The following is a 103,465-nucleotide window of genomic DNA, read 5'->3' as shown; positions in this document are numbered from 1 at the left end:
GCCATAGATAACTTGAGACATGATGATCACTCCTTGGTTAAGGTTCACTTTCTCATTTTAGGGAAGAAAGTGAGGCGGACCATCTAATTAAAGCGAGCCAGATAAATTACCTGACTCGCTTTTTTCAAAGTCGTTTAGGTTTTAGCGACGGATTATTGACCGTGAGCTTTTGCCATAAACTCTTCTGTGTCACCTTTGTCGCTAGTCATCTTAGCAACAACGATTGTCACTAGGATTGCAACCGGTACAGAGTAAAGTGCCGGGTTAACTAGAACATCTAGGCCAAGCATTGTCTTAGCACCGAAGAACTTAGAGAAGGTGAACAGTAGCGATAGAACTAAACCAGAAGCCATACCCCAGATAACCGCTTGGCTAGTAAGACCTTTCCACCACACCGCTAGTACTAGCGCAGGTGCAAAGGTTGAAGCCGCGATACCGAAACACATACCAACCAGCATAGCGACGTTTTCTTCTTTCAGCCAAACCGACATTAGAATCGCAACAACCGCTAAGAAGAAAGCACCAACTTTAGCAAACTTAAGTTCTTGCTCGTCAGTTGAATCAGGATTAATAACGCCCTTGTAAAGGTCATGCGCCAATGAAGATGTTGCCGAGATCAGAAGACCCGCAGACGTTGATAGCATTGCAGCCATCGCGCCCGCTGCGATTACACCCATTAGAATCTGACCACCAAGCATGTCGCCAAGCATTGGCATTGTCATATTCTTAGCTTTACCGACTTCACCCGCTGCAATCATTTTCACTAACTCTGGATACAGAGCGTACATGGCGATTAGACCAACAAAGAAGATTGCTGCGTAGAAGATTGCTAGACCCCAGATAGTGATCTCTGCAGATTTACGCGCATCAGATGCATTAGAAACCGTGTAGAACTTGATTAGGATATGTGGCAGACCTAATACACCAAGGAATAATGCAAGTACCAGTGACGCTTGGTTAGCGAAGTCACGTAGACCAACACCCGGTGTTACTGCTGATGCCGCATCAGGCATCACTGCACGAACGGCTTCAACTGCCGCCGCCGGATCACTTGCCGCCGCTGCTGCCGCAACTGCCGCTGCATCCTTAGCTGCAAGGCTAACTGGAACCATCTGTTCTGCTGCAGTTACTACACCTGCCGGGTTACCACCAAATAAATGAATGACACCGTACACAAGTAAGAAGATCATCGCACCAAACAGAATCGCACCTTGGATTGCTTGGTTATAAGACGTCCCTTTCATTCCCCCGATAATAACGAATAGCGCCATTAATGAACCGGTAACCAAAACCGTTGGCAAGTAATCCCAACCAAGCAGTAGACCGAATAGATGACCAGCACCAACGATCTGCGGAACAAGATACATTACACAAAGCACCAGCGTAGAGGCCATTGCCACAGTACGAATTTTCTTAGCATTTTGCGTGAAACGTGCATTTAGAACGTCTGCCACGGTGAATTTACCAACGTTTTTCAACGGGCTAGAAATGGCGATTAGAACCACAATCCAAGCGGCAAAGAAACCGATCGCAAGCCACCAGCCATCAACACCTAGCAGTGCTACTGCACCGGCTACACCAAGGAAACTTGCTGCAGAAGCGTAGTCACCTAGCATTGCCAGACCGTTTACTTTTGGAGAAAGACCGCCACCTGCAACATAGAAGTTTGCCGTGCTGCTAGTCGATTTAGAGTGATAAAAACTGATCGCGATTGATAGCAAGATACCAAGTGCTACGATGACCAGTGCAACCATATTTTCCATTAGTTAGACTCCTCTCCGTCCATCTTTTTAAGATAGAGGCGCGTAATGACTACACCAACGATGATGACCACCAGTCCTCCCCAAATTGCGATAGGCGCACCGGCAATTTCAGTCGCTGCTAAATCTTTGAAAGTTGCACTTACCATTAATGCAACCCCAAAGTACAGGACCGTATAGACAGCCAATAAAATGGCTGAGTATTTAACTTTACTGCTCATAAAGTTAGGCTCCTCATTTGAGATAAATGTTATTTTTTATGATTATGAGTTATCGATTTTCACGATAAAGTACCTGAAAGGTACGCCCCATTATCACGGTACTTTTGGAGCTGAGAACAATCAAAATTATTAATCCCATCATCCAAAAACCATTTATAGACCCTAAGAAACTCGGTAAGACTGGTAAATAAAAAATTACATTTAATCAATGATATAGAAAAGTAATTTAAATTAATTATTAAGTTTTAGTTTCAGTCATACAAAGTACAGTGATTCAATTTAATACACTGCAATAGAGTCTTGCATCAAAACACACACCCTTACAAATCTGGCAACGACAGGAACTTTATATAATCGAATTAAGACAAAACCTGTGGCCTTGTCTTACTGCATTCGATTGAAATCAGTTCTGAAAGTTAGCACTCATTGAACGATGTATGACTGATTACTTTTGTTGAAATTGATCCAAGATCGTTGAATCTTCAAGCGTTGAAGTATCTTGAGTAATCTCTTCGCCCTTAGCAATCGAGCGCAACAGGCGGCGCATGATTTTCCCTGAACGCGTTTTCGGCAGATTTGTACCGAAACGGATATCATCAGGTTTAGCGATAGGACCAATTTCTTTCGAGACGTGTTCACGCAACTCTGCAATCAATGCAGAACGTGCATCACCTTTAGGAAGGTCAATATTCAAGACAACGAAGGCAGCAACCGCTTCACCTTTTACGTCATGCGGACGGCCAACAACCGCCGCTTCGGCAACTTGCGGATGCGAAACCAATGCCGATTCGATTTCCATGGTACCTAAACGGTGACCGGAAACATTCAAGACGTCATCAATTCGGCCAAGAATCCAGAAGTAGCCATCTTTATCTTGATAAGCGCTGTCGCCAACCACATAGTAGTTAGGTTGGTGCGCTAACGGGAAATAAGTCGATTTGTATCGATCGTCGTCGTTCCAGACGGTACGAATCATTGAAGGCCACGGTTTTTTGATAACCAAAAGACCACCTTCACCGCGCCCTAACTCATTACCTTCTTCATCGAGGATAGCGGCATCAATACCTGGAAGCGGCTGTGTGCAAGACCCCGGTTTCAGAGCAGTCACAGGGAAAGGAGCAATCATATGAGCACCGGTTTCGGTCTGCCACCAAGTATCGATAATCGGGCATTCGCCGCGACCGATAACATCGTGATACCACATCCACGCTTCAGGGTTGATCGGTTCACCCACCGTCCCCAACAGACGCAGTTTTGATAAATCATATTGATTAGGAAGATCCGCACCAAATTTCATAAGCGCACGAATCGCTGTCGGCGCGGTATAGAAAACCGTCACCGCGTGATCTTGACACACTTGCCAGAAACGACCCGCATCAGGATAAGTCGGAACCCCTTCAAACATTACAATGGTTGCGCCCACAGAAAGCGGGCCATAAGCAACATAAGTATGCCCGGTAATCCAGCCCACATCAGCAGTACACCAGAAAACATCATCATCCTTCAGGTCGAACATCCATTCATTGGTTAAATGTGCATTTAACAGATAACCACCAGAACTGTGTTGTACACCTTTTGGCGTGCCAGTCGAACCTGAGGTATAAAGAAGGAAAAGCGGGTCTTCAGCATTAACCGGAACCGGCTCATGATAATTGCTCATGCCGGCTTCCGCTTCCAGCCAGTCAATATCACGGCCAGACTGCATCGCCACTTCGTCAGCAGTACGCTTATAAACAATAACGCGTTTAACTGAATCGCAACCTTTTTCTAGCGCTGCATCGACCGCACTTTTAAGTGGAATCGTTTTACCGCCACGCTTTGAAGTATTTGAGGTAATAACCAGTTTAGCGCCGGCATTCTCGATACGGTCACGCAGTGCTTCCGCCGAGAAACCACCGAATACCACCGAATGAATTGCACCAATACGAGCACAGGCCTGCATTGCAATCACGGCTTGCGGAATCATTGGCATATAAATAACAACGCGATCGCCTTTACTCACGCCTTGGGCAGTCAGAGTATTCGCGAAACGGCAAACTTGGTCGTGAAGTTCTTTATAGGTATAACGCTCGACATCGCCGGTATCACCTTCGAAAATAATCGCGGTTTTATCCGCTTTGTCGTCTAGGTGACGGTCGATACAGTTGTAAGAGACGTTTAGCTCACCGTCAGTGAACCATTGGTAATGAGGTGCGTTGGATTCGTCCAAGCCTACGGTGAAAGGTTTTGTCCAGATTAGCTTTTCTTTTGCAAGGTCAGACCAAAAACCGACATGATCTTTACTCGCCTTTGCACGCATCTGTTCTAACGTATCTTCATTAATTGCCGCACGCTTTTTGATTGGCTCGGGAGCTTCAAATAGACGTGTTTCAGTTAAGATAGATTCAATGTTAGACATGGCGCCTCCTATTAATAATTATTCTACTTTGAGACTTAGCAGAAAACGGGAGCGACATCGATAAGCTTTCTTAGGGAACTCAGCGAATGGCTCTCACGTCATCGTGCTAATGTCCCCTAATTATATTAGGATACTCGGACCAGCTACTTAGGACTTGGAGAATCACTTCAAAATTTTTGAGTTTAATTGATGAACCTTAAGTTCAAATTTGACACAATTAAACAATGTGCAGAGTTTACCATCGAAAATCTAAATTTAAAGGGCTTTACCCGATAAAAAAGTAAATTCAAATTCACTAATCCGGTCATAAACTCCGGCATTACTAAAAATATCTACACATATACCTTTTTCTCGAAAAAACGGCTTAACTGCAATATTTCTCGAACGCAATTCACCAATAACCTTTAATGTATTGAGGTCTCAAGAAACCACTCTTGGCTGCCAGCCTTGCGCATTCAATGCTTCAATCAAATCATCATCTGGATAAAAACTGAGTTGCGAGCGTAAAACGGTTTGTGCCGTGTCATTTTGATATTTAACCTGCAATGGCAGACCAACTTCATTTTGATACTCTGCAACAAGGCACTGTAGTTCCTGCATTCGCTTGTCATTCATCACTTCGGCATTGACCGATAATTCTAATGCCTGACCTTTTTCAATACGCGCCTCTGCTAAGCTGACAATCTGCTCGGCTTCGAATTTAATCCCACCGTTAAAAGTATCTTCGCGAACTTCGCCATGAACCATAATCACCTTATCGATCGCTAACTCTTCTTGTACAGCTTCATAGATATTCGGTCGCATAGTGACATCCAAACGCGCGGTTTTATCATCAATAGTGGCAATCGCCATCTTGGCGCCTGATTTGGTCACTTTTACACGTAAATCCACAACCAGACCCGCCCCCCAGATTTTCTTCCAGCGCTCCGGGCGTAATTTATGCAGTGGCGATTCGACCAGTTTTTTTAATTCATCTTCGTAAATATCAATCGGGTGACCGGTAATATAAAGCCCAAGGGTATCTTTTTCCCCCTTCAAACGAAGCTTCTGTGACATTTCTGCAACCGGCAACAAATCTGTGCCTTGTCCCGGCTCTTGCTCCTGCGCGAACATATCACCAAACAAATCACGCATACCAACCGCAGCATTCTTAAGTTGTTGTTCGGCTTGTTTCATAGCGGTCGGGATGGTTTCTAGCATTGCTTGGCGGTTTTCGTGCAACACATCCAAAGCACCGGAACGCACCAAGGCTTCCATAACACGCTTATTGACTTTCTTACCGGCACGCAGACAGAAGTCGAACAGGTCTTTAAAAGGCCCATTCTCTTTACGTTCAATTAACAAGCCTTCTAAAGCCGCGCCACCGACCCCTTTAATCCCGCCAAGGCCATAATTTACCGTACGCTCACCGTAAGGTTTGAAATGCACTTCTCCGGTATTGATATTCGGTGGCAATACCGTCAAGCCCATTGAATGACACTCGTTCACCATATGCACCACCTTCTCGGTGTTATCCATATCGGATGAAATCTGTGCAGCCATAAATTCGGCCGGATAATGGGTTTTCAGCCATGCTGACTGATAAGAAACTAACGCATAGGCAGCGGAGTGGGATTTGTTGAAACCATAACCGGCGAACTTTTCTACCAAGTCGAAGATTTTCATTGCCAGTTCGCCATCAACACCGTTATTAATCGAGCCCTCCTCGAATACCGAACGCTGTTTGGCCATCTCTTCCGGTTTCTTTTTACCCATTGCACGACGTAGCAAATCGGCTCCACCAAGTGAGTAACCGGCCAGAACCTGTGCAATCTGCATTACCTGTTCCTGATACAGAATGACGCCATAGGTCGGTTCCAAAATCGGCTTCAAGGATTCATGTTGATACTGAGCATCCGGATAGGCGACCGCCTCTTTACCATGCTTACGGTTGATAAAGTTATCCACCATCCCGGAATCCAACGGGCCGGGACGGAACAGTGCTACCAAAGCGACAATATCTTCAAAACAGTCAGGACGCAATTTGACGATAAGATTCTGCATCCCGGAAGATTCCAGCTGGAAGATACCAGTGGTTTTACCGGTTTTAATTAACTCGAAGGTCGGTTCGTCATCTATCGGAATACGAGCAATATCTAGATGCCCTTCATCGCCCAGTTGCTTACTGCCATTAATCGATTGCAATGCCCAATCGATAATAGTCAAGGTACGCAGCCCCAAGAAGTCGAACTTAACCAGACCGGCATATTCAACGTCATTTTTGTCCAACTGGGTAACCACACTGGAACCATCCGCTTCACAGGAAAGCGGACAAAAATGGTCGAGCGGTTTCGGTCCGATAACTACCCCACCGGCGTGCTTACCGGTGTTACGCACCGTCCCTTCAAGCTTTAATGCCAATTCCAGCAATTGCGCTGCGTCTTCGTCGGAATCGCGTTTGGCTTGCATATCCGGCTCTTGTTCAATCGCGTCTTTTAGCTTGATACCTAACTCATTCGGAATTAGTTTGGCAATGCCGTCAACGACCCCATAACCTAGACCAAGTACACGACCTACGTCACGCACCACCGCTTTCGCCGCCATGGTACCGAAAGTAACAATCTGCGATACCTTATCCGAGCCGTAATGACGCGACACATAATCAATGACTTCATCACGACGATCCATACAAAAGTCGACGTCGAAATCGGGCATGGAAACACGTTCCGGGTTAAGGAAACGTTCGAAAAGCAAGTCGTATTCAATCGGGTCAAGATCGGTAATTTTCAATGCATAAGCCACCAAGGAACCGGCACCGGAACCACGCCCCGGCCCAACCGGGATTTGATGATTTTTAGCCCACTGGATAAAGTCGGCAACGATTAAGAAGTACCCCGGGAATCCCATCTGCAGAATAATATCAAGCTCAAATTTAATACGGTCGTAATACTCTTCGCGCTTTTGCTGCTGAATCTCCTGCGGCTCTTTACCGAAGAGAAATTCTAGACGCTCATCCAAACCTTTATGACTTTCGGCAATAAAGTATTGATCCATAGTCATGCCTTCCGGAATCGGGAAATCCGGTAGGAAATAAGTACCAAGCGTTAAATCGACGCTACAACGTTTGGCGATTTCAACCGTATTGGTAATACTTTCAGGAATGTCTGCAAAGAGCTCAATCATCTCTTCTGAAGAACGTAAGTATTGCTGTTCCGAATAGCGTTTAGGACGCTTCGGATCAACCAAAATAAACCCGTCATGAATACAGGTTCGTACTTCATGCGCCTCAAAATCTTCAGTCTTCGCGAAGCGTACGTCATTGGTCGCTACCACCGGTAACTGCCACTGTTCGGCAACCTGTAACGCTAATTGAATATAAGACTCTTCATTATCACGACCGGTACGAATCAGTTCTAGATAGTAACGATTCGGGAAATGGTTCTGGTACCAGCTTAAACGCTCGGCAATCAGCTCCTGATTTTGCGCCAACAGAGCACTTCCGACATCACCTAAACGCCCCGCTGACAAGGCAATTAAACCTTGGCTATGTTGCGCTAACATTGCACGCGGAATAATCCCTAGCTCGGCATATTCGTAAATTTTCTGATTTTTAAGATTGGCCTGCGAAATCAAATAAGAAAGATTTAAATAGCCCTGTTCACTCTGCACCAACAGGACTAGCGGGAAGACTTCGCCATTTTCATGTTCAACCAATACTTCCGAACCGAGAACCGGCTTCACTCCAGCCCCTATTGCCGCACCATAAAACTTCACCAGCGCGTACATATTATTAATGTCAGTCAACGCAACTGCCGGCTGATTAAAATCATTAACCATGGAAACCATCGGCTTAATGCCCAAGGTACTATCAATTACCGAGTATTCTGAATGAAGGTGCAGGTGGACAAAAGAGGTCATATTTTAACTTTGTACTTTTCGTTTCAGCGGGGAATAACTTTAGCAAGTGCAGCATAAATGCAATATTTATAAAAGTGGCTCAAGTTGATTTCTTGTACAATCAACTTGAGCGCATTATACGCCAAGCCCATGCCTAAAAACTCAACTGATATCAAAAAGTAATAAAGCAATGACTCAGTTTACCGCTGAACACTCGCCATTCTGGTTAGCTCCCTCACCCGTAGAATTTCCTCCGACTGAGTTTGCCTTAGTTGAACCTGACGGCTTACTGGCGATTGGCGGCTCTTTAACTGCGGAGTGGCTACTGACCGCATATCGCAATGGGATATTCCCTTGGTTTAATCCAGATGACCCAATTCTATGGTGGACACCTAACCCGCGAAGCGTGCTACCTATTAAACAATTAAAAGTCAGCCGTAGCCTGCGTAAACGCTGGAAAGATAAGGTTCTCACCGGTGCATGGCAAATTAAGCTCGATACCGCCTTCAGCAAAACCATGGCGCACTGTGCAAACATAGAACGCAAAGGACAAGACGGAACTTGGATTTGCACACAGATGTTGCACAGCTATTCCGAATTGCACGCTAAAGGCCATGCACACTCGGTCGAAGTGTGGGAAGACGAACAACTTATTGGCGGTTTATATGGAATTGGCATCGGCAAAATGTTCTATGGCGAATCCATGTTCGCCAAGCAACCGGACGCATCGAAAGTCGCCTTAACTGCACTCTGCCTACAACTTGATATATGGGGCTTTGAGATGGTTGATACACAAGTAGAAACTGAACACCTCAACAGCTTAGGAGCAACTTTAATCGATAGAGAAGAGTTTGAAACCAACCTAAAAAAATTAATACAAACATCTTTCCCGGTAAAAAAGTGGCAATTTGATATCGATTGGCAAGACGCGCTGAATGACTTCTTAAAGCGACAAAAATTGAACAATAACCAACCCCACTAATATAAGTCATTCAACCAGAACCATTAAAAATCATTATCCCGAAGCCAAACCCAAACATTTCTGTACTACTTCTTTGATTTAAAAGCGTTTATCTAATCAATCAGAATAATTTTCACTATCGGTCATTATGGTTTTTGGTTTTTCAATGTTTACCGTCCATCCCAATTCAGTAGAATAGATTTTGTCGCTAAGGAAACACAGAATAAGTCCCCATTGACTTCGGTGAGGAGTTTGAAGAGATAAATTCTAGGCAGCTTTTGAGAAGCATAGCCTTCGCTAGGGTTGAGAACGCTAACAACGAAGTGACTCTTCAAACGAAGAACTCGACGCCCTAAGGGTAAGTCGAGACAGAGGCTTCGTAAAATTTGTCTAAGCGGTGTTGTCTGTTTTTGCCAGGTCTAGACATGACGGCAAACAGACGCCTTGCTTTGCCTGAAGTCATTTGGACTTGTTCTGCGTTTCCATAAAAACTTACACTTTCTGGCCTTGGAAACCTCCCAACGCCATAAAAACAAAAAACTATTTCGTTCTCGTTAGGAGAATCCTATGTATCAAAGCTCTGATATACGCCCCAAGAATCTCAATCTATTTGTATTCAAATTTCCATTGAATGCCATTTTCTCGATTCTGCACCGCATTACAGGTGTCGCTTTGGTTCTTGCCTTAACTGGCTATTTCTTCCTTGCGAATCTAATTTGGCTACACTCAGAAATCCACCTAGCTGATATTCACGACCACTGGATCATCTTGTGCTTGCATAGCACCTTCTGGTTAACCGCCATTTTCCATTGGTTGACCGGCGTTCGCCACTTACTCGCTGAAACGCTATTTCAAACCGCTTGGTACGAAAAACTGGCCGGTAAGTGGAGTAGTTACCTAATTCTAATTCTTTGGCTTGCAGCGAGCCTATACTCATTAAGTTTGATTTGGAAATAATTATGATAACTCTTCGAAACTTAAAGGGCGCACAAGCTCATAAATGGCAAAGAATCAGTGCATACTACCTGCTGTTATACCTTCCTGCTTTAGCGATTTATCTTGCTTCACTTTCTGAATATAACTCTCTCGCCGATATTGTCAGTAACCTCTATAACAGCATCTTTGGGATTGCCACAGTAATCGCAATTTTATTTGTCTTTGTGCATGCTTGGATTGGCGGACGCGACATATTAATTGATTATATGCCACGCGCACGCACCAATTTTTGGCTAAACTCATATTTCTTTTTTCTGATTCTCATAGCACTGGAGTTTGCCTTTATGGTAGTCTCGCTAAACCCTTACATCTAAAGATATTGCTCAATAAGAACAACAAACGGACAACCTATGAATGCAGCTGCACACGGTGATTTGAAGCTCGACTACCAAGAATTCTTTTTTGACGCCATTGTAATCGGAGCCGGTGGAGCAGGCATGCGCGCGGCCCTGGCTCTGCAACAAGCCGGACATCAAGTTGCCATGATTTCAAAAGTCTTCCCGACTCGCTCGCACACGGTTGCTGCACAAGGTGGAATCAACGCCGCCTTAAGCAATGTCACCGAAGATAAATGGCAGTGGCACATGTACGACACCATTAAAGGGAGCGACTATCTCGGCGATCAAGACGCCATTGAATTTATGTGCCAAGAAGCCAGTCAAATCGTCCGTGAACTGGAACATTTCGGCGTACCTTTCTCGCGTTTAGACAACGGTAAAATCTACCAACGTGCTTTTGGCGGGCAGTCGCAAAACTACGGTGAAAGCCAAGCAAAACGCACTTGTGCTGCGGCCGACCGTACTGGCCACGCTATCTTGCATGCGCTCTATCAACAGAACATTGCCGCCGGGACTGAAATGTTCGACGAACATTTTGCTTTGGACTTAATTCAAGATCAAAATGATCATGTCTGCGGGGTTTTAATCCAAAATTTGCATAACTCAGAATTAAAAGTAATTTGGGCTCAACATACCCTTTTGGCTACAGGCGGTGCCGGTCAAATATTTCGAACGAATTCCAATGCGACTATTAATACCGGTGACGGACTGGGCATGGCGCAACGGATTGGCGTACCGCTACAAGACATGGAATTTTGGCAATTCCACCCGACTGGCGTTGCCGGCAAAGGCATGCTGATTTCCGAAGCCACCCGAGGCGAAGGCGGTATTCTTAAAAATGCCGATGGCGAAGCCTTTATGGTCAAGTATGCCCCCAAAGTAAAAGAACTCGCCTCTCGTGACGTAGTCGCAAGAGCAATTGCCATTGAAGTCGAAGAAGGTCGAGGCTGTGGTGAAAACAAAGATTATGTGCTGCTCGACCTTACCCATCTAGCAACTGACGTGATTGAAAATCGTTTACCTGGTATCCGTGATATTTGCCTGACCTTTTTAGGCATCGACCCAATTGAAAAACCAATTCCGATCTTTCCGACCTGCCACTATATGATGGGCGGTATTCCGACCAACCTGAATGGTCAAGTTATTCAGCCGGTTTACGCCTCACCACAAAGCCCCATTACGGAAAATCAAATCACCGTACAAGGATTGTACGCAATTGGTGAATGCGCATGCGTTTCAGTACATGGTGCCAACCGTCTAGGCGGTAATTCGCTTCTTGATATTGTGGTCTTTGGGCGTAAAGCTGCGCAATTCATTAGCCATCAGTTACAGAACGGGAAACAGAATAGTGAACGCCCTACAGCTGGACACAATCTAAATACACTACTTAATCGTTATCAGCGCTGGCATAGTGAAACCTCTAACGAAGCAGAGAACCAAGACTCCATTTTTGCAATTAAACAGGACATGCAAAAAATTATGGAACGCGGTTGTGGCGTATTCCGCGACCAAGTGCACATGCAACAAGCGGTTGAAAGCCTTCGCGAGTTAGAGAAACGTTTCGCCAAGGTTACGATTCAAGACACAAGTAATGTCTTTAATTTTGAACGTACCAGTGCTCTGGAGTTAGAAAATCTATTAGCGGTAGCCAAGGCAACGGCTTGCAGTGCCGTTGCCCGCACCGAAAGTCGAGGCGCACACACCCGAGTTGATTTCACTGAGCGCAATGATGACGTCTGGCTAAAGCACACGTTGTTTTACCCACACCAAGAAAAAATTGTCTATAAGCCGGTCAATATGCAGCCGAAGCAACATGAACCTTTTGCACCGCAAAAACGAGTTTATTAAAGGAGATCGAATCAATGCAGATTACCATCGATCGTTTTAATCCGGAATCCGATACTAAACCGCATTCGCAAACTTATTATCTGGATGATAGCAAGATCGCCGATGGCAGTATGCTATTGGAAGTATTGCAACAGCTTCGCGAACAAGATCCAAGCTTAGCGTTTCGATCCAGTTGTCAAGAAGGCGTTTGCGGCTCTGATGGCATGAACGTTAACGGCCAAAACTGCTTGAGCTGTATCACCTTAGCTAAACCCCTTGGCGAAAAAATACATATTCGCCCCCTACCGGGTTTTCCGATTATTAAAGATTTAATTGTTGATATGGAAATCTTCTACCAACACTACCGCGACGTTAAGCCATATCTTCAGGCTAGCACCGAGAACAGCCATGACTTAAGCCAAGAATTTCTGCAGAGCCCGGAAGAACGAGCCAAACTAGATGGCAGTTATGAGTGCATAATGTGCGCCTGCTGTTCGAGTAGCTGCCCGTCATTCTGGTGGAATCCGGATTTATTTCCCGGACCGGCGGCATTATTGGCCAGTAACCGTTTTGTGATTGACTCACGCGATATCACTACAATAGATCGGCTTGAAAGTCATGACCGCGCCGATAATATTTTCCGTTGTCGGCATATCCAGAACTGTACCGCAGCTTGCCCAAAGGGGCTAAATCCAAGCCAAGCAATTCAATCTTTAAAACATGCGATTGCAAATAAATAGCATGACCAAGAATTTAGAGAGCAATAGCGTTGAATCTTTTCAAATTTGGCAAAAACGAATGTTATTCGCTTGCAAGCGTGGCAATATCGAAACCGAATTGCTATTGAACCGATATATCAGCAAACTTGAGAAAGCCTCGCCAAAATTACGCATTCACATTGAAACTTTTTTAAGTGAAAACGAACAAGACCTCTTCCACTGGCTAATCAAGCCTTCTTCAATCCCATATCAAGCGCACCATTCGACAACACCCACTCATTACTTAACGCTAATTTCCGATATCCAAAAGGTTTATTTGAAAAAATAGCGGTGATTTGTTAGAATCGCGGCCGATTTTAACTAAGGGTTATTTAAATTAATATGGCAAAACAAGACGTTATTGAATTTGACGGTGTGGTAATTGAAACACTACCTAACACCATGTTCCGTGTAGAACTAGAAAATGGGCATGAAGTTCTGGCTCATATCTCTGGGCGTATGCGTAAGAACTACATCCGCATCCTTGCTGGTGATTCAGTTAAAGTTGAACTGACTCCTTACGACCTGACTAAAGGTCGTATCACTTATCGCGGCAAATAATCAAAAATAATTTACAAAACCCCTTAGTATCAAAGCGTTAAGTCATTTTTACTTGAGGCTTAAAATGAAAAAGCGAAGCCGGAATTTTTTCAGCTTCGCTTTTTTCGTTAGTTAACATTCAAACACACTATTCATTCAGCTTCTAACTCGAATACAAGCTCGTCATTCTGCATATCAACATGCACTTCGCCGCCATTCTGCAAATCACCGAATAATAACTTTTCAGCCAGCGGTTGTTTGAGTTTTTCCTGAACCAACCGAGCCATTGGACGCGCGCCCATTAATGGATCATAGCCCTTTTTAGCTAGCCAAGCACGAGCTTCATCCGATAAGGTCAAGGTCACCTTCTTCTCATGTAACGCCGCTTCAAGCGCATAGATAAACTTGTTAACGACCGATTCCATCGATTCTTGCGACAGGCGATTAAACTGAATAACGCCATCCAAGCGATTACGGAACTCCGGTGTAAATACACGCTTTAGCTCGCCGTCAAAATCCATACTATGATCTTGCACAGTGAAGCCAATCGAAGCACGCGACATCTGTTCCGCGCCCACGTTTGAAGTCATAATTAAAGTAATGTTTCTGAAATCCGCTTTACGACCATTGTTATCAGTCAAAGTTCCGTGATCCATCACCTGCAACAATAGGTTGAAAACATCGGGATGCGCCTTCTCGATTTCGTCCAATAACACCACCGCATGCGGATTCTTACTTACCGCTTCGGTCAATAAACCACCTTGGTCAAAACCGACATAGCCCGGAGGCGCACCGATTAAGCGCGATACGGTATGGCGTTCCATGTATTCAGACATATCAAAACGAATCATTTCGACGCCAAGCAATTTCGCCAACTGTTGCGAAAGCTCGGTTTTGCCAACACCGGTCGGCCCTGCAAATAAGAAACTCGCAGTCGGCTTGTTCGGCTCGCCAAGACCCGAACGTGCCAGTTGCACGGCTTTACTCAGCTGCTCAACTGCATGATCTTGTCCAAATACCACGCGCTTCAAATTCTGATCTAAATCTTGTAGGGTTTCTTTCTCTTTCTGGGTGATTTGTGCCACTGGAATTCGAGCGATAGAAGCGACAACCGCTTGCACTTCATGCACACCAATCTGCTTACGTCGTTTCGATGCCGGCGCTAAAGCCTGTTTCGCCCCTGCTTCGTCAATCACATCAATCGCCTTATCCGGTAGATGACGGTCGGTAATGTAGCGTGCCGATAAGGCTACTGCTTCACGCAGTGCCGGCATAGTGTATTTCACATTGTGATGCGCTTCGTATTTCTCTTTTAAACCTTTAAGTATCGAAACACTCTCTTCAACTGTCGGCTCTTTGATATCCACTTTCTGAAAACGGCGTGCCAAAGCGCGATCTTTCTCGAAAATACCGCGAAACTCGTCATAAGTGGTCGCACCGATACAACGCAAATTACCGGAAGACAGTGCAGGTTTCATAAGATTGGACGCATCCATCGCCCCGCCTTGCACTGCACCGGCGCCAATAATGGTGTGAATTTCATCAATAAACAAGACAGCGTGGTCTAATTCTTGCAGCGCTTTCAATACCGCTTTAAAGCGCTTCTCAAAATCACCACGGTAGCGCGTACCGGCCAGAATTGCCCCCATATCTAGGCTATACACCACGGCATCAGCTAGAATTTCAGGCACCTTCTTATGCACGATTTGATAAGCCAGCCCTTCGGCAACGGCGGTTTTACCCACCCCCGGCTCACCAACCAACAAAGGATTGTTCTTACGACGACGACACAACACTTCCATAGTGCGGTTGATTTCCCACTCGCGGCCGATAATCGGATCGATTTTACCTTCTTCCACCAAGTCATTCAGGTTGACCGCAAAAGAAGTCAATGGCGAACCGGAACTTTCCGCGCCTTCACCCGACTCACCTTGCTGCTGCTCCGATGGAATCAACTGCTCATCGTCATTAACGGTTACGCCATGTGATAGATAATTGGTGACATTCAAACGATCAACACCGTGACTTTCCAGAACAAATACCGCTTGCGACTCTTGTTCACTTAGCATTGAAGCCAATACATGTGTCGGCAGAACCTCTTGATAACCGTTGCTCTGTACAAAATAGATAGCGCGCTCAATAACTCGCTGAAAACTCATGGTCGGTTGCAGTTCATGGTCATGCTCGGTGACCAACTCGCCTTCCAAGTATTTTTCCAAGTCATCCATCAAGCTATCAGGATTGGCACCACATGCCAGAACCACTTCTTGCACGGAACGTGACTCCAACAACTGTAATAACAAGTGTTCCAGCGTAACGAATTCATGCTGGTATTCATTTGCAACCCCAAAGGCGCCACTCAAAATCTGTTGCAGCTCTTTACTTAACATTTAGGCTACCTCCATCTGGCACATTAACGGGTGTTCATGTTCGCGAGAATACACATTCACTTGGCGAACTTTCATTTCAGCCACTTCTCGGCTGTAGACGCCACAAACGCCTTTGCCATCATGATGCACTTTTAACATCACCGCTTGCGCTTGCAACTCATTCATTCCGAAGAATTTTTGAAGCACTTCAATCACAAACTCCATAGTGGTGTAATCGTCATTAAGCAGAACGACTTGATAGCGCTTCGGCGGTTTAAGTTTTGGCTTGGCACGGTCTAATAATAGATTGCCGTCGTCATGATCATGCGGTTGCGACATTTGTTTTCACTTATTAGTTAAATTCAAGTTTACCTTATAAGGTTCAAAAGCAGTTTTTCAAGAGTCTGAAGAAGGTTTTTAGGCGCTTTAGACTAAGGAAACACAGCAAACGCTATACTTTGCGAAACCTGCCTAGAATTGACTGCTTCAAACACCTCGCTGAAGTCAATCGGAACTTATTCTGCGTTTCCCTAATCAACCGGAATCAATTTTGCATATAAATCACCGGCGATATTTTCGGCATCCGCCGGTAGCCCCATATCACGAAAAAATATATATTCGTTAATATCAAAATAATGTGGCACAACCCACTCAACCCTACCGGTCGGACTATCGATATAAACCGTTTTTCCCGGTTGCAGGAAAATGGTCGGTATTTCAAACTTACCGTACAAATCCCCATCCTTTAAATGGAAACGCTCAGCATCCACTTTAATATTGAAACGCACCATGTAGTCACCGGAACGGCCACCGAACAACCCCTTATATCCTTTATCTTTTAGGCGAAAAGTTTTGCCTTCAAACGCTTGACGAGTAAATTTCATCTGCACCTTAAGACCGGGAATATAGAAGCTACCTAAGCGCAATAGGCGAATTGCATAACGCAAGGTGATTGGATAAACCACTTCTCTATCCTTACCATGTATCGGCTTTTGCCCGTAGTTATAGGATTGGTAATCTCTCTGACTTGCCCACTCATCGAACGGCGATTCACGATGGTTCTGGTTATTTTGAGCTCGGCCATTCGACTGTCTACAACCTTGTTTCGAGTCGGCATGTTTGGTTTTAGCACTCGATTCTTCAGTACTATAGCTGGTTTTTTTTGACGCTGAAGGTTTCGCTTCTTGCTTATGCTTGGCTGAGAACTGTTGGCTGCGTTGAAATGCCCGGCAGTATGCATCTCGGTATTTATTTAAAATTTCATAAGCATGGGCAATTTCTTGAAAACGCGACTTAGCATTATGAATTTTTGAAACATCAGGGTGATAGCGACGCGCCATACGACGATAAGCTTGTTTAACGCTTTTAGGATTCGCTCCAAAGTGCACGCCCAACACTGCAAAATAATCGACTCCTGCATCAAAATTTGCGCTCAAAACTGTCTGCCTATTCATTAACCCTTTATTAGGTTGTCAATTTTAGCAAACTTTCCAAGGTAAACAGACTGCTAAAAATACCTCCCCTCTCTTCTATTAACGAATTATTTTTCTTACCTAATTTTGTGCACATATAACTAGAGAGTCAGAGTGGTTTTATGCATAATGTTCTGTTTATGTTTTTTTCTACAAAGGATAACCAATGAGCATCAAAGAGCAACTCCTGCAACGTAGCGAAGGGAAATGTGAACTAAGCGGCGAAACTGAAAATTTAGTGGTTTTCCCTGTTGAACCTTCTGACGGTTCAGCGGAACAATCGGTTCTAATCACTGAAACATTACGTGATCAGATAGAAGATTCGGAAAAACGTGATCCAAATCAGTGGCGCTGCCTTAATGATGCCATCTGGAACCCAAATCCTGCGGTGCAAGTTATCGCTTACCGTATGCTACATGCTATGGCTTCTGAAGGTTGGACTCAAGAGCTGATGGATATGATGTACATTGAAGACGACACGCGAGAATGGGCCATGAAAGGCATCGTTGCTGCGGAAGATCAAATTAAAATCGTCGATAGCAACGGCAATCAATTAAATGAAGGGGATGACGTTACCCTTATTAAAGACCTTGATGTTAAGGGGGCTAACTTCACAGCGAAACGCGGAACCTTAGTTAAGAACATCCACCTTACCGATAACCCTAAACATATCGAAGGGAAAATCAACGGTTCACAGATTGTTATCGTTGCCGCATTTACCAAAAAAGCTTAAACAGCCAGCTTTAACCGTCTTATCAAGAAGCCTACATGCGTAGGCTTTTTCGCTTTATAGTGTCGTCTTGTTGTAAAATCTGCTCAATTTTATTTATTTTGTTGGAGCAGCGGACAGGTTCCGTCAAGAAATTTGGAGAATCCTAATGGGAAGAGCTTATCAAAACCGTAAAGAATCCATGGCAAAAACCTCGGATCAAAAAGCCAAGGTATACAGTAAATATTCGAAAGAAATTTACATGTGCGCTAAAAACGGTGGCGCAGAAACTTCTGGTAACCTTGCTCTGGCAGGTTTAATCGAACGTGCTAAGAAAGATCAAGTTCCGGCACACGTTATCGACAAAGCGTTGGATAAAGCTCAAGGCGGCGGTGGCGAAGACTTCTCAGTGGCGCGTTATGAGGGGTACGGCCCTGGGAGCAGTATGGTTATTGTTGACTGTCTAACTGACAACCCGAACCGTACTTTCGGTGACCTGCGTGGCGTTTTCAACAAAGCCAACGCCAAGTTAGGGACTCAAGGCAGTGTTGCGCACATGTTCGATCACTCTGCTATTTTCGTATTCGACGGTGAAGATGAAGAAGCCGTTCTAGAAGCGTTGCTAATGGACGATGTTGATGTCAATGACGTGGAAGCAGAAGACGGCAAAATCACGGTTTTTGCACCAAACACCGAGTACAACAAAGTAAAACAAGCGTTATTGGCAAATTTTGAAGGCATTGAATTTGATGTCGATGAAATTCAATTCATTCCGAATATGAGCAAACAATTAGAAGGCGAAGACTTAGAACTTTTCGAGAAATTCATTGCTGCTTTAGAAGATGTGGATGACGTACAAAACGTCTATTTTGACGTCGAACTATAAGTCGATACGATTATCAGAACTTTCAGTTAAACGCTGAAAGTTCTTTTTAAATTAGTTAGGGAAACGCAGAACAAGTCTAAATGGCTTCAGGCAAATTTCACAAAGCCCCTGTCTCGACTTACCTCTTCGGGCGTCGAGTTCTTCGTTTGGGCGAGGCCTTGATAGAGTAACTTCGTTGTTAGCGCTCTATACGTCTTCAACTATATTACGCGGATTTAATATTAAAAAGTATACTGTCACCGCCGCAAGTCCCCAAAAAATAAAATAGCCTATTCCAGCCCCTAAACCTAATCCAAGCACATTTAAAAACACACCAAATACTAACAAGGCTGCCGCACCGAAGCTCGCTGCGATAAACCACTGTCCATAATAACTCGTTGGCAAATCTTTCATCGGCCAAATCATAAACCACGCCATCAAGCCAATAATCGTCTGTAGAAAGGTGAATGAACCTTCCGCAATCCCTATAGACAGCAGTATCAGCAAGCTTGCAGCCAAAAATTGCGGTTTTTTAATAAACTTATCGGTCATAGTTACTCTCCTAATATACCAAACGGTAAACCATAAATTGGCTACCTCAATTATCTTCATCGAAAAATATTGGCTGAATTACGCCAGCACAAAAAGTCTCTATTTACTCCCAGGCAGTCATTCACTGCGTGAAAGATAATGACAAACAGTCCTTTCACTTAGGGAAACACCTAAGGAAACGCAGAACAAGTCCAAATGACTTCAGGCAAAGTAAAATTTAGGCTAAGCAAGGCGTCTGTTTGCCGTCATGTATAGACCTAGCAAAAACAGACAACACCGCTCAGACAAATTTTACAAAGCCCCTATCTCGACTTACTCCTTCGGGCGTCGACTTCTTCGTTTGGGCGAGGCCTTGATAGAGCAACTTCGTTGTTAGCATTCTCAACCCTAGCTAAGGCTACGCTTCTCAAACGCTGCCTAGAATTTATCTCTTCAAACTCCTCGCTTAAGTCAATGGGGACTTATTCTGTATTTCCTTATATAATTCAAAATAGGCTTATTCCGCACTTCATTAAATTCAATAAATATACTTTTTAATAAAACCCATATTTAATTTATTAAAAATAAAATATGACCTTTATGAAACTAACTATTTTATTATGCTGTATTTATATTTAGTTTAAGTTTGTATTAAAAAATTTTAATCGTTAAAATGACGCCATCAACTTAATAACGCCATTATTAAAGTTGTTGTAGTTTACATAATAAAATTCTTAGAAGGAATACTATGGAAGTAAATGAATTTGTCAAAATTGCCATGCACCGTAAACGTTTAAAAGCGGCCGTTAAAGAGTTGAACATGGAGCAATTAAATAAGCTAGCGAACGACATCACCGAGATTGTTGTCGAACGTGAACAAGAAATTTCCGAAATGGCTGCCGAACAAAAAGCGAAGTTAGCTAAAATTGAAGAAATGCGCTCAATGCTATCTGAACAAGGTTTGACGGTTGAAGACTTAGTCGATGGTGAAACGCTTCTTGCTCCGAAAAAAACGTCAGGACGCACTGTAAAACCGAAATATCGCGTTATTGACGAAGATGGCCAAGAACATCTATGGACGGGTCGTGGACGAGCTCCAAAAGCTTTTCAAAAGAAATTAGATCAAGGACTTTCTAAAGACAGTTTCTTAATCTAAAACCATTTTAGAAAACGTCACTTCTCAAAATGCAAAAGCCCGATTGGTAACGACCAACCGGGCTTTTTAGTCCCTATCGAATTAAGTCATTTAAATCATCAATTCAATCAGAAGAGCGGTTAGATGCTGTCGATAATGGCATTTAGTGCACTGCTTGGTCGCATTGCTGCCGAAGCTTTAACCGCATCTGGTTTATAGTAACCACCTAAATCAACTGCACAACCTTGCGCGCCATTTAGCTCAGCAACAATCATCTCTTCTGAATCAGCTAATTGCTGTGCCACATCAGTAAAGCGCGCTTTCAGTTCTGCATCTTGATCTTGTGCTGCCAATTCTTGCGCCCAGTACATCACTAGGTAGAAATGTGAACCACGGTTGTCTAACTCACCAACTTTACGCGATGGCGATTTATTGTTATTCAAGAACGAACCAGTCGCACGATCCAGCGTATCTGCCAAAACTTGTGCTTTAGGGTTGTCGAAGTTTTGTGCTAAATGCTCCAAAGAAACCGACAATGCCAAGAATTCACCCAGTGAATCCCAACGCAAGTGGTTTTCTGAAACCAACTGCTGAACGTGTTTCGGCGCTGAACCACCGGCACCGGTTTCAAACAAACCACCGCCATTCATAAGAGGCACGATCGATAGCATTTTCGCCGATGTCCCCAGTTCAAGAATCGGGAACAAATCCGTCAAATAATCACGTAGCACATTACCTGTTACCGAAATCACTTCTTTCCCGTCTTTAACGTGACGAAGTGTGAAACGCGTCGCTTCCGCAGGCGGCATAATATGAATTTCCAAACCGGCAACATCGTGATGCGCCAAGTATTCATTAACCTTAACAATCAATTCATGGTCATGGGCACGCTCGGCATCCAGCCAGAATACCGCTGGCGATCCAGTCGCGCGAGCACGTGAAACCGCTAGCTTAACCCAATCTTGAATCGGGGCATCTTTCGTCTGGCACATACGGAAAATATCACCCGATTCAACCGCTTGTTCAAGTAGTACATCTCCATTGGCATCAACCGCTCGAATGCTACCCTTAGCGTCTGCTTGGAAAGTTTTGTCATGCGAACCGTATTCTTCTGCTTTCTGCGCCATTAGACCAACGTTTGGAACAGTCCCCATAGTGGTTGGATCGAATGCACCGTAGTGTTTGCAGAAACGAATGGTTTCTTCGTAAACTGATGCGTAACAACGGTCAGGAATCACCGCAAGCGTGTCTTGAGTCTGGCCGTCTTTATTCCACATTTTTCCTGAAGAACGAATCATTGCCGGCATAGACGCATCAATAATCACATCCGAAGGCACATGCAAGTTCGTGATACCTTTATCAGAATCGACCATTGCAATAGCTGGCCCCTTGTCCATCACTTCTGCTAGGTCAGCTTCGATCTCGGCACGTTTCGCATCATCAAGTTCAGCAATCTTAGCGAAAACATCGCCCAGGCCATTATTCGGATTAACACCGATGTCAGTAAAAGTCTCTGCATGCTTAGCAAATACCTCTTCAAAGAACACCGCTACCGCTTGACCGAAGATAATCGGGTCAGAAACCTTCATCATAGTCGCTTTCATATGTAGCGAGAACAACACACCTTTATCTTTTGCTTCGGCAATCGCCTCTTTCAAGAAAGAGCGCAGTGCAGACTGAGACATTACCGATGCATCCAACACTTCACCTTTCTGCAAAGGGGCTGCGGCTTTCAACTCCTTAACAGAGCCATCTTCAGCAACAAATTCGATTTTGAATGTATTTTCATCGGCCAAGGTCACAGACTTCTCAGAGCCGTAGAAGTCGCCACTCTCCATATGTGCGATACGAGTCTGCGATTCTGCGACCCACTCTCCCATTGAGTGAGGATTTTGTTTAGCATAGTTTTTTACCGAAGCCGGTGCACGACGATCCGAGTTACCTTCTCGCAATACTGGGTTAACCGCTGAACCAAGAACTTTTGCATACTTCGCCTTGATTTTGGCTTCAGCTTCATTACTTGGATTAGCCGGATAATTCGGCACTGCATAACCTTGCGATTGCAGCTCTTTAATTGCCGCATTTAATTGCGGAATGGATGCCGAGATATTGGGTAGTTTAATGATGTTTGCTTCCGGCGTTTTTGCCATATCGCCTAATTCACTCAGTGCATCGCCGATACGCTGGTCTTCGTTCAGAAATTCCGGGAAGTTGGCAAGAATACGGCCTGCTAATGAAATATCACGCGTTTCAATATCAACGCCAGCTGCTTGAGTAAATGCCTGTACCATCGGCAAAAAAGAGTATGTCGCCAGCATTGGCGCTTCATCAGTCAGAGTATAGATAATCTTGCTCATGTAACCTTCCTAGATTTGCGGCAGAGAACCTGCCAAATAGTGAATACGTAAAACTGATCTTTATTCTACATGACGGTGTCATAAAGGTTAAGCAGACGCTTATAAGAAAGTGGAATTTAAATAACCTTGCGCAATCCAAGAAAACGCCGATAACTTCAGCGAGACGTTTGAAGAGATCAAATTATAGGCCACATTTGCGAAGCATAGCCGTCACTATGATTGAGAGCGCTAGCGACCAAGTGATTCTTCAAAGCCTGAACCACAAGCACTTAGTTCTGCTTTTCACAAATAACCATTCATCGATAGAAATCATTTCTGATATGATTTTTAACCATTTACTGTTATTTTATAGCGAGTTTTAGCGCAGGCTGATTTAAGGAAACGCAGAATAAGCCCCCATTGACTTCAGCGAGGAATCTGAAGAGATAAATTCTAGGCAGCGGTTGAGAAGTATAGCCTTAGCTAGGGTTGAGAACGCTAACAACGAAGTGACTCTTCAAGACCTCGCCAAACGAAGAACTCGACGCCCGAAGAGGTAAGTCGAGACAGAGGCTTTGCAAAATTTGCCTGAAGCCATTTGGACTTATTCTGCGTTTCCCTAAGATTTAGACAAAATAAACAATGAACAGAAATAACCATCAGCTTTTAGCCCATCACGGACGTAAATTTGAAGACTTTAAAAAGGCGGCATTGGCAAAATTCGCCTTCTCGTTTCTATTACTTTTCAGCTATTTAATTTTTTCTTACCAACAAGAATCCGAGCCGGATTTAAAAGTCGCTATTATCATGTTAGCGATTCCCTTTATTGGCTTTATCGTGCTGCGATTAAGCAGAGATATCGAGTCATTGGAACGGATGCTTTTCTTCTTAAAAGCGTTTTCGATTACTACCGTTATTGTCGGTGCCAATGCATTTAACGATCAGTCTACCGGCTTTCAAATTCGAGTGGTCTTTTTATATGCCATCTTATATTTTTCCTATCTAACTGATTTTTTGTATATCGATAAATTCCGATTTTATTTTTTTATTCTATTTGGTACTTTCGGAGTTTTATTACTTCCGGCGGATTTAGTTACCAAAATCATGTTATTTTTAGCGATGATATTTATGTCGGTCATCGCTTACGATACGGTACGCCTGCGAGAACAAAACGCTTATTTAACTGAAGAATTGCGTCAATCTTCTGAAGATACTATTTATAAACTTTCGCATTTCGATAGTTTAACCGGCTTGCCAAATCGTACCTTGTTTAATGAATTAACAAATAACTATCAACAAGATCATCAACAATCGACTTCCCAAGTCGCTATTCTCGCCATCGGCATTGACGGTTTTAAAGCCGTTAACGAAACTTTTGGCCATCGTGCCGGCGACAATGTATTAAAAAGTATTGCGCAACGAATAAACCAGCACTTCACCGGGAAAAGAAGTCTGATATCGCGCCATGAAGGCGACCATTTTACAGTCGCTTTAATGGATTATTCGGACCTGACCGGAATCGAAAAACTCAGTAAACAATTACTGCACAATGTTTCTGAACCGATCAAGATAGATGGCCAATCAATTGGCCTGACTTGCAGTATCGGCATCGCTCTGAAAGCACAGGATGATGACAGTTACTCACTGCTGATTCAACAAGCAGAAACGGCGATGAATGAGGCAAAGATCAAAGGTCGAAATCGGTACCTACTGTATAATCCTAAGATGTTGTCAAATGCCAAAATTCGTCTTCGCATCGAAAGTGCATTGCGTCAGGCAGTGAAACAACAGCAGGGATTTAGCCTTTATTATCAACCCAAAATCGATATTCGCAGTGGTAAGGTATGTGGCGCTGAAGCATTAATTCGCTGGCAAGACAAAGACTTAGGGGCAATTTCTCCAGTCGATTTTATCCCAACCGCTGAGAATAGTGGCTTGATCATTCCACTTGGAAGATGGATTTACCAACAAGTATTGCAAGACATGCAACAGCTTCAACACTCAGGACTAAGTTTGCCAAGTATTAGCGTCAACCTTTCAGCGCGGCAATTTGATGATCCGGAGTTATTAACAATGTTGTTAGAAGGCATAAAACAATACAATATTAACCCTCAAAGCATCGATATTGAATTAACTGAAAGCGTCATTATGCGTTCACCGCACAAAAGCATTAACTTATTAAAAAAATTACGCGATGCACAGATGACTATTTCAATTGATGATTTCGGAATTGCCTATTCCTCTTTAAGTTATTTAAAATCTCTACCGGCTAACCGTCTTAAAATAGACAAATCATTTATCGACGATATCGTCCACCATAAAGATGATCAAGCTATCACCTCTGGCATTATTAATATGGGGCACAATCTTGGCTTAAGCGTTCTAGCCGAAGGCGTGGAAACCGCTGCTCAATTAGATATACTCAAAGAGTTAGGTTGTGATGAAATTCAAGGCTTCTATTTCTCTAAACCTTTACCTTTCCACGAATTAACCGCTTTTTTGAAACGAAGTTCATAAACCGTCAATGCTTAATTTACTGCTATTTAATAAACCTTTTAATGTCCTTTGCCAATTTACAGACGATTCTGAACAGGCAAGCTCGCGAGAAAATCTTAGCGACTATATTAAAAAGACTGGCTATTATGCCGCCGGCCGCTTAGATCGTGATTCGGAAGGTTTACTTCTACTGACTGATAACGGCAAACTACAACAACGCATTGCCGACCCAGAATTCAAATTACCAAAAACCTATCTTGTTCAGGTCGAAGGCGAAATCAATGCCGAAGCAATTGCTCAGCTACAAAAAGGCGTCGTATTAAAAGATGGCAAAACATTACCTGCACAGGCAAAAAAGGTCAGCGAACCCTTATGGTTATGGCCGCGTAACCCGCCAATTCGCGAACGTCAAAATATTCCGACTTCTTGGCTTGAGTTGACCATCAAGGAAGGTAAGAACCGTCAAGTTCGGCGCATGACTGCTGCGGTGGGTTTTCCAACATTACGTTTAATTCGCATCCAAATCGGGCCTTGGAAAATAGCCGACCTGTCATTAGGAACAAGTCAACAAATCGCAGTTGACGAATTTAAACAACAGCTACCGGAAGGTTTTTTGAACTTCTCGAAAACCACACCGAATCATAAACCCCGTAAAGCCATTCGCAATCAGCGGCGGAATGCCGAGCAACCGATCAGTACGACCAAAAAACGCCGTTCTTTCGATTCGCGTAGGAAAAAGCCCGCAAAGTGAAAATGCCACACAAATCAGACATAAAGATTGCTTCACTACGTTCGCAATGGCCGTCATTACGAAGTCTTTAGACAGTGGCAATCTCTTTTTTTAATTAACAAATCCACTAAGTGAACAGCATTGCCACAAAGTGACGCTGTGTAGCATTCAATTTTTTATGACGCATCTGCTAAAATAAGCGCTTACTTTTTATATAGCTGGAGACTCTCTGCATGGCACACGACCCTGCCAATACTAAAGTCATCGTCGGTTTATCCGGCGGCGTTGATTCCTCGGTAGCCGCTCTTATGCTTAAACAGCAAGGCTATCAGGTGGAAGGCCTGTTTATGAAAAACTGGGAAGGCGATGACACCGAGGATTATTGTCCTGCTGCAGAAGATTTAAAAGACGTCTTAGCCGTTGCCGAAAAACTCGATATCCCGGTACATATTGAAAACTTCTCCGGCCAATATTGGGACAATGTTTTCGAGCATTTCTTAGCAGAGTATTCGCACGGACGTACACCAAATCCCGATATCCTCTGTAATAAAGAAGTTAAATTTAAGGCCTTCTTACAACACGCTTTAGAATTGGGGGCAGATTTTATTGCCACCGGCCACTACGCACGTATTAGTCGTGATGCAGACGGCACGTGTCATCTTTTAAAAGGTCTAGACGACAATAAAGATCAGTCGTATTTCTTATATACACTTCAGCAAAATCAGTTGCAAAAATCGCTATTCCCCGTCGGCGAACTTGAGAAACCACGAGTTCGGGAAATAGCGGAAGAAGCCGGGCTCATTACCCATGATAAAAAAGACAGCACAGGTATCTGTTTTATTGGCGAGCGTAAATTCAAAGATTTCCTCCAGCGTTTCTTACCCGCTCAACCAGGCGATATTGTTGATGACCACGATCATGTTATCGGTAAGCATGATGGTCTGATGTACCACACTCTTGGGCAAAGAAAAGGCCTTGGTATTGGTGGCGGCCATGGTCGCGGCAATGAACCTTGGTATGCTGCTGACAAAGACTTGAAAAATAACCGCTTGGTTGCAGTGCAAGGTAAAGATCACCCACTTCTTCAACATCAATTTTTGATTGCCGATACACTTGATTGGGTCAGCGGCTCTACCCCTCCGTTAAACAGCGCAATCAAAGCAAAAATTCGTTACCGTCAACCAGAACAGCCTTGCCAAATCATTGCGGCAAACAACGGTAAGATTTTGGTGAAGTTCAATAAAACCCAAACTGCGGTTGCCCCCGGGCAATCCGTCGTGTTTTATGATGGTGAAGACTGCCTTGGCGGAGGCATTATCGAACAACGTTTGCATCAAGCCGATGCTGCAGATTTAGATTAGAAAATACTGAGAGTTTTATGAGTCAATATACTCAGCAGGACAAGACCCTTGCTTTAACCGGCATCTACCAAGCAGCCCAACTGGTTTACCAATTAGCGTCGAGCGGAGAAGCCGATGAAAAAGCTTTGAAGGCCAGTATCGATTCGTTGTTTATCAATAATCCAACAAACACGCTTAATGTATTCGGCGATGACGTCGATAATTTGCAAACTGGTGTCGAAACCCTACTGGCACAAATGAACGGCAATGTATCTGTTCAGGAACGTAATATTGAAGTGACCCGCTATGCATTAAGCTTAATGATTCTTGCCAAAAAACTACGCCAAGGCGGCGATGGCCTGCAGAAAATCTCTAATGTGCTAGAAACTGCCGAATCTCAACGTGAGCATTTTGGCGATATGCATGAAAATGTCATTGCAACCATTGCTCGCGCCTATAGCGAAAATGTCAGTATCATGACGCCAAGAATTATGGTCAACGGACACCACCAGCACCTTAATAATCAACGCATTGCCAATAAAATCCGCGCTTTATTACTGGCAGGAATTCGCTCTGCGCTTCTCTGGTATCAAGTTGGCGGTTCTCGCTGGGGATTAATCTGGTCGCGCAAAAAATATCTGCAAAATGCCAAGGTATTACATCGCCCACAAGCATCACCTAATAACGATAAAGTCACCAGTCTGTTCAATGACGAACAAGACCCGTCCGATAAATCTTAATACAGGAAGCGTTTATGCAAATTGAAGTTATCCAAAATCCTGCCGAAGCAATTATTGAACAGCATGGCTGCCATTCCTGGCCAATTTGGGAAAAAGAGATATCGAACTTTTCATGGTTTTATGACAGTACCGAAGTCTGCTTGATTCTGGAAGGTGAAGTGACGGTTACGCCTGATGACGGTAAAGCAGTGAAAATTGTTGCCGGAGACTTAGTAACCTTCCCTGCTGGAATGGCTTGTACTTGGGATATTACCTCACCGATCAGAAAACACTATAAATTTCTATAAACAAAAAATCCCGCTAAATCAGTATGACTTAGCGGGATTTTATTTAACAGCCAATAAGTTAGCGATTATTTAATCGTTTCAAATACCGCTTTCTTTTCAATCTCAGCACTTTCATCTAGTGCATTGATGCGCGCACTTAATTCAGCATTCGCAGTTAATTCCGAATAAGCTTGTTTTAGCGGCTCACTCTGCTCAGCAGTCAACTCTTGCGCTTTGACAGCTTTAAGCTGAATTAATACCGTATCACCGGTCGGCAGCTGATACTTATGCCACACAGGCTTATCAGCGGGTTTAGCGACCTTAAACACTTCTTGCAACATCTGCGGCAATAGATTTTGTGCATCACGCCCAACCCAACCGATGGTATTCCATTCAATACCGTTAGTCATTAGCGATTCAGGAGTTTCACCTTGACCAAGTTTCACTAACAGCTCATCAGCCAGTTTAGCCGCTTCAGCAATTGCCGCTTTACGCTCCAATTGGGTCTTGATTTCATCTTTCACTTCAGACAATGGCTTTTGACGCTCTTCCTGATATTCATTAATGCGGACCACAACCGACTGATCAGGGTTAATCTCTACCGCAGTCGAATTCAACTTGTTCTTCAAAACATCATCGGAAAAAGCAGTATTGACTACTTTCTGGTTAGAAGTAATCTCATCTTGTCCCCCATTACGCGCGAAGAAGTCAGAAGTTTGAATCGTTAAACCTAATGCTTCAGCAGCCGGCTCAAGACTATCTGGCTGTTCATAGGCGATATTATTCAGTTGCTCTAACAGATCAAAGAATTGTCGTTCTGCTTGCTGTGCCTGATATTTGGCGATCACTTCATCGCGAACTTCCGCAAGAGGTGTTACAGCACGCTCATTGATTTTCTCCAGTTTGATTAAGTGATAACCAAACTCGGTCTTGATCGGTTCCGAAACTTGCCCTTCTTGCATTGAAAATACCGCTTGGTCAAACTCGGGAACCATCATGCCTTGTTCAAAATTACCCAAATCGCCGCCACTTACCGCAGAGCCTGGATCTTCAGAATTCTCTTTTGCCAGCTCGGCAAAATCTTCGCCCGCGTCAACTTTGGCTTTAATCTCTTCAATTTTCTTAAGTGCCGCTTCAGCATCAACGCCCGGTTGAGTTCGAATCAAAATATGGCGCGCACTGCGAGTTTCCGGCGTAGCGAAAAGCGATTTATTTTCATCGTAGAAAGCCTGTACAGCTTCGTCCGTTGCCTCAATAGTCTTGGCAATATCTGATTTTTTCAGTGCAATAAAATCAATTTTGACTTTTTCCGGCTCAATGTAATCTGCTTTGTTCTTTTCGTAAGATGCTTCAATAGCGTCATCACTAACCGTTACCTTGCCAAAAAAAGGTCGTTGGTCAACACGCAGATAATTAATATCGCGTTGCTGACCTTGAAGTTTTGCCAACTGCTCAACTTCAGCAGAAGTAGCAAATGCCGAACTAGACAACAAACCTTTAAATTGGTTCTCAATCAGGAATTTACGTTGTTCATATTCAAAACGTGCCACGGAGAAATTGTTATTGGCTAAAACCTGCTTGTATTGCTCATCGGAAAATTTACCGTCTTTCTGGAAAACCGGCGCCGCTTGAATCGCTGCGGCCAACTGCGGATCAGAAATCAATAAACCATGCTCATTTGCCCACTGTTCAATAAGCTTCGACTCAATTAACGCATCCATGACCTGCTCACGCAATGTCTGATCTTGTACAACAGTATCGTACATATCACCAAACTGCTGCTGCAAACGCACCTTTTGTGAGTTGTAGAGCGTTAAGAACTCACGGCTATCGATACTTTCACCATTTACATCAGCAACAGCAACACTTTTATCGCCTTTGGCATATTGGTCGATACCAAAAAGTGCAAAAGTTAAGATGATTAATCCGACAATCACCCATGCAATCCAGCCTTGGGCACGATCACGAATAGCTTGTAACATGCGTTTTCCTTTGTTGAGAAAGACAGTACGAGAGCTTACCTCTCAAATTAAATAGCTTGCTATGATACCAAGCCAAAGCCATGGTTTCATGAAAATTTAGCGTCAAGCGAATCTTAAAAAAACGGGCACTCCGACTCTTCGGCCTTCGCCTCAGCTTTGGCCTTTTCAAAATCGGCTTTTTCTTGATCGCGCTGTTCTTTAGTCACCGTAAAATCTTCTTCCAACGAGAACAGTTCGGTCATATCGCACTTCACACCGTTGATTCCTCCGTTTGGAAAACGTACCAAGAAATCATCAATGTGCTCTGACAACAGTTTAATTTCATTATTCTGTAGATTCTTTAATTGAATATCAGCACCATAGAAATCCGATTGCAATGCATCTTGAATCGCTTCTTTAGTCCAATCGTCAATCCCGAAGCGCAGACAAATTAAGAACCATGACGAATCAATATCGCCTAAATCCAGAGAAAACACATCTTCTTCGCCACTTTTACTCTCACCTTTTTCCAAGATATATCTGGCATTGCCCTCTTCATCAAGATCGACACGCTCGATGATGAATTGCCAACCCGGCTGCCAAGCATCTGCATCCTGCTCTAAGTCGCATGCAAAAAGTTGTGACTGGTGAATTTTGGCAAATTCTTGTGCATTAGCGATTTTGATTTCTGTTGGAATCATTTCCAGTAAGCCGTTGCTATACATTGGTTTTCTCTCAATTAATTTTTGTGGGCGCAATTTTAACAAACTTTGCCGATAGTCGTTATAGATCACATCCGTTACAATAATTTAGTCACAGAGATAGGATAAACAATGAAACGCATTCTTTACGTCGATGACGCCACTTCAATGCGCCGCTTGGTCAGTTTAGTTTTGGAAAAAGACTATCAGGTTACCCTTTCTGAAAACGGTCAAGAGGGCTTGGCGGCCATCGAAAAACAAGATTTTGATGTCATTATTTCAGACATCAATATGCCAGTGATGGATGGTTTAGAATTTCTCGCTGAACTGCGAAAACTGGAAAAAACGCGTTTTACACCTGTGTTGATGCTGACTACCGAGGCCAGCCGAGAATTAAAAGAACAAGGTAAACGACTTGGCGCAACCGGTTGGATTATTAAACCTTTCGATCCGGATAAGCTAGCATCCGTTATAGAGCGAGCATGCAACTAGTTGTTTTTAAAAACAAAAAAGCCAAGCAGATAGCTTGGCTTTTCTCTGTGCTAAAGCTTAGCAGTTAAACTTCAAACGGATCGTCAATAACCAGTGTTTCTGCACGGTCTGGGCCAGTAGAAAGAATTGAAACCTTAACACCGACTTCCTTTTCAAGGAATTGGATGTAGTCTTTTGCTTCTTGCGGTAACGCATCCCAAGATTCGACACCAACCGTAGTAGTTTTCCAACCAGGCATAGTCACATAGTTTGGCTCACAACGTTCATATTCGTCGGCACTTGAAGGAGGAAGCATTAATGTTTCGCCGTCTTTGTTATAAGAAACACAGATTTTCACTTCTTCTAGCTCATCCATAACATCCAACTTGGTCAAGCAGATACCAGTGAGGCCGTTAATTTGTGCTGAACGGCGCAAAGCAACCGCATCAAACCAACCACAACGACGTTGACGCCCCGTTGTTGCACCAAATTCATGACCGCGCGTACCTAGTTCTTTACCGATTGCATCACCTTCATCGGTTTCGCAGTCGTAGCAAAGTTCAGTCGGGAATGGCCCTCCACCAACACGCGTTGCGTAAGCTTTAGTAATACCCAGTACATAATCCAATTGTGTTGGACCAATACCCGCACCGGATGCCGCACCACCAGAAGTGGTGTTTGATGAGGTTACATAAGGGTAAGTTCCTTGATCGATATCGAGAAGCGTACCTTGTGCCCCTTCAAACATCAGGTTTTTACCTTCGCGATTGTAAGTATCAATCATATTAGGGATGTCAGCCAACATCGGAACAATCAATTTCGCGTACTCTTGGCATTTTTCCCAAAGTGCTTCAAATTCAACTTTGTCGACTTTGAAATAATTTTCTAGCGCGAAGTTATGATAATCAAGAATCTCTTGTAACTTACCTTTAAACTGTTCCATATCACGCAAGTCTCCGGCACGTAGCCCGCGACGCGCAACTTTATCTTCATAAGCCGGTCCAATACCACGACCAGTGGTACCGATGGCTTTTTTGCCACGAGCCGCTTCACGCGCTTGGTCAAGTGCCACATGGTAATCAAGGATCAGCGGACAAGCGTCAGAAATTTTCAGGCGGCTTTTCACTTCCAAACCACCCGCTTCAAGCTCAGCAACTTCCTTTTCCAGCGCCGACGGAGCAAGCACTACGCCGTTACCGATTAAACATTGCACTTCTTCGCGCAAAATTCCCGACGGAATTAGATGCAATACGGTTTTATGACCATCAATTACCAAGGTGTGGCCTGCATTGTGACCACCTTGGAAGCGCACTACAGCAGCGACGCGATCGGTTAGCAAATCTACAATTTTTCCTTTACCCTCGTCACCCCATTGAGTGCCGACAACAACAATATTGCGTTTGGTCATAAAACTTATCTTCTTACTTTTTAAAATGTCATACACAACAAAAGAGGCCTGATCAGTTATCAGCGCCTCTCTGCATTTCTAAATGTTTTTGGTTAGTGGTTTAAACCAACTGCCATGCACCGTTTTGGTTGCTTAGCTTCTTGCCGTTTTCCTGCTCTAAGTCATACGACTTAACCACTTTAATACCTTGCGATTTCAGCTCTTCGATCTTATTTTGCAAGTCAGCATCGGAGACACACGGTGCGTAAACCACATCGGTGTTATCAGCAACATCGGCCAATAGATCTAGTGCACCACGCAAATCAAGACTGAAACCAGTCGCCGGCAGTGCCAAACCGAAGTCGGCGCCGATATTATCGTAACGACCACCTTTCGCGATTGGCTGTAGGAAACCGCAGGCACTATAGGCCGCGAAAATAATACCGGTGTGATATTGGAAACCACGAATGTCAGCCAAGTCCAAATGAATATCAACTGAAGCGTGTGTGGCTTGCAAGTGCTGCACCATTTCCGCCAGGTGATTCAAGTAAGCATCCATCTGCACTGAAAGACCTGAGAATTCGCTCTGTGCTTTAGCGATCGTATCCGCAGCATTTCCACAATAAGAAATCAGCTGCTGGAAACGAGCCGTCCATGCACCGGAAATATTCGCCGCCACAAATGCGTCGAACTCAGGAATCGCTTTACGTTCAAGAATATCGATTAACTCAGAACCCTGCGCATCATTCAAACCTGCAAGTGCGATTAGCTCATCAACAATACCAACATGTCCAAGGCTTAATTTGATATTGAGGTTAATGCCCTTTAGGCTTTCCAGCATCAATTCAATGATTTCGATATCACTTTCAATACCGTCGTGACCGAAAAGTTCTGCACCAACTTGAATTGGGCTACGAGAACCTTTGGCTTTGTTATTGCGAGTTTTCAAAACTTCGCCAACATAACATAGACGAGAAATCTGTCCATCGGCTTTCAAGCGATTGGAAACAATACGCGCTACCTGTGGCGTCATGTCCGCACGAACCCCCATCATTCTTCCGCTTTCCTGGTCGGTAAAACGGCAGGTATCCACGGCCATATGGCGCGCTGTACCAGTCAAGAGTGAGTCGGTGAACTCAGCTAATGGCGGTAGCACCAAATCATAGCCAGATAGATGAAAGCCGTCGACCAATTGGCGGCGGTAGAATTCAAGCTTTTGCGCTTGTGGAGGTAACAGGTCTTCAAGACCTTCCGGCGTAAACCACGTCGATTGTTGCATTGTGAACTTCTTTTAATCTCTTGATTTAATCTAAGCTGGCGTATTGTAAAACAATTTGCCCAACTTAACTAAAAATTAGTAGCAGTATCAGACCTATCGCAATTGAAAACAGTCCCATCACCCGTAAATTGCCTTCGGGCATAGCTGATGCCTCGCTCATCATTTTCTTCCAAAAATGCGGAAACGCAAAAGGAAGTAGTCCCTCAATAATCAGAACCAAAGCAAAAGCGGCAAAGAGAGTTTCAAACATAGGCACATAAAAAAGGCGGGTTGCCCCACCTTTTTAATCATTTAATACTGATTATCTATCCATTGCTTCAGCCTGTGGCTGAACACGGTTATTAAAGTATTTGAAGAAATCGGAATTCGGATCAACAACCATAATATCCGCTTTATCTTTAAACGACTTCTGATACGCATTGATACTATGGTAGAAAGAGTAGAACTCTGGATCCGCATTGTATGCATTAGCATAGATTTCCGCTGCCGTTGCATCACCACGACCTTTAATCATCTCCGCCTGTGAATAAGCGTCAGCTAAAATAACCACACGTTGACGATCAGCATCGGCACGAATCTTCTCAGCAGCCTCGGCACCTTTCGAACGAAGGTCTTTGGCAACACGATTACGCTCCGCTTCCATACGACGGTACACGGATTCAGAAATATCTTTCGCTAGGTCGATACGTTTGATACGTACGTCTTCAATTTCAATACCGAACGATTTGGCGGTACCTTCAGTTGCGGTTTTGATTTTTTGCGCAATCTCAACACGCTCGCCGGAAATAACTTCCTTAACGGTACGGTTACCAAACTCGGCACGCAAACCGTCTTTTACGATTTGTCCAAGACGCATACCAGCTAAACGGAAATCACCATTCATAGTGGTGTAGAACTTCGCTACGTCTTGCACCTTCCAACGTACAAAAGAGTCAACTTCCAAGTTTTTCTTTTCACTGGTCAGGAAACGTTCAGGAGCAGAGTCAAGCGTTTGCAGACGTGAGTCAAAGAAACGTACATTGTTCACAAACGGCATTTTAAAGTGTAGACCCGGCTGAACATCGGCCTTAACGATCTCACCTAATCGAAGCACGACTGCGGTCTCGGATTCTTTAACGGTATAAACTGAGCCGCTACCAACAAAAAGAATCACGGCAATTAATATTGAAACAACCGATTTCATTAACGTAGCTCCCTATTTCTCAAATAATCGCGAATATTGGTCGTTGCCGGTTTTGTCTGCTGAGTAGACACATTCGATTTAGCCGTATTAGTCGCTGATGCCGATGAACTTGGCTTGAACGGAACCGTTGCTTGCTGCGAACCAACCATCTTATCTAAAGGAAGATAAAGCAGATTATTAGCACTTTCAGAACCGATAAATACTTTCGAGGTATTACCTAAAACCGTTGATACCGCATCGATGTAAAGACGGTTACGAGTTACTTCAGGCGCCTTACTGTATTCTGAAACAATGCTATTGAAACGGGCTGATTCACCCTTTGCTTCGGCGATAACCTGATCATGATAAGCACTCGCTTCTTCTAGCTGACGAGCCGCATTACCACGCGCAATAGGCAAGATTTCATTCGAATAAGCTTCCGCTTCATTAATCAAACGCTCTCTGTCTTCACGCGCCTTAACTACGTCGGCAAATGCTGCTTGCACCTGCTCCGGTGGCTGTGCATCTTGCAAGTTTACCGAAGTAATCAAAAGCCCGGCGTTATATGCATCTAAACGTTCTTGAGCAAGCTCTTGCACACGAGCAACCACTTCATTTCGCCCTTCAGTCAGAACAAAATCCATATTACTTTGACCAACCACTTCACGTAGCGCACTCTCGGTAACAATTCGCAGTGTTGTGTCCGGATCAGAAATTTCAAATAGGTATTTGCTAGCAGAGCGAACTTGGTACTGCACCGCAATTTTCAAATCGACGATGTTTTCATCTTTAGTCAACATCAAAGACTCATTCGGAACGTTGCCGGCAACATTACGCACATCAGAACGGTAACCGATTTCGGCAGTACGGATTTGGTCTACGTTAACGATCTGTACATTTTCAATTGGATAAGGCAGATGCCAATGCGGGCCTGCTTTAGTTTCATCAATGAAAGCACCGAAACGAGTGACCACACCGCGTTCAGCCGGATCAACAATATAAATACCGGACAGCATCCACACCACAAATACGATACCGGCAATTGCCATTCCACCGGCACTGCCAAGACCACCACCATTGGTACTTCCTGAATTTAGTTTTTCAGCTGCTTTCTTAAAAAGCTTGGTGAGATCGTCATCACCATTTCTTTTCGGGCCGCGATCATTATTATCGCCACCGCCATTATTTCCTGAATTGCCCCAAGGATCTTGTCCTGGTTTACCTGGTTCATTCCAAGCCATTCAACCTTCTCCATGCATTAGCATTAACGTTTGGGCCTTAATTACCGAACTGGTTCAGTATTTATTAGGCAAGAGTTCGACTATTGTAGATAGTCTGAATGTAAAAGTCACCAATTAAGGTTCTTTATCGTAAGGGTTCTTCATCTTATCGCCATATTTCAGAGCCGCCGGCTTTTGAAATAGCCATCGAACGGAATTTACTGTTCTGAAAGCACTTCGGCCTTATGAAATTCCGGCCAATCTTTAATGGTGTTCCATTCATGCTCAGTCAGACTCATGGTAAACAGACTATTACCCTGTTCATCAAACCCTTCTTGCAAGATCGTACCTAGTTGATAGAGTTGCGCACGTTGCTTACCGGCGCTTACATCCAGCACTAATTCAACTTTATAGAACCGACCTTTGAAGAAAGAGGCAACCGCATCCATCATCATCTCAACACCGAGACCATCGCGCGCCGAAATCCAAACCCGTTCCGGTGTATAACCGTCTTCTGCAAAGTCAACCTTCGGCTCAACTATTGGCTCTAAGGCATCAATTTTATTGAAAATTTTAAGCTGCGGAACGTCCGAAGCGCCTACCTCGGAGATCACCTCCTCGACATCGGCAATTTTCTCGTCACGATGAGGATCGGCAGCATCAATCAAGTGAATCAAAAGATTCGCTTCACTGGTCTCTTCCAAAGTCGAGCGGAAGGCGGTCACCAAATCATGCGGAATATGACGAATAAAGCCAACCGTATCGGCAAAAATTACTGAACCTGCACCCGGCAAATGCACTTTACGCAATGTGGAATCCAGCGTCGCAAATAGACGATCTTCGGCATAAACACCGGCTGAAGTCAGATAATTAAATAACGTCGACTTACCGGCATTGGTATAACCGACAATCGTCACCGTCGGCAATTCGGAACGCTTACGCGAACGGCGCCCTAAATCACGCTGTTTACGAACCTTCTCAATTTTGGCTTCTAACTGTTTGATTCGACCTTGCACCAAACGACGGTCGGTTTCCAACTGGGTTTCACCCGGTCCACGCGCCCCAATACCACCCTGTCGATCTAAGTGACTCCAACCTTTTACTAGGCGCGTTGACATGCGTTTTAACTGCGCTAATTCAACCTGCAACTTACCTTCATGAGAACGGGCACGTTGTGCAAAAATATCCAGAATCAGGCCGACGCGGTCTAATACCTGAACGTCTAGATAATCACTTAAATTACGTTCCTGCGCAGGAGATAAAGCATGGTTAACAATAACCACATCCGCTTCATATAAATTAACCGCATCTTTAATTTCTTCGGCCTTTCCCTTACCAATAAAGAACTTGGGATCAGGATGGCTTCGCTTGGTGGTGACCAAGGTACAAATTTCCGCCCCGGCAGATTCAACCAATTCATACAGCTCATCCACTTCTTCACGATCTGCTTCTTGATAGAAATCGACGTGCACCAAAACCGCTTTTTCAATTTCTTGCCGCTCTAAGCGATCAAATAATTCCATTAAGTGTTTCCATCTCCGTTTTGTGCAAAATTTGCTCCTGGCAAACTCGTCCTTTTAAAGCGCGCACATTATAGACACAGCCGTCATGCATGTGAAACCTAAATTCAAAATGGCTCTTAAAGTAAAAAGTGCTAGCCGACTATGAAAGCACTTTAGCCCTTTAAAAACGCAAAAGGCGAGGAACAGAGCCTCGCCTTTTTTCTCATAAGCGGTTGAAGATTACGATTCAGAATCTGAACCGTTTTGCCCACTGCCATACTCATAAGGTTTTGGATCACGCATCGGTACGATTGTCGAAATCGCGTGTTTATAAACCATCTGCGTTACATTGGATCGCAGTAGCACCACAAATTGATCAAACGAATCAACTTTACCTTGTAGCTTTACACCATTAACCAAGTAAATTGAAACATTGATACGTTCTTTTCTTAAAGCATTTAGATAAGGGTCTTGGATAGGCAAGGCCTTTGTCACTTTTTTACTCTCCATGCTGATTCCTGTTATTTTTATTTTTTATTGTTCTTCTTTGTTCTGGGTTCAGCAAAGTTGCTTCAACCTCCCCCAACTAAAGCATTTGAAAGATTAATATCTGCTTAGGAAACACAAAACAAGTCCAAATGACTTCATGCAAAGCAATCGAGCTCTGCGTTTCCTTGCATTCAAACATTAAAACTGCGAAAAGCATAACACACCATTTGCCGTTTCAAATATCAATTTAACTGATAACCCGTATAAATTAAAGGCATGGCCTTAGATTTAATATATTTATCATTAGCGCTACGGTTTAAGAACGGTTAGAAAGCCGATTCAAAAACGATAAATCGTTACTCCTGTACCGCATTTTCAAGAAGTTGACGACTTTCGACAACCCTTTGTTGTAACGATGTCGCATAGGGATCAATTACCAATAAATCCGATTCCTTGCGCAACCAAGTTAATTGCCGTTTAGCAAGCTGGCGGGTCGCAACTATGCCTTTATGCACAAAAGTCTCATAATCATAATCGCCCAATAAGTAATCCCACGCTTGACGATAACCAACGCAACGAATCGATGTCATATCCGCCTCTAAATCACCACGTTTAATTAATGACTCGACCTCTTTTAGAAAGCCTTGCTCCAGCATCTGCATAAAACGCTTTTCAATTTGTTTATGCAATCTGGAGCGATCTTCCGGAATCAAAGCGATTTTAATTAACTCAAAATCTTTTAATGCCTTCTTTGGATTCTGCCTATGTTCCGTCAAGGTCTTACCGCTGACTTGATAGACCTCCAGCGCGCGAATCAAACGCTGCGGATCATTCTGATGAATGCGCTGTGCCGATTCAGGGTCTATTTCAGTCAACCGTTGATGCAAGCTTTCGGGCGATTCATCCCACTGTTTTTGTAATTTCGCACGCACTTCTGCATCAGCACTTGGTAAGTCATTCATCCCTTGTTGTAATGCATTGAAATACATCATGGTACCTCCAACCAAGACCGGCAATTTACCGCGGGCAAAAATCTCCTTAACCAAACCGTGCACATCATCGACAAACTCACTGGCCGAATAACTCTCACTGGCATCAATAGTATCAATCAGGTGATGTGGTACCGACTGTATTTCCTCTGCACTCGGTTTGGCAGAGCCAATATCCATATCACGATAAATCAGTGCTGAATCAACACTAATAATCTCAATCGGCAAAATTTCAGCCAATGCCATCGACAATTGACTTTTCCCCGACGCAGTCGGCCCCATAATCGCCAATACCTTTTTCTCGGCGATTAATTTGTTTACTAATTCTGAATATTCCATGATTAATCTCGGACTAGACCCTAACTTTTTCTTTTTTTCACGACCTTAAAACTCATTATGCTTTGCTGCAACAACATCTACTGTCCACGCATAAAGAGTTTGTCGAGCTGCTCCATTGATAACTGAATCCACGTCGGGCGGCCGTGGTTACACTGGTCGATTTTATCGGTCTGCTCCATTTGACGAAGCAGTTCGTTCATTTCCGGCACCGTCAATTGACGATTAGCGCGTACCGAACCGTGACAAGCCATGGTCGACAAAATACTGTCGATTTTCTCATTGACCGCGTGACTTTCATCCTTAGCCACTTCTTCTTCGGCAAACTCGGCGAACTCCGACAACATATCCTTAAATAAACTCACTACATCGGCTTTCAATAATAACGCCGGCACCGCACTAACTTTCAATTGCTCAGGCCCCATCGGCTCGATCTCAAAACCGAGATCTTCAAAAGTTTGCTTAAAGCCTTCCCACATATATATCTGGGAAGCCTCCAGAGACATGACAATTGGTACCAATAGTGGCTGACTCACCAAACGCAACTGCTGCCACTGTTTTTTAAAGCGCTCATAGACTACACGTTCATGCGCGGCGTGCATATCCACCAATACCAAACCGTGCTGATTTTCCGCCAAGACAAACACGCCATGTAACTGCGCCTTGGCAAACCCTAAAGGCGGAATTTGCGAATCCTGCTCTACGGAAAAATCACTTCCATACAGATTATGTGTAGCATCGTTGATTTGCGGTACAACACTTGCCACCGCATCATCACCGTATCGACGAGCCTGAACTAACTGCTGTAAATCTTTGGCCTGTTGACTGCGGGAATGCTCGCCCATCGGCGCCTGAAAAGCCATTGATGCCGCCAATTCGCCTTGCGTCGGCTGAGCATTAAAATTAAACGCCATCGGTTTAGCTTCCGGCTCCGGTACTTGACCTAATAAACTTTCCAACGCCTTACCGCTACCCGGCTGGACGCTATCGGTAGCGGCCAAAGGCTTACCGACTGTGTCACGTACCGAACGACGGATAAAATCAAACACTTCACGATTACGCGAAAAACGCACTTCATGTTTGGCCGGATGCACATTCACATCCAACTGCTCAGGAGGCACCTGCAAGAACAACACATAGGCGGCGTGTCGGCCGTGATAAAGCACATCGGCATATGCCTGCTTCAATGCAAAACTCAAATTGCGATCTTTAACCACACGACCATTTACAAATAAGTACTGCATATCCGTTTGCGCACGATTGAAAGTCGGCAAACCAACCCAGCCACTTAAATGCCAATCCTGCGCTTCAAATTCAATCTGCAATGAATGATCGACAAACTCTTGACCTAGCAACATCTTCAAACGTTGCTGTAATGACTTTTCATCAGTACAAGCCGGTAAATTACGCACCGTCTTTCCGTTATGCACCAGTTTAAAACCGACCTGTGGATGGCTCAATATAATGCGTTTAACTAATTGCTCAATCTGCATAAACTCGGTACGCGGAGCACGTAAGAACTTCTTACGCGCCGGCGTATTGAAAAACAAGTTATTGACCTTGACCGAAGTACCATTTGCACCCGCAGCCGGTTCAGGACCGTGCCATTTGCCATCTCCTTGAGCACTGACTTGCCAAGCGCTTTTATCATGTACAGTGCGGCTGCGCAGAGTAAAATCGGAAACGGAGCTAATACTCGCCAATGCTTCGCCACGGAAACCAAGTGACTGCACCGCGACTAATTCCTGCATTGAATACACTTTACTGGTGGCGTGACGGGAAACCGCCAATAACAGTTCATCTTTGGCGATGCCGCGACCATTATCAATCACTTCAATCGAATGATTGCCACCCTCCTGCAAAATCACTTCGATCTGGTCGGCACCCGAATCCAGCGCATTTTCCAACAACTCTTTAACTACCGAAACCGGGCGCTCGACCACCTCACCGGCGGCAATCTGATCAGCCAAGTTACTCGGTAATTCAGCGATTGCTCGAATCGGCGCCAGTGTTTGATGTTGTGCCAGCCAAGCTAGTAGACTCATTCAGCCATCTCCAGAAAGCTATTCAGAAATCGCAGATTATACCGAAAACAGGCACTTGATATAGCGGTTCGACTTCAAGCCCATAACCGAACCTGCTAAAATGGCGCACAAATTTTTCGTGTTGCGTCAATAACAGCAGCACCGCAAAGAAAAGGATAGAGCATGGGATTTTTAAGCAAGCTTTTTGGCGGCAGTGACAGCATTAGCGAAGCGTTGCAAAACTCGATCGAAACGCAGATCAAACAAGTCAAAATACCGTTTACCGAGCAAGATGTGTTAGAACTAAAAGCACTCAAAGCAATGCATTTAAAAGGCGCGGATTTAACTTTAGAGATTAGTCTGCCATTCCCATGTCGCAGCCTTTGGCCTTCAATTGAACAAAACCTGTCCCATCATCTAAAACAATTAGATGGAATTTCTTCGGTGCAAGTCGAATTTCAGACCGAAGTGGTCGCGCATGATGTGCAGAAAGGCACGACGCCGATGGCGAATATCAAGAACATCATTGCGGTTGCTTCCGGTAAAGGTGGTGTCGGTAAATCGACCACTTCGGTCAACCTTGCACTAGCCTTGCAACAAGAAGGTGCGCAAGTCGGCATTTTAGACGCTGACATCTACGGCCCCAGCATTCCGACCATGTTGAACATCAAAGAAAAACCGCAAACCAAAGACGGCAAAAGTATGCAGCCATTGGAAGCTTACGGCCTGCAAGCCATGTCAATTGGCGCTTTGATTGATGAAGATTCACCGATGATTTGGCGCGGCCCGATTGTCACACAAACCCTAACCCAGCTTTTAAATGAAACCAATTGGGACAATTTGGATTACCTGATTATCGACTTGCCCCCGGGAACCGGTGATGTGCAACTAACTCTGGCGCAGCAGATTCCGGTTACCGGCGGCGTTATCGTTACTACACCGCAGCAAGTATCACTAATTGACGCTAAGAAAGGCTTAAAGATGTTCCAAAAAGTGGAAATTCCGGTACTGGGCATTATCGAGAATATGAGCACGCACATTTGCTCTAACTGTGGGCATGAAGAAGCCATTTTCGGTGAAAACGGTGGGCAGGAAATGGCTAAGAAATACCGCGTTGATTTCCTTGGCGCATTGCCACTGAACAAACGTATCCGTGAAGAAGCCGACCAAGGACAGCCAACAGTAACGGCTGAACCAAGCAGTGAAATCGCCAATAAATATCGTCATATGGCGCATCAAATCAGCGCCAAAGTCGGGGTTAAAAAACGTAACTACGCTAACTTATTCCCTAACATCGTGGTGCAAAACACCTAATATAAAAATCGCAAAAAGACTGCTAACTGCCAGTCTTTTAGACGCACAGGCCGACTAAAAAACTCTATAATAATCGGCTTATTTAAATTTATGGTTATCGCGATTTATTCGCGTTAATTCTTGCTGTGAATGGAAAGGATTTTATGTCAACACCTGCTAGCCCTCGCAAAATTTTGATTACCAGTGCGCTGCCTTACGCCAATGGCCCGATTCATCTTGGCCACTTGGTGGAATATATCCAAACTGATATCTGGTCACGTTTTCAAAAAATGCGTGGACACGAATGTACTTACGTTTGTGCAGACGACGCGCACGGTACACCGATTATGTTGCGCGCCGAAGCAGAAGGCATTACGCCTGAGCAGTTGATTGCAAAATCATCGGAAGAACATCAAGCGGATTTCGCCGGTTTCAATATCGCTTTCGACCATTATCACAGCACGCACTCGGATGAAAACCGTGAGTTCGCCGCGCTAATTTATAACCGTTTGAAAGAAAAAGGTTATATTTCGCGTAAATCGATTTCTCAGTATTACGACCCTGAAAAAGAAATGTTCTTACCGGATCGCTTCGTCAAAGGTACTTGCCCGAAATGCGGTACCGAAGACCAGTACGGCGATAACTGCGAAGCCTGTGGCGCGACTTACTCGCCAACTGAGCTAGTTAATCCAAAATCAGCGGTTTCCGGCGCGACTCCGGTTGAGAAAGATTCCGACCACCTCTTCTTCGAACTTGGGCAGTTTGCCGATATGCTGAAAGAGTGGACGCGCGGCGGTCACCTACAAACGCAAATCGCCAATAAAATCGACGAATGGCTGGAAAGCGGTCTGCGTGGTTGGGATATCTCGCGTGATGCGCCTTATTTCGGCTTTGAAATCCCGGGTGAAAAAGATAAATTCTTCTACGTGTGGCTAGATGCCCCTATCGGCTATATGTCGAGCTTTAAAGCTTATTGCGAAAAATCTGGCTTGAACTTCGACGAATACTGGCAGAAAGATTCGAAAGCAGAGCTATACCACTTTATCGGTAAAGACATTATCAACTTCCACGCACTATTCTGGCCTGCGATGCTGTCGGGAGCGGACTTCCGTACGCCGGATGCGGTTTATGCGCACGGTTTCCTAACCGTTGACGGGCAAAAAATGTCTAAGTCGCGCGGCACTTTCATTATGGCCAAGACCTATCTTGAGCACTTGAATCCAGAATATCTGCGTTACTACTTTGCCGCGAAACTAACCAGCCGTATCGACGATATCGACCTGAACCTAGAAGATTTCGCACAACGTGTTAACTCTGACCTAGTCGGAAAAGTAGTCAATATCGCCAGCCGTACGGCCGGATTTATTGTTAAAAAATTCGATGGTAAATTGGCTACGAACCTATCTGCGGATGCGCAAGCGCTGTACAACGAATTTGCTGCCAAGTCAGATGAAATTGCCGAGCTATACGAGCATCGTGAGTACGGCCATGCAATGCGTGAAATTATGGCATTAGCGGACAAGGCGAACGAATACATTGCTGAGACAGCTCCTTGGGTACTGGCTAAAGAAGAAGGAAAAGAAGCAGAACTTCACGAAGTCGCGTCAATGGGTATTAACCTATTCCGTGTACTAATGAGCTATTTGGCTCCGGTTCTACCGAAAACGTCACAAGATGCTTGGGCGTTCCTAAACCTAGAAAACCCGGTTTGGGATGATGTTAAGTCACCGTTACTTGACCATGAAATTACCAAATTTAAAGCACTAATGACGCGTCTAGAAATGCCGGCCATCGAAAAAATGGTTGAAGCGTCAGCGCAATCATTAGGGACAAAGTCTGTACCAGACGGCAAAAAAGACGACACTAAGCCAAAGAAACAGAAAGTGAAAGCAGAGAAAAACATGAGCAATGACAACAACAATGGCTTTGACGCCTTAGCTGAAACCATCAGTATCGATGACTTTGCTAAAATCGATTTGCGTATTGCCAAAATCGTTAATGCCGAAGCCGTGCCAGAAGCGGACAAGTTGATTAAATTGACATTGGACATCGGTTTTGAACAGCGTCAAGTATTTGCCGGAATCAAAGCGGCATATAATCCGGAAGACCTAATCGGTAAGCAAACCGTAATGGTTGCCAACCTTGCGCCACGTAAAATGCGTTTCGGTATATCGGAAGGCATGGTACTTGCCGCCGGCCCGGGTGGATCGGATTTATATATCCTTAACCCGGATGATGGTGCAAAACCTGGAATGCGCGTTAAATAACGAAAACTATCTTTAGGGACGTCTATGCAGGACTATTTTCTTATTTTAATCAGCACCGTGTTAGTCAATAACTTCGTGCTTGTTAAATTTTTAGGATTATGTCCTTTTATGGGTGTCTCTAAAAAGACCGATGCCGCCCTAGGCATGGGTCTAGCCACGACTTTCGTGCTCACTCTTTCTTCAGTGCTTAGTTACCTCATCTATAACTATCTTCTGCTGCCGTTCGGTTTGGAATTCCTACAAACCATCGCCTTTATCCTTGCGATTGCGGCCGTGGTCGGTTTTACCGAAATGGCGATTCACAAAACCTCTCCGGTTTTATATCAAGTACTGGGAATCTATCTGCCATTAATTACCACTAACTGCGCAGTTTTGGGTGTCGCGCTATTAAATGTCGGCGAGCAGAATAACTTTATCGAATCGGCTTTCTTCGGCATGGGGGCTGCCATCGGCTTCACTATGGTCATGGTGATGTTTGCCTCAATTCGTGAACGTTTGGACGTTGCCGATGTTCCAGGGCCTTTTAAAGGTGCGCCGATTGCTCTAATTACTGCCGGATTGATGTCCATGGCATTTATGGGCTTCGGAGGTCTGGCCTAAGATGCAGTGGATGGATTGGCTGCTTGAATTCGAAGCAATTGTAATTTTCCTAGGACTGGCGCTGGCATTTGGCTTAGCGCTTGGCTTTGCTGCAGTACGCTTTAAAGTTGAAGGCAATCCGGTCGCTGAGCAGATCGACCGAGAACTGCCACAAACTCAATGCGGTCAGTGTGGCTTCCCCGGTTGTAAGCCTTATGCAGAAGCTTTAGCGAACGGCGAGTCTGAAGTCAATTTATGTGTTCCCGGCGGTACCGAGGTGATGATTAAAATCGCGGAAATCACCGGTCGCGAAGAAAAACCGATGGATGACAGTGTCGACGAAGAAAAACCACCGATGACCGCATGGATTGATGAAGACCTCTGTATCGGTTGTGTGCTATGTATTAAAGCTTGTCCGGTCGATGCGATTCTTGGCGCCACCAAAATGATGCACACCGTAATTCAACAAGAATGCACCGGCTGTGACTTGTGCGCACCCGTCTGCCCTGTTGACTGTATTGAGATGAAACCAAAACAAGTCACTCTAAAAAACTGGCAGTGGCCGGAGCCACAAATGCAGCTTGAACCAAAGCCATTGGCTGAGTTAGCGGAGCCGGCAAAATGAGTTTTTTAACGACTATCGCCAATAAAATCGCGCCAATTTATCCGATGGCGAAACGCTGGCTATATAAGTTTCACGGCGGCGTATTCCCAAAATACAATAAATCACTCAGCACGCGCAATCCGATTTATCCGCCGCTGATTCCAAACGTATTGATTCTACCTTTACCGCAAGCTATTGGCGAAAAAGCCGAACCTTTGGTAAAAGTAGGTGAACACGTCCTAAAAAATCAACTACTGGCACAAGCAGATGCCGACGCCAATCGCAAACTTGTTGTGCCAATTCATGCCCCAACTTCTGGCACAATTGCCGCAATTGAAGCACGTACCTTACCGCACGCTTCCGGCTTGCAAGAACTTTGCCTTATCCTACAACCGGATCAACAGGACCAAGCTATTGATAATGCGTTAAAGGTTGACGGCACTTGGCCAGAAGAACCGCAAGCTCTTAAAGATTTATTGGTTCATTCCGGCATTATCGGTATGGGCGGCGCCGGTTTCCCGACTTACGCCAAACTGCCAAAGCAAAAAGGCAAAATTCACACCTTAGTCATTAACGGTGCGGAATGCGAACCCTTTATCAGCTGCGATGATCTTTTGATGCAGACTCAAGCCAAGTCGATTTGGCATGGTGCGCAAATCACTGCGCAAGCACTCGGCTGCCAGAAAATTCTGTGCGGAATCGAAACCAATAAACCAAAAGCCATCGGCCTCATGCAGAAAGCCTTAGATGCAGTGCAGAAAGAAGCCAAGAGCCTACCGATGGAAATCCATCAGGTGGCAACCGTTTATCCAATGGGCGGGCAGAAGCAGTTAGTTTTTGAAGTCACCGGCATTGAACTGGAATCCGGTGGCCATGCTATTGACCAAGGCTTATTGATGATGAATGTCGCTACTTTGGCCGCCATTCATCGCGCGGTAGAATTTGGCGAACCGCTCACCTCCAGACTGGTGACTGTGAGCGGAGAGGGTCTGCAAGAAGGCTTCAATATCGATGCTTTAATAGGTACACCTTTCAACGAGTTAACGGCGATTGCTAGACCAAAATCACCGATTGATTATCCGCTAATTATGGGCGGGCCGATGATGGGTGTTCGCATGCCGGACAATCATGTGCCCGTCTTAAAAACCACCAACTGCATACTTGCCAATCCGCCGGAACCACGCGAAATGCAGATGCCCTGCATTCGCTGCGGCGAATGTATGGATGCTTGCCCGGTCAATCTATTACCGCAACAGATGTACTGGCACGCGCAAGGCCATGAATATGAAAAAGTCGAAAAACTGAATATCAAAGACTGCATTGAATGTGGTTGTTGCAGTTATGTCTGCCCGAGTCATATTCCACTGGTGCAGTACTATCGCCACGCTAAATCGGAAATCAAAGCGCTAAATGCGGATAAAGAAGCCAAAGAAATCGCTAAGCAACGCCATGAATTTCGCTTGGAGCGTATTGAACGGGAAAAAGCAGAGCGTGAAGCGCGTTTAAAAGCCAAAAAACAAGCTGTCAAAAAACAAGCTAGCGCGGCCAAGACACCTTCTGCGGCAGCGTCTGCGGCCAAAGCAGCTGCTGCCAAAGCAAAGGCGGCATCCGCGAAAGGTAACGACAATAAACCGTTGAGCGCGCGCGAAAAAGCCATTCAAGCAGCACAAAAAGCTGCGGCCAATAAACAAGGTCAAACCGATAACGATAAAAAGACCAAGGGTCAAAGTATCGCAACTGCCAAAGATAAAGCCATTGCCGCAGCGGCTGCTAAGAAGCGCGCACAAGCTGCCGCAGCGAAACAGGCGAACGCTACGAATAACGAGTTAAGCACACAAACTGAAAAAACGGTCGCAGAACCGGATTCACAGCCAATGAATGCGCGCGAAAAAGCCATTGCCGCCGCTAAAAAACGTGCTCAAGACGCGGCAGCAAAGAAAGCGCAATCCAATCCAAAAACGGAAACAACAGCAGAGCAACAAAAAGCACCACCACAGGTTGAAGACTCTCAGACCACTGACTTAAGTGCCAATGATCAGCAAACGTCACCAGCGCTAGAAAAAGAACAAGCCCGAAAACAAGCTGTCGCGAAGGCACGAGAAGCCGCGGCCGCACGAAAGAAAACGCAACAGGCTAAGGCGCAAGAAAGCATCACCGAAGCACCGGAGAACGCCTCGGACAATGAAGCAAGCACAGGCATTAAAGCTAAGCCAGCGGATGCTCGTCAAAAAGCGATTGCCGCAGCCAAAGCTGCTGCTGCAAAACGTGCAGCGAATAAAGCTAATTCCGCTAATGCCCAAAAACAGAAGGATTCCACAGAATGAGTCTAGCGACCATGCCGTCACCGCCCTCTTCGCCTTATGCGCATAACGACCAAACCGTGCGCAAGGTGATGTTGCAGGTTCAGCTGGCTGCCATGCCGGCGCTGCTGGTGCATATCTATCTGTTCGGTTTCGGAATTGTCGTGCAATGGCTGTTAGCAGTCGCGACACTAATCGTTGTTGAATATTCGATGTTGAAACTGCGTGGCCGCCCGGTCATGCCGTTTTTGACCGATTTAAGCGCCCTGATAACCGTTACCGGTTTGGTATTCTGTATTCCGCCGACCGCACCTTGGTGGGTGATTGTCAGCGGCTCGGCATTTGCACTTATTTTTGGTAAACACTTGTATGGTGGGCTTGGTTATAACCCCTTCAATCCGGCGATGCTTGGCTATGCATTTTTGATTATCTCTTTCCCCGTGCAAATGACTAACTGGATTATGCCGGCCGAAATCAGCGGCCATTTCATCGGTTTTGGCGATGCGTTACAAATTGTTTTCACTGGTTCTCTGCAAGCCGCCAACACCAGTTTTGATGCTTTGACCGGCGCAACCCCTCTAAACGAAATGCGTATTGGCATAGCACAGGGTATTACCGTCGCCGAAACGTTAAAGCCAATTGAAGGCCATACCAGCCATACCGGTTTTTGGCTGGGTCTGAACAGCTGGGCTTGGATTAATATCGCTTTCTTAGTCGGCGGCCTTTATCTACTATGGAAACGTACTATCCGCTGGCAATTTCCGGTCGGCTTCCTCGGCTCGCTGTTTATTTTTGCTTGGTTCATGCATGAGATTAACCCAGAAATGTATCCACCTGCAGATTTCGTATTGCTTTCCGGTGGAACCATGTTGGCAGCGTTTTTTATTATCACTGACCCGGTTTCAGCCAGTACTACCCCGATTGGACGTTTTATCTATGCATGCGGTATCGGTATTTTGGTTTATATCATCCGTACTTGGGGAGCTTTTCCGGATGGATTGGCGTTTGCAATTCTACTGATGAATATCGCCGTACCATTGATTGACCAATATACCCAACCACGCGTCTTCGGGCATGATCACTAGGAGAGTCTATGCAAAATAAACCGAAGATGCTGAATGCCGAACTATTCAAAGCGATGGGCTCTTCTGCCGGAAAACTCTCTGCGTTTGTAGTGCTCTGTATCGTGGTTCTTTTGATTATCCGCGGAGTCACCGAACCGAAAATTGCCGAGGCAGAAAAACAGACTCTTTTAGAAGGCTTTAACCAAGTCTTACCGTCAGCTCTGTATGACAATGACCCATTACAAGACCAGATGCACATTAAAGAGCAAGCATTGTTAGAAAAATTGGGGGCTAAAAACTGGGTAACCGTCTATCGCGCCCGTAAGAACGGTCAACCGGCAGGAATTATCTTGCAAACCATTGCGCCAAATGGTTATACCGGCAATATCTATATTTTGCTTGGCGTGCTTCCAAACGGCGAAATTTCCGGCGTTCGCGTGCTCAAGCATGCCGAAACCCCAGGGCTTGGCGATAAAATTGAATTGGCAAAAAACGACTGGATACTCTCTTTTACCGGTCGACAGCTAACCGCCACTAACGACTCGATTTGGGCAGTGAAAAAAGACGGTGGTGAATTCGACCAATTTACCGGTGCCACCATTACGCCGCGTGCCGTCGTCGGTGCAGTAAAAAACGCCTTGCAAGTGGTTAATTCATTAGGAGATACCGTGTATGAGTAATGCAACAGACACCACTCTCGACAACACGCCTGAACAGAGCAAAACACAGAGCGCTTGGCAGCAAAAGCTGGAAGAGTATAAAAAAATCATGCGCAACGGCCTGTGGCAAAACAACCAAGCTTTGGTTGCGCTACTTGGTCTTTGTCCGCTACTGGCAGTTTCCAATAATGCCGTCAATGGCATTGGGCTTGGCTTAGCGACGTTAGCGGTATTGATGGTATCGAATGTTTTGGTGTCATTGATTCGCGATCATGTCTCGCAAGAAATCCGCATTCCGGTTTATATCGCGATTATTGCCACCGCAGTAACTGCGATTGATCTGTTGATGAACGCTTACTTCCATACCTTGCACGGTATTCTAGGCATCTTTATTCCGCTTATCGTTACCAACTGTGCAATTCTAGGCCGTGCTGAAGCTTATGCGTCTAAAAACAGTGTCGACAAGGCTCTGCTAGACGGTTTCTTTATGGGAATTGGTTTTTTAGCGGTTTTGGTTCTACTCGGCGGGCTGCGTGAAATCATCGGTTCCGGCACCCTTTTCGATCAAGCGCATCTGATGTTCGGTGAAGCTGCCCGCAACTGGACTATCCATTTCGGAGACGATTACCAAGGCGTATTACTGGCGATTCTTCCGCCGGGAGCATTTATCGGCCTTGGACTATTGATTGCCGCTAAAAATTACTATGACCAGAAAAAAGCCGCTAAATTGCAAAATGATTTAGGCATTAAAATCGCAATTAAATAATAGAATACACACGCCATGAACAAACAAAAACGATTAGAAATTTTTCAACGCCTAAGCGAAGCGATTCCCAAACCGGAAACCGAGCTGGAATATTCCAGCACTTTCGAACTGTTGATTGCGGTAATTCTATCTGCACAAGCAACTGATAAAGGTGTCAATATTGCTACCCGCAAGTTATTTCCGGTCGCCAATACGCCAGAAGCGATTTATGCGTTAGGTGTAGATGGACTCAAGGAATACATCAAAACCATCGGGCTGTTTAACACCAAAGCGGAAAACATTATCAAAGCCTGCAAGATGCTGGTCGAACTGCACGGTTCAGTTGTGCCGGAAGACCGGAAGAAACTGGAAGCGCTACCGGGTGTTGGGCGAAAAACGGCGAATGTCGTGTTAAACACCGCTTTCGGCCATCCGACCATGGCGGTCGACACCCATATATTCCGCGTTTCGAATCGAACAAAATTAGCACCCGGTAAGAATGTACTGGAAGTAGAAAAAGCTTTGCTGAAACACGTACCGAAAGAATACTTAATTCCTGCACATCACCTGTTGATTTTGCATGGCCGTTACACTTGTACTGCGCGTAAGCCACGCTGTGGCGCTTGCTGTATTTACGATCTGTGTGAATTTAAAGAAAAAACCGAGTAAAACTCTACTAGGACAGGCTGCAACAGTTCTTTTTGTGCGATATGTTGCTCATTTACTTGAATGTAAACTGCGCTAGGTTTCTCAAATAAAAAAATTTTTCGCAGTGTCCTAGCGAGTTTTAAAAAAATAATTTTTAACCACCTAGAACATAAGGGACAGGATTTTATCTCTAAGTCCCTTTATGCTCTTCGTGAACTTCGTGGTTCAAAACAATGCTATATACCTCAGAACGAGATAAATTAAGACAGTTTTACGTTGATACTTGGAAGAAAGCACGTATGGGCATGCCGATGGAGCCAATGGAACAACTGGTGGCACGTGTAATCGAAATGCACCCTGAATATCACATGATGCTAGAAAACGAAAAGCTGGGGAATGAATATAAGCCGGAAGACGGTGAGACTAATCCTTTTTTGCATATGGGGATGCATCTGGGTTTACAAGAACAGGTGGTGATGGATCGTCCTGCGGGCATTAAACTAATCTACCAACAGCTTGGCGAGAAAATTGGCGATGTAATGAAAACCGAGCACGCCATGATGGATTGTCTTGGAGAGATGATGTGGCAAGCGCAGCGAAGCCAGTCCGAACCGGACGAAGCTGCCTATCTACAATGCCTTAAAAACCTGTTACTCAAACACTAAGAGATTGTGAATTGGACTTTCGTCAACATACTCCCTACCAACTGCCACAAAGTCCAACCTCTGAGACGCCGCCACTACTTCACCTCTATACCGATGGCGCTTATTTTAAACAGTATCACCTAGGTGGCTGGGCGGTGGCTATTTACGATAGCGAAAAAAAACTAATTGAAACACTAAGCGGCAGCCAATTATCGCATTCAAGTTTAGAAATGGAGCTCACCGCAGCCATTAAAGCGCTTGAATGGCTACAGCAAAATCATGCAAATACATCAGTTGCCTTGTATACCGATGCGCAGATACTCCTTGAAGGCCTATTGGAAAAATACCCTAAATGGCAGAAAAACAATTGGCGCTCCAGCAATGGGAATCCAGTCGTTTTTTCCGAACTCTGGCAAGAATTTCACCGAATTTCAATAACCCAATCCATTGATTTTTACTGGACTAAAGGACATGCCAATGATTCAAAAAATCAACTGGCGGATCAGTTAGCCCGTGAAAAAATACTGAATACTCAAACCTCTGTTTCTTAAAAACCCATCAACTTAGGTTATCCTCCAAAAGAAAATTAAATGGCTCTTTAGCTTGACCTTAAGGTTATCCGACTTAAACTAACAAACGTTAGGTAGGCAATCAATAAAGGACTAACTTGTGAATAGAATTTTTAATAAACTTTGGATTTATTGGTTTATAACCGATATTTTGCTGATTTTAGAAGTAAGCATCTGGAACAATTTCGGACTTATAGCCGCAACCCTATTAACGGCCGTACAAACCCTTCACTACTTTAGCGAAAATCCTAAGATTAGCAGCTTTCCTGTACAGGTTAGGCTTGCTTATTTACTGCTTTTAATTATCGCTTTCTGGCAACCGATGTATTGGATTCTATATCCAGTTATTCTCGGAACAACCGCTATGGTTCTATTTGACTACTGTTTCCTGGCACGCTTTATGTCGCTCATGCCTTGGAACCACAATCAGAAACTGACTTTTAAAATCATTTATCAGACATTTTTCAGCCGACCTGTTGATGGCTCAGTACAAAGAAAACCTGAAATCACCTGAATTTTCACAAAAGCACTCTCCTAATGAGATATTTTAACCGCTGTAATCTAAGGAAGCGCAGAACAGGTCCCGATTGACTTCAGCGAGGTGTTTGAAGCAGTCAATTCTAGGCAGGTTTCGCAAAGCATAGCCATCGCTATGGTTAAGAAGCCTAACAACAAAGTGACGTTTCCCTAGTCCAGCGGTTTTTTTATCTTTTGCAAAGAACCGCTTACGGACTACTTGCTTAAACAAAAAACCCCACAAGTCGAAACTTGCAGGGTTTGAGTTTTAATCTAATCCGACTAAGTCGGTACTAAATTAGAACTTGTGTACTAGACCGAAAGAGAAATTCACCTTATCACCACCAACGTCTGAAGCGTCAGAAGTGTAAACATAAGCAGTTGTTTTCTTACCTAGCTTATAATCAAGACCTACAGCATAGCCTGATTCATTTGAATCATCAGTATCATTGTTCGCCATTACATATTTGACTTTAGGCATAATTTTGCCGAACTTGTAACCAAACTGAAGTTGCGTAAAGTTACCGTTGTCTTGGTCATCACCAGAATTGTCTTGGTACATGATCGAAGCAATCAAATCAGACATTTTATACTGTGCAGAAACACGAACAACTGTCTCATCGATATCTCCGGCATCTTGGTAAGCCGCTGCTAGGTATAAACCTTTTTTAACTGACCCATAAGTCACTGCAACATTAGTCCAATCGCTCTTATCTGCATCCGTTGCACCTTCTTCATTCAAAACAGCTGCCGCAATCAGCTTAACACCTGAGAAAGAAGGGGAAACATACATAGCGGTATCAGAAAAACGGTTTTCACCATCATCTAGACCATTATCGAAATATTTAACATCCGCATAAGTATCGCCGAATAGATCTGAAGGCTGAATCATTTTGGTTGGCGTGTCGTGCGTACCAAACATAACTTGACCAAAGCCACCTTTAAGACCTAGATAAGTATTACGCTGTGACAGTGTTTCATCACCACCATCAGCGACTGTTTTTAGAGCGAATTCAACTTTATAGATTGCTTTTAGACCGTTACCTAGATCTTCAGAACCTTTTACACCAAGACGTGAATCATGTTCGTTGACAGATGCATCTCCACCTTCAACTTTTTCTACTGCCAGATGCATTTTCCCGTATACAGTAGGCGCACCAGCCATAGCAGAAGGCGCAGCAATTGCAGAAGCGATTGCTAGAGCAATAATATTCTTTTTCATGTTCAGTTTCCTTAATTTAGAGTTGTTATAGCGCACGAACTGCGTCGCACTTGCTGGGCAAAACTATAAGCATAAATTTATTCAACTCAAGCATTCAAAAGACTTATCACAAAACTTTAAAATTGTAATGCCACAGCAAACAATTCATCACCAATTCTTATTGTGATTTTCATACTGGTATTTTTCATAACGTCAAAATTCGGCTTAATCGAAGCTTAAAAATTCACCGTGCAATAAAACTAGCTATACTGTTTGGGAGCATGATAGAGATAAATTTATGGCATCGAAATTATTGAATATTATTGTCCCTGGATTATTAATCGCTGCAACTGGTGTCGGTGCAGGCGATCTTGCCACAGCAGCATTTGCCGGCGGCAATTTAGGGATCGCGATTCTATGGGCAGTCGTACTCGGCGGTCTTTTTAAATTTGCATTAACTGAAGGCATTGCGCGGTGGCAATTAGTCAATGGCGATAGCTTTATCGACGGCCTTGCCAAACAATTGGGTCTGCCCTTCATCTGGATTTTCTTAATTTATTTAGTGCTCTGGTCATTCTTTGTCGGCTCGGCACTTATTAGTGCAAGCGGCGTTGCTATGCATTCACTAATCCCGATCTTCGAACCGCAAAACGGCAAAATCATTTTTGGGATTCTTCTAAGCTTAGTTGGCCTTGCCTTAGTTCGGTTCGGTAACTTTGCTTTATTTGAAAAAGTGATGGGCATTTCAATCGGAATTATGTTTTTTGTCGTGGTTCTAACCGCACTGTTACTGTGGCCTGGAATGGGACCATTCTTGAATGGTTTATTTATCCCATCAATTCCCAATCTAGAAGGGAATGGCCTAACATGGACGGTCGCCTTGGTAGGCGGCGTTGGCGGCACTCTAACAATTTTCTCTTACGGGTATTGGATTCGCGAAAAACAGCGTATTTCAGCGAGTGATATTAGTGTGTGTAGGATTGACTTATTAGTCGGCTACAGCGTAACGGTTATCTTCGGCATGGCAATGGTAATTATCGGCAGTACCGTGCCGGTTGATGGCAAAGGTACTGGACTAATTCTTAATCTCGCCAACGGTTTGGAAAACGAGCTCGGGACTACCGGTCGCTGGCTGTTTTTATTCGGTGCTTTCTTTGCTATTTTCAGTAGCCTGTTAGGAGTCTGGCAAGCCGTTCCATATCTCTTCGCCGATGTTGTCCGTCATATTAAGCCGCAAATAAATAGCGAAGATTTGCAAAATTTGTCACAGACTCTAAGCTACAAAGGATTCCAGATTGCATTAGCAATTATTCCAATGCTGAGTTTATGGATAAGTTTTAAAGAAGTACAAAAGCTCTATGCGATTGTCGGCACCCTATTTATGCCGTTTTTAGCACTTGCGTTGCTGTACTTCAATAACCGAACCGGAATGAAAGCAAACAAGAGCGGCTGGTTTATAAACACCCTGCTACTGATAACGCTAATCTTCTTTAGCTATATCGCATGGCAGAAGTTTATCGGCTAAAATCATCCTAAAAATTTTCTCCTCTTTTATCATCTAAGGGTTCATTATGTTATCCATAAAACAAGCAGCTCCAGCTTTTTCAGCCATCAACCAACAACAAAAGTTAATCTCTTTACACGACTTTGCCGGACAAAAAGTCGTGCTGTATTTCTATCCAAAGGACGACACGCCCGGTTGCACTATTGAAGCCAATGACTTCACTGCTCTTATAGAAGACTTCACCAAAGCCAACTGTAAAGTAATTGGCGTTAGTAAAGATGACTCCGCAAGCCACCAAGCCTTTATCGACAAATTTGCTTTAAAAATTGATTTACTGGCCGATACCGCCGGTGAAATTTGTGACGCCTATGGCGTATGGCAGCTTAAAGAAAAAAACGGGGTTTCAAAAATGGGCATTGTCCGCTCGACTTTTGTGATCGATGCCAACGGCCAACTGGCTTATGTCGAATACGGTGTAAACCCAGACGGTCATGCACAAGCCATGCTAGAAAAAGTTCAAGCGCTATAGATTTATGCATAAACTCAAATCTTCACTTGTAGTATGTTTTCTTTTTGCCGCCCTATTTCTGAGTAGCTGTTCGAACAACGAGCAAAAGACGCCGCAAAACGTAGTCAGCGAATACCAATCTGCCTTGCAGAGTTTAAATTTTACCTCTGCGTACAATCTTCTGAATGATGCAAACCGCCCGGCAAAACAACAAATCTTCAACGACCAATTTCAGATAAATGACGATGAAAATCGTCTGCGCCTAACAATGAACGAGTTCAAAATTATCAGCGTAAACAAGATGGAAAATCAAGCGACCGTGCAGGTGCAAACAACCACGCCGCAAATTCAAGCCTTTGATTTATTAATTCCTGAAATCAAAGCCAATTTAGAAAATAAAAATTATGCCGCGGTCGAAGAGCGAATGCACTCAATGATCGAAAAGAAGATGATCCTACTGAAAACCGAATCGCAAACCTTTACCCTCAGTAAAGAAAATAATGTTTGGCTTATAGACTCAATCCAATAAACTTGAAACGTCTTTACTCATAAAAAAAGCGGAGTTATTAGCTCCGCTTTTGTTTTTTCACTGGCAGCAAATTTATTTCTTCTGCGCCCAAACATCTCTTAAACCAACCGTGCGATTGAAGACCAGGCGGTCTGTGATTTTATTATCACGACAGAAGTAACCTTCACGTTCACATTGGTAAGCCTGTTCCACCGGTGCATTGGCCATTGAAGGCTCAACAAAACCTTGTTTAAGCAATAGTGATTCAGAATTTAGTACCGCTTCAAAATCGTCTTCTTTTGCTGGGTTAGCTACCGTAAACAGACGATCATACACTCGGAACTCCGCCGGTAGCGCTTTACTCGCTTCAACGAAATGGATAACACCTTTAACCTTACGCCCATCCGCAGGGTTCTTACCTAGAGTTTCTGGATCGTAAGAGCAGTACACCGTTGTCACATTGCCGTCCGCATCTTCTTCAAAACGCTCGCCTTTAATGATGTAAGCATTACGCAGACGCACTTCTTTATTAATTGCCAAACGCATGTACTTACCGTTTGGCGCAGTTTCCATAAAGTCTGCACGGTCGATATAAAGCTCACGACCAAAGAAGATTTCTCGTTTGCCCATCTCTTCGTTTTGCGGGTGAACCGGCGCCTGAATTGACTCTAGCTCGCCTTCTGGATAATTTTCAATAACCAATTTAATCGGGTCCATTACCGCCATAGTTCGCGGAGCAACCACGTTTAAGTCGTCACGAATCGCCGCTTCCAAAATACCCATTTCAGTCATGCTGTCGACTTTAGAGATACCGATACGCTCAGCAAAGTCACGCAGTGATGCTGGCGTATAACCACGGCGGCGCATACCGGAAATCGTCGGCATACGAGGGTCATCCCAACCTTCAACTAATTTATCCCCGACCAATTGATGCAACATACGCTTTGACATCACGGTATATTCAAGATTTAAACGAGAAAATTCATATTGATGGGGACGATCCGGACGATTGAAAGCATCTAAATGTTCAAGTAACCAATCATAGATACGACGGTTATCTTGGAACTCAAGTGTACATAGAGAGTGAGTTACTCCTTCAATCGCATCGGAAATACAGTGTGCAAAGTCATACATCGGATAGATGCACCACTTATCACCTGTTTGATGGTGGTGTTCAAAACGCACACGGTACAAGGTCGGATCACGCATACACATAAATGATGATGCCATGTCGATTTTCGCTCTTAGAACGCACTCGCCTTCTTTGAAACCGCCGGCACGCATTTTTTCGAAAAGCGCTAAATTTTCCTGCGGCGCAGTATTTCGGAATGGGCTTTCTTTACCAGGTTCTTTTAAAGAACCTCGATATTCACGAGTCTCTTCGGCATTCAAGAAACAGACATAGGCCAAACCTTTATTGATCAACTCAACCGCACAGTCGTAGAAGGTTTCGAAATAGTTCGACGAGTACTTGATTTCACCATCCCACTGAAAACCTAACCACTCAACGTCACGTTTAATGGATTCGACATATTCCATATCTTCTTTGGCTGGATTGGTGTCGTCAAAACGCAAGTTGCAGCCACCTTGATAGTCTTCCGCCAACCCGAAGTTCAGACAGATAGACTTAGCATGGCCGATGTGCAAATAGCCGTTTGGCTCAGGTGGAAAACGCGTTTTAACCTGTTGGTGTTTTTGTGTCGCGAGATCGTCATTAATGATATTGCGAATAAAATTGACCGGGCGTTCAGCGGTTTCGTTTGTCACATTCTTGCTCATTTGTTTCAAATCACCTGTTTGCAATGGCTGTAAAGTTGACGCTATTTCCAAGGAAATTCTTGTGATAACAGCATGTAAATAATGTAATCGCTGCACGGAAAGGCAGCAAAATTTAACGCCAAATTATACATGAATTCCTAATATGACTGTCTGCAAACTTGGCATTAAAAATCCATGAACTTAAAACAATCTCAACTCTTTCCAAAAAGCCAGCTAAAAACTCAACAAATCAGTAGCAAAGCCTCTTTAAAAAACGACTATAGATGATTGGTAAAAGCCGTTAAGATAAATGAGAAAAGTAAAAAGGCATTTACATATGAAAAAATCACAATTCACAACGTTCTTTAGCATACTGAGTTTGAGTGCGTTTATGACCTTAAGTGCGCAACCGGCTTATGCTGATAGAGACAAGCACGAAAAGAATGAAAAACACGAATACAAAGATCGCGACAAAAAATCTTATAAACAACCTGAACAAACCGATTATCGCTATTCTGAACGAAATGATCTTCCACACGGCCTCAATAAACGCAGTGAGAAAACCGGCAAGCCGCTGCCACCTGGTTGGCAGAAAAAACTTCACCGTGGCGAAGTAATGGATCGAGAAGTGTACGAACATGGCAAGGTTATGGGGCCAGTCGATATTGACGGCCGAGTGACCATTAGTATCGATGGCAAATTGGTTCGCCTCTATCAACATACACGCGAAATCATTGATATTCTCAACTAGATTCCGTCTACCATGCCCGGCAATTTTTCGCTGGGCTTGCTTAAGGTTTCTACAGATTACCTCGCCAGAATAAGTAGTTAGGGATATGCATCAAAGTACACTAATCTCAACATCAACAACTTATTCAAGCTCGCGCAGTTGCAATGTCGATTTAAAACAACAGATCGCCAAATCCCCAAATTAAGGTGCCGACAACAACGGTTAAATGCGATAGCCAGACTTTTTTACGATGCCATTTAGAGGGGGTTAAATCCGGCATATCATCATCAGCCATCACTAGCTCCAAACGGTCATAAAGTACATTCAGTTCCAAATGTAACAGAGCATACTCACTCATCACTGCAAATAGCACCACCACACTGCCAAAGCGTGCAAACCACATTCCGTCAACAACAATTCCCGTAATCAAGCCTATTGCAATAAACAACCAAGATAACAATAAAAACAAGCTGGCTCGACGATGCATGACTTTCCCTTTTAAAATAGTTTGCCTCATTTTAAACCAATCAAAAAAGCACGGTTGTTAATTGCAGATAACGGCAAAAGTTACTAGAATGCGTATTTTTCTAGGTGCGACAACTCATCAAACAGTCGTTAAACGGGAAGTCTGGTGCGAGTTTATACAACTCAAATCCAACGCTGCCCCCGCAACGGTGATAGAGAAGACGGATGCGAACGCCATTGGAAGCAATTCCGAGAAGGCCATCCCAAATTGCTCTTCAGCCCGGATACCGGCCTGGAAAATAGACGATTTGTTCGTCATCAACCGATTGCGGAGGGCAATTGGGCGTGAATTTTTCTCGGTTTACAAACGCTGTCTAGCTATAGCGTAATACCTGTTTCCGTTTTAAGCGAACGACCCTTTTTGCCTTCTTGTAGATTTATACATCTATTGGAAGGAAAATCATGCAAAAAAAATATCTTATCGCCTGCTTATTGGCAGCGCCGATTCATACTTTATCGGCCGCCTCTACCGAGCTGGATCAAGTATTGGTATCTGCAAGCCAACAACCTCAGACACTGCAGGAAATTACTGCCGACACCTACATTATTGATCAGCAAACCCTTTCTTCGAAAAACTACACAACATTAATTGATGCATTGCGAGAAGTACCGGGCATTAGTTTTACACGTAATGGCGGCATCGGATCAACAACCAACCTCTTCTTACGCGGCTCAAGTAATAACCGTACTTTGATTTTATTAGACGGCGTGCGTCTAAACGATCCAGCCAGTACAAATGGGGCGAATCTTGCCAGCATTTCCTTAGCGAATATCGAACGAATTGAAATTATTAAAGGTGCCCAATCTGGTGTCTGGGGTGCAGACGCAGCAGCCGGCGTTATTAACTTAATCAGTAAGCAAAGCAGTAGCAATGAAATCACTGTTGAAAGCGGCGCTTATAATACTCAAAAGGCAGTATTTAATAGCCAATTTCTTTTTGGCGATAACCAAAAACATAAGCTTATCGTCGGCGGTGAGCGCTTGCTCAGCGAAGGGTTTAGCGCTCAAGTCCCTGCTGGAGAAGATATTGACCAGTATGAAGCGGATGGTATCGCGCAAACTAACCTGAATGCAAAGTTGGATTTTGATTTAGGCAATCAGCAACATTTGCTGTTATCGCATAACCATACTGCTTCCAAAGGTGAATATGACGGCTTTCTGGCACCTGACTCCCTGCAACGATTTGCAAGCAAAACCATTTTAAGCAGTGCCATCTGGCGCAATCGTGATACAGAAATTCGTCTGGAACAATCAAAATTCAGAAATGAACAGTTGGATTCTGGAACGCCTGACATCGTTACCGGGATGACTCAATCCTTAAATTTCAAACATCAAATAAAAGATCTTGTGTTAGGAGCCAACCACAACCGTAATAAAACCGAATCCGATAAATATTCATGGAATCTCGGTGCAAATCAAAAGTTAACCGATTCAAATCACTCTAATTCTCTATTTGCCGTCTACAGTCACCGGCTTGCTAATTGGCAATTTAATGAAGCCATTCGCTGGGATAATTACACTAGCTTCGGTACTGAAATCACCGGAAAAATCGGGGCTAAATACCATTTTGCAGAACAACATAACCTGAGCGCAAATTTTGGAACTGCATTTAATGCGCCATCACAAATTCAGGTTCTTAATCCATGGGGCACCGCAAATCCAGATTTAGCCGCAGAAACCTCACAAGAATTTAGCCTGAGCTATCAATGGAATGGGCTCAACTTCAGCTATTTCAATAAGCGCGTGACCGATTTAATAAGTTGGCAAAACAGTCAATATCAAAACATTGCAGGAACCAGTAAAATTCGCGGTTATGAGCTTGGTTTCGGTAACCGTTTCGGCAACATTGACGCTCAATTAAACTATACCTATCTCAAAACCAAAGATGCCAATGGCAATGAATTGCCTCGACGTCCGCGAGACCAAGTCAACCTTGATCTAACTTGGTTTGCAAGCTCGGAATGGGATATTAATTTCAATGCACTTTACATTGGTGAACGCTCTGAAGGTAATGCAACTGATTACTACACAGTATGTAACTTAGTCGCTAACTATCAAGCCAATTCCAAAACCCGTTTCTACCTTAAAGTAGACAATCTATTCAATGAATACTACCAAGTCGTCGATGGGTATGGTGTCGCTGAACGTAGCGCTTATCTAGGTGTCAATTATCAGTTTTAAATAGGTGGTGAGGTTGTGGTCAATTGTTTAATGATTCAAGGCTGCACATCCGATGCAGGCAAAAGCACAGTAGTGGCCGGACTGTGTCGGGTTTTGCAGCGTAAAGGCATTATCAATGCGCCCTTTAAACCGCAAAACATGGCATTGAACTCTGCGGTTACCGAAGACGGCGGTGAAATCGGACGAGCGCAAGCACTGCAAGCGATAGCTGCTAAAGTGCCGTCTTCCGTGCACATGAATCCGGTTTTACTCAAACCGAATTCGGATACCGGAGCACAAGTCATTTTACAAGGCCAGTCTATTGGTAATCTCAACGCGATGGACTATCACGCCTACAAACCGAAAGCCGCGCAAGCGGTTTTCGATTCCTTTCAAATTCTCTCCAAACAGTATTCGACTATTCTGGTGGAGGGCGCCGGCTCGCCCGCGGAAATTAATCTGCGCCAAGGCGACATTGCCAATATGGGCTTTGCCGAAAAAGTAGATTGCCCGGTCATTCTGGTTGCCGACATTGATAAAGGCGGAGTCTTTGCCCATATTGTCGGTACTTTGGCATGTTTGAGTGAATCTGAAAGGAATCGAATTAAAGGCCTTATTATCAACCGTTTTCGCGGTGATATTGCCCTATTGAAAGACGGTCTAGATTGGCTTGAACAAAAAACCGGCAAGCCCGTTCTAGGGGTTCTACCCTATCTGCATGGCCTGCACTTGGATGCTGAAGACTCGGTCGGTCTGACGAAAAATATGAGCGATAAACACAACAGCAAAATTAAAATCATCGCCCCACTTTTCCCGCATATTTCCAACCACACTGATGTAGATCCATTGATTCAACATCCTCAAATCGATTTTCAATGGGTACGACATAATCAACCAATTCCTGCCGCGGATTTAATCATTCTGCTCGGCTCAAAAAGCGTGGTTGCGGATTTAAACTGGCTGCACTCACAAGGCTGGGAAAAAGCACTGCATACACATCTTCGTTATGGAGGGAAATTAATTGCCATCTGTGGTGGTTTGCAGATGTTAGGCCAACAATTGTTAGACCCTGATGGCATTGAATCTGAACAAACACAAACCGATGGTCTAGGCTTGATGCCGTATAGCACTGAATTTCAGAACAGCAAACAGTTAACAAATAAACAGGGAAGCCTAAACTTCGCCTCTAATGCAAATGTCTGTGGTTATGAAATTCATCAAGGACAGAGCAACTTTGCCGATTTCCCTGAATTATTACCCGCGATTGCGTTTTGTGACGGTTCTTTCGATGGTTTAATCAGTGCAGACAATCAAATTCTGGTTACCTATTTACACGGCCTTTTTGATTCACCAAGCGGGTTACAAACTCTGCTGAATTGGGCTGGTGCGGAAGACACAGAAATTTTTGATTTAACCCTTTTCCGCGAACAGCAAATCAATCGCTTGGCGGATTGCTTTGAAAAACACTTAGATATTGAAAATATTTTACAATTAGCCTCTATTGAGGCAGGTCAGAATTTAGAAAGTGACCACTAAAAAATAAAAAAACCAGTTCAAAAATCTGAACTGGTTTATTTTTAAGGCTTAATAGCAGATTAACTAATCGGTTTTTTCGCTGGAATCCACTGTCGTTGATAGAAACGTTCAATAGTGCCTTTACGCCCCCAACGATAGATATATAACCAGTCATTATCGATCAAGTCACGTACCACATCATGTTGGGCAGCAATGCCTTCAATCGCTTCACGCGGTGCGTCGATATAGACATTCAAACGCAGTGGTTCGTGCATCCAATCTTCGCCGTTATGCAGAGATTGCATCGGCAGACCGATACGCAGGTCGCCGCCGTTTCCTTCAAATACACCAACGCCGCCTTCGACCACATTGTGTAGAACTTTATTACCGCTACCGTAAACGTGGTTGTCACACGCCGAAGCGTAATATTGCAGATTGATCCAGTTAGCAACCACCATCGGCGCGGTCATAATCAACGTCAGTAGGCTTCGATCTTGATCTTCAAAGTGATCATAATCATGCAGGAATGCACGGCCGTCAAAATCAACGCTACGAGTCCGCCAACGCGGAGCCACGATAAATGCCGCGTTGTTCGACAAGCCCCATTCCGGACGCACTTGCGACCAGTCCTTACCACGACGTTTAATCGACGAATGCAAAGCCTTGCCGTCCAAATGCGTCAAACCTAAACGGGTCGCACGCTCTTGACGACACAAGTCCGAAGCTTGATCGAACCAGATGCGCAACGTAGTATCAGGACCTTCGCCATAGAACTTCACTTCATCGGTGGTAGTGTTGTGCATCGCTGCGATAAACACAGTTTCTTCTGGCACTTCAATACCTTTTTCCGCAAGCCCTGCACGGACTTCTGGAAGGTTCAACAGATGCGCCAATACGCGAACATTTACCTCACCGGTCTGTCCACCGCAAGCACCGCAATCCAAACCAGCGGCATGTGGGTTATTGCACGAACTTGAACCATGCCCCACTAACAACACTTTTGGCGCTAGGTCTTTGTCCAAACCCATCGCATGTAGAATGGTTGCCGCCAGTTCGACCTTACGTTCCACTGTCAACGGCTGATTGGCTTCGGTCAATTCAAACTGTTCGGTAAGCGGTAAGTCGTTAACTGGGTGATGATGATCGTCCGGAAAAACACTGTTTTTCAGTAGTTTCCAAGCGTACATCACACCGGTCGCTTCAACCATCGAGAAGGTTGCCGGCGGCGCATAGCCCCACTCTGCCCAACGCGCCTTCATATTCAACTTACCGGCAGTTTTTGTCAGTTTCTCCTTACCGGTTAAAGGCGTTACCTTGATTGCCGACTTCAAAAGTCCCGGCAATTGCGGACGAGATACTTCGGTACCAACTGGCTGATATTCAATCGGTAATCCGAAGAAACCGGCAAAACCAAGTGTTTGAATACGCGGGTGCTGCGCTTCTAACGCTCGGCGATACACTTCTGAACGGACATCGATACAGAAAGCCGCTTGCACCAATGGCGCTGCCGTTGCCGGATCTTCAGCACGTTTGATTTCACCGTCGACTTCATCATCACCCTGATGCAAAGTAGTGCTGGCAAAACGCAGACGTTCATGCAGATGCGATTGATAAGCAATTTCTGCCGCACGCTGCCAAACCCACGCTTTTTGCTGGGTTTCTTTGTGCGCCGAAATCAATTTCGGTAGCATCGCCAACTGAGTGCGCCACATCACTTTCAATTCATTGAAAACCGAACGGTCAGTGTTGCGTTGATGACGCCAAAGAACCAATTCCCAAGCAAAACGAATTGCCAAGAAATCCAACATCAAATGGTTTTCGCAGTTGTTTAAACGGTCTTGCCAACGCAGATAAGAAACCCATGAGGCCCAACCGTTCACATCCAATAACAGAGCATGCGAATAATCCGCCAACTGCTTATCGACGACACCAAGCGTTGCGATGGCTTCAGCCAACAGATCTTCGGCATTTTCCGGCAAGTCTTCAAACATTTCAGTCAAGCCGTCTTCGGCCATCAGAATTTCAATCCCGTGGTCGTGACGGGTAGTATCTAGCCAAGCTTGATACAGACCTTTGTAATACTCGTCATACTTAACGCCTTGCGGACGCTGGCGGAAGTAGTCGGCACAGAACTGTGAAATCTGATGAGTAATCTCATCACGCCACGCCATTTTGTATTTACGATCACGTCCACCGTCGACAAAGTCACTGACATTGTGCCAATGGGTATAGTCGTCATCTTCAACCAGATAGCGCTCCAATTGCGCCACGGTCAGTTCATCATGACCAAACTCGGCTTTTGCCTGCTCCAGATGCACTGGTTGGATTTCTTCCAACCATACATTTTGGAAATAGGTTTTCGGCATTAAGCAGTATGCTTGCCCTAGTGCTTCCAGTTTTGCAGAAACGTCGGCAATATTCTGCTGACGCATTTCCCACCATGGATTTACCGCGATCAGCTCGTCTAGCGGCCAAGTCGGTGCGATACGTCCGCACGCTTCATAGATCAATTCGCGTTGCGTTTCATTCAAACTTGGCGAAAGTGCCTGTGCATTCGGCATCGTGTTCTGATTCTTAATCATTTGAACAACTCCTCTTTTGGAATCTTCAAGTGTTTCGGTTTAAAGCGAACCGGTAAACGCGTCGGGTATAGACGTAGGTTTAAGCGAGTCACAAATTCATCCAGATAGAATCCTGCATAGAAAGAGCGCCATACCGACACCATCGCCGGATTATCTCGGTGATAACGCAGCAGGATGTAACCGGCAAAGAACGCAATAAACAAGACGCCCATCCAAATATCACCCGCCATACCAACGGTGGTTGCTTTCGGCTCAACAATAAAGTGGATGCCCATTTTCTGTAGTGTGTAAGCCGCCAGTAGAATTGCCGCTAATCCAACCATCGAGAAAACCGATGCGGTGCTTAGGCGCCCACGACGCTCGGCAATCAATAGTGTCAAAGCAATCGCCAATAGAATCCATGGACTATATGGCGCCGGCAACTGTGCGACAACGATTAAGGCGATAACCAAAGCGCCGGCTAAAATCGCCCCCATCCACCAGTCGGCACGCGTTGGCGGTACCGATTTCGATAGACGTTTTTTCATGGTTGATTCCACCTCGGTACCCGAGTTTAGGAAGGCATACGCTTTGTAGCATGAGTGCGCAATCAAGTGCAGTAATGCCAATTCAAATAGACCGAGCGCACATTCCACTAGCATCAAGCCCATTTGCGACATGGTCGACCATGCCAGGCGCACTTTGACCGTGGCTCGTGTCATCATCACCAACGCCGCCAATACCGTAGTCAAGCCACCGATAATCAATAGCAACCACTGCGCAGCGCTCGATAGAATCAATAAAGGTGCAAACACAATCATCAAGAAACCACCCAAGTTGATAATGCCGGCGTGCAACAATGCAGAAACCGGAGTCGGCGCTTCAACTACCTGAATCAACCAGCCGTGTAACGGTAATTGCGCACACTTAACCAAAGCCGCTGCCGCTAAGAATAATGCGGCAATTTGATCGGCATAGGTCAAAGTTTCTGCTTGACTCAAGTTCGCATAGATGTCGGAAATCAACCAAGTATCGTGCTGGTAATACAAAATCATCACCCCGCCAAACAGGCAGATTTCAGCAATACGTGCAAAGATATATTTCTTGTGTGCCGCTAGCACCGCACGTTGACGTTCCGGGTAGAAAATCAATAACTGATGCAACGCAACCGAAATCCCAATCCAGGCAACCAACATCATCATCATGTGATTCGACACCACCACCAAGGTCACAAAACCAAGGGTAATTGAAAGCCAGCGGATATAACGTTTCTCTTCTTCTCGGTTACCGGCCATATAAGCACGTGAATAACGCACATTAATATAGGCGATGAAACTGATTAAACTCAGCATCACTAGACTGACCGGCTCGTGGGTAACCCAGCTAAAACCATGCCCGAACTCAACAATGCCGGCAATCGCTAAAAAACCGGATGATGCACTAATCACTAAGCCGATTAATGCGACCGCCATGGTCACATTCCAGTTGGCGCGTCTTTCATGCGCCCACGAAGTTACAAAAAATAATCCCGGTATTGCCAATAACAATAGGGATCCAATCCATGCACTAGTCATAACGCCTCTTCTCCTTTCTTTCCTTCAAACCCTAGTTTGAATTAGATTGATTCCGACAGGCGAACGTCGGTTAGGTTGTTTCCAATAACGGTTATCGGAATTTGTAAAATTAAAATTTACTTGCTGGCATTATAACCACGTAATAAAAATAGGTCTTATTGAAGCTTTCTAGCCAACCCATAGAGAGTTTTGATATTTTCTTGTCATAAAATTGAAATTAAACTATAAGAACAACTTTAAGTTGTCATCCTAAAGTTAACTAACTGTTTATGCTAAACAATTGCTTAATTTTTAAGCAAAACAGGAAAACTGTAAGTAATTTCATCTAGTTACAGAGTTTTACAACCGATTATCCTTAAGTTATCCACAATTTTTGTGAATTACTATGCCCAGAGCACCTGATTACTAGAGGCGAAAATCATCCTCAATAGCTTTGTCAATCGGCTAAAATCTTTTTTAATACCCTCAACTCATAACAATTTTATTAAGATGCAACCTAACAAAACTCCGCCAATCTTCCCTATTACATCGATTGGTTTAGGCCAATTAACCATGATGCCCCGTCCACGCAGCGAAACATTACTTGAAGACATGGCCTATTACCAAAAGGCCGGTATCACTCATATTGTCAACTTGTTACGCACCCAAGAAATTGAGCGCTTGCAACTAGGTACCGAAAAACATGCCGCACAGCGTGCAGGGATCAACTACCTTGACTTTCCCGTTAAAGATATGGGGGTTCCGGTGCTTAAAGAACTCCGCCAATTTAACTTGCAACTGATTAAATTATTAAATGAAGGTGCGCATGTCGCAGTGCACTGCAATGGTGGCCGTGGACGAGCCGGAACCATAGCGGTGAGTGTCATGCTGGAATGTGGTATGCAGTTAAATGACGCTTTGCAGCTAGCACGCGAAAAGCGCGGCGATATTGTTCCGGTCTGTGAACTACAAGAACAATTCCTAGCCGATTACGCGCAACTTTTACAAGATAAATAAATTAGGGAAAATGCTATGCAAGACACGAGTAACTCACTATGGCAGACTTTGATTAGTCGCGCCGAACAGTTAATGGAACAGAATTCATTATGGGTTGATGTCAGCGTTATCACCTTAATCGCACTAACCGCACTGTTATTCGCTAATCTACTTTTAGGTTATCTAGCAAGCCGTCGTTTTAAATCGGATGCCAAACCAACCGGACATTTTATCGTCCGTGCTCTGCGCTTCCCGATCAGTATCTCAATTATTCTGTTTGCGCTCGGCAGTATCCTCAACCATTTCAGCTTAAGCACGAGCGCCGTCTCATTACTTCACGACATTTTCCGCAGCATGGACATTTTGGTGTGGGGTCAGTTCTTCTATCGCAGCAGCCAGTTCTATCTAAAACGCCTATCAGCAATTAATGCGCAAGGCTCGATTATCAAACCGCAAACTCTGCCGCTTCTAGAAAACACCTCAGCGGTAGTGATTGTACTGTTCACTTTATATCTGCTGTTCGTTACCTGGGAAATTGATATGACCGCATGGCTTGCCTCGGCCGGTATTATCGGTATCGCGGTCGGTTTCGCTGCCAAAGACACTGTCGCCAATCTACTTTCGGGGGTCTTTATATTAGCTGACTCACCGTACAAAATCGGTGACTACATCGTTATTGATTCTGGAGAACGCGGCAAGGTCACCAATATCGGATTGCGCTCGACCCGAATCCTGACTCGTGACGATTTGGAAGTGAACATCCCCAACTCGATTATTGCCAACGGCAAAATCATCAATGAAAGTGCCGGTAAAGACATCCGCTCGCGAGTGCGAGTACCGGTCGGCGTCGCCTACGGTTCGGACATTGATTTAGTTCGCGATGTGTTGGTCAAAGTCGCTTATGCCGAGGAAGAAGTTTGCCATGAACCAGAACCGCGTGCGCGTTTCCGAGCTTTTGGTGCTTCAAGTTTAGATTTTGAATTGTTGGTTTGGATTGACAATCCAGAATTCCGCGGTCGTATTGTCGACAACCTAAACTGCGCAATCTACAAAGCCTTTGCAGAAGCGGATATCGAGATTCCATTCAGCCAGCACGACGTCTATATTAAATCGATGCCGGACGGTATGGAACATGGTCATGCAGCTAAGATTGCCGCCCACGGCATTCAGAATACGCAGCCGATCATAGACGAGAATAAATAAGGAAGATTTGTGAGCGATAAAGTGAATCTAAGCGATATGAGCCAAGAACAAAAACGCGAGCATTATCACAAGGTACGCATGGAGCGTAAAAAGGCGCAAATTGATGCCGCCATTGCTCGTGCCGATACCGAAAAAGGTCTGTTATTGGTGATTACCGGCAACGGCAAAGGAAAATCAACCTCTGCTTTCGGCATGATTGGCCGTGCGCTCGGCCACGGCAAAAAAGTTGGCGTATGCCAGTTTATTAAAAGCCGAACTGATACCGGTGAAGAGGCCTTTTTCGGTCAGCAGGACAATTGCGAATGGCATGTTTTAGGTGATGGCTTTACTTGGGATACTCAGGATCGTACTGGCGATATTGCCACCTCCGAACGCGGTTGGGCAGTCGCTACAAAAATGCTGAAGGACCCAAGTTTTGACTTAGTCATTCTTGACGAATTGACCTATTTACTCAGCTATGACTATCTGGATAAAGACGTGGTTTTGAACACCCTTTCCGAACGTCCGGAAATGCAGCATGTGGTAGTCACCGGTCGTTCAGCTATTGCCGACCTTCGGGAATTGGCGGATACCGTATCAGAAATCAAAGACGAAAAACACGCCTACAAAAACGGGATCAAGGCTCAGAAAGGCATTGATTATTAAATGTCGCGCCGTAATGGTCATATGCATGGCGGGCAAGCGTTGGGTTTTGCCGAACAGCATAATTTAGCGCTTGCCGAAGTCCTAGACTTCTCGGCAAGCATTAATCCGCTTAGTCCACAAATCGACTGGCTACAGCTTTGTAATGACGCTAAAACGCAAATCATCCACTATCCGCAAGAGTTCGATAGTCATAGCCGCTCGTTACTGCATCCTCTGCTTGCCGAAACCTTTTCTATCAAAGAAGATAACATCACTCTTTGCAACGGTATCAGCCAAGCAATACAGCAACTATTTGCCTCCATAAAGCCTCCAGAGACCCGACTCTTTACGCCAATTTACAGCGAATACCAAAAAGCTGCACAAGCTTACTGTAATGATGTCCGTGAATTTCGTGGCGCACCGCAAACTTGGCTACAGCAAGCGCAAAAGCTAACCGCCAATTCAATCATTGTAGTGGTTAATCCAAGCACGCCGGACGGTCACTATTATTCGGTGCAGCAGTTACTGCCTTTATGTGAATATTGCCAACGACACGCAATCTGGCTTTTAGTGGATGAATCTTTCTTACCGTTTATCTCTTTAGAAAAGAAATTTAGCGCCCGCCAACTGTTAACCGCTTTTCCGCACTTAATTATTTTGCAGTCACTAACCAAATTCTATGCCTGCCCCGGCATAAGAATCGGCGCTCTGTTTAGCTCCAATCGCAAGGTTACGGATTTAATTCCACAAACTTGGAGCCTGTCGACTATTGATCGTTTATGGTTACAGCAAGCCCTGCAAGATAACAACCATATCATTAAAACTCAGCAGTGGTTATTGGCAACAAAAGCGGCATTTATCGAAAATCTACAGCGCCTCGACTGTATTCACGAGGTTTTCCCAAGCAGTGTCAATTTCGTTTTAGTAGAATTTGACCGGCCAATTTCCGCGGTGCAGGAACATTTAAACGCTTACGGTATGTTAATTCGTAATGCCCAAAACTTTGGTTACGATGCTAATATCGCCCGTATTGGCATCAAACTAGAATCAGCTAATCATCGACTTCTGCAAGCCTTGCAGCAGATTCCAACAACCCATTTTGAAAATGCTAGCTGAATTTTCCATTACTGATTGGTTCATCTTTAACAGCCTGATTGCCATTGGCGCGGTAATCATTGACCGACTGTTCGGTGAATTCCTCAATCGCCGGCATCCAGTGGTATTAATCGGTCAATGGATTACGCTATTCAATCACAACGCCTACCGAGATTCGGTTTTGCGGGGACTTTGGCTATGGCTCTCGACCATTTTTCTGAGCGCAGGTTCGGCAATATTTATTGTTTGGGCGTTAAGTTTTCTGCCACTTTGGCTGAGTTTGCCGATCATAATGCTATTGGCATCAACACTTTTGGCGCATCGAATGTTATTCGATTCAGTTCAAGCTGTGGCGCAAGCCGATAACCCGCAGCAGGCGGTTAAATACCTTGTCAGCCGCGATAGCCAACAAATGACCAAAAACGATGCTTATAAAGCAGCCGTGGAAACCTATGCGGAAAACCTGAGTGATGCAGTTATTGCCCCTTGGCTGTATCTGCTGATTCTCGGCCTACCGGGTTTGCTACTCTATAAAGCGATTAATACCCTAGATTCAATGGTCGGCTACCGTACCGAAAAATATGAAAAATACGGCAAGGTTTCCGCTAAGCTAGATGATGTTGCCAATTGGATTCCGGCGCGCTTAACCGCTGTTATGATTATGCTCGTTTTTAAACAGTGGCGTTTCTGGCAGTTTTATCAAAGCGGTCGTTTACACCCCAGCCCGAATGCCGGGCACCCGATTACCGCTATGGCCCTAGCTTGTCATTGTCGCCTTGGCGGGCCGACCATATATTTTGGTGAATTGAAACAGAAAGCCTATTTCGGCCGACCACAAGATAAAAGCGAAATCACAACGCTGAATATCACTTGCGCTCTCAGCAAACGCAATCAAATTGATACCCTATTACTCGCTATTAGTGCGCTGATAGCCATACTATTAAGTTAACAAGATGTTTAGTAAACCCTTCATTACTCTTTTCTTTGCCGTGACCACCGGTTTCGGATTTAGCGCAACTTATGCGGAGCCGGCACAACGAATTATTTCTTTAGCACCGCATTTAACTGAAATGGTTTATTCAGCGGGTGCCGGAGATAAGCTGGTCGGTGTAGTCAACTATTCTGATTTTCCCGAAGATGCTCTTAGCAAGCCGATTGTCGGTAGCTACAACGCGATTAATATCGAGCGCATTATCGAACTGCAACCGGACTTAATCTTCTCTTGGCAATCCGGTAACCGTTTACAAGATAACCAACGTCTGCAAGATTTGCAGCAACAGCTTGGCTTTACCGTAATCGAGTCAGAAGTCAAAAAACTAAGTGACATTCCGCGACTAATTAAGCAAATCGGTCAATTAGCAGGCACGGAAACCATCGCGCAAAAGCAGGCAGAAGAGTTACAAGAAAAGTTGGCGGATATCAAAGCGAACTATGCCGATAGGCAACCGGTTTCCGTGTTCTATCAAATTTGGAATAAACCGCTGATTACACCGGGCAAAAATCAATTTATCACCCAAGGTATTGAGCTTTGCGGGGCACAGAATATTTTTAACGATATCGGAAGTCTGACCGGACAAGTCGCTGTTGAGACGGTGTTATTGCGCAATCCGCAAGTGTTGCTATTAGGAGGCCGTAAGGAGATGCAGCGGGAATGGATAAAATCTTGGCAGACTTATAAGCAGATAACCGCAGTTGCCAATAAGCAGATTTTCATGTTGAATAACGATCTTTATCAACGCCCGACCGCCCGTTTTATCAACGCCCTTCCGGCGTTATGTCAACAGATCGACCAAGCGCGGCGATAGCTTTTATCGGGTTACGCTTTTAGCATTTTTGCTTTAAAGATAAACGTCCCGACCGGAATTAGCGATGCAAAAAATCCGGTCATGGTAGTGAAAAAGCCAAGATGCCCTTTAATTGCATGGCTGAACAGCACAAGGTTAAACACAATAAACAGGACACCGTGTATCGGCCCAACAATCTTGACCGCCTCAGGAACACCAAGCATATATTTCATCGGCATCGCGACCAGAAGTAACAACAGCAGCGATGTTCCCTCTAAAAGTGCGACAATTTTTAAAATCGAAAAGTTTGTTTGTTGCTGCATAATCAGCCCTAGATAAATTAAATAAAATTAAAAGTTTAGGAGAGTGACTGTATTATCGCGGAATCAGCACAGAAGCCAATAGAAAATAATGGACAAAGGCTTAATATAAAATAAATACATGGATAGATAGAATTAACAAATATCAATTCTAACCTTCACCACCACCCGAGATAAGGTAATACAGCAGGTAACCACCGTATATGACCACTAAGACGATACTTAAGATAGTGACCGGACGCAGACCCTGTTGCTGTTCAAGCTTATAGCCTTGCGCCTCCAGTTTCCGTTGGCGGAGCTTATGCTTTATCAACCAGTAGAAAAAATAGATAATCGCCAATAAGGTAATGTACTTCAGCATAAGCGGCCTTTGTCACTTATTCCGGTTGCAATAACTTGCGCACGCGCGCCAAATCATCAGCCGTGTCGACACCAACTCCGGCATCCATCAATGCATCCAGTACCAAAATCAATTCGCCATGCCATAAAACCCGCAGCTGTTCTAACTTTTCGGTCTGTTCCAGCTGACATTCAGGCCATTGCACATAACGTTTAACAAATCCGGCACGATAAGCGTACAAACCGATATGACGGCGATATAAAGCTAAAGCTTGATGGGGTAATTCATCTTTGTTGTGCGCAAATTCGTCACGAGCCCATGGCATAGGCGCACGTGAAAATGTCAAGGCAATCTGGTCTTGTCGGCGACTGACTTTAACTGCGTTCGGGTTAAATAAGGTTGCGGAATCGGTAATCGGTTCGCATAGGGTCGACATCGGAATCTCTGGATTTTCTTCCAGACCTTGCGCCACTTGATGAATTAGCTCCGGCGGCAGCATCGGCTCATCGCCTTGCACATTGACAATAATCTGCTCATCGCCAATTAAACTCAATTCAATCACTTCGGCAATTCGCTCGGTACCGGACTGGTGATGATCGCCGGTCAAACAAACTTCGGCTCCGAACGCATGGCAAGCATCAGCCACTTCCTGTGATTCAGTAGCGATAATAATGCGGCTAGCACCGGATTTTTTGGCCTGCATCCATGTCCAGTAAACCATCGGTTTACCATGAATTTCCATAAGCGGTTTGCGCGGCAGACGACTTGAATGCAGACGTGCCGGAATGATCACAACAAATGACATGCGTTTCCTTTTACGACTTCTGCTTACGGAATTTTTCCGCTTCTTCAGCGCTGATCTGACGAGCTTCGTCTTCCAATAGAATAGGAATGCCGTCGCGAATTGGATAAGCTAAATTAGCAGTAGTTGAAATCAACTCCTGATTTTCCTTATCAAAAATCAATTTGGTTTTACTGACCGGGCAAACTAAGATTTCCAGAAGTTTAGGATCCATATATTTCTCTTGATATTTACTTTTGTAATTTCTGTAGCAGTAGCGTGAGCAATTCCGGTGCGACCTGAGTCTGCACCTCTAACGACCAAAAATTCTTGGCCTGCATCTGCTGAGCGAGCGGCTGACATTTTACCGCATCTTTGGCGGTCATAATCAGCGGTTTTTCGTCGATAAAATCTTGCAGATCTTCTTTACAGTACGACTGATGATCGGCAAAAGCGTAGGTTTTCTGTGCGGCGACCAGTGGCTGTAAGGTACTGAAAAAACGCTGCGGATTACCGATACCGGCCATACTATTCACGGCAAGATCGGAAAAACTCTCAATCGCCAAAGTACTTTGCGGATTAAACAGATTTCTCAGCACCGTCGGCTGCAACTGCATATCAAATCGAGGCGGTAAGTCTACAGCAAAGCGTTTTTGCCATTTCGCATTTAAACGCAAAGCACCGCCGCCATTGACAACCACCGCATCGACATCTCGCAAACGACCAAGAGGTTCACGCAGTGGTCCGGCCGGCATACAGAGTTGATTACCAAATTGCCGTTCAGCGTCCACAACCACAATCTCAATATCGCGTTGCATAGCAAAATGCTGTAGACCGTCATCGCTAATAATCACATCGCAAGCATGCTTCTTCTCAATCAAAGCAATCGCTTCGGTTCGCTTTGGTGATACCGCTACCGGCACTTGCAAAGTCTTAGCCAATAAAACCGGTTCATCGCCAACATCAGAAGGATTACTATTTTCAGTCACCCACTGCGGAAATTCACTCGCTTGTCCGCCATAGCCGCGACTGACAATGCCGACGCTTAATCCTTGCTGCCTGAGAGCTTCCGCCAACCAGATAATCAGTGGCGTTTTTCCACTTCCGCCAACGACCAGATTACCAACCACAATGACTTTGGCGGCACTGATTCGTGTCGGGGGTGTTTTCTTGAATTTCTGTAAACGACGTTTTGCTTCTAAACAGACCGCTTTTGATAACGGCCAGAGCAAGGCTGATTGCCAATTTTTTTTATTCCAAAATGTCGGCCAACTCACCGGCACTCCTTTAACATCAAACTAAAAACCTTAAGCTTTACTTTATGCCATGCAGACAGCGCTGATGATACCATTTTGCCCGTTGTTTGCGAGTCTGTTGCACTAATTCAATTTTTTCCGGCGTGATCTTAAAATGCAGCGCACCCGAGCAAGCAGTATTAAATAACTTCGGGGCCGTTGTAAGCCGTGCGATACGTTGTAATACCTTGTCACTTGGAAAGCCGAAATGATTCTGATAGCCAGCTGAAAAAAGGATTATCTGCGGTGCAACCACATCTAAAAATTCCTTACTACTGGAAAACCGGCTGCCGTGATGGCCGGCAATAAATAGCGCCGATTGCAATTTTTCGCTTTGCTCGTCATATTCCTTAATTAGCTGTGCTTCGGCTTGCGAACCTAAGTCACCGCTAATTAGCAGCGATTGCATCGGGTTTTGTAACGATGTGACTTTTAACACACAAGAAAAATCATTGTCGTTGTTAATCCGCCCTAAATCCTGCGCTTTAGGCGCCAGAATTTCAAATTGAACACCATCCCACTGCCAAATTTGACCCTGCACACATTGCGTAATTTTTACCGACGTCTCCAGCTTATCCGCTTGACCGGAAACAATCGTTCTAATCGGCAAACTCGCAAGCAAATCAGACAAACCTCCGGCATGATCTTTATCGGAATGGCTCACAATCAACTTATCAATTGCAAGGTTTCCACGATTCTGCCAATAAGGAATTACCGAGAATTGTGCCGCAGAGAGTTTTCCCCATTGCGGTCCTGTATCGTAAATCATGCGATGCCCAGCCGTTTCAACACTTAATGCCAAGCCCTGACCGGTATCAAACAAGGTCAACCAAAAACTGCCTCTTTCCGGAATCTGCCATGTTTGAAAACTCAAAATACTCACTAACAAAGCACTTATAAAAGCAAAACTCAATGCCTGTAGTTTTCTGCGCCCCTTTTTCCATGCACGCAGATGGGCTTTTCGCTGCGAGAAGGTTAATGCTTGGATAAACCCTTGCAAGGCCTGCTGCTTAATTCGGTAATGACGAAACAGTAAAACGCCAAACAACAGAACGACATAAACGCTTAACAGCCAAAACAGATTCTGTTCAGCAAAATGACTATTGAAAGGTAAATCTTTTTGCAGACTTTGTAGCCAATTCAAGTATGCCCATAACTGTTGCCATAACCACTCATTCAATGGCAGAACCCAGCTAAAAATCGTTGGTGATAACAGAGCCAGTACAGCCGTTAAAAATAATAGCGGCAGCATAATAAAGCTCACTACCGGAATAGCGACAATATTGGCAAGAAAAGACAAAGTAGGCACTTGCGAGAAATACCATACTAACAATGGTGCCAAACCAATAGTCAAGACACTCTGTAGAATCAGCAATTGCTGCCACCATACACGCCCTTTTAACCATGGCAAACTGATAAAAATTAACGCTACTGCGAGAAATGACAACCAAAAACCGCTTGATAACACCGCTCTGGAATCAACTAATAACACCAGAAACACGGCGATTGCCAGAGCACTCCACGGTTGGAACTTGCGCCTGACAAAGATAAATAGCAACACCACCATTACCATTATCCATGCACGCTGGGTTGGAATCGCCATACCGGAGATGAGTAAGTAAGCGCTGGCAAGTAGAGCCGCACCAAATGCCGTAAAAATCGGTTGCTTAAGCCGTTCAATTCGATAAGCGCCAAGCCACCACACACCTTTGAAAAGTGCCGCTCCTAAAACAGCCATTATCGCCAGATGCAAGCCGGAAATCGCCATTAAATGCGTGGTGCCTGTCTGTTGCAGTAACTGCCAATCTTCAGTCGACATTTGACGGCGCTCACCGACTAATAAAGCCTGATAGATTCGCCAAAAATAGGCTGGTGCAAAAGCTTCCTGCCAATACTGATAAAGCGCTGTCCGCCAAACCCGCCAGTTCCAAACATTTGCTGATTGCAGTTTTATGGCAAAAAAGTGCTTACCGGTAAACATGCTTTCATCTACCGTTAATATTGCCTCGCTAAACTGCTTTTGAACTGCCTGCCAACGTTCAGCAGAATAATATGGTAGATAACCCTTGGCTTGAATGCCTCTTTGGAAAAGGTAGCTTTCATAATCTCGGCTAAAAGGATTCTGCGAGCTATAAGGCGCTTTTAATTTGACAGCCATTAACCAAGTTTCACCATTTTTGATTAATGGCATACGCCCGCTAAAGGCGTGCAGCGATACTTGAATTTTTGGTTTGAGCCAACCGGCTTTAAAGAGAGGCAAGCTCTGCTGCCGGTTTTCTTGCCATGGCATTGAGTGAACTTGCTCGACAGCCAAGGTCAATTTACGCCGTGAACGTTCACTAGCAGACAATTCTTCAGGCTCTGTCGACTCCAGAACCTTGACTTGTAATAAAAGATGTTGATTAAAGAGGTTTTGCGGAAGATTTTGAGTCGAAAAACTCTGCCAAAGCGCCCAAGTGAAGCCTATAATAAGGCCTGCTGATAAATTCCAGAACTTGTGTCGAAACAATAATAATTGATTGTCTCTAAGGCTGGAAGTCGCGTTAGGATGTAAGTTCCTATGCATTAGGGCAAACAAAACAATAACCAGTGAGCAGATTGCGAGAAACCATCCAAAATTCTCACTGACGCGATTTTCCAACTGATAGAAGTAGGTAATTGCAATAAGCCAACCGATAACAAAATAGTGAAACATGCCTAAAAAGCTTATAAAACGCTATCTCCCAAATCCAGAAAAAGTCAAAAATCTCAAGGGGTTAGGTTGGCTAGGTAGCTTATTACATAATCCCAATATCTGGCATTTACATCGCTATTCAGTAGCCAAGGCATTTTTTATCGGCCTATTTTTTATGGCTATCCCGATGCCTTCACAAATGGTTGCCGCCGCCCTATTCGCCATTTTGCTCCGCGCCAACTTACCACTCAGTGTCGCTTTGGTATGGATTTCCAACCCGATAACCATGGGGCCCATTTTTTATTTCAACTACGAAATCGGTTCCTTGATTCTTGGACAAGCCGTCAACCCAGATTTACATTTTCAACTAAGCTGGCACTGGCTAACCGAAGTTCTCGGCGAATTGTGGAAGCCGCTGTATTTAGGAAGTACGGTAGTCGGGCTGGTGTTAGGCAGCGTTTCTTATATCGCAATCCATATTTTATGGCGTATGCATGTCATTAAACGTTGGCAAGAACGTTGTGAACGAAAACGCCAGGAAAAACAACAGAAAAACCATAACTAATTTAAAAACGCCGTTAAATTAAAGCCTTTTCACTATCTAAACATAAACTTAACGTTTTTATAATTAGTTCTATCAATCTAAACTCATAAACTGATAGATATAAAAAACCCCGAACTTAGTCGGGGTTAAACAGACAACTTAGAAGATTAACCGTTAATCTTCGTCATCCTCTTTTTCATTCATTTTTTCTAACGCTTGCACTACCAATCGATTTGCTTCATCCGGTTGCTTACCACTGAGAATACCCAGCGCCTCATCGATATGCTTAATGGTATAAATCGAGAACTGGCCTTCGGCAACCGATTGACGAACTTGTTGATTCAACATTAAGTGGCTGGCATTGGCTTGCGGAATTATCACTCCTTGATGGCCGGTCAAACCGCGCGTCGAACAGATTTTATAGAAACCTTCGACTTTCTCATTTACCCCACCAATCGGCTGAATTTCACCAAATTGGTTAATTGAACCGGTAATGGCAATATCTTGGCGCATCGGTAACTCTGCAATTGACGACAACAGCGCCAATAGTTCAGCCGAAGATGCCGAATCGCCTTCTACACCGTTATAAGACTGCTCCATAACAATCGAACCACTGAAGCCCATTGCTTTGGTTTTCATGTAACGGCCGCGCATATAACCGGACAGTATCAACATCCCTTTCGAGTGAATCGGCCCTGCCATATCCACTTCACGCTCAATATCAACCACCCCTTCATCACCCGGCGAGGCTTGTGCAGTAATTCTAACCGGCTGACCAAATGACTGACGGCCGACAGTCAGAACAGTCAAACCATTTACCATACCAATATGAGTGCCGTCAGTCGAAATCAACACCTGCTTATCGGTAATAGCGCGATGGTAATACTCTTCCATCAAACCGGTATGGAACTCGCGCTGTTCAATGGTTTTTTCAATAATATCTCGGTTCACCACCAATTCGTCATTGGCACGAGCATAGGCATTCGCCTCGGCCAAAACATCACGCAAAATTGCTTTATTGGTGTACAGACGGTTTTCGTCTTCCGCCATACGTGAAGCGTACTCGATCAAACGTTCATAAGCGCTGATATCGACTTCCAGATCATTCCATTCATCGATTTCCGATACCAGCTGGCGTGCTAGAGCCATTTCGTGTTCTTGAGTACGATTCAATTCCGCTTCGAACTCGACCTGCACCTTAAACAGGCGGCTAAACTGTGCATCCAATTCTTGCAAAGCATAGAAATGAGTCGATTGTCCAAGTAATACCAAAGTCAGGTTTAATGGGAAATCCGGCAGATGATATGGCACCACGGCACTTGAAGAAGGCACTTCAAAGCTGATGCGTTTACTCATAAGCGCTGCTTTCAGATGCGACCAGATTTCTGGATCTTTCAATACCGATTGAATATTCAGCAACAAATAACCACCATTGGCCTGCTGTAATAGACCGGCTTGGTGGTTCATCGCTAAACTGACCGGATCGGTCGCCGAGGCCGCTGCCGAGTTAATCGCATAGCCGAATAATTTTGGCATAGTAGCATTTTGCTCATAAATAATCGGGGCGTGTTTCAAACCGCGATGATCGACCAATAAATTGACATCAAAACGCGACATGCCTTGCTGTTCGTTAATCATTTCATCTAAAGTAATCGCCGCCGAACTCGCACCCGAATCGGCAGTTACTTGATCAGAACTTTGATCCCAAAACAGATGCAATTTGCTGATTACCGCATTTTCCAAATCTTGCAGATAGTTGCAGATTTCGCTGGTTTTACCAAATTCCATTTTCAAGGTTTGCAACATCGGTTCCATATGGTCTTTGGCAAATTTGGTATTCAAACGTTTGCCTTCATCCATAAACTCATGCTGCATCGCCGGAAAGTGCGTCAGTGCTGAATTCAACGCCTCTTCGACATCTTGGAAAGCTTGTTCAAAATGATTTTGAATTGAAGTATCCATATTCTTCAATTCAGTGCTGCGATACGGCTTACCATCAATCATCGCCGTCAACATGAAGCTGTTTTCATTTTGGCTGATTTCTATACTGCACTGCTCGGCAATGTCAAAAGCTTCTTGTAACTTGGCTTGCTGCTTATCGGCGAGTTTGGTTTCCAATTCTTGTGTCTGTAGTTGGTAGCTATGGCCGTCAAAAAGAATAGGCAATTGCGTCTTTAACGAAGAGATAAAGCTTTCAATTTCTTGCTTGAAAGCGTGTCCTTGCCCGGCTTCCAAATACAGATATTGGGTTTTATTCGGCTCGGAAAAGTCCGACACCAACAACACATCATTTGGAATCTCTTTTTTGCGCGCCATCTTCTTCAGCATCGCTTTGGTCATACCAATACGACCAACACCAGGTTCGCCCATAATAAAAATATGATTTTGATTACGCTTAAGATGCAGACCAAAATTTAATGACTGATAAGCACGAGGGTGAAAATGCTGCATAAATTGCAGAATATTCTTGTCACGCGATGATTCGCTGATGTCATTTGGTTGCGAGAATTTTTCAGGGTCAAGGTGGGTATAGCGGTAAAGCTTAGAAGCAGAAAGTTTTTCCATAGAATTTCTTTAGGTCATAGGTGCCAAGGAATACAAAAGAAGCACGAAAATTATTTGATAAGCATTTTAATTAAGCAAATTCTAGCATGTTATCCATTAAAAAACCCGCTTGAAAGCGGGCTTATAAATCGGTCGGATGAATCTTGACTAAAGACTAAAATTCATCTTTCGGCGGATTAGCGTGCGTTTTGTGGAATACCAAATCCGCACCGCGATACTGTTCTTCCTCATCCATCGTCATCGGTGCAAATTTATTGATTAGCCAATAAACAATAAAACCGCCGATAAACGCGATAGATACCCCGGCTAAGACACCAATTACTTGTGAAATCATTGAAACGCCGCCCAAGCCGCCTAATGCAGTAGAACCGAAAATACCAACCGCAATCGCGCCCCACATACCGCATAGACCATGCAGCGGCCAAACACCTAAAACATCATCAATTTTTAGATTCTTCTGAGTCCAAGTAAAGGCTTTTACAAATAATGCGCCAGCCACCAGACCAATCACCAAAGCGCCAAGCGGACTCACTACATCGGAACCGGCACAAATCGCGACCAATCCGGCCAATGGACCATTATGAACGAAGCCAGGGTCTTTATCCGACACAAAAGTCGCCGCCAAAATACCACCGACCATCGCCATCAGCGAGTTCATCGCCACTAACCCTTGAATCCCTTCAACCGCTTGTGCCGACATGACATTAAAGCCAAACCAACCGACTGCCAGAATCCAAGAACCTAGCGCCAAAAACGGAATGCTTGAAGGCGGGTAAACATGACGGATAGAGCCGTCACTGTTATAACGATTGTGACGCGCACCAATCACTAGAATTGCAGCCAGCGCAATCCAACCGCCAACACCGTGTACGACAATCGAACCGGCAAAATCATGGAACCCGGCACCAAAACTGTTTTCTAACCAGGCTTGAAAACCGAAGTTTCCGTTCCAAGTAATGCCTTCAAAGAACGGATAGACAAAAGCAACGATAAAGAAGGTCGACACTAAAATTGGGTAGAAACGTGCACGCTCGGCAATACCACCAGAAACAATTGCCGGAATTGCGGCAGCAAAAGTCATCAAAAAGAAGAACTTGACTAACTCATAACCGGATTTTTCGGTCATTGCCTGCGTTAACTCGCCGTCAATATTAAAGCCAAGAAAAACACCGTAGGCGATGCCGTAACCAACAAAGAAATACGCTACGGTCGAAACACCGAGGTCACTCATGATTTTTACCAAGGCATTAACTTGGTTTTTATGCTGTACCGTACCTACTTCCAAAAATGCAAAACCGGCGTGCATAAATAGCACCAGAATCGCACCAAGCAGAATAAACAGTACATCCAAACTGGTCGTAAGCTGTTCCATTTATCTTATTCTCCATCGTTCTTTTTTAGCGAGCTTTCAGTTATTCTGTATTTTTCTCAACTCACTTATGTTTACGGCTTATGCCGTTTACAAATCGGTGCTAATTTTAACAGAAAGCCGCCATGCTCAAACAACAAACTACGCCATTGCAAGCGATCAAACACCCATTATTCAAGGTTCATAAAATACGGGTTTTTGTTAAAAGAGAAGACTTAAATAATAAAGAAATTCAAGGAAATAAGCTATACAAGCTAGACTTAAACTTAAAAGAACATCTTAAATATAATAAAAAATTTCTATTAACTTTTGGTGGTGCTTACTCAAACCACATAGCTGCAACAGCGGCCGCTTGTCAGCAACTTAATATTCCAGTCATTGCGGTTATTCGCGGAAATGAATTGGCGAATAATCTGCACAAATGGAGCCACACCTTACTAAATGCCAAACGATTGGGAATGGAATTTATCTTTGTCAGCAGAGCGGATTATCTCTTAAAGCAATCAGCACAGTTTATTTACAAACTACTGACGGATTACGCTTCGCAACTTAATCCAGAATTAAAACAACAATTGCAAGACGCTTGGCGGCATAAGCAAATTACCCTGTTACCGGAAGGCGGCTCCAACGATTTAGCGGTGCAAGGCTTTGCTTCTCTAACAGCTGAGATTGAAAACCAATGTGCCAATTGGACTGATCTGTTCTGCGCTGTCGGTACAGGCGCCACCCTAGCCGGACTGGTTGCAAATAGTCGCTATCAAAATCAGCGAACCCTTCATGGCGTCACCGTTTTGAATAAAGCAGACTACCTACTACCGCAAATACAAGAATGGATTAGCGCTAACCGACAATATCCGACGCTGAATGCATGGCAACTTCATCATGATTCTCATGCAGGAGGCTATGCTAAAACCGATGCTGAACTATCACATTTTGTCGATACAATTTGGCCGAAGATAACGGCAGAAACAGCGATTCAACTCGACCCGATATACACATCCAAAGCCTTTCACTGTTTTTGGAAAAAACTGAAAAATCAAGAAATTAAAAGAGGTTCCACAGTCATTTTACTACATAGCGGTGGACTGCAAGGCAGTTCAAAAAACGCGTAATACCATCAGCAGAACAAACAACAAGAGCAGTTCACTTAACTCAATCGACAGACCGGCAATATCGCCATTAATACCACCTAGTAATTTATTCGCAAAACTCCGTAACCACAAAGCCAATACGGCGAGGCTTAACAAAGCAAGCGCCGCGAAAACAACCGTAAACAGTGATTGGCTTACAAGAAAAGCCAGCAAAACCAGAGAGCTAAAGAAAACAACATAAGTAAGTAATGTCGAACTCTTCACTGCAGTAAACATATTTCGGTGACTCTCGGTCTGGGAAGCGATTACTGCGCCCTGAGATAAGCAAAGCGGCATTAAGCGCGCCAAGAAAGGAATCAGCATCAACATCACTAACCCCTGCATAAACAGAGTATCATCCAAGGGGCTAAACAATTTTACAAAAATAGCGCTGAGAAAAAGCCATTTACCTAAAAGTAACATTGTTAGCGCGACTGCCGCTCCAGTTCCAATTCGACTGTCATGCATAATCTGCAACGCTTTTTCCGGTTGATTAATTGAGCCCAGCGCTGCATCGGCAGAATCCGCCACGCCATCTAAATGCAAAGCGCCACTTAACCAAACAGAAACCAGTAACACCAAGAAAGCGAATTCATTCACTCCAAGCTGTTGCCACCAAGCAATACCACTTGCAATAAACAGATTGATAAACTGAATCACTAAGGCGAAAATTCCGACCATTAAGAAACCAAATATCAACCCGACAAGCGGCAAGTAATTCAAAATCTGGGTTTGTCTTATCGTCGAGTAAACAGTGATAGCCAAAGGTAAACGACTAAAAAACTGCAATGCGAGAATCAGAGTAAAGGCGAATTCTTTTAGTGTATGCACATTGGTTCCAAAGTTTTTAGGCTAACTGACTTTTTGGTTCTGGCGTATTTCGACTAACTGCGTGAAATACCCTTGTTGAGTTTTTTGAACTTCAAATGTCATTCTCGCCGCATAATCAATTTTCAAATTAAACAAATACTTATTTGGAAATCCTAAGATTGATTTCAACAACATTCGCTGGACACCTGAGTGGCTGAAAACCAGTAAATGCTGCGCGTCAATTTCGCACAACTTTTGCCATGCTGTAGCAATACGTTGTTGAAAATCAGTAAGCGATTCGCTTTGCGGAATCATATCGGCGAAAGGATTCTGTAAATAGAGATCCAATTGTTGCGGAAATCGTTGCTGTAAGGTCTGAAAACTTAAGCCGTCCCATTCGCCAAAATTTCGCTCGCGAAAACCTTCAAGCACGTCAACTTGCCCGAAATTTTCTTGGGCAAACTTTAGCGTACGCTGAGCAGGCGAACTGAAAACCAAATCCGCTTTTGGAAGCCCTTTAATTGCTTGCCGCATCTGTTGTTCACCCAAAGGAGTTAAAGGCGAATCGATCTGGCCGCGTAAAAAGGCATTATCGGCACATTCACCATGCCGAATAATATCAATCCGCATTCGACACGCCGGCACTATCGAAAGTCGCCATTTGATTATGCAGAGCACATGCCTGTTGCAGAAGCGGAATTACCAACGCGGCGCCCGAGGCTTCGCCTAAACGCATTTCAAACTGCAATAACGGAGTACCGCCAAGCGCTTCTAAGATCATTTCATGTGCTGGCTCAGCAGATTGATGCGCAAAGAAACACCATTCGGTAATGCGTGGCAGGGAACCGCAAGTACAAAACAGGGTTTCCGGAATTGAATATTTGCCCAGTTCCATCATTTTTTCAATCGAGTCGCAATTCGCCAGCTGATCATTGCGAGCGATAAAATCCGCCACCCAAGCAGCGACTGACGCAATCAAACCATCCACCACCATCGGCATACCGATTTGCGCACCGCGCAGATAAGCACCGGTCATGGCTGCGATTTCAAAGCCACCTAAGATTTGCAGAACCCGCAGCGGCGAAGTCAGTTGCGCTTGATGCTTAATTATTGCCTGTTCAATAAATTCCGCCTTCTGTTTTTTCTGACGGAAGCTGATTCCTGTCCCCTCACCGACCAACTCTGACACCGGCTTGCCGGACAAAACCGCTGCAATCGCCGTTGCCGCAGTGGTGTTACCAATTCCCATCTCACCGCAGATAAACAAATCTGCATTAGAATTCTTAGCGCGGTCAACAGCATCGGCACCAATCTGCAAAGCTTGTAGCATTTGCTCTTGACTCATAGCCGTTTGATGCAAAAAGTTTTCCGTACCGGCTGCGATGCGAGCGCTAACAAGATGCGGTAACGGCGCCAAATCATTAATCACACCGACATCGATAACTTCAAAATCGGCCTTAGCGAAGTTTGCCAATACATTAATGGCGGCACCACCATTGCAGAAATTCTTAACCATTTCTTGCGTCACTACTTGCGGGTATGCAGAAACCCCTTCACCGGCAATACCGTGATCTGCAGCAAATACACTGATCCAAGGCTTTTCAATTTTCGGATTCGCCGTAGCTTGCATTCCTGCCAAGCGCACCACAATCTCTTCCAATATTCCCAAAGAACCTTCCGGCTTGGTCAGCTGCATCTGCCGAGCATAAGCATCATGTTGAGCCTGTTCATCTGGTTGGCAAACGGAAGCAAAAAAATGACTGGTCACGGATAATCCTTTAAGTGTTTTTAATAAGGGTTTTTGATATTCATTTAAGTCGGCTTATTTTAACCGCATTGGCAAACCGGCAGTCACAAAGGTAACTTGCTCGACACGTTTCGCAACGTCTTGATGCAATCGTCCCAGCTCATCGACAAACTCACGGCTCAATTTACCCATCGGCACTACGCCAAGCCCGACTTCATTACTGACCATAATTAGCTTCAAGTTGGTCTGTTCTAAAAAATCTAGTAATGCTTGAACTTGTTGCTTGCGGCAATCCGCCTCGATGATATTCAGCATCCATAAAGTTAAACAATCGACTAAAACCGCACTTTGTGTCGGTTGTGCAAGCTTGTCCTCAATTTCCGCTAAACGTTGCGCCAGACACAATGGCTCTTCGAGAGTCTGCCACTCTTCTGGACGCCGACGTTTATGGTGGGCAATACGTTCTAGCATCTCAGTGTCTTCAGAATCTTGAACATTTTCACTTGAATTAACATCCGCTGAAAAAGTACACGGCGCCGTTGCCAAGTAATAGACTTTACCAGTGCCATCTGTCTGTTTTTGCCATGTCTGTATGAGTTGCTCGGCGTAGGCGCTTTTGCCCGAACGCGCACCACCAAGAATAAGGTGCCTACTTACATTAAGCGTTTCTGAATCAGCCAATTTTGCGCTTCCTGAATTACAAATTTTGCTTATTTTAAATCAACAAAAAGTTTTATCGCTCTAATCTCAGCGACTACCGTAATTTCTTTTGTTTTAGACTCAGTTAAGACTTTGTAATTAGCTGTCCTTTATCACTTTGATAAATTATTTAAATAACGTGATAAACAAAACTAATTTAAAATAATTCAACTAAATTATCGCAATCAAAGAAAGAGGTTTAATCATGTCTGCCAATGCCAAACTGACTGTTCTCGGTAGCGGTTTTGCCGCACTTACTGCTGTCAAGCAACTTCGGAAACGAAACCCTACTGCAGAAATTACCGTGATTTCGCCTAGTGCAGAATTCGTGTATTTACCAAGTATTATCTGGATTCCGGCCGGTATGCGCCAAGGCAGTGATTTGCGAATTAATCTAGACAATTTTTTTAGCAAAAACCGAGTTAAGCATATTGCCGCTAAAGTGCTTGGAATCACGGATGATGGTAGACAAGTGCTAACCGATAACGGCAGTTACGATAATGACGGCTTAATCATTGCATCCGGCGGACGTTTTATCAAAAAGTTGCCGGGGATCGAGCACGCTATTACCCCATGCGAAGGGATTGCTGCCGCAGAAAAAATACGCGACCGCTTAGCAGCAATGGATAGTGGAACCATTGCTATTGGTTTTGGTGGCAATCCGAAAGAACCTTCTGCTATGCGTGGCGGGCCGATGTTTGAATTTCTATTCGGCATCGACACCCTATTACGTAAGCAAGGTCGTCGCGATAAATTTAAGCTGATTTTCTTTAATCCTGCACCACAACCGGGTAAACGTTTAGGCGAAAAAGTTCCGCAAAACGTTACCAAGATGATGCAGAAAAAAGGCATTGAAACCAAGCTAGGCCACAAAATGGTCGGCTTTGAAGAGAATCTGGTAAAAACTGAAGGCGGAGAATTTGCAGCCGATTTAATTCTGTTTATGCCGGGAATGACCGGTCCTGCCTGGCTCGCTGATACCAATCTACCGAAGTCGGAAGGCGGGATGATTGTCGCCAATATGTTTGCTCAAGTGCAAGGCATGCAAAAGGTATATGTAGCCGGAGATGCCGGCAGTTTTCCGGGGCCGGATTGGCAAGCCAAACAAGCGCATGCCGCCGACTTGCAAGCGAAAGCCGCAGCAGAAAACCTAACTAAAGAACTGAAGGGTCAAAGCGACTTCATCGAATTCAAACACGAGTTAGTCTGCATTATCGATACCCTAAGCCACGGCGTTTTTGTCAAGCGTACCGACAAAGGCACCACCCTATTGCCGCCATGCCGACTATTTCATTGGGCGAAACGTATTTTCGAAAAACTGTATTTAAGACAATATCGCTAATCCAGCCAACAACTTGCCGCTTGCGTTTCAAGCAATCGGTAAGTTGTTAACCTAAAGACGCGCACAACAATTCCCGCTTAACTTCAGCGAAGTAATCATTTCACCTCTAAACAACCACATCCACCTGTTGCACCAAGCCTGCTTGTCCTGAACTTTCAAATAAAAACACACTGCTAGAACGCACCTGCGCTTGAGTTTGGTTATTTTCATCCTTATGGCTAAATTCCGAGGCCACAGAAGACACGCTAATCGCACCAATGTCCAAAGTCATTAATCCATCTAACCGCTGCATACCATTTTCATCAAGATGATAAATTTGCAACTGCGCAAATATCGGATCATTTTCATCAATCCAGCCATTTTGATCCTGGTCATAAACGGCTAGCTCACTGAAACCATTACCGGTTTGCGCACCAAATAACTCTTTTCCGGAGTCAATCACTCCATCAGCATTTTTATCCAGCACCAAATAACCACTGCCGCTTTGCATCATTTTTAACTGCTCATTCTCGCCATCCAAGTCGATATCCACTGCAAAGGACTGCAAACTAAGTTGCGCAGGCTCACCACCAAAGCTGACCACTAAGGGATCTTGTGGAACCGCTCCGCTTTCGAGCGTAAATTGACTCTGGCTAATAAATTGACGACTCTGCACGGTATTAAGCGCAAAATCAATTTGTCTGCCATCCGCAGTGCTGACCGAACCACTTGCAGAAAAACGCATTTTTTCACTTTCAATAAACTGTTCGGAAATCGTCGTGCGCATGCCTTGGGTAGAAAAATTGCCGAAAATAGGATTTATTGAGCGACTCTCAGCATTCAGCCCAGACATTTTTTGAGCGCTCTGTACGTCAGCATCTGTGTTATAGCCATAAACTTTTAATTTATAAGGTGCGCCGGTAATACGCTCCATCACGGCTTCAACTACTTCGATCATTTTAAGTAGATGCGCCGGCAATTTGCTTTCAGAATTGTTAGTGCCGTCGATTGGAGCGGATAGATTAACCGCAAGTTCTTTTTGGCCGATATTGAAGCGAGTGCTATTCACAGCTTCCTGCACGGTAATACTCGGGCGGGAACTCATATCACTCTGATTAGTAAAACGTTGCTGTTGAATAGATTGCTGTTGTTCTTGGTAAAACTCTCGTTGCGCGCTAAGGCTTAAATTCTGGTCGATAATCTTCATTACAGTCTCCTAAAATCACCGTTAACCGGCTTCCCTTGTGACTGTCATTTTTATGTGCTATCTATATCGGCAAGATTTGCTAAAAGATAAGCTTTTTTCAATAATGGTCTTTCAACCCACTGAGGAGAGCAGAATGCATCTCACCAAGCTTGTTAGATTCCTTCCTATCATTCTTACAATTTTTTACTTGCAAGGCTGTTCTCAAGCTGAACACACAAAACTACCCGATGATGCGGTCATTTTAGCTTTTGGTGACAGTCTGACCGCAGGCTATGGCGTTTCCAAACAGCAGGATTATCCAGCGGTATTGGCAGAATTAACGCAGCGTAAAGTAATTAATGCTGGTGTTTCCGGCGAGAAAACCGCTGACGGACTGCTGCGTTTACAAAAACTTCTGCAAAAAACAGAACAACGCATTGATTTGGTGGTGCTATTGGAAGGCGGCAATGACATCCTACGAAACAAACCCTATTCACAAACCAAATCCAATTTGGCTGCCATGATTGAACTATTGCAAGCTAAAAACATCCAAATTTTGTTGGTCGGCGTGCCGGAAAAGAAACTGTTTTCAGACAGCGCGCCCTTCTACAAAGAGCTGGCCGAGCAGTATCAAATTCCTTTAGAAAACGAGATCGTCAGCGATATTATGGTACGCGCGTCGTTGAAATCTGATTATGTGCATTTCAACCAGCAAGGTTATCGCGTGCTGGCTGAAGCAATTCAGCAAAAATTAGTCGATAGCGGTGCACTTCAAGATTAGAATAGCGGCAATTCCTAGATAAATTGGCAGGCAATGAAAAGTAGACTGATTACCAAACAAGGCTTTGAAAAACTTCAACAAGAGCTGGATTATCTTTGGCGTAAAGAACGTCCAGCAGTCACCAAAGTGGTCTCGTGGGCGGCCAGTCTCGGCGATCGTTCGGAAAACGCCGACTATATCTACAATAAGAAACGTCTGCGCGAGATTGACCGCCGAGTGCGTTTTCTTCGCAAAACACTCGAAAACATCACGATTGTCGAATACCACCCTCAGCAAGAAGGCAAAATCTTCTTCGGCGCATGGGTAGAACTGGAAGATATTGACGGCAATGAACTGCGTTTTCGGATTGTCGGGCCGGAAGAAATCTATGGTCAAGAAAATTATATTTCAGTCGATTCCCCAATGGCGCGCGCCTGTCTGAAAAAGGAAGTGGATGACGAAGTCATTGTGCCGGTTCCGGCCGGTAAGAAAAGCTGGTATGTGATTAATATCGAATACGAAACCGGCAAATAAAAAGGATTAATAGCGTTCGATAGTCGGATACCAATTAGATGCTTCCGCCTCGCTAAACAGCTGTTTGAACTCTTGCAACATCTGCTCATCCCACTGCACATCTTTAGCTTTGGAACAGCCGCCTTTCTGCGCCAGTGAGCGGCTAAAAAGGTGTTCGAAATCCACTTTATAGTCGCGATAATCGGGCGCAATATACGTTTCGATATAGTTATTCGCGCTGACTGAATATTTAGTAATAAAAAGTCGATTGACCTGATTGAAATATTTAGCGACACTTCGTCCTCGACAACGTTTGCCGAAGGCATCATTCAACAGCGCCGATTTCACCAGATTGGAATGCAAAACCGCTTGCGGATCTTCGCTGTTTTCGGTTGGCACATCGGCCTTTGGAAATGCTTTTAGCGCAAGCATGTCTTGGCTTTTTTGCAAGGATTCCTGCTGTGCGAACGCTAGAGAGCTTGTTCCCATAGTAAGAGCAAAGGTGATCGCAACAAAATAGCGAACCAACCTTAAATTACATTCCTTGTTAAATACGCTTAGCTGAATCAATTTCACACCTCGTTATTTGAGCCCGTTTTTTCTAGCGTTTGTCTTTGCGTTGCCAATATGCCGCAAACAACATCCCGGATAAATTGTGCCAAAGGCTAAAAATCGCCCCCGGTAATGCACTGGCAGCAGTAAAGTATTTTAGTGCCAACGCCACACTCAAGCCTGAATTCTGCATAGCTACTTCAATTGCCACCGTTCTGGAAACAACCGAATCGTACCCCATCCAACGGCTCAAGCCATAACCGGCTAACAAGCCGCCTAAATTATGCAAAATAACGGCCAAAACCAATAAGAGACTAAGCGCAGCAACGTTATTCTGATTTAGTGCCACCACTATAGCAATAATCAAAGCAATTGCCCAAGTTGCTATATGCGGTAACCAACCACTAATTGCAATCACTTGCTCAGTCACAAAACGACGCACCAACATTCCCAGAAATATCGGTACCAGAACAATTTTTATCAACATTAGCAACATTGAACCAGCCGGTACATCGACTGAATTTTGTAGATAAACCCAAGTTAACCACGGCATTAACAACACCGCCAATAGAGTCGATAAAATAGTCATAGACACTGACAAAGCCACATTACCACCAGCCAGATAGGTCATAACATTGGATGCCGTTCCACCGGCTGTCGCACCTACCAAAACCATGCCAATCATCCACTCTTCGGGTAGGTTAAAACTCCATGCAAGCAAAAATGCGAGCAAAGGCATCCATGTAAATTGCAGAAGCACGGCCGATAAAGCCAATTTGCGTGCTTGCCAAACTTGGTGAAAATCTTTCAAAGCAAGCGTTAGCCCCATGGCAAACATAATGGCAACTAATAACGGAACAATCCAAGGTTTTAAGTTAGCGAAAAATTCCGGTGCTAAGGCGCCAAATATGGCACCTAAAATAGCAAGAAATGGAAATAGTAAAAAACTCAGTGGCATCTTATAGGATTATTAGCAATTTTCAGAATCGCCATTGTAGCAACAAGCAGGCTTTAGGAAAACGCAGAACAAGTCCAAATGACTTTAGGCAAAGTAAAATTTTACAAAGCCCCTGTCTCGACTTACCCCTTCAGGCGTCGAGTTCTTCGTTTCTCGACTTACCCCTTAGGGCGCGAGTTCTTCGTTTGGGCGAGGCCTTGAAGAGTAACTTCGTTGTTAGCGTTCTCAACCATAGCTAAGGCTATGCTTCTCAACCGCTGCCTAGAATTTATCTCTTCAAACTCCTCGCTGAAGTCAATGGGGACTTATTCTGTGTTTCCTTAGGAAAACGCAGAATAGCAGTATTGGTTATCAATCTGAATGCCATAACATCGGAATAAAAGTGAACAGTTTTAACATAAATTAACTTTTGTATAGAAGCCTAAAAAATAAGTCTTTTTACTTAATTACATTAATTCTAATACTGCTATGATAGCTTTTGACTATTTCTGCTAATCACATTTCATCGTTTCTTTGCCTAGGGCTTGTGCATGTCAATCTTAAAAAAACAGAACAGTACAGTAAATTTAAAAGAGCAAATACTGCTTTTTATCGGCATTTTTTTGTTAATTAGTGCAACGGTCATCGCCCTTTTCTTAAGCTGGTACCTTGGACAGAGCAAACTGGAATTTGCAAATTACCAAACCCAAGAACTCAACTCTTTAGAACTTTATCAACACGATATTGCTAATGAATATAATTCAGTATTAGCGGATTTAAACATTCTCTCTAGCTTACCGCAGATGCAAAACGACAAAAACAATGACAAAGTGAAGCGAGAGTTACAGCTTATCTACCAAAAATTTGCCGAAATGCGTCATCGCTATAACCAAATTCGCTATCTGGATAATGACGGCAATGAACTTATCCGCGTCAACTACAACCAAGGGCAGGTCTATGTTGTTCCTGACCATGAACTGCAGAAAAAGCAACATCGATACTATGTCGAAGACATCAAACAGCTAAAAGCAGAACAAATCTATATTTCGCCGTTCGACTTGAATATCGAGCACAAAGTTATCGAAGAACCCTATCGCCCGATGATTCGTCTCGGCAAACGGCTATTTGATGCAAACCATCAACCAAACGGCATGCTTATCATTAATTACGAAGGCAAATACCTTCTAAAAACATTAGAACACGGCCACCAGATTCTCAGTGAGAAGGCTAAATTAATGTTGCTAAATCAAGACGGTTATTGGTTAAAAGCAAGTGACCCTAAATTGGAATGGGGCTTTATGTTCTCGCACAAGAAGGACTTGACCTATAAGGTTTTATATCCCGATGTCTGGCAAGCCATGTCAGAAAACAATGCCGGTCAGTACGAAAATAAGGATGGACTTTATACTTTCGAAAAATTTGACCCACTGAATCCCTCTGATAAGAAAGAACCGCATAATTTACATAAACTTATATCAACAGTAGGACATCAAAACGCCACTTGGATTCTCGTTTCGCATCTGCCCCAAGATGACTATCACGCCCAGACCAATCAAACCGTCCAAGACAATCTGCTTTATCTTTTGATATTAGCCATTGGCTCGGTTTTAGTTTCCTTTCTACTGGCACGCTATCAATACGAGCAACATAAACTTGTTAACCGCAATAAATTTCTAGCCAATCACGATCCTTTGACAGGCCTATATAACCGTATGGCACTTGACCAGGAACTGCCATTAAAGCTCTCTGAGGCGAATAAAAGCGATAAATGTTGTTGCGTTTACTATATTGACTTAGACCACTTTAAACCTGTCAATGACAACTTCGGACACGATGTTGGCGATGAAGTGCTAAAAATTGTCGCTAATCGACTTAGAGGCGTTATCCGCAAGAATAGTGATATGGTCATCCGTTTAGGTGGCGATGAAATTATGGTTTTGGCCTGTAATTTAGACGATCCAAAAAAGAAAGCAATATTTGGTAATAAACTCATGTCTATCTTTAAAAACCCAATGAATGCGAAAGGTCACACCTTTAAAATTGGTGCAACCATTGGCTGTGCCTGCTATCCAAACGACTCAGGTGAAATAGACCAATTAATCAAAATGGCCGATACGGCTCTCTATCACGCCAAACATCAAAATAAAGGCTCACTAAAAATTTATTCAGAGCTAAGCTTAGAAGAACGTAAACTCGTGAATGATATTGAGCAAATGAAGCTGTGAATTCTGAGGTTGGAATTTCAAAATCTGTTTAATTTGGAAAAATGCAAAAGACCTTTGAGGCGATTTCAAACATACCCATTTGGGTAAGATTATTTCACCCGAATCATGTGTATGATATAATCATACACTCGTTTTTAGGAGTCTAGCGATGCATAGAAAAACCATTACATTGACCGATCAGCAAGATAGTTGGATTAAAAGTCAGGTTGAACTTGGTCACTTCGGAAATGATTCAGAATGTATTCGTAGTTTATTGCGAAAAGAAATGTTGCGTAATGAAGCAGAGGCTGAGCTAAGTCAGATGATTGATGATGCGGAGAAATCTGGTTTGAGTGAAAAAACGCCGAAGATGGTTTGGGATTCGGTGGTATCGAGCATGAAAGGCTAATTCTTGGTGCGAGAAATTATACTTACGAAAGAAGCTGAAAAAGACCTTGAAAATATTGCCAGATATACGATTAATAATTTTGGATTGGTTCAGGCCGAAAAATACTATTTAGGCATATCAAACGCCCTTAATACATTAGCTCAACATCCTGATCTTGGGCTTAATTGTACGTCGTTGAAGCCAGATTTAAGCCGATTTATTTACCAGTACCATACGATTTATTTCACATCAGATTTATATTGCTTGAAAGTACAGCGAATTCTTGGCCAAAAACAGGACCCGCTGCGTCAGTTTTCTGAATAACGGTAAAATATGGAATGAGAGCTCATTTAACTTCGACGGTGTTTAACACTTTTCCAACCAACTACCAAATTTTGAAATTAATAAATCTAGAGTCAAAAAACATCAATTTTCAACTCTAGAATTCACTTGCCCCATTAAAATAATTGCAACACAGCCTAACTCCTAATTCGGAATTTCCAATCGCTTAGGGACGAGCAAAATTTGTATATTAAAGTTCGCCGGCAGTAGAAAGCGTTTCAAAAGCCGTTAAATCAAAAAGCAAATTGCCTTCTTTATCCACGCTGAAACTAACCTTATCTTGCATCACACCGGTTTCATGCAAGCCCATACAGCCTTGGAAAATAATCCACTCATATTCAAAATGCATAACAAAATCACTATCGGCTTTATACGCAACGCTTTTTACCAACATGCCCTTGTCATAATAAGCTAATTGGCTGATATAACTTAAATCTCGAACTAACTTGCGGTCAATTAAACTGAGATTCTGCTGCATAAACTCTGCAATCTCGGAACACAATGACGCTAACGCTTGTTGATTTTGTTTTTCCTGCTGACTGATGATTTGCCACGCTTGTTGTGCATTCGGCAAAGGCTTTTCAAATGGATACTTCATAACTATATGATGGGGTAAAGGTGCTAATTAAATAAAAACGCCGAAAATCGGCATTTGGTTTACGCACTAACTAAGTGCTTTGCGCAATCACATAGGCGACTGAATAATGCTTTTCGTCACTGACACTAATATGCCAGTCATCAGCACTAATCGCAGCGGCGCGTTCTTTAGCCGCGCCATTCAAAACTAAATACGGCTGACCGCTCGGATGATGAGCAATGCACATCTGCTGAAAAGTGACGCCTTGTGCAATACCAGTGCCTAAAGCTTTGGCAACCGCTTCTTTAAGCGCCCAGCGCTTGGCTAGAAAAGCTTCTGGAAAACGTTTTTGCGCCAATTCCTCTAACTCGCTTTCCGACAAAATCCGTTTTGCGAAACGTTCCCCCTGCTGCTGATACAACTTGGCAATGCGCGCAACTTCGATAATATCGGTGCCGATGCCGACTATCATGGACTTAGCCTAGATACGCTTGTTGACGTGCTTCGACCATCAGGCGCTTCATTTCACGCACTGCGTCCGGCAGACCTGAATATACCGCTTGCGCAATAATTGCATGACCAATGTTCAGTTCCTCAATCTCCTTAATCGCAGCGATTGCTTGTACATTGTGATAATGCAAGCCATGCCCGGCATTGACCACTAGTCCTTGTTTAACAGCAAACTCAGTTGCCTGTTTGATACGCGCCAACTCTTTGGCCACTTCAGCCGGTTTATCCAACTCTGCATAGGTGCCGGTATGTAATTCAATAACGGGTGCGCCGACTTCTTTTGCGGCCAGAATCTGTTCTTCATCCGGGTCGATAAATAGAGATACACGACAACCGGCTTCTGCCAAACGAGTACACACTTTGCTCAACCATTCTTTTTGACCGGCAACGTCTAAACCACCTTCTGTGGTCAACTCTTCACGTTTTTCCGGTACCAAACAGATGTCTTCCGGTTTGACCGCACAAGCGATTTGCACCATCTCTTCGGTGGCAGCCATTTCAAGATTAACTTTGGTTTGGCGAACTTGGGCAATGCGCAACACATCTTCATCTTGGATATGGCGACGATCTTCGCGCAAATGCAAAGTAATCGAATCCGCACCAGCCATTTCTGCATCTAGCGCTGCTTTAATCGGGTCTGGATAACGCGTACCACGAGCTTGACGAAGAGTAGCGACATGGTCAATATTCAAACCAAGATAAATCGGATTCATGATGCATTTCCTGAGTAAATTAGTAAATTGTGAATTGTGAATTGTGAATTGTAGCAAACACCACCCACCTAAGTGATAGCGTTTAGTTATTTCGATTCAATTTGCCAGAAGGTTTTTGTAATAGTGTTTTGGCAGCAATCGGTTTTTTACCGAGAAACGGCTGTAGAGCGATACTAAGTAATTGGCGCAGAGTCTTTGCACATGCTTTTGCTATTTCAATCTCTTCGACAGGAACAATCAATAGCTCTTGCAATGACAGGATACAAGCACCGGAAACTTGAAAAGAATGATGCGAAAGCTGCCAGTCACCTTCAATCAATTCAAATCCGAACTCAGGATAAAACAGATAATTTTCATTTGCTTTAATTTCGTGACCGGATAAATCTTCTTCTAAGGTAAAACCGTGCCCAAGCACATTTAGTAGACGTAACTCAAACCAACGCAGGATTTGCGCCTGCTTGAGACCTTGTACCTCACCGTCTTGCAGTTGGAGCTGGGTCAAATACAGTAGCGCATCGGCATAATCTTGGTAAAGATTATCAAAGGTAACATTCGGATAGAGTAAGCGATACATTAACTCATTGATATACATAGCGCAGACTGCACTTTGCCCTTCTAGCGGCAAACGCATCTTGCCATTTTCAATATTCTGTAAAGAGACTAAATCGGAATGCGCTTTTTCTTTCCAACTTAAATCGAGTTCTTGAAACGGTTGTAGAAGAGCCGCTTTAAGATGCGCTTTTTTGGAACCGCGAACGCCACGAACAATCGCATTGAATTTACCGCGCTCAGCGCAGAAAAAGGTGACTAAGGCACTGGTTTCTTTGTAAGGACGACTATGCAGAACAAAAGCGGAAACTTGCTGATACACAGTCGCCTCGCCGAATTGAAAGCAGAAAATTAAGAGCTGTAATTATCGTTGTAACCCAAACTGGCCAAAGCACGTGCGTCGTCCGACCAATTCTCTTTCACCTTAACCCAAAGCTCAAGGTGAACCCGTGCGTCCAGCAAGTTATTGAGATCCTTACGAGCTTGCGTGCCGATTTTCTTAATAACTTGACCGCCTTTACCGATAACGATTTGTTTTTGCCCCGGACGCTCAACCAGAATTAAGGCATGAATAATCCAACGGCCCTCGTCTTCATCAAACATAAACTGTTCGATTTCGACCGTCGCGCCGTAAGGTACTTCATCTCCCAAAGTACGCATCAATTTCTCGCGAATGATTTCCGCCGCAAGAAAACGAGTTGAACGATCCGTGACATAATCTTCCGGGAAAATCGCATTCTGTTTCGGCAGAAATTTTAAAATTTCCTGTTCAACCGCCGGTAAATTAATTTTTTTGTAAGCGGAAATTGGTACCAATGCGGTAAATTCGACTTCTTTAGCAATCTCCTCGATAAACGGGAATAGCTCTTCTTTGTTGGCAAACTTATCAACTTTATTTACGATGAGCAGAATCGGCTGTTCGGTATTTTGCAGCTTTTTGGCAACCGCATTATCTTCTTTGGTCCAACGCCCTGCTTCCACTACAAACAAAATCACGTCTACATCAGCAAAAGCGCTGTTGGCAGTGCGATTCATATAGTCGTTTATGCTTTTCTTACCGCCAAGGTGCATACCAGGAGTATCCACATAAACAATTTGATGTTCGGCAGTAGTATGAATCCCGTGGATACGGTGACGCGTAGTTTGCGGTTTATGCGAGGTGATGCTCAACTTCTGCCCAAGCATCTCATTCATAATGGTTGATTTACCAACATTTGGACGACCGATAACCGCCACGAAACCGGATTGGTAGTCAGTTTCGACGCTTTGGTCCTGTTCAGCCTGTGCCAAGATTTGCTCTAAAGACAAACTTGTACCCTTATCTGATTGATCTTGACTCATGACTTTTTCCTACCAATTAAGTGACAAGGTGTGTCGTTAAGATTGCTGTTCTTCTAGCGCTTGAATCGCTGTATCAGCTGCTTTCTGTTCCGCTTTACGACGACTTGAAGCGGTCGCTTCAAATTTAGTATTCAGTTTTTCAACATAACAACTAACGGTAAATTCCTGCGCATGCGCCGCACCGTTAACACTGATAATACTGTATTGCGGTAAACTCGAATTCAATGCCTGCAACATTTCTTGCAAACGCGTTTTCGGGTCTTTACCGACCTTTTTCGGATCTAATTCCTGTAGACGTTTTTCATATAAACGATGCACTAATTCTCGAGTCGGTTCCAAACCACCGTCCTCATAAACCGAGGCGATAATCGCTTCCACGGCATCGGCGATAATCGAATCACGACGGAAACCACCGCTTTTCAATTCGCCCGGCCCCAGCACAAGATAATCGCTTAATTCGTACTCGCGCCCGATTACCGCCAAGGTATCACCTTTTACCAAATGCGCACGCACTCGGCTCATATCGCCTTCCGGTAGCTTGCTAAACTGATGAAATAGCGCATCGGCAATAATGTAATTCACTAAGCTATCACCCAAGAATTCTAAGCGTTCGTTATTACGCGACCCCACACTTCTATGCGTCAAAGCACGCTGTAATAACTGCAAATCTTGATATTGATAACCCAGTTTTTTAGAAAGCTGGTTTAGCTTTGCCGTGCGCTCAAGATCAAGTTTTGGCGGATTGTTAGCAGCCATAATTTAATCGATTCCCTTACCGATACGGTTAAAGTGTACGCCATTATCCCAATTCATCCAGATAGCGAACGCTTTACCCTTTAGATTTTCTTCCGGCACAAAGCCCCAGAAACGACTGTCGTTTGAGTGGTCACGGTTATCACCGACCATAAAGTAATGCCCTTCCGGTACCTTCACCGGTTGCATATCAATCGCATGCTTATCAGTGTCATGCAGAACCTGATGGCTCTTCCCGTTATCGAAAGTTTCTTCAACCACTTTGGCATCATTCATCACTGCACCGGAATCATTACCTCGATAGACGCCCATCGCTTTCATATCGACCGCTTTGCCATTGATAAACAGCGTACGTCCAAGATAAGCAACTTCATCACCCGGCAAGCCGACAACACGTTTAATGTAATCAACATCTGGATCATTCGGGTATTTGAATACCACAACATCACCACGCTCAGGCTCACCAATCGGGATGATTTTAGTCTGCACGACCGGCAGTTTAATACCGTAAGAAAACTTGCTAACCGCAATAAAATCACCAATTTCCAAAGTCGGGTACATAGAGCCAGATGGAATACGGAACGGCTCAATAATAAACGAGCGCAGGATCAATACAACCAAAAACACCGGAAATAGCGAACGCGCATATTCAACGATAATCGGTTCTTTAACACCGGTTGACGATTTTACTCGCGCCGGACGCCAAACCAATTTATCAACATACCAGATAACACCGGTCACCAAGGTGACGATAACTAAGATCAGTTCAAAATTCATTATTAGGAATCTCCAGTATCCAGAATCGCTAAGAAGGCTTCTTGCGGCAGTTCTACACTACCGATCGACTTCATGCGTTTCTTACCTTCTTTCTGTTTCTGCAACAGTTTTTTCTTACGTGACACGTCACCGCCATAACATTTTGCAGTAACGTTCTTACGTAGCGCCTTGACGTTGGTACGGCCAATAACTTTCGCGCCAATCGCCGCTTGAATCGCTACATCGAACATCTGACGCGGAATCACTTTTTGCAATTTGTCGATAATCATCTTACCGCGCTGCACCGCGAATGAACGGTGCACGATAACCGCTAAAGCATCAACTTTCTCACCATTCACCAAGAAGTCCATGCGCACCAAATCATCCGATTGGAAGCGTTTGAATTCGTAGTCCATCGATGCATAACCGCGCGAACACGATTTAAGACGGTCGAAGAAATCCAGCACCACTTCATTCATCGGCAATTCGTAGTTTATTGAAACCTGACCACCGGAATACTGCATGTCTTTCTGCACGCCGCGTTTTTCGATACAAAGCTTCATTACCGCCCCGACATATTCGTTCGGTACAAGAATGTTGGCTTGGATAATCGGTTCACGAATCTCGTCGATAATACCCGGATCTGGCAATTCCGACGGGTTATCGACGCGCAGCGTTTCGCCCTTCTTAGTCAAGACTTCATAAACCACTGTCGGCGCTGTGGTAATCAGATCAAGATTGTATTCTCTCTCCAGTCGCTCTTGGATAATCTCCATGTGCAACATGCCCAAGAATCCACAACGGAAACCGAAACCTAATGCTTCAGACGTTTCCGGCTCGAAATGTAAGGCCGCATCGTTCAGACGCAGTTTACGCAACGATTCACGCAGATCTTCATAATCTTCCGAGGTGATCGGGAATAAACCGGCAAATACGCGAGGCTGTGCCGGTTTAAAACCAGCAAGCGGTTCAATCTCCGGCTCTGCCGCATTCGCAAGCGTATCACCAACCGGCGCACCGTCGATATCTTTGATACCGGCAATAACATAACCCACTTCACCCGCTTGCAAGAACGGCTTAGAGGTGCGTTTTGGAGTAAAAATCCCTACATCATCAACAAGGTATTCTTCTTTGGTCGACATGACACGCATTTTGGTTTTTTTACCGATCTTACCGTCAATTACACGTACTAAAGAAACCACACCCAGATAGTTATCGAACCACGAGTCAATGATCAAGGCTTTTAGCGGCGCATCAATATCGCCTTCCGGTGCAGGAATTTTCTTAACAATTTCTTCTAGCGTTTCACTAATACCAATACCGGCTTTTGCAGAAGCACGCACCGCCTCTTCGGCTTCAATACCGACAATCTCTTCAATCTCTTCGATAACGCGTTCCGGATCTGCTGCCGGCAAATCGATTTTATTCAGAACAGGCAGTACTTCCAGACCTTGTTCTATCGCGGTATAACAGTTAGCGACTGTTTGTGCT

Annotated in this window: 96 protein-coding genes and 1 riboswitch (1 of these 97 running past the window's edge); of the genes, 48 read left to right on the top strand and 48 right to left on the bottom strand. The window is 44.3% G+C overall.

All coding sequences use genetic code 11. The features are described 5' to 3' along the window. Nucleotides 1-152 precede the first annotated feature (152 nt). From J3998_RS04765 to dnaE, 4 genes are all read right to left on the bottom strand, one after another. A complete protein-coding gene (locus J3998_RS04765; protein WP_208148319.1) occupies nucleotides 153-1,763 on the bottom strand; it encodes a sodium/solute symporter in 1,611 nt (536 codons plus the stop codon). Then, nucleotides 1,763-1,981, bottom strand: coding sequence for a DUF485 domain-containing protein (locus tag J3998_RS04760; protein WP_208148318.1), 219 nt, complete (start codon nucleotides 1,979-1,981; stop codon nucleotides 1,763-1,765). Before J3998_RS04760 ends, J3998_RS04765 begins: the two co-directional genes overlap by 1 nt. Before the next feature lie 445 nt (nucleotides 1,982-2,426). Beyond that, complete coding sequence (gene acs / locus J3998_RS04755) at nucleotides 2,427-4,379, bottom strand: acetate--CoA ligase (protein WP_208148317.1); 1,953 nt, start codon at nucleotides 4,377-4,379, stop codon at nucleotides 2,427-2,429. 420 nt (nucleotides 4,380-4,799) lie between these two features. Beyond that, nucleotides 4,800-8,276: a DNA polymerase III subunit alpha gene (dnaE, locus tag J3998_RS04750; RefSeq protein ID WP_208148316.1), complete on the bottom strand. Its 3,477-nt coding sequence runs from the start codon at nucleotides 8,274-8,276 to the stop codon at nucleotides 4,800-4,802. A gap of 169 nt (nucleotides 8,277-8,445) precedes the next feature. Here dnaE and aat point away from each other — a divergent pair, with 169 nt between their 5' ends. From aat to infA, 7 genes are all read left to right on the top strand, one after another. Further along, nucleotides 8,446-9,237, top strand: coding sequence for a leucyl/phenylalanyl-tRNA--protein transferase (gene aat, locus J3998_RS04745; RefSeq protein WP_208148315.1), 792 nt, complete (start codon nucleotides 8,446-8,448; stop codon nucleotides 9,235-9,237). Between the two features lie 546 nt (nucleotides 9,238-9,783). Further along, nucleotides 9,784-10,173, top strand: coding sequence for a succinate dehydrogenase, cytochrome b556 subunit (gene sdhC, locus J3998_RS04740; protein WP_208148314.1), 390 nt, complete (start codon nucleotides 9,784-9,786; stop codon nucleotides 10,171-10,173). 2 nt (nucleotides 10,174-10,175) lie between these two features. Then, nucleotides 10,176-10,526: a succinate dehydrogenase, hydrophobic membrane anchor protein gene (gene sdhD, locus J3998_RS04735; protein WP_208148313.1), complete on the top strand. Its 351-nt coding sequence runs from the start codon at nucleotides 10,176-10,178 to the stop codon at nucleotides 10,524-10,526. Nucleotides 10,527-10,562: 36 nt separating this feature from the next. Then, on the top strand, nucleotides 10,563-12,398 hold the full coding sequence (gene sdhA / locus J3998_RS04730; protein WP_208148312.1) for a succinate dehydrogenase flavoprotein subunit: 1,836 nt from the start codon (nucleotides 10,563-10,565) through the stop codon (nucleotides 12,396-12,398). A gap of 14 nt (nucleotides 12,399-12,412) precedes the next feature. Then, nucleotides 12,413-13,117 (top strand): succinate dehydrogenase iron-sulfur subunit, encoded by a 705-nt coding sequence (locus tag J3998_RS04725; RefSeq protein ID WP_208148311.1) that lies wholly within the window; start codon nucleotides 12,413-12,415, stop codon nucleotides 13,115-13,117. A gap of 1 nt (nucleotide 13,118) precedes the next feature. After that, nucleotides 13,119-13,424, top strand: a complete 306-nt coding sequence (locus J3998_RS04720; RefSeq protein ID WP_208148310.1) for a succinate dehydrogenase assembly factor 2 — start codon at nucleotides 13,119-13,121, stop codon at nucleotides 13,422-13,424. Between the two features lie 53 nt (nucleotides 13,425-13,477). After that, on the top strand, nucleotides 13,478-13,696 hold the full coding sequence (gene infA / locus J3998_RS04715) for a translation initiation factor IF-1 (protein WP_208148309.1): 219 nt from the start codon (nucleotides 13,478-13,480) through the stop codon (nucleotides 13,694-13,696). Nucleotides 13,697-13,827: 131 nt separating this feature from the next. Here infA and clpA read toward each other — a convergent pair whose 3' ends face one another. The 3 genes from clpA to J3998_RS04700 form a co-directional block, all read right to left on the bottom strand. Next, nucleotides 13,828-16,065, bottom strand: a complete 2,238-nt coding sequence (gene clpA / locus J3998_RS04710; protein WP_208148308.1) for an ATP-dependent Clp protease ATP-binding subunit ClpA — start codon at nucleotides 16,063-16,065, stop codon at nucleotides 13,828-13,830. Beyond that, complete coding sequence (gene clpS, locus J3998_RS04705; RefSeq protein WP_208148307.1) at nucleotides 16,066-16,383, bottom strand: ATP-dependent Clp protease adapter ClpS; 318 nt, start codon at nucleotides 16,381-16,383, stop codon at nucleotides 16,066-16,068. 191 nt (nucleotides 16,384-16,574) lie between these two features. Further along, nucleotides 16,575-17,480, bottom strand: coding sequence for a DnaJ domain-containing protein (locus J3998_RS04700; RefSeq protein WP_243750594.1), 906 nt, complete (start codon nucleotides 17,478-17,480; stop codon nucleotides 16,575-16,577). 202 nt (nucleotides 17,481-17,682) lie between these two features. Here J3998_RS04700 and J3998_RS04695 point away from each other — a divergent pair, with 202 nt between their 5' ends. Continuing rightward, on the top strand, nucleotides 17,683-18,249 hold the full coding sequence (locus J3998_RS04695; protein ID WP_208148305.1) for a PhnA domain-containing protein: 567 nt from the start codon (nucleotides 17,683-17,685) through the stop codon (nucleotides 18,247-18,249). A gap of 145 nt (nucleotides 18,250-18,394) precedes the next feature. Further along, complete coding sequence (locus J3998_RS04690) at nucleotides 18,395-19,111, top strand: YebC/PmpR family DNA-binding transcriptional regulator (protein ID WP_208148304.1); 717 nt, start codon at nucleotides 18,395-18,397, stop codon at nucleotides 19,109-19,111. A 186-nt stretch (nucleotides 19,112-19,297) separates the two neighbouring features. On the opposite strand, the gene J3998_RS04685 is transcribed toward J3998_RS04690, so the two are convergent. Further along, nucleotides 19,298-19,642, bottom strand: a complete 345-nt coding sequence (locus J3998_RS04685) for a hypothetical protein (protein WP_208148303.1) — start codon at nucleotides 19,640-19,642, stop codon at nucleotides 19,298-19,300. A gap of 727 nt (nucleotides 19,643-20,369) precedes the next feature. Between J3998_RS04685 and J3998_RS04680 the strand changes: the two genes are divergently transcribed. Then, nucleotides 20,370-20,777 (top strand): H-NS histone family protein, encoded by a 408-nt coding sequence (locus tag J3998_RS04680; RefSeq protein WP_208148302.1) that lies wholly within the window; start codon nucleotides 20,370-20,372, stop codon nucleotides 20,775-20,777. 119 nt (nucleotides 20,778-20,896) lie between these two features. On the opposite strand, the gene J3998_RS04675 is transcribed toward J3998_RS04680, so the two are convergent. Beyond that, nucleotides 20,897-23,113 carry an NADP-dependent isocitrate dehydrogenase gene (locus J3998_RS04675; RefSeq protein WP_208148301.1) on the bottom strand — a complete coding sequence of 739 codons (2,217 nt, stop codon included), beginning with the start codon at nucleotides 23,111-23,113 and terminating at the stop codon, nucleotides 20,897-20,899. Between the two features lie 621 nt (nucleotides 23,114-23,734). Here J3998_RS04675 and J3998_RS04670 point away from each other — a divergent pair. The 5 genes from J3998_RS04670 to J3998_RS04650 all read left to right on the top strand — a co-directional run bounded on the left by J3998_RS04670 (nucleotide 23,735) and on the right by J3998_RS04650 (nucleotide 28,685). Next, on the top strand, nucleotides 23,735-25,609 hold the full coding sequence (locus tag J3998_RS04670; protein WP_208148300.1) for a putative bifunctional diguanylate cyclase/phosphodiesterase: 1,875 nt from the start codon (nucleotides 23,735-23,737) through the stop codon (nucleotides 25,607-25,609). 7 nt (nucleotides 25,610-25,616) lie between these two features. Continuing rightward, nucleotides 25,617-26,339, top strand: coding sequence for an rRNA large subunit pseudouridine synthase E (locus J3998_RS04665; RefSeq protein WP_208148299.1), 723 nt, complete (start codon nucleotides 25,617-25,619; stop codon nucleotides 26,337-26,339). A gap of 212 nt (nucleotides 26,340-26,551) precedes the next feature. Further along, on the top strand, nucleotides 26,552-27,679 hold the full coding sequence (mnmA, locus tag J3998_RS04660; RefSeq protein WP_208148298.1) for a tRNA 2-thiouridine(34) synthase MnmA: 1,128 nt from the start codon (nucleotides 26,552-26,554) through the stop codon (nucleotides 27,677-27,679). Between the two features lie 17 nt (nucleotides 27,680-27,696). Continuing rightward, entirely contained in the window at nucleotides 27,697-28,398 is a 702-nt protein-coding gene (gene hflD / locus J3998_RS04655) for a high frequency lysogenization protein HflD (protein WP_208148297.1), read from the top strand. Nucleotides 28,399-28,412: 14 nt separating this feature from the next. Beyond that, entirely contained in the window at nucleotides 28,413-28,685 is a 273-nt protein-coding gene (locus J3998_RS04650) for a cupin domain-containing protein (RefSeq protein WP_208148296.1), read from the top strand. A 65-nt stretch (nucleotides 28,686-28,750) separates the two neighbouring features. Here J3998_RS04650 and J3998_RS04645 read toward each other — a convergent pair whose 3' ends face one another. Together J3998_RS04645 and J3998_RS04640 are read right to left on the bottom strand one after the other, a co-directional pair. Further along, entirely contained in the window at nucleotides 28,751-30,646 is a 1,896-nt protein-coding gene (locus J3998_RS04645) for a SurA N-terminal domain-containing protein (RefSeq protein ID WP_208148295.1), read from the bottom strand. Between the two features lie 113 nt (nucleotides 30,647-30,759). Continuing rightward, nucleotides 30,760-31,350, bottom strand: a complete 591-nt coding sequence (locus J3998_RS04640) for a hypothetical protein (protein ID WP_208148294.1) — start codon at nucleotides 31,348-31,350, stop codon at nucleotides 30,760-30,762. A 108-nt stretch (nucleotides 31,351-31,458) separates the two neighbouring features. Between J3998_RS04640 and J3998_RS04635 the strand changes: the two genes are divergently transcribed. Further along, a complete protein-coding gene (locus J3998_RS04635; RefSeq protein ID WP_208148293.1) occupies nucleotides 31,459-31,818 on the top strand; it encodes a response regulator in 360 nt (119 codons plus the stop codon). A gap of 64 nt (nucleotides 31,819-31,882) precedes the next feature. Here the strand turns inward: J3998_RS04635 and J3998_RS04630 are convergent, their stop codons facing one another. The 9 genes from J3998_RS04630 to mutL all read right to left on the bottom strand — a co-directional run bounded on the left by J3998_RS04630 (nucleotide 31,883) and on the right by mutL (nucleotide 42,206). Further along, nucleotides 31,883-33,205 carry an adenylosuccinate synthase gene (locus J3998_RS04630; RefSeq protein WP_208148292.1) on the bottom strand — a complete coding sequence of 441 codons (1,323 nt, stop codon included), beginning with the start codon at nucleotides 33,203-33,205 and terminating at the stop codon, nucleotides 31,883-31,885. Between the two features lie 100 nt (nucleotides 33,206-33,305). After that, nucleotides 33,306-34,463 (bottom strand): ATP phosphoribosyltransferase regulatory subunit, encoded by a 1,158-nt coding sequence (locus tag J3998_RS04625; RefSeq protein ID WP_208148291.1) that lies wholly within the window; start codon nucleotides 34,461-34,463, stop codon nucleotides 33,306-33,308. Between the two features lie 64 nt (nucleotides 34,464-34,527). Beyond that, nucleotides 34,528-34,713, bottom strand: a complete 186-nt coding sequence (locus J3998_RS04620) for a DUF2065 domain-containing protein (protein ID WP_208148290.1) — start codon at nucleotides 34,711-34,713, stop codon at nucleotides 34,528-34,530. Nucleotides 34,714-34,764: 51 nt separating this feature from the next. Further along, entirely contained in the window at nucleotides 34,765-35,646 is an 882-nt protein-coding gene (hflC, locus tag J3998_RS04615) for a protease modulator HflC (protein ID WP_208148289.1), read from the bottom strand. Beyond that, nucleotides 35,646-36,866, bottom strand: coding sequence for an FtsH protease activity modulator HflK (gene hflK / locus J3998_RS04610; protein ID WP_208148288.1), 1,221 nt, complete (start codon nucleotides 36,864-36,866; stop codon nucleotides 35,646-35,648). Before hflK ends, hflC begins: the two co-directional genes overlap by 1 nt. Before the next feature lie 197 nt (nucleotides 36,867-37,063). After that, nucleotides 37,064-38,368 (bottom strand): ribosome rescue GTPase HflX, encoded by a 1,305-nt coding sequence (hflX, locus tag J3998_RS04605; RefSeq protein WP_208148287.1) that lies wholly within the window; start codon nucleotides 38,366-38,368, stop codon nucleotides 37,064-37,066. Between the two features lie 219 nt (nucleotides 38,369-38,587). After that, nucleotides 38,588-38,857 (bottom strand): RNA chaperone Hfq, encoded by a 270-nt coding sequence (gene hfq, locus J3998_RS04600; protein ID WP_208148286.1) that lies wholly within the window; start codon nucleotides 38,855-38,857, stop codon nucleotides 38,588-38,590. Between the two features lie 335 nt (nucleotides 38,858-39,192). Beyond that, entirely contained in the window at nucleotides 39,193-40,164 is a 972-nt protein-coding gene (gene miaA, locus J3998_RS04595; protein WP_208148285.1) for a tRNA (adenosine(37)-N6)-dimethylallyltransferase MiaA, read from the bottom strand. A 77-nt stretch (nucleotides 40,165-40,241) separates the two neighbouring features. Continuing rightward, nucleotides 40,242-42,206 carry a DNA mismatch repair endonuclease MutL gene (gene mutL / locus J3998_RS04590; RefSeq protein WP_208148284.1) on the bottom strand — a complete coding sequence of 655 codons (1,965 nt, stop codon included), beginning with the start codon at nucleotides 42,204-42,206 and terminating at the stop codon, nucleotides 40,242-40,244. 162 nt (nucleotides 42,207-42,368) lie between these two features. Between mutL and apbC the strand changes: the two genes are divergently transcribed. The 12 genes from apbC to J3998_RS04530 all read left to right on the top strand — a co-directional run bounded on the left by apbC (nucleotide 42,369) and on the right by J3998_RS04530 (nucleotide 54,071). Further along, nucleotides 42,369-43,499, top strand: a complete 1,131-nt coding sequence (gene apbC, locus J3998_RS04585; RefSeq protein WP_208148283.1) for an iron-sulfur cluster carrier protein ApbC — start codon at nucleotides 42,369-42,371, stop codon at nucleotides 43,497-43,499. A 143-nt stretch (nucleotides 43,500-43,642) separates the two neighbouring features. Beyond that, nucleotides 43,643-45,745, top strand: coding sequence for a methionine--tRNA ligase (metG, locus tag J3998_RS04580; protein ID WP_208148282.1), 2,103 nt, complete (start codon nucleotides 43,643-43,645; stop codon nucleotides 45,743-45,745). Between the two features lie 24 nt (nucleotides 45,746-45,769). Continuing rightward, entirely contained in the window at nucleotides 45,770-46,345 is a 576-nt protein-coding gene (gene rsxA / locus J3998_RS04575) for an electron transport complex subunit RsxA (protein WP_208148281.1), read from the top strand. 1 nt (nucleotide 46,346) lies between these two features. Next, complete coding sequence (gene rsxB, locus J3998_RS04570) at nucleotides 46,347-46,949, top strand: electron transport complex subunit RsxB (RefSeq protein ID WP_425086090.1); 603 nt, start codon at nucleotides 46,347-46,349, stop codon at nucleotides 46,947-46,949. Continuing rightward, the gene (rsxC, locus tag J3998_RS04565; protein ID WP_208148280.1) at nucleotides 46,946-49,252 is read left to right on the top strand and encodes an electron transport complex subunit RsxC; all 2,307 of its coding nucleotides are present in this window, start codon (nucleotides 46,946-46,948) and stop codon (nucleotides 49,250-49,252) included. Before rsxB ends, rsxC begins: the two co-directional genes overlap by 4 nt. Then, entirely contained in the window at nucleotides 49,249-50,313 is a 1,065-nt protein-coding gene (locus tag J3998_RS04560) for an RnfABCDGE type electron transport complex subunit D (RefSeq protein ID WP_243750593.1), read from the top strand. Before rsxC ends, J3998_RS04560 begins: the two co-directional genes overlap by 4 nt. Before the next feature lie 8 nt (nucleotides 50,314-50,321). Continuing rightward, entirely contained in the window at nucleotides 50,322-50,972 is a 651-nt protein-coding gene (gene rsxG, locus J3998_RS04555) for an electron transport complex subunit RsxG (RefSeq protein ID WP_243750592.1), read from the top strand. Next, nucleotides 50,965-51,717 carry an electron transport complex subunit E gene (locus J3998_RS04550; protein ID WP_208148279.1) on the top strand — a complete coding sequence of 251 codons (753 nt, stop codon included), beginning with the start codon at nucleotides 50,965-50,967 and terminating at the stop codon, nucleotides 51,715-51,717. Before rsxG ends, J3998_RS04550 begins: the two co-directional genes overlap by 8 nt. Before the next feature lie 15 nt (nucleotides 51,718-51,732). After that, entirely contained in the window at nucleotides 51,733-52,365 is a 633-nt protein-coding gene (nth, locus tag J3998_RS04545; RefSeq protein WP_208148278.1) for an endonuclease III, read from the top strand. A 212-nt stretch (nucleotides 52,366-52,577) separates the two neighbouring features. Beyond that, the gene (locus J3998_RS04540; RefSeq protein ID WP_208148277.1) at nucleotides 52,578-53,009 is read left to right on the top strand and encodes a DUF1841 family protein; all 432 of its coding nucleotides are present in this window, start codon (nucleotides 52,578-52,580) and stop codon (nucleotides 53,007-53,009) included. 11 nt (nucleotides 53,010-53,020) lie between these two features. Beyond that, nucleotides 53,021-53,539: a ribonuclease H family protein gene (locus J3998_RS04535; RefSeq protein ID WP_208148276.1), complete on the top strand. Its 519-nt coding sequence runs from the start codon at nucleotides 53,021-53,023 to the stop codon at nucleotides 53,537-53,539. Nucleotides 53,540-53,657: 118 nt separating this feature from the next. Continuing rightward, nucleotides 53,658-54,071, top strand: coding sequence for a hypothetical protein (locus tag J3998_RS04530; RefSeq protein ID WP_208148275.1), 414 nt, complete (start codon nucleotides 53,658-53,660; stop codon nucleotides 54,069-54,071). 300 nt (nucleotides 54,072-54,371) lie between these two features. Here J3998_RS04530 and J3998_RS04525 read toward each other — a convergent pair whose 3' ends face one another. Further along, nucleotides 54,372-55,295 carry a porin gene (locus tag J3998_RS04525; RefSeq protein ID WP_208148274.1) on the bottom strand — a complete coding sequence of 308 codons (924 nt, stop codon included), beginning with the start codon at nucleotides 55,293-55,295 and terminating at the stop codon, nucleotides 54,372-54,374. 277 nt (nucleotides 55,296-55,572) lie between these two features. Here J3998_RS04525 and J3998_RS04520 point away from each other — a divergent pair, with 277 nt between their 5' ends. The 3 genes from J3998_RS04520 to J3998_RS04510 are packed head-to-tail and all read left to right on the top strand — an operon-like array spanning nucleotide 55,573 to nucleotide 57,815. Continuing rightward, the gene (locus J3998_RS04520) at nucleotides 55,573-56,799 is read left to right on the top strand and encodes an Nramp family divalent metal transporter (RefSeq protein ID WP_208148273.1); all 1,227 of its coding nucleotides are present in this window, start codon (nucleotides 55,573-55,575) and stop codon (nucleotides 56,797-56,799) included. 46 nt (nucleotides 56,800-56,845) lie between these two features. After that, nucleotides 56,846-57,307 carry a peroxiredoxin gene (locus J3998_RS04515; RefSeq protein ID WP_208148272.1) on the top strand — a complete coding sequence of 154 codons (462 nt, stop codon included), beginning with the start codon at nucleotides 56,846-56,848 and terminating at the stop codon, nucleotides 57,305-57,307. Nucleotides 57,308-57,311: 4 nt separating this feature from the next. Beyond that, a complete protein-coding gene (locus J3998_RS04510) occupies nucleotides 57,312-57,815 on the top strand; it encodes a DUF4878 domain-containing protein (RefSeq protein ID WP_208148271.1) in 504 nt (167 codons plus the stop codon). Between the two features lie 72 nt (nucleotides 57,816-57,887). On the opposite strand, the gene glnS is transcribed toward J3998_RS04510, so the two are convergent. Continuing rightward, nucleotides 57,888-59,573: a glutamine--tRNA ligase gene (gene glnS, locus J3998_RS04505; protein WP_208148270.1), complete on the bottom strand. Its 1,686-nt coding sequence runs from the start codon at nucleotides 59,571-59,573 to the stop codon at nucleotides 57,888-57,890. Nucleotides 59,574-59,889: 316 nt separating this feature from the next. On the opposite strand from glnS, the gene J3998_RS04500 reads away from it, so the two are divergent. Next, nucleotides 59,890-60,303 (top strand): hypothetical protein, encoded by a 414-nt coding sequence (locus J3998_RS04500; RefSeq protein ID WP_208148269.1) that lies wholly within the window; start codon nucleotides 59,890-59,892, stop codon nucleotides 60,301-60,303. Between the two features lie 151 nt (nucleotides 60,304-60,454). On the opposite strand, the gene J3998_RS04495 is transcribed toward J3998_RS04500, so the two are convergent. Continuing rightward, on the bottom strand, nucleotides 60,455-60,769 hold the full coding sequence (locus J3998_RS04495) for a hypothetical protein (RefSeq protein WP_208148268.1): 315 nt from the start codon (nucleotides 60,767-60,769) through the stop codon (nucleotides 60,455-60,457). A gap of 85 nt (nucleotides 60,770-60,854) precedes the next feature. Then, nucleotides 60,855-61,057: riboswitch (cobalamin riboswitch) on the top strand. Between the two features lie 152 nt (nucleotides 61,058-61,209). Here J3998_RS04495 and J3998_RS04490 point away from each other — a divergent pair. Continuing rightward, nucleotides 61,210-62,988 carry a TonB-dependent receptor plug domain-containing protein gene (locus J3998_RS04490; protein WP_208148267.1) on the top strand — a complete coding sequence of 593 codons (1,779 nt, stop codon included), beginning with the start codon at nucleotides 61,210-61,212 and terminating at the stop codon, nucleotides 62,986-62,988. 15 nt (nucleotides 62,989-63,003) lie between these two features. After that, nucleotides 63,004-64,503, top strand: coding sequence for a cobyric acid synthase (locus tag J3998_RS04485; RefSeq protein ID WP_341829244.1), 1,500 nt, complete (start codon nucleotides 63,004-63,006; stop codon nucleotides 64,501-64,503). 59 nt (nucleotides 64,504-64,562) lie between these two features. Here the strand turns inward: J3998_RS04485 and J3998_RS04480 are convergent, their stop codons facing one another. Next, entirely contained in the window at nucleotides 64,563-67,064 is a 2,502-nt protein-coding gene (locus J3998_RS04480; protein ID WP_208148266.1) for a YbcC family protein, read from the bottom strand. After that, nucleotides 67,061-68,617 (bottom strand): NADH-quinone oxidoreductase subunit L, encoded by a 1,557-nt coding sequence (locus tag J3998_RS04475; RefSeq protein ID WP_208148265.1) that lies wholly within the window; start codon nucleotides 68,615-68,617, stop codon nucleotides 67,061-67,063. The genes J3998_RS04480 and J3998_RS04475 overlap by 4 nt, the downstream gene beginning before the upstream one ends. A gap of 489 nt (nucleotides 68,618-69,106) precedes the next feature. Between J3998_RS04475 and J3998_RS04470 the strand changes: the two genes are divergently transcribed. From J3998_RS04470 to J3998_RS04445, 6 genes are read left to right on the top strand one after another with little or no spacing between them, the layout of a single operon-like run. Then, the gene (locus J3998_RS04470) at nucleotides 69,107-69,613 is read left to right on the top strand and encodes a protein-tyrosine phosphatase family protein (protein ID WP_208148264.1); all 507 of its coding nucleotides are present in this window, start codon (nucleotides 69,107-69,109) and stop codon (nucleotides 69,611-69,613) included. 15 nt (nucleotides 69,614-69,628) lie between these two features. Continuing rightward, on the top strand, nucleotides 69,629-70,795 hold the full coding sequence (locus tag J3998_RS04465) for a mechanosensitive ion channel family protein (protein ID WP_243750591.1): 1,167 nt from the start codon (nucleotides 69,629-69,631) through the stop codon (nucleotides 70,793-70,795). A 36-nt stretch (nucleotides 70,796-70,831) separates the two neighbouring features. Further along, nucleotides 70,832-71,440: a cob(I)yrinic acid a,c-diamide adenosyltransferase gene (cobO, locus tag J3998_RS04460; RefSeq protein WP_208148326.1), complete on the top strand. Its 609-nt coding sequence runs from the start codon at nucleotides 70,832-70,834 to the stop codon at nucleotides 71,438-71,440. Beyond that, nucleotides 71,441-72,535, top strand: a complete 1,095-nt coding sequence (locus J3998_RS04455) for a pyridoxal phosphate-dependent aminotransferase (RefSeq protein ID WP_208148263.1) — start codon at nucleotides 71,441-71,443, stop codon at nucleotides 72,533-72,535. It begins immediately after the preceding gene. After that, nucleotides 72,525-73,463 carry an adenosylcobinamide-phosphate synthase CbiB gene (cbiB, locus tag J3998_RS04450; protein ID WP_208148325.1) on the top strand — a complete coding sequence of 313 codons (939 nt, stop codon included), beginning with the start codon at nucleotides 72,525-72,527 and terminating at the stop codon, nucleotides 73,461-73,463. The genes J3998_RS04455 and cbiB overlap by 11 nt, the downstream gene beginning before the upstream one ends. Before the next feature lie 4 nt (nucleotides 73,464-73,467). Further along, nucleotides 73,468-74,319 (top strand): cobalamin-binding protein, encoded by an 852-nt coding sequence (locus J3998_RS04445; RefSeq protein ID WP_208148262.1) that lies wholly within the window; start codon nucleotides 73,468-73,470, stop codon nucleotides 74,317-74,319. Between the two features lie 11 nt (nucleotides 74,320-74,330). On the opposite strand, the gene J3998_RS04440 is transcribed toward J3998_RS04445, so the two are convergent. From J3998_RS04440 to J3998_RS04415, 6 genes are all read right to left on the bottom strand, one after another. Continuing rightward, on the bottom strand, nucleotides 74,331-74,621 hold the full coding sequence (locus J3998_RS04440) for a DUF3817 domain-containing protein (protein ID WP_208148261.1): 291 nt from the start codon (nucleotides 74,619-74,621) through the stop codon (nucleotides 74,331-74,333). 148 nt (nucleotides 74,622-74,769) lie between these two features. Next, nucleotides 74,770-74,979: a hypothetical protein gene (locus J3998_RS04435; protein ID WP_208148260.1), complete on the bottom strand. Its 210-nt coding sequence runs from the start codon at nucleotides 74,977-74,979 to the stop codon at nucleotides 74,770-74,772. Nucleotides 74,980-74,995: 16 nt separating this feature from the next. Further along, nucleotides 74,996-75,763, bottom strand: coding sequence for a 3-deoxy-manno-octulosonate cytidylyltransferase (gene kdsB, locus J3998_RS04430; protein WP_208148259.1), 768 nt, complete (start codon nucleotides 75,761-75,763; stop codon nucleotides 74,996-74,998). Between the two features lie 10 nt (nucleotides 75,764-75,773). After that, nucleotides 75,774-75,974 (bottom strand): Trm112 family protein, encoded by a 201-nt coding sequence (locus J3998_RS04425; protein ID WP_208148258.1) that lies wholly within the window; start codon nucleotides 75,972-75,974, stop codon nucleotides 75,774-75,776. A 16-nt stretch (nucleotides 75,975-75,990) separates the two neighbouring features. Next, entirely contained in the window at nucleotides 75,991-77,016 is a 1,026-nt protein-coding gene (gene lpxK / locus J3998_RS04420) for a tetraacyldisaccharide 4'-kinase (RefSeq protein WP_208148257.1), read from the bottom strand. Between the two features lie 37 nt (nucleotides 77,017-77,053). After that, complete coding sequence (locus J3998_RS04415) at nucleotides 77,054-79,729, bottom strand: DNA internalization-related competence protein ComEC/Rec2 (RefSeq protein ID WP_208148256.1); 2,676 nt, start codon at nucleotides 79,727-79,729, stop codon at nucleotides 77,054-77,056. On the opposite strand from J3998_RS04415, the gene J3998_RS04410 reads away from it, so the two are divergent. Next, complete coding sequence (locus J3998_RS04410) at nucleotides 79,728-80,273, top strand: DUF2062 domain-containing protein (protein WP_208148255.1); 546 nt, start codon at nucleotides 79,728-79,730, stop codon at nucleotides 80,271-80,273. The genes J3998_RS04415 and J3998_RS04410 overlap by 2 nt on opposite strands. Before the next feature lie 153 nt (nucleotides 80,274-80,426). On the opposite strand, the gene J3998_RS04405 is transcribed toward J3998_RS04410, so the two are convergent. Next, nucleotides 80,427-82,817 (bottom strand): AAA family ATPase, encoded by a 2,391-nt coding sequence (locus tag J3998_RS04405; RefSeq protein ID WP_208148254.1) that lies wholly within the window; start codon nucleotides 82,815-82,817, stop codon nucleotides 80,427-80,429. Nucleotides 82,818-82,971: 154 nt separating this feature from the next. Then, complete coding sequence (locus tag J3998_RS04400) at nucleotides 82,972-84,189, bottom strand: ammonium transporter (RefSeq protein ID WP_208148253.1); 1,218 nt, start codon at nucleotides 84,187-84,189, stop codon at nucleotides 82,972-82,974. A 122-nt stretch (nucleotides 84,190-84,311) separates the two neighbouring features. On the opposite strand from J3998_RS04400, the gene J3998_RS04395 reads away from it, so the two are divergent. Further along, on the top strand, nucleotides 84,312-85,298 hold the full coding sequence (locus tag J3998_RS04395) for a 1-aminocyclopropane-1-carboxylate deaminase/D-cysteine desulfhydrase (protein ID WP_208148252.1): 987 nt from the start codon (nucleotides 84,312-84,314) through the stop codon (nucleotides 85,296-85,298). Here J3998_RS04395 and J3998_RS04390 read toward each other — a convergent pair. The 4 genes from J3998_RS04390 to cobU are packed head-to-tail and all read right to left on the bottom strand — an operon-like array spanning nucleotide 85,284 to nucleotide 88,554. Then, nucleotides 85,284-86,147: an adenosylcobinamide-GDP ribazoletransferase gene (locus J3998_RS04390; protein ID WP_208148251.1), complete on the bottom strand. Its 864-nt coding sequence runs from the start codon at nucleotides 86,145-86,147 to the stop codon at nucleotides 85,284-85,286. The two genes, J3998_RS04395 and J3998_RS04390, sit on opposite strands and share 15 nt — an antisense overlap. Before the next feature lie 21 nt (nucleotides 86,148-86,168). Next, nucleotides 86,169-86,756, bottom strand: a complete 588-nt coding sequence (locus J3998_RS04385) for a histidine phosphatase family protein (RefSeq protein ID WP_208148250.1) — start codon at nucleotides 86,754-86,756, stop codon at nucleotides 86,169-86,171. Further along, nucleotides 86,746-87,894, bottom strand: coding sequence for a nicotinate-nucleotide--dimethylbenzimidazole phosphoribosyltransferase (locus tag J3998_RS04380; RefSeq protein WP_341829243.1), 1,149 nt, complete (start codon nucleotides 87,892-87,894; stop codon nucleotides 86,746-86,748). Before J3998_RS04380 ends, J3998_RS04385 begins: the two co-directional genes overlap by 11 nt. A gap of 54 nt (nucleotides 87,895-87,948) precedes the next feature. Next, nucleotides 87,949-88,554: a bifunctional adenosylcobinamide kinase/adenosylcobinamide-phosphate guanylyltransferase gene (gene cobU, locus J3998_RS04375; protein ID WP_243750590.1), complete on the bottom strand. Its 606-nt coding sequence runs from the start codon at nucleotides 88,552-88,554 to the stop codon at nucleotides 87,949-87,951. Nucleotides 88,555-88,777: 223 nt separating this feature from the next. On the opposite strand from cobU, the gene J3998_RS04370 reads away from it, so the two are divergent. Next, nucleotides 88,778-89,914 (top strand): NAD(P)/FAD-dependent oxidoreductase, encoded by a 1,137-nt coding sequence (locus J3998_RS04370; protein WP_208148249.1) that lies wholly within the window; start codon nucleotides 88,778-88,780, stop codon nucleotides 89,912-89,914. A 106-nt stretch (nucleotides 89,915-90,020) separates the two neighbouring features. Here the strand turns inward: J3998_RS04370 and J3998_RS04365 are convergent, their stop codons facing one another. Beyond that, nucleotides 90,021-91,100 (bottom strand): hypothetical protein, encoded by a 1,080-nt coding sequence (locus J3998_RS04365; protein ID WP_208148248.1) that lies wholly within the window; start codon nucleotides 91,098-91,100, stop codon nucleotides 90,021-90,023. Between the two features lie 133 nt (nucleotides 91,101-91,233). Between J3998_RS04365 and J3998_RS04360 the strand changes: the two genes are divergently transcribed. Both J3998_RS04360 and greB read left to right on the top strand, forming a co-directional pair. Further along, entirely contained in the window at nucleotides 91,234-91,860 is a 627-nt protein-coding gene (locus tag J3998_RS04360; RefSeq protein ID WP_208148247.1) for a GDSL-type esterase/lipase family protein, read from the top strand. A gap of 33 nt (nucleotides 91,861-91,893) precedes the next feature. Further along, nucleotides 91,894-92,373: a transcription elongation factor GreB gene (gene greB / locus J3998_RS04355; RefSeq protein WP_208148246.1), complete on the top strand. Its 480-nt coding sequence runs from the start codon at nucleotides 91,894-91,896 to the stop codon at nucleotides 92,371-92,373. A 6-nt stretch (nucleotides 92,374-92,379) separates the two neighbouring features. Here greB and J3998_RS04350 read toward each other — a convergent pair whose 3' ends face one another. Together J3998_RS04350 and J3998_RS04345 are read right to left on the bottom strand one after the other, a co-directional pair. After that, nucleotides 92,380-92,922, bottom strand: a complete 543-nt coding sequence (locus J3998_RS04350; protein ID WP_208148245.1) for a hypothetical protein — start codon at nucleotides 92,920-92,922, stop codon at nucleotides 92,380-92,382. A 31-nt stretch (nucleotides 92,923-92,953) separates the two neighbouring features. Further along, a complete protein-coding gene (locus J3998_RS04345) occupies nucleotides 92,954-93,862 on the bottom strand; it encodes a bile acid:sodium symporter family protein (protein ID WP_243750589.1) in 909 nt (302 codons plus the stop codon). A gap of 530 nt (nucleotides 93,863-94,392) precedes the next feature. Between J3998_RS04345 and J3998_RS04340 the strand changes: the two genes are divergently transcribed. The 3 genes from J3998_RS04340 to J3998_RS04330 all read left to right on the top strand — a co-directional run bounded on the left by J3998_RS04340 (nucleotide 94,393) and on the right by J3998_RS04330 (nucleotide 96,757). Then, entirely contained in the window at nucleotides 94,393-96,066 is a 1,674-nt protein-coding gene (locus J3998_RS04340) for a GGDEF domain-containing protein (RefSeq protein WP_208148244.1), read from the top strand. Between the two features lie 148 nt (nucleotides 96,067-96,214). After that, nucleotides 96,215-96,454, top strand: coding sequence for a ribbon-helix-helix domain-containing protein (locus tag J3998_RS04335; RefSeq protein WP_208148243.1), 240 nt, complete (start codon nucleotides 96,215-96,217; stop codon nucleotides 96,452-96,454). A gap of 6 nt (nucleotides 96,455-96,460) precedes the next feature. Further along, nucleotides 96,461-96,757 (top strand): type II toxin-antitoxin system RelE/ParE family toxin, encoded by a 297-nt coding sequence (locus tag J3998_RS04330; protein WP_341829246.1) that lies wholly within the window; start codon nucleotides 96,461-96,463, stop codon nucleotides 96,755-96,757. 208 nt (nucleotides 96,758-96,965) lie between these two features. Here J3998_RS04330 and J3998_RS04325 read toward each other — a convergent pair whose 3' ends face one another. The 8 genes from J3998_RS04325 to lepA all read right to left on the bottom strand — a co-directional run. Continuing rightward, the gene (locus J3998_RS04325) at nucleotides 96,966-97,373 is read right to left on the bottom strand and encodes a hypothetical protein (RefSeq protein WP_208148241.1); all 408 of its coding nucleotides are present in this window, start codon (nucleotides 97,371-97,373) and stop codon (nucleotides 96,966-96,968) included. 70 nt (nucleotides 97,374-97,443) lie between these two features. Then, on the bottom strand, nucleotides 97,444-97,824 hold the full coding sequence (gene acpS / locus J3998_RS04320) for a holo-ACP synthase (RefSeq protein WP_208148240.1): 381 nt from the start codon (nucleotides 97,822-97,824) through the stop codon (nucleotides 97,444-97,446). A 4-nt stretch (nucleotides 97,825-97,828) separates the two neighbouring features. Continuing rightward, on the bottom strand, nucleotides 97,829-98,575 hold the full coding sequence (gene pdxJ / locus J3998_RS04315; RefSeq protein ID WP_208148239.1) for a pyridoxine 5'-phosphate synthase: 747 nt from the start codon (nucleotides 98,573-98,575) through the stop codon (nucleotides 97,829-97,831). 82 nt (nucleotides 98,576-98,657) lie between these two features. Next, nucleotides 98,658-99,446 (bottom strand): DNA repair protein RecO, encoded by a 789-nt coding sequence (gene recO, locus J3998_RS04310; RefSeq protein ID WP_208148238.1) that lies wholly within the window; start codon nucleotides 99,444-99,446, stop codon nucleotides 98,658-98,660. A 29-nt stretch (nucleotides 99,447-99,475) separates the two neighbouring features. Beyond that, complete coding sequence (era, locus tag J3998_RS04305; protein ID WP_208148237.1) at nucleotides 99,476-100,465, bottom strand: GTPase Era; 990 nt, start codon at nucleotides 100,463-100,465, stop codon at nucleotides 99,476-99,478. A 36-nt stretch (nucleotides 100,466-100,501) separates the two neighbouring features. Continuing rightward, the gene (gene rnc / locus J3998_RS04300; RefSeq protein WP_208148236.1) at nucleotides 100,502-101,221 is read right to left on the bottom strand and encodes a ribonuclease III; all 720 of its coding nucleotides are present in this window, start codon (nucleotides 101,219-101,221) and stop codon (nucleotides 100,502-100,504) included. Nucleotides 101,222-101,224: 3 nt separating this feature from the next. Then, nucleotides 101,225-101,995, bottom strand: a complete 771-nt coding sequence (lepB, locus tag J3998_RS04295) for a signal peptidase I (protein WP_208148235.1) — start codon at nucleotides 101,993-101,995, stop codon at nucleotides 101,225-101,227. A gap of 2 nt (nucleotides 101,996-101,997) precedes the next feature. Further along, nucleotides 101,998-103,465 carry the 3' portion of a translation elongation factor 4 gene (lepA, locus tag J3998_RS04290; protein ID WP_208148234.1) on the bottom strand. 338 nt of this gene lie beyond the right edge of the window, so only the last 1,468 of its 1,806 coding nucleotides appear in the window; its start codon lies off the right edge, out of view — the gene reads right to left on this strand; its stop codon occupies nucleotides 101,998-102,000.

The organism is Thiomicrorhabdus marina, from assembly GCF_017571465.1.
Lineage (GTDB): Bacteria > Pseudomonadota > Gammaproteobacteria > Thiomicrospirales > Thiomicrospiraceae > Thiomicrorhabdus > Thiomicrorhabdus marina.
The sequence above is the reverse complement of the archived record's forward strand: the minus strand, read 5'-3'. Positions and strand labels throughout refer to the sequence as shown.

Excerpts from the sequence above, each read along its gene's own strand:
- J3998_RS04765 (WP_208148319.1), bottom strand. The coding sequence starts at position 1,763 with ATGGAAAATATGGTTGCACTGGTCATCGTAGCACTTGGTATCTTGCTA.
- J3998_RS04760 (WP_208148318.1), bottom strand. The coding sequence starts at position 1,981 with ATGAGCAGTAAAGTTAAATACTCAGCCATTTTATTGGCTGTCTATACG.
- acs (WP_208148317.1), bottom strand. The coding sequence starts at position 4,379 with ATGTCTAACATTGAATCTATCTTAACTGAAACACGTCTATTTGAAGCT.
- dnaE (WP_208148316.1), bottom strand. The coding sequence starts at position 8,276 with ATGACCTCTTTTGTCCACCTGCACCTTCATTCAGAATACTCGGTAATT.
- aat (WP_208148315.1), top strand. The coding sequence starts at position 8,446 with ATGACTCAGTTTACCGCTGAACACTCGCCATTCTGGTTAGCTCCCTCA.
- sdhC (WP_208148314.1), top strand. The coding sequence starts at position 9,784 with ATGTATCAAAGCTCTGATATACGCCCCAAGAATCTCAATCTATTTGTA.
- sdhD (WP_208148313.1), top strand. The coding sequence starts at position 10,176 with ATGATAACTCTTCGAAACTTAAAGGGCGCACAAGCTCATAAATGGCAA.
- sdhA (WP_208148312.1), top strand. The coding sequence starts at position 10,563 with ATGAATGCAGCTGCACACGGTGATTTGAAGCTCGACTACCAAGAATTC.
- J3998_RS04725 (WP_208148311.1), top strand. The coding sequence starts at position 12,413 with ATGCAGATTACCATCGATCGTTTTAATCCGGAATCCGATACTAAACCG.
- J3998_RS04720 (WP_208148310.1), top strand. The coding sequence starts at position 13,119 with ATGACCAAGAATTTAGAGAGCAATAGCGTTGAATCTTTTCAAATTTGG.
- infA (WP_208148309.1), top strand. The coding sequence starts at position 13,478 with ATGGCAAAACAAGACGTTATTGAATTTGACGGTGTGGTAATTGAAACA.
- clpA (WP_208148308.1), bottom strand. The coding sequence starts at position 16,065 with ATGTTAAGTAAAGAGCTGCAACAGATTTTGAGTGGCGCCTTTGGGGTT.
- clpS (WP_208148307.1), bottom strand. The coding sequence starts at position 16,383 with ATGTCGCAACCGCATGATCATGACGACGGCAATCTATTATTAGACCGT.
- J3998_RS04695 (WP_208148305.1), top strand. The coding sequence starts at position 17,683 with ATGAGCATCAAAGAGCAACTCCTGCAACGTAGCGAAGGGAAATGTGAA.
- J3998_RS04690 (WP_208148304.1), top strand. The coding sequence starts at position 18,395 with ATGGGAAGAGCTTATCAAAACCGTAAAGAATCCATGGCAAAAACCTCG.
- J3998_RS04685 (WP_208148303.1), bottom strand. The coding sequence starts at position 19,642 with ATGACCGATAAGTTTATTAAAAAACCGCAATTTTTGGCTGCAAGCTTG.
- J3998_RS04680 (WP_208148302.1), top strand. The coding sequence starts at position 20,370 with ATGGAAGTAAATGAATTTGTCAAAATTGCCATGCACCGTAAACGTTTA.
- J3998_RS04675 (WP_208148301.1), bottom strand. The coding sequence starts at position 23,113 with ATGAGCAAGATTATCTATACTCTGACTGATGAAGCGCCAATGCTGGCG.
- J3998_RS04670 (WP_208148300.1), top strand. The coding sequence starts at position 23,735 with ATGAACAGAAATAACCATCAGCTTTTAGCCCATCACGGACGTAAATTT.
- J3998_RS04665 (WP_208148299.1), top strand. The coding sequence starts at position 25,617 with ATGCTTAATTTACTGCTATTTAATAAACCTTTTAATGTCCTTTGCCAA.
- mnmA (WP_208148298.1), top strand. The coding sequence starts at position 26,552 with ATGGCACACGACCCTGCCAATACTAAAGTCATCGTCGGTTTATCCGGC.
- hflD (WP_208148297.1), top strand. The coding sequence starts at position 27,697 with ATGAGTCAATATACTCAGCAGGACAAGACCCTTGCTTTAACCGGCATC.
- J3998_RS04650 (WP_208148296.1), top strand. The coding sequence starts at position 28,413 with ATGCAAATTGAAGTTATCCAAAATCCTGCCGAAGCAATTATTGAACAG.
- J3998_RS04645 (WP_208148295.1), bottom strand. The coding sequence starts at position 30,646 with ATGTTACAAGCTATTCGTGATCGTGCCCAAGGCTGGATTGCATGGGTG.
- J3998_RS04640 (WP_208148294.1), bottom strand. The coding sequence starts at position 31,350 with ATGTATAGCAACGGCTTACTGGAAATGATTCCAACAGAAATCAAAATC.
- J3998_RS04635 (WP_208148293.1), top strand. The coding sequence starts at position 31,459 with ATGAAACGCATTCTTTACGTCGATGACGCCACTTCAATGCGCCGCTTG.
- J3998_RS04630 (WP_208148292.1), bottom strand. The coding sequence starts at position 33,205 with ATGACCAAACGCAATATTGTTGTTGTCGGCACTCAATGGGGTGACGAG.
- J3998_RS04625 (WP_208148291.1), bottom strand. The coding sequence starts at position 34,463 with ATGCAACAATCGACGTGGTTTACGCCGGAAGGTCTTGAAGACCTGTTA.
- J3998_RS04620 (WP_208148290.1), bottom strand. The coding sequence starts at position 34,713 with ATGTTTGAAACTCTCTTTGCCGCTTTTGCTTTGGTTCTGATTATTGAG.
- hflC (WP_208148289.1), bottom strand. The coding sequence starts at position 35,646 with ATGAAATCGGTTGTTTCAATATTAATTGCCGTGATTCTTTTTGTTGGT.
- hflK (WP_208148288.1), bottom strand. The coding sequence starts at position 36,866 with ATGGCTTGGAATGAACCAGGTAAACCAGGACAAGATCCTTGGGGCAAT.
- hflX (WP_208148287.1), bottom strand. The coding sequence starts at position 38,368 with ATGGAATTATTTGATCGCTTAGAGCGGCAAGAAATTGAAAAAGCGGTT.
- hfq (WP_208148286.1), bottom strand. The coding sequence starts at position 38,857 with ATGGAGAGTAAAAAAGTGACAAAGGCCTTGCCTATCCAAGACCCTTAT.
- miaA (WP_208148285.1), bottom strand. The coding sequence starts at position 40,164 with ATGGAATATTCAGAATTAGTAAACAAATTAATCGCCGAGAAAAAGGTA.
- mutL (WP_208148284.1), bottom strand. The coding sequence starts at position 42,206 with ATGAGTCTACTAGCTTGGCTGGCACAACATCAAACACTGGCGCCGATT.
- apbC (WP_208148283.1), top strand. The coding sequence starts at position 42,369 with ATGGGATTTTTAAGCAAGCTTTTTGGCGGCAGTGACAGCATTAGCGAA.
- metG (WP_208148282.1), top strand. The coding sequence starts at position 43,643 with ATGTCAACACCTGCTAGCCCTCGCAAAATTTTGATTACCAGTGCGCTG.
- rsxA (WP_208148281.1), top strand. The coding sequence starts at position 45,770 with ATGCAGGACTATTTTCTTATTTTAATCAGCACCGTGTTAGTCAATAAC.
- rsxB (WP_425086090.1), top strand. The coding sequence starts at position 46,347 with ATGCAGTGGATGGATTGGCTGCTTGAATTCGAAGCAATTGTAATTTTC.
- rsxC (WP_208148280.1), top strand. The coding sequence starts at position 46,946 with ATGAGTTTTTTAACGACTATCGCCAATAAAATCGCGCCAATTTATCCG.
- J3998_RS04560 (WP_243750593.1), top strand. The coding sequence starts at position 49,249 with ATGAGTCTAGCGACCATGCCGTCACCGCCCTCTTCGCCTTATGCGCAT.
- rsxG (WP_243750592.1), top strand. The coding sequence starts at position 50,322 with ATGCAAAATAAACCGAAGATGCTGAATGCCGAACTATTCAAAGCGATG.
- J3998_RS04550 (WP_208148279.1), top strand. The coding sequence starts at position 50,965 with ATGAGTAATGCAACAGACACCACTCTCGACAACACGCCTGAACAGAGC.
- nth (WP_208148278.1), top strand. The coding sequence starts at position 51,733 with ATGAACAAACAAAAACGATTAGAAATTTTTCAACGCCTAAGCGAAGCG.
- J3998_RS04540 (WP_208148277.1), top strand. The coding sequence starts at position 52,578 with ATGCTATATACCTCAGAACGAGATAAATTAAGACAGTTTTACGTTGAT.
- J3998_RS04525 (WP_208148274.1), bottom strand. The coding sequence starts at position 55,295 with ATGAAAAAGAATATTATTGCTCTAGCAATCGCTTCTGCAATTGCTGCG.
- J3998_RS04520 (WP_208148273.1), top strand. The coding sequence starts at position 55,573 with ATGGCATCGAAATTATTGAATATTATTGTCCCTGGATTATTAATCGCT.
- J3998_RS04515 (WP_208148272.1), top strand. The coding sequence starts at position 56,846 with ATGTTATCCATAAAACAAGCAGCTCCAGCTTTTTCAGCCATCAACCAA.
- J3998_RS04510 (WP_208148271.1), top strand. The coding sequence starts at position 57,312 with ATGCATAAACTCAAATCTTCACTTGTAGTATGTTTTCTTTTTGCCGCC.
- glnS (WP_208148270.1), bottom strand. The coding sequence starts at position 59,573 with ATGAGCAAGAATGTGACAAACGAAACCGCTGAACGCCCGGTCAATTTT.
- J3998_RS04500 (WP_208148269.1), top strand. The coding sequence starts at position 59,890 with ATGAAAAAATCACAATTCACAACGTTCTTTAGCATACTGAGTTTGAGT.
- J3998_RS04495 (WP_208148268.1), bottom strand. The coding sequence starts at position 60,769 with ATGCATCGTCGAGCCAGCTTGTTTTTATTGTTATCTTGGTTGTTTATT.
- J3998_RS04490 (WP_208148267.1), top strand. The coding sequence starts at position 61,210 with ATGCAAAAAAAATATCTTATCGCCTGCTTATTGGCAGCGCCGATTCAT.
- J3998_RS04480 (WP_208148266.1), bottom strand. The coding sequence starts at position 67,064 with ATGATTAAGAATCAGAACACGATGCCGAATGCACAGGCACTTTCGCCA.
- J3998_RS04475 (WP_208148265.1), bottom strand. The coding sequence starts at position 68,617 with ATGACTAGTGCATGGATTGGATCCCTATTGTTATTGGCAATACCGGGA.
- J3998_RS04470 (WP_208148264.1), top strand. The coding sequence starts at position 69,107 with ATGCAACCTAACAAAACTCCGCCAATCTTCCCTATTACATCGATTGGT.
- J3998_RS04465 (WP_243750591.1), top strand. The coding sequence starts at position 69,629 with ATGCAAGACACGAGTAACTCACTATGGCAGACTTTGATTAGTCGCGCC.
- cobO (WP_208148326.1), top strand. The coding sequence starts at position 70,832 with ATGAGCCAAGAACAAAAACGCGAGCATTATCACAAGGTACGCATGGAG.
- J3998_RS04455 (WP_208148263.1), top strand. The coding sequence starts at position 71,441 with ATGTCGCGCCGTAATGGTCATATGCATGGCGGGCAAGCGTTGGGTTTT.
- cbiB (WP_208148325.1), top strand. The coding sequence starts at position 72,525 with ATGCTAGCTGAATTTTCCATTACTGATTGGTTCATCTTTAACAGCCTG.
- J3998_RS04445 (WP_208148262.1), top strand. The coding sequence starts at position 73,468 with ATGTTTAGTAAACCCTTCATTACTCTTTTCTTTGCCGTGACCACCGGT.
- J3998_RS04440 (WP_208148261.1), bottom strand. The coding sequence starts at position 74,621 with ATGCAGCAACAAACAAACTTTTCGATTTTAAAAATTGTCGCACTTTTA.
- J3998_RS04435 (WP_208148260.1), bottom strand. The coding sequence starts at position 74,979 with ATGCTGAAGTACATTACCTTATTGGCGATTATCTATTTTTTCTACTGG.
- kdsB (WP_208148259.1), bottom strand. The coding sequence starts at position 75,763 with ATGTCATTTGTTGTGATCATTCCGGCACGTCTGCATTCAAGTCGTCTG.
- J3998_RS04425 (WP_208148258.1), bottom strand. The coding sequence starts at position 75,974 with ATGGATCCTAAACTTCTGGAAATCTTAGTTTGCCCGGTCAGTAAAACC.
- J3998_RS04410 (WP_208148255.1), top strand. The coding sequence starts at position 79,728 with ATGCCTAAAAAGCTTATAAAACGCTATCTCCCAAATCCAGAAAAAGTC.
- J3998_RS04415 (WP_208148256.1), bottom strand. The coding sequence starts at position 79,729 with ATGTTTCACTATTTTGTTATCGGTTGGCTTATTGCAATTACCTACTTC.
- J3998_RS04405 (WP_208148254.1), bottom strand. The coding sequence starts at position 82,817 with ATGGAAAAACTTTCTGCTTCTAAGCTTTACCGCTATACCCACCTTGAC.
- J3998_RS04400 (WP_208148253.1), bottom strand. The coding sequence starts at position 84,189 with ATGGAACAGCTTACGACCAGTTTGGATGTACTGTTTATTCTGCTTGGT.
- J3998_RS04395 (WP_208148252.1), top strand. The coding sequence starts at position 84,312 with ATGCTCAAACAACAAACTACGCCATTGCAAGCGATCAAACACCCATTA.
- J3998_RS04385 (WP_208148250.1), bottom strand. The coding sequence starts at position 86,756 with ATGCGGATTGATATTATTCGGCATGGTGAATGTGCCGATAATGCCTTT.
- J3998_RS04370 (WP_208148249.1), top strand. The coding sequence starts at position 88,778 with ATGTCTGCCAATGCCAAACTGACTGTTCTCGGTAGCGGTTTTGCCGCA.
- J3998_RS04365 (WP_208148248.1), bottom strand. The coding sequence starts at position 91,100 with ATGAAGATTATCGACCAGAATTTAAGCCTTAGCGCGCAACGAGAGTTT.
- J3998_RS04360 (WP_208148247.1), top strand. The coding sequence starts at position 91,234 with ATGCATCTCACCAAGCTTGTTAGATTCCTTCCTATCATTCTTACAATT.
- greB (WP_208148246.1), top strand. The coding sequence starts at position 91,894 with ATGAAAAGTAGACTGATTACCAAACAAGGCTTTGAAAAACTTCAACAA.
- J3998_RS04345 (WP_243750589.1), bottom strand. The coding sequence starts at position 93,862 with ATGCCACTGAGTTTTTTACTATTTCCATTTCTTGCTATTTTAGGTGCC.
- J3998_RS04340 (WP_208148244.1), top strand. The coding sequence starts at position 94,393 with ATGTCAATCTTAAAAAAACAGAACAGTACAGTAAATTTAAAAGAGCAA.
- J3998_RS04335 (WP_208148243.1), top strand. The coding sequence starts at position 96,215 with ATGCATAGAAAAACCATTACATTGACCGATCAGCAAGATAGTTGGATT.
- J3998_RS04325 (WP_208148241.1), bottom strand. The coding sequence starts at position 97,373 with ATGAAGTATCCATTTGAAAAGCCTTTGCCGAATGCACAACAAGCGTGG.
- acpS (WP_208148240.1), bottom strand. The coding sequence starts at position 97,824 with ATGATAGTCGGCATCGGCACCGATATTATCGAAGTTGCGCGCATTGCC.
- pdxJ (WP_208148239.1), bottom strand. The coding sequence starts at position 98,575 with ATGAATCCGATTTATCTTGGTTTGAATATTGACCATGTCGCTACTCTT.
- era (WP_208148237.1), bottom strand. The coding sequence starts at position 100,465 with ATGAGTCAAGATCAATCAGATAAGGGTACAAGTTTGTCTTTAGAGCAA.
- rnc (WP_208148236.1), bottom strand. The coding sequence starts at position 101,221 with ATGGCTGCTAACAATCCGCCAAAACTTGATCTTGAGCGCACGGCAAAG.
- lepB (WP_208148235.1), bottom strand. The coding sequence starts at position 101,995 with ATGAATTTTGAACTGATCTTAGTTATCGTCACCTTGGTGACCGGTGTT.